This is a genomic window from Streptomyces sp. NPDC051563 (genome assembly GCF_044454225.1).
Taxonomy (GTDB): domain Bacteria; phylum Actinomycetota; class Actinomycetes; order Streptomycetales; family Streptomycetaceae; genus Streptomyces.
Map to the genome: position 1 here is coordinate 109,482 of NZ_JBITDL010000012.1, position 110,113 is coordinate 219,594.

General features: G+C 73.4%; 108 protein-coding genes (2 of these 108 only partly in view). 47 read left to right on the top strand and 61 right to left on the bottom strand.

Annotated elements, in window-relative coordinates; translation table 11 throughout:
• The 3 genes from ACIA8F_RS16320 to ACIA8F_RS16330 all read left to right on the top strand — a co-directional run.
• A protein-coding gene (locus ACIA8F_RS16320) for a glycoside hydrolase family 18 protein (RefSeq protein ID WP_399379306.1) crosses the window boundary here: on the top strand, positions 1-1,125 show its 3' portion. 207 nt of this gene lie to the left of the window's left edge; 1,125 of the gene's 1,332 nt are visible here — the last part of the coding sequence; the start codon falls outside the window, past its left edge; its stop codon occupies positions 1,123-1,125.
• 78 nt (positions 1,126-1,203) lie between these two features.
• The gene (locus tag ACIA8F_RS16325) at positions 1,204-2,382 is read left to right on the top strand and encodes a serpin family protein (protein WP_399379308.1); all 1,179 of its coding nucleotides are present in this window, start codon (positions 1,204-1,206) and stop codon (positions 2,380-2,382) included.
• A complete protein-coding gene (locus ACIA8F_RS16330; protein ID WP_399379310.1) occupies positions 2,382-3,266 on the top strand; it encodes an aldo/keto reductase in 885 nt (294 codons plus the stop codon). Before ACIA8F_RS16325 ends, ACIA8F_RS16330 begins: the two co-directional genes overlap by 1 nt.
• Positions 3,267-3,874: 608 nt before the next feature.
• Here ACIA8F_RS16330 and ACIA8F_RS16335 read toward each other — a convergent pair.
• Together ACIA8F_RS16335 and ACIA8F_RS16340 are read right to left on the bottom strand one after the other, a co-directional pair.
• On the bottom strand, positions 3,875-5,995 hold the full coding sequence (locus ACIA8F_RS16335) for a tetratricopeptide repeat protein (RefSeq protein ID WP_399379311.1): 2,121 nt from the start codon (positions 5,993-5,995) through the stop codon (positions 3,875-3,877).
• A gap of 89 nt (positions 5,996-6,084) precedes the next feature.
• Positions 6,085-7,128 carry a S66 peptidase family protein gene (locus ACIA8F_RS16340; RefSeq protein ID WP_399379313.1) on the bottom strand — a complete coding sequence of 348 codons (1,044 nt, stop codon included), beginning with the start codon at positions 7,126-7,128 and terminating at the stop codon, positions 6,085-6,087.
• A 101-nt stretch (positions 7,129-7,229) separates the two neighbouring features.
• Between ACIA8F_RS16340 and ACIA8F_RS16345 the strand changes: the two genes are divergently transcribed.
• From ACIA8F_RS16345 to ACIA8F_RS16360, 4 genes are all read left to right on the top strand, one after another.
• Positions 7,230-7,745 (top strand): helix-turn-helix domain-containing protein, encoded by a 516-nt coding sequence (locus ACIA8F_RS16345; protein WP_399379314.1) that lies wholly within the window; start codon positions 7,230-7,232, stop codon positions 7,743-7,745.
• Positions 7,738-8,160 carry a DUF4180 domain-containing protein gene (locus ACIA8F_RS16350; RefSeq protein WP_399379315.1) on the top strand — a complete coding sequence of 141 codons (423 nt, stop codon included), beginning with the start codon at positions 7,738-7,740 and terminating at the stop codon, positions 8,158-8,160. Before ACIA8F_RS16345 ends, ACIA8F_RS16350 begins: the two co-directional genes overlap by 8 nt.
• 76 nt (positions 8,161-8,236) lie before the next feature.
• Positions 8,237-9,925, top strand: a complete 1,689-nt coding sequence (locus ACIA8F_RS16355) for a sigma-70 family RNA polymerase sigma factor (protein WP_399379317.1) — start codon at positions 8,237-8,239, stop codon at positions 9,923-9,925.
• 175 nt (positions 9,926-10,100) lie between these two features.
• Entirely contained in the window at positions 10,101-12,698 is a 2,598-nt protein-coding gene (locus ACIA8F_RS16360) for a Helicase associated domain protein (RefSeq protein WP_399379319.1), read from the top strand.
• A 75-nt stretch (positions 12,699-12,773) separates the two neighbouring features.
• Here ACIA8F_RS16360 and ACIA8F_RS16365 read toward each other — a convergent pair whose 3' ends face one another.
• The gene (locus tag ACIA8F_RS16365; protein ID WP_399379321.1) at positions 12,774-14,165 is read right to left on the bottom strand and encodes a glutamate decarboxylase; all 1,392 of its coding nucleotides are present in this window, start codon (positions 14,163-14,165) and stop codon (positions 12,774-12,776) included.
• A 133-nt stretch (positions 14,166-14,298) separates the two neighbouring features.
• Here ACIA8F_RS16365 and ACIA8F_RS16370 point away from each other — a divergent pair, with 133 nt between their 5' ends.
• The 5 genes from ACIA8F_RS16370 to ACIA8F_RS16390 all read left to right on the top strand — a co-directional run bounded on the left by ACIA8F_RS16370 (position 14,299) and on the right by ACIA8F_RS16390 (position 18,985).
• On the top strand, positions 14,299-15,276 hold the full coding sequence (locus tag ACIA8F_RS16370) for a PepSY domain-containing protein (protein ID WP_399379323.1): 978 nt from the start codon (positions 14,299-14,301) through the stop codon (positions 15,274-15,276).
• A gap of 32 nt (positions 15,277-15,308) precedes the next feature.
• Positions 15,309-16,007 (top strand): response regulator transcription factor, encoded by a 699-nt coding sequence (locus ACIA8F_RS16375; RefSeq protein ID WP_399379325.1) that lies wholly within the window; start codon positions 15,309-15,311, stop codon positions 16,005-16,007.
• Positions 16,004-17,527 (top strand): sensor histidine kinase, encoded by a 1,524-nt coding sequence (locus tag ACIA8F_RS16380; protein ID WP_399379327.1) that lies wholly within the window; start codon positions 16,004-16,006, stop codon positions 17,525-17,527. The genes ACIA8F_RS16375 and ACIA8F_RS16380 overlap by 4 nt, the downstream gene beginning before the upstream one ends.
• A 190-nt stretch (positions 17,528-17,717) precedes the next feature.
• Positions 17,718-18,122 (top strand): tyrosinase cofactor, encoded by a 405-nt coding sequence (locus ACIA8F_RS16385; RefSeq protein ID WP_399379328.1) that lies wholly within the window; start codon positions 17,718-17,720, stop codon positions 18,120-18,122.
• Complete coding sequence (locus tag ACIA8F_RS16390) at positions 18,122-18,985, top strand: tyrosinase family protein (protein ID WP_399379330.1); 864 nt, start codon at positions 18,122-18,124, stop codon at positions 18,983-18,985. The genes ACIA8F_RS16385 and ACIA8F_RS16390 overlap by 1 nt, the downstream gene beginning before the upstream one ends.
• Here the strand turns inward: ACIA8F_RS16390 and ACIA8F_RS16395 are convergent.
• Both ACIA8F_RS16395 and ACIA8F_RS16400 read right to left on the bottom strand, forming a co-directional pair.
• Complete coding sequence (locus ACIA8F_RS16395; protein WP_399379332.1) at positions 18,925-19,647, bottom strand: response regulator; 723 nt, start codon at positions 19,645-19,647, stop codon at positions 18,925-18,927. The genes ACIA8F_RS16390 and ACIA8F_RS16395 overlap by 61 nt on opposite strands.
• A complete protein-coding gene (locus tag ACIA8F_RS16400) occupies positions 19,644-21,245 on the bottom strand; it encodes an ATP-binding protein (RefSeq protein WP_399379334.1) in 1,602 nt (533 codons plus the stop codon). The genes ACIA8F_RS16395 and ACIA8F_RS16400 overlap by 4 nt, the downstream gene beginning before the upstream one ends.
• Before the next feature lie 126 nt (positions 21,246-21,371).
• Between ACIA8F_RS16400 and ACIA8F_RS16405 the strand changes: the two genes are divergently transcribed.
• Both ACIA8F_RS16405 and ACIA8F_RS16410 read left to right on the top strand, forming a co-directional pair.
• Complete coding sequence (locus ACIA8F_RS16405; RefSeq protein ID WP_399379336.1) at positions 21,372-22,724, top strand: cation:dicarboxylate symporter family transporter; 1,353 nt, start codon at positions 21,372-21,374, stop codon at positions 22,722-22,724.
• A gap of 266 nt (positions 22,725-22,990) precedes the next feature.
• Complete coding sequence (locus ACIA8F_RS16410) at positions 22,991-24,763, top strand: S8 family serine peptidase (protein ID WP_399379337.1); 1,773 nt, start codon at positions 22,991-22,993, stop codon at positions 24,761-24,763.
• A gap of 31 nt (positions 24,764-24,794) precedes the next feature.
• Here the strand turns inward: ACIA8F_RS16410 and ACIA8F_RS16415 are convergent, their stop codons facing one another.
• From ACIA8F_RS16415 to ACIA8F_RS16435, 5 genes are all read right to left on the bottom strand, one after another.
• A complete protein-coding gene (locus ACIA8F_RS16415) occupies positions 24,795-26,255 on the bottom strand; it encodes an alpha/beta hydrolase family protein (RefSeq protein ID WP_399379339.1) in 1,461 nt (486 codons plus the stop codon).
• A 76-nt stretch (positions 26,256-26,331) separates the two neighbouring features.
• On the bottom strand, positions 26,332-27,012 hold the full coding sequence (locus ACIA8F_RS16420; protein WP_399379340.1) for a (2Fe-2S)-binding protein: 681 nt from the start codon (positions 27,010-27,012) through the stop codon (positions 26,332-26,334).
• 1 nt (position 27,013) lies between these two features.
• On the bottom strand, positions 27,014-27,175 hold the full coding sequence (locus ACIA8F_RS16425) for a hypothetical protein (protein ID WP_399379342.1): 162 nt from the start codon (positions 27,173-27,175) through the stop codon (positions 27,014-27,016).
• A 135-nt stretch (positions 27,176-27,310) separates the two neighbouring features.
• Positions 27,311-28,363 (bottom strand): SIS domain-containing protein, encoded by a 1,053-nt coding sequence (locus tag ACIA8F_RS16430; protein ID WP_399379344.1) that lies wholly within the window; start codon positions 28,361-28,363, stop codon positions 27,311-27,313.
• 173 nt (positions 28,364-28,536) lie between these two features.
• Positions 28,537-29,790, bottom strand: coding sequence for a PTS transporter subunit EIIC (locus tag ACIA8F_RS16435; RefSeq protein ID WP_399379346.1), 1,254 nt, complete (start codon positions 29,788-29,790; stop codon positions 28,537-28,539).
• A 175-nt stretch (positions 29,791-29,965) separates the two neighbouring features.
• On the opposite strand from ACIA8F_RS16435, the gene ACIA8F_RS16440 reads away from it, so the two are divergent.
• Positions 29,966-30,733, top strand: coding sequence for a GntR family transcriptional regulator (locus tag ACIA8F_RS16440; RefSeq protein WP_399379347.1), 768 nt, complete (start codon positions 29,966-29,968; stop codon positions 30,731-30,733).
• Positions 30,734-30,809: 76 nt separating this feature from the next.
• Here the strand turns inward: ACIA8F_RS16440 and ACIA8F_RS16445 are convergent, their stop codons facing one another.
• Positions 30,810-32,012: an MFS transporter gene (locus ACIA8F_RS16445; protein WP_399379349.1), complete on the bottom strand. Its 1,203-nt coding sequence runs from the start codon at positions 32,010-32,012 to the stop codon at positions 30,810-30,812.
• A gap of 67 nt (positions 32,013-32,079) precedes the next feature.
• On the bottom strand, positions 32,080-32,526 hold the full coding sequence (locus tag ACIA8F_RS16450) for an alpha/beta fold hydrolase (protein WP_399379351.1): 447 nt from the start codon (positions 32,524-32,526) through the stop codon (positions 32,080-32,082).
• A gap of 140 nt (positions 32,527-32,666) precedes the next feature.
• On the opposite strand from ACIA8F_RS16450, the gene ACIA8F_RS16455 reads away from it, so the two are divergent.
• On the top strand, positions 32,667-33,353 hold the full coding sequence (locus ACIA8F_RS16455; protein WP_254380534.1) for a GNAT family N-acetyltransferase: 687 nt from the start codon (positions 32,667-32,669) through the stop codon (positions 33,351-33,353).
• Positions 33,354-33,415: 62 nt separating this feature from the next.
• Here ACIA8F_RS16455 and ACIA8F_RS16460 read toward each other — a convergent pair whose 3' ends face one another.
• From ACIA8F_RS16460 to ACIA8F_RS16470, 3 genes are read right to left on the bottom strand one after another with little or no spacing between them, the layout of a single operon-like run.
• On the bottom strand, positions 33,416-34,444 hold the full coding sequence (locus ACIA8F_RS16460; protein WP_399379353.1) for a TolB family protein: 1,029 nt from the start codon (positions 34,442-34,444) through the stop codon (positions 33,416-33,418).
• 36 nt (positions 34,445-34,480) lie between these two features.
• The gene (locus tag ACIA8F_RS16465) at positions 34,481-35,821 is read right to left on the bottom strand and encodes an MFS transporter (RefSeq protein WP_399379355.1); all 1,341 of its coding nucleotides are present in this window, start codon (positions 35,819-35,821) and stop codon (positions 34,481-34,483) included.
• Between the two features lie 2 nt (positions 35,822-35,823).
• A complete protein-coding gene (locus tag ACIA8F_RS16470) occupies positions 35,824-36,705 on the bottom strand; it encodes an alkaline phosphatase family protein (protein WP_399379357.1) in 882 nt (293 codons plus the stop codon).
• Positions 36,706-36,969: 264 nt separating this feature from the next.
• On the opposite strand from ACIA8F_RS16470, the gene ACIA8F_RS16475 reads away from it, so the two are divergent.
• Positions 36,970-38,349 (top strand): alpha/beta hydrolase-fold protein, encoded by a 1,380-nt coding sequence (locus ACIA8F_RS16475; protein WP_399379358.1) that lies wholly within the window; start codon positions 36,970-36,972, stop codon positions 38,347-38,349.
• On the opposite strand, the gene ACIA8F_RS16480 is transcribed toward ACIA8F_RS16475, so the two are convergent.
• Positions 38,327-39,907: a carboxylesterase/lipase family protein gene (locus ACIA8F_RS16480; RefSeq protein ID WP_399379359.1), complete on the bottom strand. Its 1,581-nt coding sequence runs from the start codon at positions 39,905-39,907 to the stop codon at positions 38,327-38,329. The two genes, ACIA8F_RS16475 and ACIA8F_RS16480, sit on opposite strands and share 23 nt — an antisense overlap.
• Before the next feature lie 119 nt (positions 39,908-40,026).
• On the opposite strand from ACIA8F_RS16480, the gene ACIA8F_RS16485 reads away from it, so the two are divergent.
• Both ACIA8F_RS16485 and ACIA8F_RS16490 read left to right on the top strand, forming a co-directional pair.
• Positions 40,027-40,425 (top strand): hypothetical protein, encoded by a 399-nt coding sequence (locus ACIA8F_RS16485; RefSeq protein WP_399379360.1) that lies wholly within the window; start codon positions 40,027-40,029, stop codon positions 40,423-40,425.
• A gap of 144 nt (positions 40,426-40,569) precedes the next feature.
• On the top strand, positions 40,570-40,848 hold the full coding sequence (locus ACIA8F_RS16490; RefSeq protein WP_383939467.1) for a chaplin: 279 nt from the start codon (positions 40,570-40,572) through the stop codon (positions 40,846-40,848).
• Between the two features lie 98 nt (positions 40,849-40,946).
• Here the strand turns inward: ACIA8F_RS16490 and ACIA8F_RS16495 are convergent, their stop codons facing one another.
• Both ACIA8F_RS16495 and ACIA8F_RS16500 read right to left on the bottom strand, forming a co-directional pair.
• The gene (locus ACIA8F_RS16495; RefSeq protein ID WP_399379362.1) at positions 40,947-41,810 is read right to left on the bottom strand and encodes a tyrosinase family protein; all 864 of its coding nucleotides are present in this window, start codon (positions 41,808-41,810) and stop codon (positions 40,947-40,949) included.
• A gap of 6 nt (positions 41,811-41,816) precedes the next feature.
• A complete protein-coding gene (locus ACIA8F_RS16500; RefSeq protein WP_399379364.1) occupies positions 41,817-42,203 on the bottom strand; it encodes a tyrosinase family oxidase copper chaperone in 387 nt (128 codons plus the stop codon).
• A gap of 221 nt (positions 42,204-42,424) precedes the next feature.
• Here ACIA8F_RS16500 and ACIA8F_RS16505 point away from each other — a divergent pair, with 221 nt between their 5' ends.
• Positions 42,425-43,735 carry a hypothetical protein gene (locus tag ACIA8F_RS16505; protein WP_399379366.1) on the top strand — a complete coding sequence of 437 codons (1,311 nt, stop codon included), beginning with the start codon at positions 42,425-42,427 and terminating at the stop codon, positions 43,733-43,735.
• An 11-nt stretch (positions 43,736-43,746) separates the two neighbouring features.
• Here ACIA8F_RS16505 and ACIA8F_RS16510 read toward each other — a convergent pair whose 3' ends face one another.
• The 3 genes from ACIA8F_RS16510 to ACIA8F_RS16520 all read right to left on the bottom strand — a co-directional run bounded on the left by ACIA8F_RS16510 (position 43,747) and on the right by ACIA8F_RS16520 (position 46,184).
• The gene (locus tag ACIA8F_RS16510) at positions 43,747-44,598 is read right to left on the bottom strand and encodes a YhjD/YihY/BrkB family envelope integrity protein (RefSeq protein ID WP_399379368.1); all 852 of its coding nucleotides are present in this window, start codon (positions 44,596-44,598) and stop codon (positions 43,747-43,749) included.
• A gap of 152 nt (positions 44,599-44,750) precedes the next feature.
• Entirely contained in the window at positions 44,751-45,362 is a 612-nt protein-coding gene (locus ACIA8F_RS16515) for a trimeric intracellular cation channel family protein (RefSeq protein ID WP_399379370.1), read from the bottom strand.
• A 240-nt stretch (positions 45,363-45,602) separates the two neighbouring features.
• The gene (locus tag ACIA8F_RS16520) at positions 45,603-46,184 is read right to left on the bottom strand and encodes a sigma-70 family RNA polymerase sigma factor (protein ID WP_399379371.1); all 582 of its coding nucleotides are present in this window, start codon (positions 46,182-46,184) and stop codon (positions 45,603-45,605) included.
• A gap of 87 nt (positions 46,185-46,271) precedes the next feature.
• Between ACIA8F_RS16520 and ACIA8F_RS16525 the strand changes: the two genes are divergently transcribed.
• Complete coding sequence (locus tag ACIA8F_RS16525) at positions 46,272-47,102, top strand: alpha/beta fold hydrolase (protein WP_399379373.1); 831 nt, start codon at positions 46,272-46,274, stop codon at positions 47,100-47,102.
• Positions 47,103-47,133: 31 nt separating this feature from the next.
• Here the strand turns inward: ACIA8F_RS16525 and ACIA8F_RS16530 are convergent, their stop codons facing one another.
• The 3 genes from ACIA8F_RS16530 to ACIA8F_RS16540 are packed head-to-tail and all read right to left on the bottom strand — an operon-like array spanning position 47,134 to position 50,443.
• The gene (locus tag ACIA8F_RS16530; RefSeq protein ID WP_399379375.1) at positions 47,134-48,258 is read right to left on the bottom strand and encodes an acyl-CoA dehydrogenase family protein; all 1,125 of its coding nucleotides are present in this window, start codon (positions 48,256-48,258) and stop codon (positions 47,134-47,136) included.
• The gene (locus tag ACIA8F_RS16535) at positions 48,255-49,448 is read right to left on the bottom strand and encodes an acyl-CoA dehydrogenase family protein (RefSeq protein ID WP_399379376.1); all 1,194 of its coding nucleotides are present in this window, start codon (positions 49,446-49,448) and stop codon (positions 48,255-48,257) included. The genes ACIA8F_RS16530 and ACIA8F_RS16535 overlap by 4 nt, the downstream gene beginning before the upstream one ends.
• Positions 49,445-50,443 (bottom strand): NADPH:quinone oxidoreductase family protein, encoded by a 999-nt coding sequence (locus ACIA8F_RS16540; RefSeq protein ID WP_399379377.1) that lies wholly within the window; start codon positions 50,441-50,443, stop codon positions 49,445-49,447. The genes ACIA8F_RS16535 and ACIA8F_RS16540 overlap by 4 nt, the downstream gene beginning before the upstream one ends.
• Before the next feature lie 245 nt (positions 50,444-50,688).
• Here ACIA8F_RS16540 and ACIA8F_RS16545 point away from each other — a divergent pair, with 245 nt between their 5' ends.
• The 3 genes from ACIA8F_RS16545 (at position 50,689) to ACIA8F_RS16555 (ending at position 53,589) form a co-directional block, all read left to right on the top strand.
• On the top strand, positions 50,689-51,894 hold the full coding sequence (locus tag ACIA8F_RS16545; protein WP_399379379.1) for a hypothetical protein: 1,206 nt from the start codon (positions 50,689-50,691) through the stop codon (positions 51,892-51,894).
• A 64-nt stretch (positions 51,895-51,958) separates the two neighbouring features.
• Complete coding sequence (locus ACIA8F_RS16550) at positions 51,959-52,858, top strand: SDR family oxidoreductase (protein ID WP_399379380.1); 900 nt, start codon at positions 51,959-51,961, stop codon at positions 52,856-52,858.
• Between the two features lie 137 nt (positions 52,859-52,995).
• Positions 52,996-53,589, top strand: a complete 594-nt coding sequence (locus ACIA8F_RS16555) for a TetR family transcriptional regulator (protein WP_399379381.1) — start codon at positions 52,996-52,998, stop codon at positions 53,587-53,589.
• 71 nt (positions 53,590-53,660) lie between these two features.
• Here ACIA8F_RS16555 and ACIA8F_RS16560 read toward each other — a convergent pair whose 3' ends face one another.
• The 6 genes from ACIA8F_RS16560 to ACIA8F_RS16585 all read right to left on the bottom strand — a co-directional run bounded on the left by ACIA8F_RS16560 (position 53,661) and on the right by ACIA8F_RS16585 (position 60,332).
• A complete protein-coding gene (locus tag ACIA8F_RS16560; protein ID WP_399379383.1) occupies positions 53,661-54,494 on the bottom strand; it encodes an enoyl-CoA hydratase/isomerase family protein in 834 nt (277 codons plus the stop codon).
• A 23-nt stretch (positions 54,495-54,517) separates the two neighbouring features.
• Positions 54,518-55,282, bottom strand: coding sequence for a PIG-L deacetylase family protein (locus tag ACIA8F_RS16565; protein ID WP_399379384.1), 765 nt, complete (start codon positions 55,280-55,282; stop codon positions 54,518-54,520).
• Positions 55,283-55,378: 96 nt separating this feature from the next.
• The gene (locus ACIA8F_RS16570; RefSeq protein ID WP_399379385.1) at positions 55,379-56,713 is read right to left on the bottom strand and encodes an alpha/beta fold hydrolase; all 1,335 of its coding nucleotides are present in this window, start codon (positions 56,711-56,713) and stop codon (positions 55,379-55,381) included.
• A gap of 105 nt (positions 56,714-56,818) precedes the next feature.
• On the bottom strand, positions 56,819-57,916 hold the full coding sequence (locus tag ACIA8F_RS16575; RefSeq protein ID WP_399379387.1) for a phosphotransferase: 1,098 nt from the start codon (positions 57,914-57,916) through the stop codon (positions 56,819-56,821).
• 20 nt (positions 57,917-57,936) lie between these two features.
• Positions 57,937-59,022, bottom strand: a complete 1,086-nt coding sequence (locus ACIA8F_RS16580; protein ID WP_389688038.1) for an S-(hydroxymethyl)mycothiol dehydrogenase — start codon at positions 59,020-59,022, stop codon at positions 57,937-57,939.
• 311 nt (positions 59,023-59,333) lie between these two features.
• The gene (locus ACIA8F_RS16585; RefSeq protein WP_399379389.1) at positions 59,334-60,332 is read right to left on the bottom strand and encodes a LysR substrate-binding domain-containing protein; all 999 of its coding nucleotides are present in this window, start codon (positions 60,330-60,332) and stop codon (positions 59,334-59,336) included.
• Positions 60,333-60,402: 70 nt separating this feature from the next.
• Between ACIA8F_RS16585 and ACIA8F_RS16590 the strand changes: the two genes are divergently transcribed.
• Positions 60,403-61,362, top strand: a complete 960-nt coding sequence (locus ACIA8F_RS16590) for a dihydrodipicolinate synthase family protein (protein ID WP_399379391.1) — start codon at positions 60,403-60,405, stop codon at positions 61,360-61,362.
• A 64-nt stretch (positions 61,363-61,426) separates the two neighbouring features.
• Here ACIA8F_RS16590 and ACIA8F_RS16595 read toward each other — a convergent pair whose 3' ends face one another.
• The gene (locus tag ACIA8F_RS16595) at positions 61,427-61,864 is read right to left on the bottom strand and encodes a glutaredoxin domain-containing protein (RefSeq protein ID WP_399379393.1); all 438 of its coding nucleotides are present in this window, start codon (positions 61,862-61,864) and stop codon (positions 61,427-61,429) included.
• A gap of 108 nt (positions 61,865-61,972) precedes the next feature.
• Here ACIA8F_RS16595 and ACIA8F_RS16600 point away from each other — a divergent pair, with 108 nt between their 5' ends.
• Entirely contained in the window at positions 61,973-62,428 is a 456-nt protein-coding gene (locus ACIA8F_RS16600; RefSeq protein ID WP_399379394.1) for a GNAT family N-acetyltransferase, read from the top strand.
• Positions 62,429-62,825: 397 nt separating this feature from the next.
• The gene (locus ACIA8F_RS16605) at positions 62,826-63,509 is read left to right on the top strand and encodes a transglycosylase SLT domain-containing protein (RefSeq protein ID WP_399379396.1); all 684 of its coding nucleotides are present in this window, start codon (positions 62,826-62,828) and stop codon (positions 63,507-63,509) included.
• A 47-nt stretch (positions 63,510-63,556) separates the two neighbouring features.
• Here ACIA8F_RS16605 and ACIA8F_RS16610 read toward each other — a convergent pair whose 3' ends face one another.
• Positions 63,557-64,201, bottom strand: coding sequence for a MerR family transcriptional regulator (locus ACIA8F_RS16610; RefSeq protein ID WP_399379398.1), 645 nt, complete (start codon positions 64,199-64,201; stop codon positions 63,557-63,559).
• Between the two features lie 99 nt (positions 64,202-64,300).
• Between ACIA8F_RS16610 and ACIA8F_RS16615 the strand changes: the two genes are divergently transcribed.
• On the top strand, positions 64,301-64,810 hold the full coding sequence (locus ACIA8F_RS16615; RefSeq protein ID WP_399379400.1) for a DUF4188 domain-containing protein: 510 nt from the start codon (positions 64,301-64,303) through the stop codon (positions 64,808-64,810).
• A gap of 76 nt (positions 64,811-64,886) precedes the next feature.
• Here the strand turns inward: ACIA8F_RS16615 and ACIA8F_RS16620 are convergent, their stop codons facing one another.
• Both ACIA8F_RS16620 and ACIA8F_RS16625 read right to left on the bottom strand, forming a co-directional pair.
• On the bottom strand, positions 64,887-65,801 hold the full coding sequence (locus ACIA8F_RS16620) for a squalene/phytoene synthase family protein (RefSeq protein ID WP_399379401.1): 915 nt from the start codon (positions 65,799-65,801) through the stop codon (positions 64,887-64,889).
• Positions 65,802-65,827: 26 nt separating this feature from the next.
• Complete coding sequence (locus tag ACIA8F_RS16625) at positions 65,828-67,594, bottom strand: serine/threonine-protein kinase (protein ID WP_399379403.1); 1,767 nt, start codon at positions 67,592-67,594, stop codon at positions 65,828-65,830.
• Between the two features lie 179 nt (positions 67,595-67,773).
• On the opposite strand from ACIA8F_RS16625, the gene ACIA8F_RS16630 reads away from it, so the two are divergent.
• Positions 67,774-68,307 (top strand): NUDIX domain-containing protein, encoded by a 534-nt coding sequence (locus tag ACIA8F_RS16630; RefSeq protein WP_399379405.1) that lies wholly within the window; start codon positions 67,774-67,776, stop codon positions 68,305-68,307.
• Here the strand turns inward: ACIA8F_RS16630 and ACIA8F_RS16635 are convergent.
• The 4 genes from ACIA8F_RS16635 to ACIA8F_RS16650 form a co-directional block, all read right to left on the bottom strand.
• Positions 68,274-68,540, bottom strand: a complete 267-nt coding sequence (locus ACIA8F_RS16635; RefSeq protein ID WP_266884034.1) for a GlsB/YeaQ/YmgE family stress response membrane protein — start codon at positions 68,538-68,540, stop codon at positions 68,274-68,276. The two genes, ACIA8F_RS16630 and ACIA8F_RS16635, sit on opposite strands and share 34 nt — an antisense overlap.
• 94 nt (positions 68,541-68,634) lie before the next feature.
• Positions 68,635-68,967 (bottom strand): hypothetical protein, encoded by a 333-nt coding sequence (locus ACIA8F_RS16640; RefSeq protein WP_399379407.1) that lies wholly within the window; start codon positions 68,965-68,967, stop codon positions 68,635-68,637.
• A gap of 5 nt (positions 68,968-68,972) precedes the next feature.
• Positions 68,973-69,890 (bottom strand): hypothetical protein, encoded by a 918-nt coding sequence (locus ACIA8F_RS16645; RefSeq protein ID WP_399379409.1) that lies wholly within the window; start codon positions 69,888-69,890, stop codon positions 68,973-68,975.
• Positions 69,887-70,747 (bottom strand): phosphatase PAP2 family protein, encoded by an 861-nt coding sequence (locus ACIA8F_RS16650; RefSeq protein ID WP_399379410.1) that lies wholly within the window; start codon positions 70,745-70,747, stop codon positions 69,887-69,889. The genes ACIA8F_RS16645 and ACIA8F_RS16650 overlap by 4 nt, the downstream gene beginning before the upstream one ends.
• Positions 70,748-70,954: 207 nt before the next feature.
• Between ACIA8F_RS16650 and ACIA8F_RS16655 the strand changes: the two genes are divergently transcribed.
• Positions 70,955-71,587, top strand: coding sequence for a TetR/AcrR family transcriptional regulator (locus ACIA8F_RS16655; RefSeq protein WP_399379413.1), 633 nt, complete (start codon positions 70,955-70,957; stop codon positions 71,585-71,587).
• A 154-nt stretch (positions 71,588-71,741) separates the two neighbouring features.
• On the opposite strand, the gene ACIA8F_RS16660 is transcribed toward ACIA8F_RS16655, so the two are convergent.
• The gene (locus ACIA8F_RS16660; RefSeq protein WP_399379414.1) at positions 71,742-72,278 is read right to left on the bottom strand and encodes a TerD family protein; all 537 of its coding nucleotides are present in this window, start codon (positions 72,276-72,278) and stop codon (positions 71,742-71,744) included.
• Positions 72,279-72,423: 145 nt separating this feature from the next.
• Positions 72,424-73,599: a hypothetical protein gene (locus tag ACIA8F_RS16665; RefSeq protein WP_399379416.1), complete on the bottom strand. Its 1,176-nt coding sequence runs from the start codon at positions 73,597-73,599 to the stop codon at positions 72,424-72,426.
• 249 nt (positions 73,600-73,848) lie between these two features.
• On the opposite strand from ACIA8F_RS16665, the gene ACIA8F_RS16670 reads away from it, so the two are divergent.
• Entirely contained in the window at positions 73,849-74,664 is an 816-nt protein-coding gene (locus ACIA8F_RS16670) for a glutamate ABC transporter substrate-binding protein (RefSeq protein WP_399379417.1), read from the top strand.
• Here the strand turns inward: ACIA8F_RS16670 and ACIA8F_RS16675 are convergent.
• Both ACIA8F_RS16675 and ACIA8F_RS16680 read right to left on the bottom strand, forming a co-directional pair.
• Positions 74,648-75,613 (bottom strand): SMP-30/gluconolactonase/LRE family protein, encoded by a 966-nt coding sequence (locus tag ACIA8F_RS16675; protein ID WP_399379419.1) that lies wholly within the window; start codon positions 75,611-75,613, stop codon positions 74,648-74,650. The two genes, ACIA8F_RS16670 and ACIA8F_RS16675, sit on opposite strands and share 17 nt — an antisense overlap.
• A 113-nt stretch (positions 75,614-75,726) precedes the next feature.
• The gene (locus tag ACIA8F_RS16680; protein WP_399379421.1) at positions 75,727-76,299 is read right to left on the bottom strand and encodes a DJ-1/PfpI family protein; all 573 of its coding nucleotides are present in this window, start codon (positions 76,297-76,299) and stop codon (positions 75,727-75,729) included.
• Positions 76,300-76,534: 235 nt separating this feature from the next.
• On the opposite strand from ACIA8F_RS16680, the gene ACIA8F_RS16685 reads away from it, so the two are divergent.
• Positions 76,535-77,356 (top strand): endonuclease I family protein, encoded by an 822-nt coding sequence (locus ACIA8F_RS16685; RefSeq protein ID WP_399379423.1) that lies wholly within the window; start codon positions 76,535-76,537, stop codon positions 77,354-77,356.
• A gap of 25 nt (positions 77,357-77,381) precedes the next feature.
• Here ACIA8F_RS16685 and ACIA8F_RS16690 read toward each other — a convergent pair whose 3' ends face one another.
• The 4 genes from ACIA8F_RS16690 to ACIA8F_RS16705 all read right to left on the bottom strand — a co-directional run bounded on the left by ACIA8F_RS16690 (position 77,382) and on the right by ACIA8F_RS16705 (position 81,440).
• On the bottom strand, positions 77,382-77,894 hold the full coding sequence (locus tag ACIA8F_RS16690; protein WP_399379424.1) for a GNAT family N-acetyltransferase: 513 nt from the start codon (positions 77,892-77,894) through the stop codon (positions 77,382-77,384).
• A gap of 74 nt (positions 77,895-77,968) precedes the next feature.
• Entirely contained in the window at positions 77,969-79,633 is a 1,665-nt protein-coding gene (locus ACIA8F_RS16695; protein ID WP_399379426.1) for a family 20 glycosylhydrolase, read from the bottom strand.
• 90 nt (positions 79,634-79,723) lie between these two features.
• Positions 79,724-80,158, bottom strand: a complete 435-nt coding sequence (locus ACIA8F_RS16700) for a heme-binding protein (protein ID WP_399379428.1) — start codon at positions 80,156-80,158, stop codon at positions 79,724-79,726.
• Positions 80,159-80,213: 55 nt separating this feature from the next.
• Complete coding sequence (locus ACIA8F_RS16705) at positions 80,214-81,440, bottom strand: MFS transporter (RefSeq protein WP_399379430.1); 1,227 nt, start codon at positions 81,438-81,440, stop codon at positions 80,214-80,216.
• 205 nt (positions 81,441-81,645) lie between these two features.
• Here ACIA8F_RS16705 and ACIA8F_RS16710 point away from each other — a divergent pair, with 205 nt between their 5' ends.
• The gene (locus ACIA8F_RS16710) at positions 81,646-82,110 is read left to right on the top strand and encodes a MarR family winged helix-turn-helix transcriptional regulator (protein ID WP_399379431.1); all 465 of its coding nucleotides are present in this window, start codon (positions 81,646-81,648) and stop codon (positions 82,108-82,110) included.
• 15 nt (positions 82,111-82,125) lie between these two features.
• Here the strand turns inward: ACIA8F_RS16710 and ACIA8F_RS16715 are convergent, their stop codons facing one another.
• Both ACIA8F_RS16715 and ACIA8F_RS16720 read right to left on the bottom strand, forming a co-directional pair.
• Complete coding sequence (locus ACIA8F_RS16715; RefSeq protein WP_399379433.1) at positions 82,126-82,662, bottom strand: GNAT family N-acetyltransferase; 537 nt, start codon at positions 82,660-82,662, stop codon at positions 82,126-82,128.
• Positions 82,663-82,671: 9 nt separating this feature from the next.
• Entirely contained in the window at positions 82,672-83,658 is a 987-nt protein-coding gene (locus tag ACIA8F_RS16720) for a helix-turn-helix domain-containing protein (protein ID WP_399379434.1), read from the bottom strand.
• A 160-nt stretch (positions 83,659-83,818) separates the two neighbouring features.
• Here ACIA8F_RS16720 and ACIA8F_RS16725 point away from each other — a divergent pair, with 160 nt between their 5' ends.
• Positions 83,819-84,139, top strand: coding sequence for a hypothetical protein (locus ACIA8F_RS16725; protein ID WP_399379436.1), 321 nt, complete (start codon positions 83,819-83,821; stop codon positions 84,137-84,139).
• A 283-nt stretch (positions 84,140-84,422) separates the two neighbouring features.
• Here ACIA8F_RS16725 and ACIA8F_RS16730 read toward each other — a convergent pair whose 3' ends face one another.
• The 3 genes from ACIA8F_RS16730 to ACIA8F_RS16740 all read right to left on the bottom strand — a co-directional run bounded on the left by ACIA8F_RS16730 (position 84,423) and on the right by ACIA8F_RS16740 (position 87,283).
• On the bottom strand, positions 84,423-85,088 hold the full coding sequence (locus tag ACIA8F_RS16730) for a SigE family RNA polymerase sigma factor (RefSeq protein ID WP_399379437.1): 666 nt from the start codon (positions 85,086-85,088) through the stop codon (positions 84,423-84,425).
• Positions 85,089-85,096: 8 nt separating this feature from the next.
• Positions 85,097-85,534, bottom strand: a complete 438-nt coding sequence (locus ACIA8F_RS16735) for an LPXTG cell wall anchor domain-containing protein (protein ID WP_399379438.1) — start codon at positions 85,532-85,534, stop codon at positions 85,097-85,099.
• 135 nt (positions 85,535-85,669) lie between these two features.
• Positions 85,670-87,283 carry a PLP-dependent aminotransferase family protein gene (locus tag ACIA8F_RS16740; protein ID WP_399379439.1) on the bottom strand — a complete coding sequence of 538 codons (1,614 nt, stop codon included), beginning with the start codon at positions 87,281-87,283 and terminating at the stop codon, positions 85,670-85,672.
• A gap of 29 nt (positions 87,284-87,312) precedes the next feature.
• Between ACIA8F_RS16740 and ACIA8F_RS16745 the strand changes: the two genes are divergently transcribed.
• Entirely contained in the window at positions 87,313-88,317 is a 1,005-nt protein-coding gene (locus ACIA8F_RS16745; protein WP_399379440.1) for a DMT family transporter, read from the top strand.
• Between the two features lie 32 nt (positions 88,318-88,349).
• Positions 88,350-89,261 (top strand): helix-turn-helix domain-containing protein, encoded by a 912-nt coding sequence (locus ACIA8F_RS16750; protein WP_399379441.1) that lies wholly within the window; start codon positions 88,350-88,352, stop codon positions 89,259-89,261.
• On the opposite strand, the gene ACIA8F_RS16755 is transcribed toward ACIA8F_RS16750, so the two are convergent.
• Both ACIA8F_RS16755 and ACIA8F_RS16760 read right to left on the bottom strand, forming a co-directional pair.
• A complete protein-coding gene (locus tag ACIA8F_RS16755; RefSeq protein WP_399379442.1) occupies positions 89,239-92,676 on the bottom strand; it encodes an endo-alpha-N-acetylgalactosaminidase family protein in 3,438 nt (1,145 codons plus the stop codon). The two genes, ACIA8F_RS16750 and ACIA8F_RS16755, sit on opposite strands and share 23 nt — an antisense overlap.
• A 239-nt stretch (positions 92,677-92,915) precedes the next feature.
• Positions 92,916-93,440: a CGNR zinc finger domain-containing protein gene (locus tag ACIA8F_RS16760; RefSeq protein ID WP_399379443.1), complete on the bottom strand. Its 525-nt coding sequence runs from the start codon at positions 93,438-93,440 to the stop codon at positions 92,916-92,918.
• A 26-nt stretch (positions 93,441-93,466) separates the two neighbouring features.
• Between ACIA8F_RS16760 and ACIA8F_RS16765 the strand changes: the two genes are divergently transcribed.
• The gene (locus ACIA8F_RS16765) at positions 93,467-94,135 is read left to right on the top strand and encodes a LysE family translocator (protein WP_399379444.1); all 669 of its coding nucleotides are present in this window, start codon (positions 93,467-93,469) and stop codon (positions 94,133-94,135) included.
• Between the two features lie 44 nt (positions 94,136-94,179).
• Here the strand turns inward: ACIA8F_RS16765 and ACIA8F_RS16770 are convergent, their stop codons facing one another.
• A complete protein-coding gene (locus ACIA8F_RS16770) occupies positions 94,180-95,505 on the bottom strand; it encodes an MFS transporter (protein ID WP_399379445.1) in 1,326 nt (441 codons plus the stop codon).
• A 176-nt stretch (positions 95,506-95,681) separates the two neighbouring features.
• A complete protein-coding gene (locus tag ACIA8F_RS16775; RefSeq protein ID WP_399379447.1) occupies positions 95,682-96,056 on the bottom strand; it encodes a YbjQ family protein in 375 nt (124 codons plus the stop codon).
• Between the two features lie 272 nt (positions 96,057-96,328).
• Here ACIA8F_RS16775 and ACIA8F_RS16780 point away from each other — a divergent pair, with 272 nt between their 5' ends.
• Positions 96,329-96,835 carry a hypothetical protein gene (locus ACIA8F_RS16780; protein WP_399379448.1) on the top strand — a complete coding sequence of 169 codons (507 nt, stop codon included), beginning with the start codon at positions 96,329-96,331 and terminating at the stop codon, positions 96,833-96,835.
• 19 nt (positions 96,836-96,854) lie between these two features.
• Here the strand turns inward: ACIA8F_RS16780 and ACIA8F_RS16785 are convergent, their stop codons facing one another.
• The 5 genes from ACIA8F_RS16785 to ACIA8F_RS16805 form a co-directional block, all read right to left on the bottom strand.
• On the bottom strand, positions 96,855-97,220 hold the full coding sequence (locus tag ACIA8F_RS16785; RefSeq protein ID WP_399379450.1) for an NTP pyrophosphohydrolase: 366 nt from the start codon (positions 97,218-97,220) through the stop codon (positions 96,855-96,857).
• Positions 97,221-97,289: 69 nt separating this feature from the next.
• Positions 97,290-98,267, bottom strand: a complete 978-nt coding sequence (locus tag ACIA8F_RS16790) for an AAA family ATPase (RefSeq protein ID WP_399379452.1) — start codon at positions 98,265-98,267, stop codon at positions 97,290-97,292.
• A gap of 4 nt (positions 98,268-98,271) precedes the next feature.
• Positions 98,272-99,483: an RNA ligase gene (locus tag ACIA8F_RS16795; protein ID WP_399379453.1), complete on the bottom strand. Its 1,212-nt coding sequence runs from the start codon at positions 99,481-99,483 to the stop codon at positions 98,272-98,274.
• Between the two features lie 72 nt (positions 99,484-99,555).
• Positions 99,556-100,260 carry an epimerase gene (locus ACIA8F_RS16800; protein ID WP_399379454.1) on the bottom strand — a complete coding sequence of 235 codons (705 nt, stop codon included), beginning with the start codon at positions 100,258-100,260 and terminating at the stop codon, positions 99,556-99,558.
• Between the two features lie 42 nt (positions 100,261-100,302).
• Positions 100,303-100,737, bottom strand: a complete 435-nt coding sequence (locus ACIA8F_RS16805) for a VOC family protein (RefSeq protein ID WP_399379456.1) — start codon at positions 100,735-100,737, stop codon at positions 100,303-100,305.
• 302 nt (positions 100,738-101,039) lie between these two features.
• On the opposite strand from ACIA8F_RS16805, the gene ACIA8F_RS16810 reads away from it, so the two are divergent.
• Positions 101,040-101,753: a YoaK family protein gene (locus ACIA8F_RS16810; protein ID WP_399379457.1), complete on the top strand. Its 714-nt coding sequence runs from the start codon at positions 101,040-101,042 to the stop codon at positions 101,751-101,753.
• Positions 101,754-102,074: 321 nt separating this feature from the next.
• On the opposite strand, the gene ACIA8F_RS16815 is transcribed toward ACIA8F_RS16810, so the two are convergent.
• Complete coding sequence (locus tag ACIA8F_RS16815) at positions 102,075-103,022, bottom strand: tellurite resistance/C4-dicarboxylate transporter family protein (protein WP_399379458.1); 948 nt, start codon at positions 103,020-103,022, stop codon at positions 102,075-102,077.
• Positions 103,023-103,331: 309 nt separating this feature from the next.
• Here ACIA8F_RS16815 and ACIA8F_RS16820 point away from each other — a divergent pair, with 309 nt between their 5' ends.
• The 8 genes from ACIA8F_RS16820 to ACIA8F_RS16855 all read left to right on the top strand — a co-directional run.
• The gene (locus tag ACIA8F_RS16820; protein WP_399379459.1) at positions 103,332-104,300 is read left to right on the top strand and encodes an urea transporter; all 969 of its coding nucleotides are present in this window, start codon (positions 103,332-103,334) and stop codon (positions 104,298-104,300) included.
• A gap of 105 nt (positions 104,301-104,405) precedes the next feature.
• Entirely contained in the window at positions 104,406-104,711 is a 306-nt protein-coding gene (locus ACIA8F_RS16825) for an urease subunit gamma (RefSeq protein ID WP_243332378.1), read from the top strand.
• A 3-nt stretch (positions 104,712-104,714) separates the two neighbouring features.
• The gene (locus tag ACIA8F_RS16830; protein WP_399379461.1) at positions 104,715-105,593 is read left to right on the top strand and encodes a sirohydrochlorin chelatase; all 879 of its coding nucleotides are present in this window, start codon (positions 104,715-104,717) and stop codon (positions 105,591-105,593) included.
• Positions 105,594-105,616: 23 nt separating this feature from the next.
• Entirely contained in the window at positions 105,617-106,186 is a 570-nt protein-coding gene (locus ACIA8F_RS16835; protein ID WP_399379463.1) for an urease subunit beta, read from the top strand.
• 2 nt (positions 106,187-106,188) lie between these two features.
• Positions 106,189-107,913, top strand: coding sequence for an urease subunit alpha (gene ureC / locus ACIA8F_RS16840; RefSeq protein WP_399379465.1), 1,725 nt, complete (start codon positions 106,189-106,191; stop codon positions 107,911-107,913).
• Positions 107,910-108,641, top strand: a complete 732-nt coding sequence (locus tag ACIA8F_RS16845; protein WP_399379467.1) for an urease accessory protein UreF — start codon at positions 107,910-107,912, stop codon at positions 108,639-108,641. Before ureC ends, ACIA8F_RS16845 begins: the two co-directional genes overlap by 4 nt.
• 74 nt (positions 108,642-108,715) lie before the next feature.
• Positions 108,716-109,339: an urease accessory protein UreG gene (gene ureG, locus ACIA8F_RS16850; RefSeq protein ID WP_399379469.1), complete on the top strand. Its 624-nt coding sequence runs from the start codon at positions 108,716-108,718 to the stop codon at positions 109,337-109,339.
• Positions 109,336-110,113, top strand: partial view of an urease accessory protein UreD gene (locus ACIA8F_RS16855; RefSeq protein ID WP_399379471.1) — the 5' portion only. Its footprint extends 218 nt past the window's final position; only the first 778 of its 996 coding nucleotides appear in the window; the start codon lies at positions 109,336-109,338; its stop codon lies beyond the right edge, outside the window. The genes ureG and ACIA8F_RS16855 overlap by 4 nt, the downstream gene beginning before the upstream one ends.

The window sequence follows — 110,113 nt, forward strand, 5'->3', positions numbered from 1 at the left end:
CTCACGCACATCAACTACGCCTTCGGCAACATCAGTGCGGAGGGCAAGTGCTTCACCGGCAACGTCCCCGGTGAGGCCGACGCCTGGGCCGACTACGTGCGCCCGCTGGACGCCGAGAACTCGGTGGACGGCGTCGCCGACGACTGGGTGCAGCCGCTCGCCGGCAACTTCAACCAGCTCCGCGAGCTCAAGGCCAAGCACCCCGGTCTCAAGGTCCTTCTCTCCCTGGGTGGTTGGAGCTGGTCCACGCACTTCTCGGACGCCGCGCTCACCCCGGCCTCGCGCAAGGCCCTGGTCTCCTCCTGCATCGACCTGTACATCAAGGGCAACCTCCCGCAGGACGGCACCCGCGGCGGCGCGGGTTCGGCCGCCGGTCTCTTCGACGGGTTCGACATCGACTGGGAGTGGCCGGGTTCCTCGGGCGACACCGACACCACCTACCGCCCCGAGGACAAGAAGAACTTCACCGCCCTGGTGAGCGAGTTCCGCACGCAGCTCGACGACTACGCCCGCAGCCAGAAGCGGAAGGCGAAGTACGAGCTGTCCGCCTTCGTCCCGACCGCCCCCGCCAAGATCGACGCGGGCTTCGACGTCCGCCGGATCATGCGCGACCTGGACTTCGTGACCCTCCAGGGCTACGACTTCCACGTCTCCGGCGAGGCGACCACCGCCCAGCAGTCGGCGCTCTACGCGAGGAACGACTTCAGCGTCGACGGCACCGTGGACGCCTGGGAGCGGCGCGGGGCGCCCGCGAACAAGCTCGTGATGGGCATGCCGTTCTACGGGCAGGGCTGGACCGGCGTCAGCGGCGGCGGGGACGGCATGGGGCAGCCCGCGACCGGCCCGGCGCCGGCCGCCTGGGCGAACGGGTACGCGGACTACAAGGAGCTGAAGCAGCTCGCGGCGTCCGGTACGTACACACTCCACCGGGACCGCCGCAACGGCAGTGCCTGGCTGTTCGACGGCACCACCCTGTGGACGTACGACGACCCGCAGGTGCTGCGCACCAAGACCCGGTACATCCGTGAAGAGGGCCTCGGCGGTGCGATGTTCTGGTCGCTCGACGCGGACACCGCCGACGGCGAGCTGATGACCGCGGTCGACGAGGGCCTGCGCGGCCACTGACGGCCCGCCCCTGAACAGCGCCGCCGGGCCGAGGAAAACGACCCGTCCCGGCGGCGCCCCAACCCTTACGCTCCCCGCATGAAGACGCAGACGGTACGAGCGGTCAACGCGCTCACCTCCCGCTGGGCCGGACACGCGGAGGCCGGCACGGGCACGGTGTTCACCGCCGCCGGGGTCTGGCCGCTGCTGGCCCTGCTCGCCGACGGCGCCGACGGCCCGGCCCGCACCGAACTGGCCGAGGCCCTCGGCATACCCGCCGACACCGCGTCCGCGGCGGCCCGTGATCTGCTGGCCTCGCTGGACGGCGTACGGGACCTGCGCGCCGCCGCCGGTCTGTGGACGCGGCGGGACCTCCCGCTGGAAGCGGCCTGGTCGGACCGGCTCCCCGCCGGGACCCGGGGCACCCTCACCGGCGACGAGGACACCGACCGCAAGGCCCTGGACGCCTGGGCCGCCGACCGCACCGGCGGGCTCGTCGAGCGGATGCCGGTCCCCGTCGGGGAGGAGACGCACTTCGTGCTCGCCTCGGCGCTCACGCTGCACACACGGTGGATCCAGCCCTTCCACGCCTGGCCGACGGAGATCGGCGAAGGCCCCTGGGCCGGCCAGGAGGTGCAGGGCCTGAGCCGCAGTACGGCCCTCCTCGACCGGGTCCGCGTGGCCCGGACGCCGGGCGGTCCGGTAACCCTGCTGGAGGTCGTGGGCGACGGCGGGGTGGACGTCCACCTCGTCCTGGGCGAACCGCAGGCCTTGCCGGGCCGAACCCTCCAGGCCGGGATCGCGGCCGTCACCCGGGAGGTCGCGTCGACGGGCGCGAGCCTGCTGCCCGAGGGAAACCCCGGGCCCGGACTGCACATCCGGAGCGTCCGCTCGGAGCGTCGCGAACACCGGCTGGACATTCACACGGTGGCCTTCGAGGTGCAGGCCGACCACGATCTCCTCAGCCGGGCCGGGCTGTTCGGCCTGGAGAGCGCCTCCGACACCCGGACCGGCCACTTTCCCGGCATCAGCGGCGAGCCGCTGGCCGTCGGCGCCGCCCGGCAGTCGGCCGTGGCCCGCTTCCACGCGGAGGGGTTCGAAGCCGCCGCCGTGACGGCGATCGGGATGGTCGGCGGATGCGCCATGCCCCGGCCGAGGTACCGCGTCCGGCAGGCCGAAGTGGCCTTCCACCGGCCCTTCGGCTTCCTCACCGTCCACCGGACCTCGCGCCTCGTGCTCGCCGCGGGCTGGGTCACCGACCCCCTTACCCTCACCTGATGACTTCCGACAAGATCGACGCAGCCGACTCCGGCACCTGGCTCCTCGGCGACCTCCCGGTCCGCCGCATCGGGTTCGGCGCGATGCGCCTCACCCACCTCGCCGACGGCTCCCCCAGCGACCGCGACCGGGTGACCGGAGTGCTGCGGCGGGCCGTCGAACTGGGCGTCAACCACATCGACACGGCCGCCTTCTACTTCTCCGCGACCCGCTCCGCCAACGAGCTCATCAACCGGGCCCTCGCCCCGTACGGCGACAACCTGGTCATCACCACCAAGGTCGGGCCGGGCCGCGATTCCGCCGGCGCGTGGTGGTGGGCCGAGCCCGGGCAGCTGCGCGGACAGGTCGAGGAGAACCTGCGCCAGCTCGGCCGCGACCACCTGGACGTGGTCAACCTGCGCGTCCCGCGCCAGGCGACGACCGGTTCGATCGCCGAGCACTTCGGGGCACTCGCCGAGCTGCGCACGGCCGGGCTGATCCGGCACCTGGGCGTGTCCAACGCCCGGCCGGACCACCTCGCCGAGGCGCGGGCCATCGCGCCCGTGGTCTGCGTGCAGAACGCATACGGGATCGGTTCGCCGGCCGAGGAGCACGCCTTCCTCGACGCGTGCGGCGAGCAGGGCATCGCCTTCGTCCCCTTCTTCGCGATCGCGGGCGCCGGAAAGGAGGCCGGAGGGGTCACCGAGGAGGGCCCGGCGGTACGCGATCTCGCGCGGGCCCGCGGGGTGTCCCCGGCCCAGCTCCGGCTGGCGTGGACCCTGAGCCGGGGCGCGCACGTCCTCGCCATTCCGGGCACCGGGAACCCGGAGCACCTGGCCGAGAACGTGGCCGCCGGGGCGCTGCGGCTGACCGCCGAGGAGACGGCCCTGCTCGCAGCCCCGTAGTCCCGCAGTCTCGTAGCACCGTAACCCCGGCACGGCGGTGCCGGCTCCGCGCCTCAGGGCTCATGCCCTCGGCTGTCCTGTGCCCAGGAGGTGGTCGCGGTGGGCGGCCGTCAGGGCGGCTGTTTCGGTGACATCGGGGATGCGTCCGGTGCCGCCGCGGCCGGACACGGAGAGGGAGGCGGCCGCCATCGCGTACGCGACGGAGTCCGCGAGGCTGTCGCCCGGCGGCCGGACACCGGCTCACCGATGGCGTGGCGGCGGTCCACCTCGCCCTGCACAGCGGGGAGACCATCACCTACATCCGGAAGCTGGAGAGCGAGCAGCCCTTCCGGACCGCCTCGCGGGTCGGCATGCGGATGCCGCTGCACACGACCGCGATCGGCAAGAGCATCCTGACCCACCTGCCCGGGGCCGAGGCCCGCGAGCTGATCGCCTCGGCCGGGCTGCCGCGCCGCGATCCTCGACCCCCGGGGCCGCCCGATCGGCGGAGTCAGCATCACCACGGTCACGTTCCTGGTCTCCCGCACCGAGATCGAGGCCTACGCACCCGCCCTGCTCGCCGCCACCCAAGCACTGGCGCCGCTGCTGTAGGCCCGGGGGGCTGCCGATCAGGCCGTCCCGGACCCGACGGCCCGGGTGAGCAGGTCCCGGGCCGCCCGCAGGTGCCGGTGGCCCGGTTCCAGGACGGGCTCGGCGCGCGCCAGGGCGTCGGCCAGCACCGCGGCCGCCTCGGGGGCCCGGTCCCGGGCCAGCAGGGCGCGGGCCCATTCCAGGCGGGAGTAGAACACGTGCGGGTGGTCCGCGCCGAGCACCCGGGTCCGGTCGGCGGTGAGCTCCGCCCAGGCTCCGGCCGCCTCGGCGGTGCGGCCCGCGCGGGCCGCGAGCGCCGCCAGACTGCCCCGTACGGCGAGGGTGTGCGGATCGTCGGGCCCGATCCCCCCGGCGGCTTCGGCCTCGGCGAGCAGGTGCCTCAACTCGGCCTCCGCGACTGCTGGTTCGCCCGGCCGGAACCAGATCAGGCTGCGCCGTGTCGCCAGCACCTGCGGATGGCCCGCGCCCTGGACCCGTAGGCGGTCGGCCAGCAGCCCTTCCAACTGGGCCGCGGCGGCGCGGCGATCGCCGCCCTCCCCGGTGGAGTAGGCCAATTGGTGGCGGGCCGCCAGGGTGTCGGGGTGATCGGGCCCGAGTACCTCGCGGACGTCCGCGAGCAGCTCCGCGAACCGGGCCGCGGCGGCCCGGTGGTTCCCGTACTCCCCTACGAAGAAGGCCAGTTGGTGCCGCGCGGCCAGGGTGTCGGGATGCCTGGGCCCGAGCCGGCCGGCCCGCCTGCGGGCGATCCCGGCGAGGTCGGCGGCGGCCCGGCGCGGCTTGCCGGAGTCCCCGACGGCGATGGCCAGCGGGAGTTCGGCGCCGGGAACCCCGCCGCGGGAGGCGAGGGCGAGGGCCTCGACGGCCCGTGCGAGGCGGCCTTCCTGATGGGCGACGAGCCCCATGTCGTAGGCGTCGGCGGGCTCCACGAGGGGCAGCAGCCCGCGCCACAGGTGGTCGGGCACGGGGGTGTGGCCCGGCGCGTTCACCAGGTAGTCGAAGGCGGTGAATCCGGCCCCGGGGTTCGCGAGGAGCAGCCCGCTCGTGGCGTACGCGGCCGCGCAGGCCCAGTCCATCGCCTCCGCGAACGGCTCCGGCTGGAGGACCCCGCCGCCCCGGGCCGCCAGGTAGGGGGCGTGCAGCTCGCGCAGCCAGGCGCGGCTCAGCGGGCGGCGCAGTCCGGCCCTGCGGCAGTCCACCGCCGCAGCGACCACGGCGGCGCCGCGCGGATTGGCGCCCGGGGCCCAGGCGTTCTCCCAGGCCGCCAGGAGTTGCGGACCGGCCGCCAGCACCTCGGCGACCCCGAAGCGTCCGCCCGCTCCCAGCGCGGCCCCGATGCGCGGATCGTCCCGGTGGGCGGCGGCCCGGCCGCGCCCCGACGCGGACCAGTGGCGGGGCAGTCTGATGACGGCCGCCTGGTGGAGCAGGTCGCGCTGGGCCCGCCAGGCGTCCCGGTCGGAGCCGGTGAGCCTGCTCTCCTCACGGGCGTCGTAGCGCCGGTACTCCTGGTCCCGCATCGTCGCGATGACCACCACCTTGTGCAGGGCGGCCAGTTGGGCTGCGTCGAGGCCGCCCGCGCCGAGGTGGTCCTCCAGGTCGTCCAGCCACAGCACGGCGCGGCGCCGCCGCCCGGCGATCCGTACCGCCTCGGGCAGTCCGGCGCGGGTGAGCGGGCGGACGAAGGCGTGCCGGGGACAGCGGCTGCGGGCCACCTCGTAGGCGAGCCGGGTCTTGCCCGCCGCGGACTCTCCCACCACGAGGACGAACCGGCTCTGCTCCAGGGCGGCGCGCAGCTCCGGTTCGGCGTCGCGCCGGATGTACGCGGGCGGGGACGCGGGGCCCTCCGCCGGGTGGGCTCCGGCCAGTTCGGGGCGGTCCACGTGGCGCAGCAGCGGGATCCGGCCCGCCGTCGTCCGGAGCACCTCCCCGGCCCCGGCGCTCCGGGGGCCCTGCGCGGGAGGCCTCGTCCGCTCGGCGGCGAGTCCGGACAGCGTGGTGACGGCCGCGCCGATCCCGGCGGCCCAGGGCCCCGAGGTCCACACCGCCGCCAGCGCCACCGCGCCTGCTCCGAGCCCTGCCGATCCGAGGTATCCGGCCCAGCCCCGCGCCCGGCCGGATCCCCTCAAGAGCAACGCCGACATGCCGCCCCCAACACGTCCCGTGGGATCCCCATTGTCACCCCGGACCCGGGCGGGGGAACCCCAACGGTGTTGCTTCGGGCGGATGTCCGTCAGTACGTGACGAAGATGCGGCGGGCCCGGCCGTCCACCCGGACCCGGCCCCCGACGGGGATCACGAGCTGCGGGTCGGTGTGCCCGAGGTCCACGTCGAAGACGGCCATGGTGTCGGGGGCGTACTCGCCGAGGGCGCGCAGGACCGCCTCGCGCTGCTCCCTGCGGTAGCGCTCCCGCTCCTCGGCGTCGAAGCGCTTCTCGAAGGACCAGCTCTTCGCGCGGCCCATCAGCAGGGCGGGGAACTGCCGCAGCAGTCCGCGCTCCCCCATGCCGCGCAGGATCCAGTAGACCTCCTGAGCCCGGGGCATGTCCTCCGAGGTCTCCAGGAAGAGCACCCCGCCCGCGTACTCCTCGGCGGGCCGCACCGCGCGGTCGGCCATCAGCAGCCAGGAGAGGATCTCCAGGTTGCCGCCCCAGCTGAGGCCCTCGACCACCCGGTCGGCCTGGTGCCAGGTCCAGCCGCCGGCCGGCTCCAGTTCCGGTTCGGCGTCGAAGGTGCGCGGGTCGTCCCAGGGGCCGTTGACGTCCCCGCTGGCGCCGGCGGCGGTCAGCTCGTACGCGCCCGAGGTGAACAGGGCCGCCCGCAGGGACTCGGCCGTGAGCGGGTTCATGGCGCCGGGCCGTCCGAGCTCGACCATCACCGAGCCGCCGTGGTAGGCGACCAGCCCGAGGTCCCGCAGGTGCAGGAGCAGGTTGGTGTTGTCGCTGTATCCGAAGAACGGCTTGGGGTGGGCGCGCAGGAGATCGGCGTCGAGGTGCGGGAGCACCGTGATCTGGTCGTCGCCGCCGATGCTGGCGATCACCGCCTTGATCCCCGGGTCGGCGAAGGCGGCGTGCAGATCGGCGGCCCGCTCCTGCGGCGTCGCGCCCATTTTTCGAGTGCTCGGATACTCCACCGGCTCCAGTCCGAACTTCTCCCGGAGCCGGCGCAGCCCCAGCTCGTAGGGGTGCGGAAAGAGTGCGGGCAGCCCGGCCGACGGGGAGAGCACCGCGACGCGGTCTCCGGGGCGGGGCTTGGCGGGGTAGCGGGGATCCGTCATCCGGTGATCCTAGGAGCGCGCCCGGCCCCGGCCGAAGCGAATTTCCTTAACCTTCCCTATCAGCACGCATTCGACCCCATCGAAGGGTAGGATCCGGAAGCATGAGTGACGAAGGGCGCGATCTCTACTCGGTCGGCGAGGTCGCCGAGATGCTCGGGCTGCACGTGCGCACCGTCCGGAACTATGTGCGCGACGGCCGGCTCAAGGCCGTCCGGATCGGCAAGCAGTACCGGATCAGCAGGGCGGACTTCGAGGCCCTGACGAGCCTCCCCGCCCCCGCCGACGAGGAGGCTCCCGCCCACGGGGCGGCCCCGCGGCGGCACGTGGAGGTGTCGAGCATCGTGCAGATCGACGCGATCGGCCCCGATGCGGCGAGCCGGCTCGCGAACCTCGTCACGGCGAGCGCGCAGTCCCCGCGGGACACCCCGGCCACGCTGCGCGTCCAGACGGTCTACGACAAGGAGAGGGCCCGCATGAAGATCGTGATCCTCGGCGACGCCGCCACCACCGCCGATCTGCTTCAGTTGGTCGACGGGGTGCTCGGGCCGGGCAACGGCATGGGCAACGACCTGGACCAGGACACCGGCCGCGCCACGGGTGAGGCACGCCGTGGCTGACCTCCTGGTGGAACACCACGGCGTACCGGTCCTGGTCTGCGCCGCCGACGGCCCGCCCGTCGCCACCGAGCAGGACGCGCTCGACCAGCTGATCGGCGGCGCCTTCTACCGCACCGACATCGTCGCCGTCCCGGTGGAACGCCTGGACGCCGGCTTCTTCGACCTGCGCAGCGGGCTCGCCGGGGCGATCATGCAGAAGTTCGTGAACTACCGGGTCCGCCTGGTGGTCGTGGGCGACCTCGCACACCACCTGGAGGCCAGCGGGGCCCTGCGCGATCTCGTACGGGAGTCGAACGAGGGGCGCCACATCTGGTTCCTGCCCGATCTCGACGCCCTGGCCGCCCGCCTCGCCCCGGCCCGGGAAGCGGGGTCGGGCGGTCCGGATTCCGCATCCGCGGAACCGTTCGGCGGATAAGCGTTATCGAAGTCCCCCTCGACGGTCTCCCAGGTATTGGGCATCATCGAGCGCCGGTACGGACAGGGACTTTTCTATGAGCACTCAGCACACGGCAGCACTCGTCGCCGCGGCCCGCGCGGGCGATCCCCGCGCACAGGACGACCTGGTCAGCGCCTATCTGCCACTGGTCTACAACATCGTCGGGCGGGCCCTGAACGGGTCCGTCGACGTGGACGACGTGGTCCAGGACACGATGCTGCGGGCGCTCGACGGGCTGGGCGGCCTGCGCGACGACCACAGCTTCCGTTCCTGGCTGGTCGCGATCGCCATGAACCGGGTGCGCGCCCACTGGCAGGCCCGCCGGAGCGCCCCCGGCGAAAGCGGCCTCGAAGCCGCCTGGGAGCTCGCCGATCCGGGCGCCGACTTCGTCGACCTGACCGTCGTACGGCTCCAGCTGGAAGGGCAGCGGCGCGAGACGGCCCGCGCCACGCGCTGGCTGGAGCCCGACGACCGGGCGCTGCTGTCGCTGTGGTGGCTGGAGTGCGCCGGGGAGCTGACCCGCGCGGAGATGGCGGATGCCCTGGAACTGTCCCCGCAGCACACCGCGGTACGGGTCCAGCGGATGAAGGCGCAGCTGGAGGCGGCCCGGGTGGTGGAGCGGGCGCTGGGCGCCCAGCCGCCCTGCGAGGACCTGCGGGCGATGGCGGCGAGCTGGGACGGTCTGCCCTCGGCGCTGTGGCGCAAGCGAATAGCCCGGCACGCCCGGGAGTGCCTGCGGTGCGCCGGCCTGTGGAACGGCCTGGTCCCGGCCGAAGGACTGCTCGCCGGGCTGGCCCTGCTGCCGGTGACGGCTGCGCTGCTCGCGGGCGTACGGGCCGCCATGGACTCCGGTTTCACCTCCGCGGGTCTGGCCACCACCGCCGGGGCGTACGGCCCGGGCGGCTCCCCGGCAGACGCCGGCCACGCGGGCGGCAGCCACGCGGGCGCCGACAACAGCCCCGAAGCGCAGTTCGCCGTGGCGGGCGGCCCCGGAGACGGCCGCGCCTCGCTGCGCAAGCAGCGGCGCACCCGCGGCCGGCGCCGGGTGGTCGGTGGCGCGGTGCTCGCCGCCTGCGTCGTGGGAGGCGGGCTGACCTACCTCGCCACCCGCCCCGGCACCGGCTCCCCCGAGGTGCCGCCGGCCGCGCTCGTGGCGCCGGAATCGGGGACCGCGCTGCCGCCCGAGGCGGCCTCCCCCACCCCGAGCCCCTCGGTGTCCGCCTCCCCGAGCTCCTCGCCGAGCCCGAGCCCCAGTCCCAGCCCCAGCGCGACTCCGAGCCCGAGCCCGACCCCCACGCCCAGCCCGAAGCCGACCCCGAAGTCCACCCCGCCGAAGACCCCGGCTCCCGCCCCGCCGGGCGGCAGCATGGCCGCCCAGGTGATATCCCTGGTCAACTCCGAGCGCGCGAAGGCCGGCTGCGGGCCGCTCAAGGAGGACGCGCAGCTGCGTACGGCCGCCCAGGGGCACTCCGACGACATGGCGCGGCGGGACTTCTTCTCGCACACCAACCCGGACGGCGCGGACCCGGGCAAGCGGACCACCGCCGCCGGGTACCGCTGGTCCACCTACGGAGAGAACATCGCGCGGGGCCAGCAGACCGCGGCCCAGGTGATGGATTCCTGGATGAAGAGCCAGGGCCACCGCGAGAACATCCTCAACTGCTCCTTCAAGGACATCGGAGTCGGCATCCACACGGGCGCGGGCGGCCCGTGGTGGACGCAGAACTTCGGCGCCCGGATGTAGGACCTCGCGCCACTGCGCACGCGGGGCCCCCGCCACCACGGGTGCAGGGGCTCCCGCCACTCCGCGTCGCGCTCCGCCACGCTCCGCCGCACCCCCGTCTCCACGATCTCCCCGCAATGATTCAAAATGGGGGCAAGATAGGAGCTGGAAGCAAACCGGCAGATCACGGGGGGAGGTGGGGCGCATCAGCAGGCAGAAACTCCGTCCGCATCAGCGCGAGGCCGTCGACGCCGCCGTGCGGGCGCTGGAACTGCCCGCCGGGCGCAGGGTCCCACGGACCGGGCTCCGTACGCAGGTCATCATGGCAACGGGTTCCGGCAAGTCGCTGGTCGCCGTGCACACGGCCGAGGAACTGCGGGCCGGCCGGGTCCTGGTGCTGGTGCCCTCCCTGGACCTCCTCGTCCAGACGGCGGCGGCCTGGCGCGAAGGCGGCCGGACCGGCCGCGCCCTCGCCGTGTGTTCGCTGCGCGGCGAGGACGCGGGGGTGCCGACCACCACCGACGCGGCCGAACTGGCCGGCTGGGCGGGCCCGCCCGTCGACCGGGTCACGGTGTACGCCACGTACGCCTCGCTCGGCCTGGGCACCATCGAGCGCGCGCACCGCGAGGGGCTGCCCGGCTGGGACCTCGTCGTGGTCGACGAGGCGCACCGGACCTCGGGGCGGATCGGCAAGCCCTGGGCGGTGGTGCACGACAACGTCCGGATCCCTTCGGTCCGCCGGCTGTACATGACGGCCACGCCGAGGGTCTGGCAGGACGGCGAGGGTTCCGCCTCCGCCGAGGGCGACGAGGCCGCCGCTGGTTCCGGCCGGCCGGACGGGCCGCGCGGCCGGGGCGACCTCGTGGCCTCCATGGAGGACGATCCGGACGGGCCGTTCGGCGCGCGCTGCTACACCCTGACCCTTTCGGAGGCCGTCGACCGGGGCATTTGCGCGCCCTACCGGGTGGTCTGCGTGGACGTCAGCGATCCGGAGTTCCAGGCGGCCGTACTGCTCGGCGCGGACGGGCGCTCCGACGCCGTGCGCGGGGTACGGCTCGCGGCGCTCCAGACGGCGCTGGTGACGGCGGCCGTGAAACAGGGCTTCCGGCGCACCCTCGTCTTCCACCACCTGACCAAGGAGGCCGAGGCCTTCGCGGCGGGGCTGCCCGCGGTGGCCGCCCGGCTGCGCGCCAAGAGCTGGGCACCGCGGCCGGTGTACCCGCGCACCGTCTGGGCGGACTGGCTGTGCGGACAGCACACGGCGGCGCACCGGCGCCGCGTGCTGGGCGCCTTCGCGGACGACCGGGTCGCGGACAAGGCCTTCCTGGGCAGCGTCCGGGTGCTGGGCGAGGGCGTGGACACCAAGGAGTGCGACTCGGTCTTCTGGGCCGACGTCCGGGGTTCCATGCCCGACCTGGTCCAGGCCGTCGGCCGGGCGCTGCGCATCCGGCCCGGGGAGGGCAAGGTCGCCTCCCTCGTGGTGCCGGTGCTGCTGGGGCCCGGCGAGTCCCCCGAGACGATGCTGACCTCACGGGCGTACGGGGACCTCGCACGGCTGCTGGAGGCGCTACGGGCCCACGACACCCGGCTCGTCGAATCCCTGGCGCAGCCCCAGGCCCCGAGCCGGCGTACGGCTCCGGGCACCGCGGAGTCCGTGGCCGGCCCCGGGCTGCGCGGCGGCGCGCAGTCCCTGCTGAGCTTCTCCACCCCCCGCGACCCGGCGCTGCTGGCGGCCTTCGTCCGGCTGCGCGTCCTGCACCCGGAGCACGAGCACTGGCGGCGCGGGGTGGAGGCCGCCCGGATCTACGCCGGGCTCGCCGGGGACCTGAAGGTGCCCTTCTCGTTCAAGGTGCCCGCCGGGACGGACGTACGGGCGGACGCGCGGGCCGACGTACAGGCCGACGCGCGGGCGGACGTACGGGCCGACGTACGCACCGACGTACCGGCCGACGCGCGGGCCGACTCCGCCGCCGTGGAGGGGCCGGGGGCCGGGGCTCCGTGGCCGCCGGCGCTGGCCCGGTTCCCGCTCGGCCAGTGGATCGCCGATGCGCGGCGCACGTACCGGCGCGGGGCGCTCGGTCACCGTCGGGTGGCGCAGCTCGACGAACTGGGCATGGTGTGGAGCCACTTCGACGTGGCGTTCGAGGAGGGGCTCGCGGCGGCGAGCGGCTGGGCCGCCGAGCACGGCCACCTGCTGCCTCCCGTGGAAGCCACCTGGCGCGGCGCCCCGGTCGGGGTCTGGGTCAAGAACCAGCGGGCGGCGGCCCGACGGGAGGGCCCCGGCGCCCTGTCCGAGGAACGGCGGGAGGCCCTGGAGGCCATCGACGCCTCCTGGTGCCCGTCCTGGGACATCTCCTGGCAGCGGGCCTTCCACCTGACCCGGGTCCACCTGGACGCGGGCGGCGGGCTCCCGGCGCGACCCGGGGAGGCCGTGGTGCAGGGCGAGGACCTCGGCGTGTGGCTGCGCGGCCAGCGCGCGTCCTGGGAGCGCCTCGCCTGGGCCCAGCGCTGGCTGCTGGAGCACACCCTCGGGGTGACTCCGGCGGAGGGCGAGGACCGGCCGAGGCCCCGGGTCGCCCATGCGGACGCGTGGGCGGCCCACCTGGAGGCGGCCCGCCGGTTCCACGACCGCGAGGGGCACCTGCGGGTGCCGCGCGCGCACGTGGAGCGGGTCGGCGACCGGGACCTGCGCCTCGGTTCCTGGATCGCCAACCAGCGCTCCCGCGCCGCCTCCCTCACCCCGGAGCGGACGGCCGCGCTGACGGAGCTGGGGATGCGCTGGTCGGCGTCCTGAGCGCCGGAGCCGTGCATGGGACGCGCGCCGGACGCGCGCCGCCGGAGGGAAGCCGGGCCCGTGAGGCGGGCCGGGTCAGTGGTGGAAGCCGGACCGGGGCGGGGCCGCAGGGACGGGCTGCGGGTGCGCGATCAGGTGTTCCACGGCGTTGCGCAGGTCGGAGACGAGCAGCGCGATCTGGTCGCGGGTCACCCCGTGCCGGATCAGGACCCGCTGGATGACCGTGTCGTCCCGCTCGGCCGGCAGCGGGTACGAGGGCACCTGCCAGCCGCGCATCCGGAGCCGGTCGGAGAGGTCGTAGAGGGTGAAGCCCGCGCCCTGCGGGTCGGTGAGCCGGTAGGAGACGGCGGGCAGCGCGCCCTGGCCGTCGTAGAGCAGGGTGAAGGGGCCGATGGTCTCGATCTCGCGGGCCAGATACTGGGCGGTGTCGGCGCAGGCCTGCTGGACCCGGCGGTAGCCGCCCCGGCCCAGCCGCAGGAACAGGTAGTACTGGGCGATGATCTCTCCTCCCGGCCGGGAGAAGTTGAGGGCGAAGGTGGGCATGTCCCCGCCGAGGTAGTCCACGGAGAAGACGAGGTCCGCCGGGAGCAGGTCGGCGGTGCGCCAGACGATCCAGCCCACGCCCAGCGGAGCGAGGCCGTACTTGTGCCCGGAGGTGTTGACCGAGGCCACGCGCGGCAGCCGGAAGTCCCAGACCACGTCGGGGTGGAGGAAGGGGGCCACGAAGCCGCCGCTGGCCGCGTCCACGTGGATCGGCACGTCCCAGCCCTGCTCGGCCTGGATCCGGTCGAGTTCGGCGGAAATCTCCGCGACGGGCTCGTAGACGCAGGTGTAGGTGACGCCGAGGATGGCGACCACGCCGATGGTGTTCTCGTCGACGTTGGCGGCGAGCTGCTCGGGGCTGAGTCCCGTGGCTCCGGGCAGCAGGGGGAGCTGGCGGAGCTCCACGTCGAAGTACCGGGCGAACTTCTCCCAGCAGACCTGCACCGGACCGCACACCAGGTTCGGCCGGTCGGTGGGCAGTCCGGCGGCGCGGCGGCGCTCGCGCCAGCGCCACTTGAGGGCGAGTCCGCCGAGCATGGCGGCCTCGCTGGAGCCGGTGGTGGAGCAGCCGGTCCCGGTGGTGCCGGCGGGGGCGTTCCACAGATCGGCCAGGATGTTGACGCAGCGGGCCTCGATCTCGGCCGTCTGCGGGTACTCGTCCTTGTCGATCATGTTCTTGTCGAGGCACTCGTTCATCAGCCGGTGGACCCCGTCGTCCGACCACGTCGTGCAGAAGGTGGCCAGGTTCTGGGCGGCGTTGCCGTCGAGGAGCAGCTCGTTGTGGAGGAGCTCGTAGACCACCTCGGAGGGCGAGTGGTCCTCGGGCATCCGGTACTTGGGGAGGATCTCGCCGCTGAGGGTGGACGCGAACACGTCCGTCTCGGCGTCGCGGGCACGCAGGTCCTTCGTCTCATGGAGAGCCATAGCGGGACTATATCGGGATGAACCCGGACAGATCATCCTGAAGTCGCCTTCAGGATGCTTCAGGGAGGGTTCAGGAGGGCCCCCGAGAGTGGAGTCATCACCAGCCGGTGAGACAGCCGCTCGGGAGGGCCCCATGCACATCCGCACGACCGCCACTGACACCGCCACCGCCACCGCCACCGCCACGCCGACGGTCACGGCCACGGCCACGGCCACGGCCACCGGGAAGGCCACCGCCGCCGCGCGCCGAGGTCGACTGCTGGCCGCCACCCTCGCGGCCGGGGCCCTCACCCTCTCGCTCACCGCCTGCGGCGGCTCGGGCTCCGACGCCGGCGTGGACAAGGCCCGCGCCGCCGGCAGCGCGGCCCCGGCGGCGGCCGGGACCGAGGCCGGGACCGGGACCGGGACCGGGGCCACCGAGCCCGCCGGCACCCCCGGATCCCCCGCGGCGGCTCCGGAGCAGGGCCCGGCCGAACAGGGCGGCCCGAAGACCTCCCGCGTCCAGGCCATGGCGACCGCCGAGAAGTCCGTCTCCGGCGGCAGGATCACGAACGTGGATCTGGCGACCCAGGACGGCACCCGGGTCTGGGAGATCGACCTCGTGACCGCCGAGCCGCGCGTGCACAACCTCTCCGTGGACGCGACCACCGGGGCCCTGCTCGGCAACCGGGCCGACCGGATGCCGGAACGCGCCCGCCAGTACCTGGAGATTCCGCTCGCCAAGCTGGCCGCCGCGAGCGTGGACCGCGAGGACGCCGTCCGCACCGCCGTGGCGAAGGCGGGCGCGGGCTTCGTCTCCGAGCTGTCCATCCAGGGCACCGAGGGCACCCCGCTGTGGCAGATCGAGGTCAGCGACGGCCCGGTCCGGCACGCGATCGACGTCGACGCGAAGACGGGCGGGGTGGCCCGCCACCAGAAGGAGGAGAACCGCCGCGACGACACCGCCGAGGACAGCAGCAAGGGCACCGCGAAGGACAGCGGCAACAACGGCGGCGAAGGCGGCAGCGGGGACGACAGGAGCACCGGCCGCCCCTCCGAGCAGGAGATCCGCGACCGGTCCGGCAACTTCGGACGGGACTACTACGACTGGTCGCAGCACACCCGCCACTGAGGAGACCCGCACCAATAGGTAGGATCCGGACAATGAGCAGCATTTTGATCGTCGAGGACGAGGTCTCCCTGACCTCGGTCCTACGCCGCGGATTCGAGGCCGAGGGGCTCCGGGTGGACGTGGCCCACGACGGGCAGGAGGGCTTGCGGCTCGCACTCACCGACGTCTACGACGCGATCATCCTCGACGTGATGCTGCCGGGTCTCGACGGACACCGCGTGTGCCGGACCGTACGGGCCGCCGGCCTCTGGACGCCGATCCTGATGCTCACCGCCAGGGACAGCGAGTACGACGAGGCGGAGGGCCTCGACACCGGCGCCGACGACTACCTCACGAAGCCCTTTTCCTATCTGGTGCTCCAGGCCCGCCTGCGCGCCCTGCTGCGGCGCGGGGTCGCCACCCGGCCGGCCGTGGTCGAGGCGGGCGACCTCGTGCTGGAGCCCGGGACCAAGAGGTGCACCCGGGCCGGTGCCGAGATCCCGCTCACCGCCAAGGAGTTCGACCTCCTCGCGGTGCTGGCGCGGCGGCCGGGGGTCGCGGTGTCCAAGGGTGCCCTGCTGGAGGAGGTCTGGGACCTGCCCGCCGACAGCGATCCGAACGTGGTGGAGGTGCACGTGAGCGCGCTGCGCCGCAAGCTCCAGGGCCCCTTCGGGGACTCCGCGCAGCCGCTGCTGCACACCGCTCGCGGGATCGGCTACCGGCTCGTCCCGCAGCCCGCCGCCACCCCGTGAAGCGCCTCCGGCCGCCGTCGCGGCCCCTGTCCCGGCCCCTCTCGGCCCTCCGCGGCTCCTCCGGCTTCCACCGGTTCCGGCTGCCGCTCGGTTCGGTCCGGGTGCGGACCACCCTCGGCGCCGTCGCCATCGTCACCGTCGCGCTGCTCGCCGCCTGCGCGGGCCTGCTCGGCGTGATCCGCCACGGGCTGGTCGGTTCCGCCGAGCGCACCGCGCTGGCCCGCGCCGAGGCCGTCGCCGGGGTGGCCGGCTCGGGGCGGCTCGTCGACCGTCTCGCCGTCCCCGACGGCGAGGACAGCCTGCTCCAAGTGGTCACCGACGACGGCCGGATCCTCGCCGCGAGCCACAACCTGGCCGGCCGCGGCCCCGTGGCATCCTTCGAGCCCGCCGACGGCCACGACGCGGCCGCGCGCAGCCTGGACCTGGCGCTGCGGCCCGATCCCCGCCCCCACCCCTTCCGGCTCGTCGCCGTCCGGGCGACGACGGCCGGCGGTGCGGGGGTCACCGTGTACGCCGGGACCAGCCTGGAGACCGCCCGGTACACCCAGGGCCTGATCCTGCGCTCCATGGTTCCGGGCATCCCGCTGCTGGTCCTGCTCGTGGCCGCCGTCACCTGGCGCTCCACCGGCCGGGCCCTGCGTCCGGTGGAGGCGATCCGTACCGAGGTCGCGGAGATCACCGAGCGGGACCTGGGCCGCCGGGTGCCGGTGCCGGCCTCGCGCGACGAGGTCGCGCGGCTCTCCCGGACGGTCAACTCCACCCTGGACCGGCTGGAGGAGTCCATGGACCGCCAGCGCCGGTTCGTCGCCGACGCCTCGCACGAGCTGCGCAACCCCATCGCCGCGCTGCGCGCCCACGTGGAGGTCGGGATCGCCCATCCGCAGCTCCTGCACGGCGGAGAGCTGCTGGACGACGTGATCCGGGTCCAGCAGCTCGCGGACGATCTGCTGCTCCTGGCCCGCATCGACGCCGGCCAGGCCCCCGAGCGGACCGCCCTCGACCTCCACGACCTCGTACGGGACACCCTGGCCCGGCGCCCCGAAGGCCGGGTCCCGGTGGCGGCGCCGGTCGTGACGGGCACCACCGGGGCACCGGCCCTGGTCCGCGGCAACCGCGGGCAGTTGGCCCGGGTGCTGGACAACCTCCTCGACAACGCGCAGCGGCACGCCCGCGAGAACGTCACGGTGACCGTCACCACCGTCACGGGCGGAGCCGCCGGACCCGCCGGACCCGCCGGACCCGCCCGTCCCTCCCGTCCGGGACCCGACCGTCCCGCCGGTCCCGGCGAGGTCGTCCTGGAGGTCCGGGACGACGGCGCCGGAGTCCCCGAGGCGGACCGGGAGCGGATCTTCACCCGCTTCACCCGGCTCGACGCCTCGCGCAGCCGGGACGCGGGCGGGACCGGTCTCGGGCTGGCCATCGCGCGGGACATCGCCTCGGCGCACGGGGGGACGCTGAGCGCCGGACCGGGCCCCGGAGGGCGGTTCTCACTGCGGCTTCCGGCCGACTCCTCGGTGTGATCCCTTCCATAGCCACCCCGTGCGACCGCAGGATTTCCCGTCCATTAAGCTTTTCCACACAGGTCTTCCCGTCCGGGCCACTGGAGCCGGTCCGGACGGGAAGATCATCCAAGTAGTTCGACGGGCAACTTATCCACGCATGTCCGGATAACAGCCCTGGGCTCCCCGCGCCCTGATACCTCTTCGGGCCATGAACAAGATCACCCGCCGACAGGCCTTGAGCGCCACTGCCGGCGCACTCAGCGTCCTCGGCCTCGCAGGCGCCACCGCGCACGCCGCCGTCACCGGATCCCGTACCGCCGCACCCGCCGACCCCGCGGGCACCGTCGACGAGGTCTACCAGGGCCGCCGCATACGGATAGTCCCCGCCTCGGGCGGCGGGCACGAGCACGGCGGCCACCACGGGGGCCACCAGTCCCCCGGTCTGCCGACCGTCCTCATAGACGGCCGCGAATTGCACGTGATGCAGAACGCCGACGGCAGCTGGATCAGCGTGGTCAACCACTACGAGACCTTCTCCGGCCCGCTCCCGCTCGCCCGCGCCGCCGTGCGCGAGCTCCAGGGCGCCGTCCTCGTCCCGATGGGCGGCATGTGATGACCATCCGCAAGAACCAGGCCGCGCTCACCGCCGAGGAGAAGCGGGCGTTCACCGCCGCGCTCCTGGAACTGAAGCGCACCGGCCGCTACGACCGCTTCGTCACCACGCACAACGGCTTCATCATGAGCGACACCGACTCGGGTGACAGAGTCGGCCACCGCTCCCCCTCCTTCCTTCCCTGGCACCGCCGGTTTCTGCTGGAGTTCGAGGCGGCGCTGCAGGCGGTGGATCCGTCGGTGGCCCTGCCCTACTGGGACTGGACGGCCGACCGGACCGCCCGCTCCTCCCTCTGGGCCGCCGACTTCCTCGGCGGTACCGGACGGGCCCGGGACGGGCAGGTGCTCGACGGGCCGTTCGCGTACGCGGCCGGCAAGTGGGAGATAGCCGTACGGGTCGACGGGCGCTCCTACCTGCGGCGCGCGCTCGGCACCGGCGTGGCCCAGCTGCCGACCCGGGCCGAGGTGGACGCCGTCCTCGCCATGCCGGTGTACGACGCGGCGCCCTGGAACAGTTCCTCCGGCGGTTTCCGCAACGCCCTGGAGGGATGGCGCGGGGCCAACCTCCACAACCGGGTGCACGTCTGGGTGGGCGGCCAGATGGCCACCGGGGTCTCCCCGAACGACCCGGTGTTCTGGATGCACCACGCCTTCATCGACAAGCTGTGGGCCGACTGGCAGGCGCTTCACCCGCAGTCGGCCTACCTGCCGGCCGCCGGCACCCCGAATGTCGTGGACCTGCACGACACCATGCGGCCGTGGAACGACGTGACCCCGGCCGACATGCTGGACCACCGGAAGTTCTACACCTTCGATACGGAGCCGGCGCCCGCCCCGGCCGGGGCCGCCGCCAGCCAGCGGTAGTGCAGTTCGGGGCGGCCGACCTGGCCGTACCGGGGGGTGCGGTCCGCGCGGCCGGTGTCCACCAGGTGCTCCAGGTACCGGCGGGCGGTGATCCGGGAGATCCCGGCCGCCTCGGCCGTCCCGCCCGCGGTCAGCCCCTCGGGGGCCGCCCGCAGCAGCGCGGCGACCCGGTCCAGGGTCGGCCCGCCGATGCCCTTGGGGAGTTCGGCCGGCCGGGGTGAGCGCAGGGCCGCCATCGCGCGGTCCACGTCGTCCTGGCCGGCCGCCTCGCCCGCCGCCGTCGCGCGGAACTCGGCGTAGCGCAGGAGCCGTTCGCGCAGGGTGGGGAAGGCGAAGGGTTTCAGTACGTACTGCACCACCCCGAGGGAGACGCTCTCGCGGACGACCCCCAGGTCCCGCGCCGAGGTCACCACGATCACGTCGGCGGGGTGGCCCGCGGCCCGCAGGCCGCGCGCGAAGCGCAGGCCGTGGCCGTCGGGCAGGGTCAGGTCCAGCAGCAGCAGGTCGATCCGGGTCCGTTCCAGGACCCGGGTCGCCTCCGCGAGGGAGTGGACCACCCCGACGGCGGTGAAGCCGGGCACCCGCCCGACGTACAGTGCGTGCGCGTCGGCGGCCACCGGATCGTCCTCGACGACGAGGACCCGCACCTCGGGCGTGCTCATGCGTCCCCCTCCCCGCGCGCCGGCAGTCGTACGGTGAACCGCGCCCCTCCGTCGGGCAGTTGATCGGCTTCGGCGCTGCCGCCGTGCCGGTGGGCCACCTGCCGCACCAGGGCGAGGCCGAGGCCCCGCCCCTCCCCCTTGCCCGACCAGCCGCGCCGGAACACGTCCGCGCCCTCGGGGAGTCCGGGGCCGTTGTCGGCCACGCCGATCAGCACCCCGCGCCCGTGCGGCCCGTCCGGGCCGTCGGGGCGGACGGTGACGGAGATCCGGCCGCCGGGAACACCGGTGAGGGCGTCGACGGCGTTGTCGACGAGGTTCCCGAGGACGGTGACGAGGTCCCGCGCGGGCGGGCCGCCGGGCCCGGCGCCGATGGCTCCGCTGTCCGGGGTGACGACCAGCTCGACGCCCCGCTCATGGGCCTGCGCGGCCTTGCCGAGCAGCAGGGCGACGAGCACGGGCTCGCCGACGGCGGCGATCACCTCGTCGGTCAGGGCCTGGGCGAGGGACAGTTCGGCGGTGGCGAAGTCCACCGCCTCCCGGCTGCGGCCGAGTTCGATGAGGGAGACCACGGTGTGCAGCCGGTTGGCCGCCTCGTGGGCCTGTGCACGCAGCGCCCGGGTGAATCCGCGCTCCTGGTCCAACTCACCGGTGAGCGAGAGTAGTTCGGTGTGGTCGCGCAGGGTGATCACCGTGCCCCGGCGGCCGCCGCCGGCGACGGGCGCGCTGTTGAGCACGAGCACGCGGTCCACGGTCAGGTGGACCTCGTCGACCCGGGGCCGGTCGGAGAGCAGGGCCCCCGTGAGGGGGGCGGGCAGGCCGAGGTCGGCGGCCGCGGTCCCCTTGACCTCCCCGCGCAGGCCGAGGAGTTCGCGGCCCGCGTCGTTGACGAGGGTGATCCGGCGGCGGCCGTCGAGCATCAGCAGTCCTTCGCGGACCCCGTGCAGGGCGGCCTGGTGGTAGTCGTACATCCGGCTCAGCTCGGCGGCGTTCATCCCGTGGGTGTGACGGCGCAGCCGGGCGTTGACCACGTAGGTGCCCGCCCCGCCGAGGGCGAGGGCCCCGCCGGCCACCCAGGCGAGGGCCGAGAGCCGCGCGGCGAGGCGGGCACTGACCGCGCTCACGGTGATGCCGGCGGCGACCATGCCGATGACCCGGCCGTCGTCGGTGATCGGGGTGACCACGCGGAGGGAGGGACCGAGCGTTCCGGTGTAGGTCTCGCTGAAGGTCTCGCCCCTCAGGGCGGGGGCGGTGTTGCCGAGGAAGGGTTCGCCGATGCGCATCGGGTCGGGGTGGGTCCAGCGCCGTCCGTCCGGCGCCATGATCGTCACGAAGTTCACGCCCGCGTCGACGCGGACCCGCTCCGCATAGGGCTGCAGGGCCTCGCGGCCGGTTCCCCGCGCCGCCTCCCGTACCGACGGGGAGTCGGCGACCGCGCGGGCCACCGCTCCGGCCTGGCTCCGGGCGGCCTCCTCGGCCTGGTCGCGGGCGGTCGCGTACGCGAAGACGGCGCAGCCGGCGACGACCGCGGCGACCAGCACCACCTGCATGGCGAAGAGCTGGCCGGCGAGGCTGCGCGGCGGCCGGAGGAAGCGGAACATGGCGCTCAGTGTGCACCCGGGCGTGAACTCAATGAACGCAAGGGTGACCGGGGTCACAGCGGCGGGCCATGGTCCTCCCGGGACGCCTTCGTCATCGGGGAGGCGAAGGCTCTACCAGGAGGCATCGTGGCCGCCAGGCGCGACAAGACGCATTATCTGTACATCGCCGTGATCGGTGCGGTGCTGCTCGGCATCGCCGTCGGGTTCGCCGCGCCCGGCACCGCCGTGGAGCTCAAGCCGCTGGGCACCGGGTTCGTCAACCTCATCAAGATGATGATCTCTCCGGTCATCTTCTGCACGATCGTGCTGGGCATCGGATCGGTGCGCAAGGCCGCCAAGGTCGGCGCGGTGGGCGGGCTGGCGCTCGGCTACTTCATGGTGATGTCCACGGTGGCGCTGGCCATCGGGCTGGTGGTGGGCAACCTGCTGGAGCCGGGCAGCGGGCTGCACCTGACCGAGGCGGCCCGGCACGCCGGGGAGGCGCAGGCCAAGGCCGGTGGCGCGGAGAGTACGCCCGAGTTCCTGCTGGGGATCATCCCGACCACGCTGGTGTCGGCCTTCACCGGGGGCGAGGTACTGCAGACGCTGCTGGTGGCGCTGCTCTGCGGGTTCGCGCTGCAGGCCATGGGCGCGGCGGGCGAGCCGGTGCTGCGCGGCATCGGGTACATCCAGAAGCTGGTGTTCCGGGTGCTCGCGATGATCATGTGGGCTGCGCCGGTGGGCGCGTTCGGCGCGATCGCCGCGGTGGTCGGGGCGACCGGGACGGACGCGCTGAAGTCCCTCGCCGTCATCATGATCGGCTTCTACACGACCTGCCTGCTCTTCGTCTTCGTGGTCCTGGGCACGCTGCTGCGGCTGTGTACGGGGATCAGCGTCTTCGCCCTGCTGCGCTACCTGGGCCGGGAGTTCCTGCTGATCCTGTCCACCTCCTCCTCGGAGTCGGCGCTGCCGCGGCTGATCGCGAAGATGGAACACGTGGGCGTCTCGCGGCCGGTGGTCGGCATCACGGTCCCGACGGGCTACTCCTTCAATCTGGACGGCACCGCGATCTATCTGACGATGTCCTCGCTCTTCGTCGCTGAGGCGATGGGCAAGCCCCTCGCCCTGGGCGAGCAGATCTCCCTGCTGCTGTTCATGATCGTGGCCTCGAAGGGCGCCGCCGGGGTGACGGGCGCCGGCCTGGCCACGCTCGCCGGAGGACTCCAGTCCCACCGGCCTGAACTCGTCGACGGCGTCGGCCTGATCGTGGGCATCGACCGGTTCATGAGCGAGGCACGGGCGCTGACCAACTTCGCGGGCAACGCGATCGCCACCGTGCTGATCGGCACCTGGACCAAGGAGTTCGACCGGGCCCGGGCCACCGAAGTCCTGGCGGGACGGCTGCCGTTCGACGAGACCACGCTCACCGACGACGCTCACGAGCAGGCACCGGCCGTACCCTCCCAGCCGGGCGGCACCAAGGACGACGTCTCCGTCTGACGCGGCCGCCCGCGGTCCGGCCGGGCAGGGCTCGCCCCCACGGTGCCCAGCCCGGCCGGACCCGACACCTCACTCGGGAGTCATTTTTCAGCCAAGATCGGATGAACGGTCTAGCTGTAAAAGGTACTTCCATACCGGGGCGGGCTTCTGACATCTTGCGTCCACCACTCGTTTCGTACGGCCCGGTAGGTGCCACCCGCACCGCAGGACCGTCTTCGGAGGACGCATTGATACCCCACATATCCAGCCGACCCCGACGTACCCTCGTGCTGGCGGCCGCCCTGGGCGCCCTGGCCTTCGGAGCACCGGCCGCGCTCGCCGGCACGGCGCCCGTGTCCCCGGCCGGCATCCCCGGCACCTCCGCCCCCGCCAAGGGCACCGCCCAGGCCCCGGCGCCGACTTCCCAGAGTGCGACCTGGGCTGCCGGCACCCGCGCCTACGTGGTGATCACCGCTGCCGGTGACAGCTCGGTGGTCCGTTCCGCCGTCACGGCGAACGGCGGCACGGTCTTCTCGTACTACGACCAGATCGGCGTGATCGTCGCCCACTCGACCTCCTCGACCTTCGCCGCGACCATGCGCGGGGTCAGCGGGGTCCAGAAGGTCGGCGCGACGCGTACCTCGGACGTCCCGGCCGACGCCTACAACCCGGCGCTGCCCGCCAACCCGGCCCAGTCGACGACCCCCGCGGGCGAGCCCGTGCGCGCCGACATGAGCCAGATCAAGGCCGACCAGGCCTGGGCCGTGACCACCGGATCCGCCTCCGTCAAGGTCGGCATCCTGGACACCGGCGTCGACGACCAGCACCAGGACCTGGCACCGAACTTCAACGCCGCGGACTCCGCCTCCTGCGCCTACGGCAAGGCGGACACCCGGGCCGGCGCCTGGCGCGACGTGGACACCCACGGCACGCACGTGGCCGGCACCGTGGCCGCCGCCAAGAACGGCAAGGGCGTCGTCGGCGTGGCCCCGGGCGTGAAGATCTCCTCGGTCCGCGTGGCCGAGCCGGGCACCTCGCTGTTCTTCGCCGAGAACACCATCTGCGCCTTCGTCTGGTCGGGCGACCACGGGTTCAAGGTCACCAACAACAGCTATTACACGGACCCGTGGCAGTTCAACTGCCCGGACAACATCGACCAGGCCGCGATCATCGAGGGCGTCAAGCGCGCCCAGGAGTACGCGGAGAGCAAGGGCTCGCTCCAGGTCGCCGCGGCGGGCAACGAGGACTACGACCTCGCCAACAAGACCACGGACTCGGCGAGCCCCAACGACTCGACGCCGACCACCCGGACCATCACCAACGCCTGCCTCGACATCCCGACCGAGCTCCCGGGCGTGGTCACCGTCGCCGCCAACGGCACCGGGACCACCAAGGCCTCGTTCTCCAACTTCGGCCAGGGCGTCATCGACGTCGCGGCGCCGGGCAGCAGCGTCTACTCCACGGCCCCCGGCGGCGGTTACAGCACCAAGAGCGGTACGTCGATGGCCACCCCGCACGTCGTGGGCGTCGCGGCGCTGATCGCCAGTGCCAACCCGACCTTCACCCCGGCGCAGATCCGCACCGCGCTGGCCACCCAGGCCAACGACACCGCCTGCCCGTCGGACACCCGCTGCAAGGGGACCACGGCCAACAACGGGTTCTTCGGCGAGGGCCAGGTCGACGCACTGAAGGCGGTCGGCGGCTCGACCCCGCCCCCCGGGAAGTACTTCGAGAACCTCACCGACGTCGCGATCACCGACAACGCGACGGTGAACAGCGCCATCACCGTCAGCGGGGTGACCGGCAACGCGCCGGCCACCCTCAAGGTGGGCGTGGACATCAAGCACACCTACATCGGTGACCTCAAGGTCGACCTCGTGGCTCCGGACGGCTCCGTCTACGTCCTGAGCAACCGGGCCGGCGGCAGCACGGACAACATCATCCAGTCCTTCACCGTCAATGCCTCCAGCGAGGTGGCCAACGGTGTCTGGACGCTCCGCGTGAACGACAACGCCAGCGCGGACACCGGCAAGATCGACGCCTGGAACCTGACCTTCTAGCCGGCCTGCCGGCTCCCGCCCGCCCGCATCATCAGCGGTGCAGGACGTCGGCCAGCCAGTCGAAGACGAGGTCGCAGTGCTGTTGCGGGGCCATCGGGGAGCAGTGCAACTGCGCCCCGGTGGCCTCGGTCAGTTTCACGTACTCGCGCCGCGAGCGGAGCAGGTCGTACATCCGCCGGGGCTGGCCGGGGTAGAACTGCTCGAAGTCGTAGTCCAGGACGAGCGTCGGGGCCTTGATCCGCGGGACCACGGCGGTGACGTCCAGGCTGATGGCCCGCTGGGCCGGGGTCCACAGGTCCGTGAAGATCCGCCCGGCGCGGGCCGCCCGCAGCGCCTCCTCGGAGAAGATCTCGAACCTCTTCTTCACCGTGTAGGCGAGCTGCGGGGTGAGCTCGGGGACCACCTCCTCGTTCCACACCCGGTTGGTCTGCGCCTTGTCGGCCGTGACCACGTCGCGGAGCTCCTTGTCGAAGCCGAGCCAGGGGCTGACGCAGCCGGGCTGGCAGACGAGGGCCGCGATACGGGGTTCGAAGGCGGCGGCGCGGGCGACGAGGTTGCCGCCCATGCTGAGGCCGGTGAGCGCGATGCGGGAACGGTCCACGTCCTCGCGCCGCTCCAGCCAGTCGATCAGCGGGCCGACCACCTGCTCCCAGCGCGGGGTGAAGGGCAGCTCCTGGACGAAGAGGAGTTCGCCCTGGCCCGGACCGTCGTAGACGAGGGCGTTCCAGCCCCGGTCCAGGGCCGCGGACACCCCGTAGGTCCACATGTCGACGTTCTGGCCGTCGCTGCCGTTGGTGAGGATGACGGTGGGCCGCGGTTCGGACGGGCGGTGCCCCTCGGGGCGGAAGAACCAGACCGGCAGCCGGGTGTTGCCGTACGGGACCTTCGACCGGACGGCGGCCGGGGAGCAGAGCTGCGTGAAGGTGTCCCAGGCTCGGCGCCCCTGGAGGTAGACCTCCTGCTCGTCGCCGGGGCGGTCGGTGCCCAGTACGTAGAACAGGGCCTGCGTGTAGTACTGGGCCGCCCGCAGCGAACGGAACCTGCGGGTCTGCGAGGGGGTTTCGCGGCCGTGCCGGCCGGCGGCCGGGGGCGCGGCGAGACGGTCGCCCCAGCCGCGGAAGGTGTCGGTGAAGGTCTGCTCGGACAGTCCGGCGGCGTTGATCGTGTTGACGGCGGTGAGGACCTCGCCGACCTCGGAGGCGCGCATGCCGGCGGCGCCCAGGGCGAAGAGGCCGGCGAAGTTGAAGCCCGGGTCGGCGAAGAGCTTCATGGCGCCGGGCGAGGGGTCGGGGGCAGCGGCGGATGCGGCTGCGGCCGCGGCCCGGGGTGCCGTCGCGGCGGGCGCCGGTGCCGGTGCGGTCCACGCGGGGGCCGCCCCCGCTCCGACGGCGAGGGCTCCGGCCCCGGCGGCGGCGAGGCCGGTCAGGGCGGTGCGGCGGGAGACCCCGCGGGCGGGCGCGTGGGCCTCGGGCGCGGTGTGTTCGTGCTTCATGGCAGGGAACGTAGAAGCGCCGGCGGGCGCGTCGCCGTGCGCCACACGCTCCGTTGCTCCGAACGGCCGGGCTCCGTTACCGGGTCCGCAGCACGCAGTCCCCGCAGAGCCCGCCGCCGGGCACCTTGTAGTACAGGCAGCAGCTGCGGCGCGTGAAGGCCACCCCGAGGCCGGGTTCGTGGATGAAGGCACCGGTCCCGCCGAGCGGGCCGCCGTCGGCGAGCAGCGCGGCGGCGAGCTCCGCCGCCGCTTCTCCCGGCACCCGGTCCGTGAGCACCCGGACGGCTCCGACCAGCCCGGAGGCGGCGTTGCCGCGGAGCACCAGCGGGGAGACTCCGAACTGCTCGCGCAGTGCCGTGTCGAGCACCGCGAGGTTGCCGAGAACGGTCTCCGCGAGGGCCCGCGCCGGGGTCTCCCCGGGGGACGCGGCCGGCTCGGGCAGCCACAGCTCCAGCGACCCCGCGCCGGGCAGCCGCCACCACAGGCTGCCGGGGCCGAGGTCCGGGACCCGCCCGGCGAGCACGGCGCAGCCGAGCCCGAGCGACCAGAGCCGCGAGACGATCCCGAACTGCGCGGTCGAAGCCGCCACCCGCCCCGGCCCGCTCCCGATGCGCCGCCCGACCTCGGCGACGTAGGGCCCGAGCCGCTCCCCGTAGAGCTCGCCGAGCGGCCTGAAACCGGGGCCGGGCGGCTCCTTCCCGTACGCCACGGTGAAGAAGGGGCCGACGGAGCGCAGTTCCTCCAGTACCTCGTCCACCTCAGGCTCCGTACCCGTCGTCGTGGAGGTCCGGGTCCGGCTCCGGCTCCGGCTCCGGCTCCGGGCAGGCGACGATGCCGGGAGCCGGCTCGGGCAGCCGGGCGCAGTCCCCGAGACTGCCGGCGGCGGCGAATCGGGCGGGGTCCGTCACGAAGCGATCCATCCGCAGATGATCTCAGGCCGCCGTCGCGCCGCACTGCGCCGGGGAGGGGAACGGCGACGGCGAGGCCCGGCACGCCGAAGCGCCACGGCCCGCGGGATCCGAGGATCGCAGGACCGTGGCGCCGGCGGCCGGGGCTCAGGCCTGGGTGAAGGCCGCGACCTCGAAGTCGGACATGTCGAGGCCGCCCTGCTTGGTGTCGTCGTTGGCGAAGACGAAGGACTCGATCGGGACGTCGCGCTCGGCGCTGAGCTGGGCCACCAGCTCCTGCAGGACCACCGTCTCCAGGACGACCCGGACCGCGTCCGCGACCTCGGGCAGGCGGACGACCGACAGGCTGTCGGCCGGCTCCACCTCGGCCGTGGTCATCAGCAGCGTGAGGTGGCCCGCGCCCGCCAGCGAGCGGGCCAGCTCGATCTCGCGGCCGTCGCCGTAGACGAGGTGGAGGGTGTTGCCGGCCGATTCCATCTCGCCGTGCAGGTAGTTGCGGGTCGCCGAGTGGGCCGCGGTCATCCGCACCACCTCGCGCAGCAGCAGTGCGCCTTCCTCGGCGGAGGCCCGGGAGGCCCCGGCCGCCACGCCGTCGGAGGCGATGCAGCGGGCGCCGCGCTCGCGCAGGCCGGCCACGATCTCGGTGGCCTGCGCGTGGATCGCAGTGGTCTGCTCGGCGATCTCGCCCCACGGGTCGCCCGCGCGGCCCGCGACGGCCCCGGCGATCAGGTCGAGGGCGACGATGGTGCCGGTGTAGCCGATGGTCGAGGCGTACGAGTCGGGCTCGTTGCCGAGGTCCACGGTGAGGTCGGCGAGGTCGCCGAGCGGGGACGGGACGACGTTGAGCAGGGCCGTCTTGGTGATGCCCGGGGCGGCGCACTCGAAGGCCGCGATGGTCTCGGAGCTGCGCCCGCCCTGCGAGACGGCGATCAGGCAGTCGGTGTCGAAGCCGGCGGTGCCGGTCTCGATCTCGCTGGACAGCACGCGCTGGGTGACGATCCCGGCCTCGCGGAGCTGCTGCACGGGGACGGCGAGGGCGGCGTACGAGGCTCCGATGCCGGTGAACAGGGGACGCTCGGCGGTGCGCAGTCCGGCGAGCTCCGGGGAGGCGAGCTGGGTGCGGACGCGGTCGGCGATGCGGGCGAGGGCCGCGCCCTGGTCGGCCTGGCCTTCGAGGAACGTGATGCGGGATGCGGACATGGTGGGGGGGTCCTTAGCGAAGTCTGGGGGCCGCGGGCCCCCGCCGGTTCGGGCGGGCGGGGGCGGGCGGCGTACCGGGTGGCGTACGAGGCTGTCGTACCGGTGTCGTACGGGGCGGTCGGGCGAGGGGCCGGGCGGAGCGGGGCCGGGCGGGCGGGCCGCCGGCCCCCGGCTCAGGAGGCGTCGGCCTTGGTGAGCGGCTTGCCTTCCTCGTCGCGTTCGCGGCCCGGTGTCGGGAGGTCGAACTTCACGATCGCCCAGCGGAAGAGCACGTAGTAGATGGCGGCGAAGGCCAGGCCGATCGGGATGAGCATCCAGGGCTTGGTGGCGATGCCGTAGTTGACGATGTAGTCGATGGCGCCGGAGGAGAAGCCGAAGCCGTCGCGGATGCCGAGGGCGTAGCAGACGGCCATCGAGACGCCGAAGAGGAAGGCGTGGATCGCGTAGAGCAGCGGGGCCACGAACATGAAGGCGAACTCGATGGGCTCGGTCACGCCGGTGACGAAGGAGGTCAGCGCGACGGAGATCATCATGCCCCTGACCATGGTCCGGTTCTCGGGCCGGGCCGTGTGCGCGATGGCCATGGCGGCGGCCGGCAGCGCGAACATGTAGATCGGGAAGCCGCCGGTCATGAACTGGCCCGCGGTGGGGTCGCCGGCGAGGAAGCGGGCGATGTCCCCGTGCACCTCGGTGCCGGTGGTCGGGTTGACGAAGGAGCCGGCCTCGAACCAGGGGAAGACCGAGAAGAAGTGGTGCATCCCGATCGGGATGAGGGCCCGGACGACGAGGCCGAAGAGGCCCGCGCCCCAGGCGCCGGTGCCGACCAGCCACTCGCCGAAGTGGAAGAACCAGCCGCCGACGGTGGGCCAGACCACTCCGAATACCACTCCCATGCCGACGCCCGCGAAGGCGCTCAGGATGGGGACGAGGCGGCGGCCGCCGAAGAAGCCGAGCCATTCCGGCAGCTTGGTGCGGCTGAACCGCTGGTAGAGGAGGGCCGCGACCAGCCCCATCACGATGCCGCCGAGCACCTTGGCGTCGAGGGGCTCGCCGTCCACGCCCTTGGGGAAGGCGGGGCTGGCGAGGACGGCCTTGAAGACCAGGTAGCCGACCACGGCCGCGAGTGCGGTGGAGCCGTCCGACTTCTTGGCGAAGCCGATGGCCACGCCGACCGCGAAGAGCAGCGGAAGGTTGGCGAAGACGGTGTCACCGGCGGCCGCCAGGACCATCGCGAGCTTCTGGATGATCACCGGGAAGTTGTCCCGGCCCAGCAGGTCGGCGCCGCCGAGGCGGGTCAGCAGGGCCGCGGCCGGCAGCGTGGCCACGGGCAGCATCAGGCTGCGGCCGATGCGCTGCAGGACCGGCATGATCCGGCCCGGCTTCTTTCCGGCAGCCGGCGCCGTGGCCGGGACTGTGGCCGTACTCATCTGGTGCTCCTCGTCGAGCGGGGTGGTGGGGACGACTCGAAGGTAGCCAGTGGTTTTGGATTGGTCAACAGTGGTCTCTTGTGGTCTTACAGAAAATATCAAGACGAGGGCTTAGGTCCCGACTGCCCAGGGACCGAAGCCAGCCGAAGTGGTAGCAAGAGGTATGCTTTGCCCCATGACCGACGACTCCGCCCTCGCCGACGCCCCTTCCGGCGCCCGCGCCGCGGACCCCCTGTGGGCCCAGGCCGCGGACCGCATCCGCGAGGAGATCGCCCGCCGCGGCCTGTCCGAGGGCAGCAAGCTGCCGCCCGAGCGCGAACTGTGCACCCGGCTGGACGTCTCCCGCGTCACCCTGCGCCGGGCGCTCGCCCGGCTCGTCGAACAGGGCCTGGTCACCGCCTCCCACGGGCGCGGCTGGTTCGTCGCGGCCCCGGTGGCGCCCGCGCCCGCCCGCGAGTGGCCCAAGGACCTGGAGTCCTTCACCGCCACCGCACGGCGCAAGCACATGCGCGCCAGCTCCGTGGTGCTGCGCCACGACACCGTCACGGCCTCCCTGGACGACGCCGACCGCCTCGACGTGCCCGCGGGCACCCCGCTCCTGCGCCTGGAGCGGGTCCGGCTGCTCAACGACGTACGGATCGCCGTCGACCGGACCCTGGTCGTCGCCGAACTCGCGCCCGACCTCGCCCGCACCGACTTCCGCGAGACCTCCCTCTTCGAGGAACTGCGCCGCTGGGGCGTGGAACCCGACCGCGCCGAGGCGACCATCGAGGCGCGCAACGCCGACGGGGAGCTCGCCGGCCACCTGGGCATCGCCGAGGGCGCGCCCGTACTCGTACTCGACCAGACGGTGTACACCAAGCAGCAGCGGCCGCTCCTGCTGTCCACGGTGGAGTACAGCGGGGACCGCTACCGGCTGCGCACCACCCTGCAGACAGACTGACACCGGCCGGCCGGGGCCCGGTAGCCCCGTTCGTCACCGGTCCGCACGCCGAAGGGCCCCGCCGAAAGCCCCCCGGTCAGGCGGTCTTCCGGGCCAGGCGCACCGCCGGGCCCATGCCGTACGAAGCGGCCAGCAGCAGTGCGCCGAGGAGCAGCCAGCCGGGGATGCCCCAGAGCAGGAGCAGCGAGGTCAGCACCAGCGGGCCCAGCGTCCTGGCCACGGGCACCCCCGTGCCGAAGAACCCCTGGTACTGGCCGATCCGCTCGGCGGGGGCCAGCTCGAAGCCGATCTGCCAGGACCCCGCGGACTGCCGCATCTCGGCGTCCACCTGGAGCACGGCCCCCGCCACGAGCAGCGCCGCGGCCGCCCATCCCGCCCGGGGCAGCGCGGAGAGGGCGAACACCGCGCAGGAGGCGGCCATCACCAGCCCCGAGATCCGCAGCGCCCGCCCGGCGGTGTCCAGATCGGTCACGGGACGCGCCGTGCGCACCTGGAACAGCATCACGGCCACCGTGTTGAGCACGAACAGCGCCGACACCAGCCAGCCGGGGGCCTGCGTGCGCTCCACGATCCACAGCGGGATGGCCAGGCTCAGCAGCGGCATCCGCAGCAGCAGTACCGCGTTGATCAGCGTGACCAGCGCGTACGGGCGGTCCCGGAGCACGGCCAGGCGCGGCTCCCCCGCCGCCCGGTCGGCCGTGGGCGCCACCGCCGGCAGCCGCAGCAGCACGGCGGCGCACAGCAGGAAGGCCGCGGCGTCGAGCGCGAAGACGGCGAGGTAGGCGCGCTCGGTGCCGACGCCGAGCGCGAGGCCGCCGAGGGCCGCGCCGACCGCGAGGCCGCCGTTGAGGACGGCCTGGAGGTGGGCCAGTACGCCGGTCCGCTCTTCGGGGGCGACCACGCCGGCCAGGAGGGCCTGGCGGGCCGCGGCGAGGCCGCACTGGGCGGTGGCGTAGACGACCACGGCGGCCAGGAAGGCCCAGAAGGAGCGGATGACCAGGAACGAGCAGACGGACCCGGCCGTCGCCACGGCCAGCGCCACGGACGTGCCGCGCGGACCGCGCCGGTCGGCGAGCGCCCCGAGCGGGACCCCGGCGACCGAGCCGATCGCCCAGGCGACCGTGAGCCCCAGGCCGATCTGGGCGGGCGAGAGACCCACCACGTGGGTGAAGTAGAGCGCCGAGCACACGTAATAGGCTCCGTCGCCGACGGAATTGCTCAGTTGTGCGGCGGCCAGTCGGCGCGGCGCTCCGGGCGGAGGCAGGATCCGTATCGTCACCGGGCCATTGGATCAGTCGAATGGCCCATTCCGGTGGTCCATTCACGGAGTATCCGCCCGGGCCACTTCACCGGCCGTCCGTACCACGATCAGGCAGGGCACCTCGGCCGGCAGCTCCACGAGCACCGGGGCGCAGTCGGGCCGCTCGGCCCGCCCGCGCAGGGCGGCGGCAGCGCTCTCGGGGCCGGTGGCGCCACCGCAACTCGATGGCGGTCCGGCCGCCCGTGGACACACCACCGACGACCGCTTGTTCGACGTCCAGACGGTCGAGCAGAGCGGCGGGATCATCGGCGAAGCCGGCGAGCGGCGTTTTGCCCGGCAGCACCGGACTTTTCCCGTATCCCCGCAGGTCAGGGGTGATCACCCGGTAACCGGCCGTGGTCAGTGCGGCCGTCTGGGGGGACCACATCGAGTGGTTGAACGGATGTCCGTGGATCAGGATTACGGGGGCTCTGTCGCGGGGACCCAAGTCCTCGAAAAAGAGTGTCGCGCCATTGCCAATTTGGGGGTTCATGGAAGGACTCCAAGGGGCTACATTGAGCCACTCGCGTTCACCTGACAGCCCGTTGCCTTTCACCCGTGTTTTGCACGGGGGGCGACGTCAGGGACGCAGACTGTGCAACCACCCCACCGCCCAGAAGGACCGAAGGCTCCGTGCCCGTACCCGTACTCCTCGCCGGCCGCTCCGTGCGGCTTGAGCCCCTCGCCCCCCACCACACCGAGGCCTTGGCCCTGGCCGGGGCCGAGGATCGTACGACTTACGCCTTCACTCCCGTGCCCCACGGGTTGCAGGCGTCACACGAGTACATCGACCGTGCCCTCGCCGATCAGGCGGCGGGTCGATCGCTCCCGTTCGCGGTGGTCAGAGCCACCGACGGTCGGGTGGTCGGTTCGACCCGGTTCCTGGAACTCGACTACTGGCAGGGGCCGCTGGTGTGGCCCGCCGTGCCGGGGGTCCCGTTCGGCGATCCGGCAACGGCGATCCCCGATGCCGCCGAAATCGGCAATACCTGGCTGTCTCCGGCGGCCCAGGGCACCGGCATCAACACCGAGGCGAAGCTGCTCATGCTCCGCCATGCCTTCGAGACGTGGGGGGTCCGGCGTATCTCGCTCCGCGCGGACGCCCGCAACGGACGCTCGCGCGCCGCGATGGAACGGCTCGGGTTCACCAGCGAAGGGGTCCGCAGGGCCCATTCCCGTGGCCTGGACGGCGCCGTGCGCAGTACGGCCTTCTACTCGATCCTCGACGAGGAGTGGCCGGCCGTGCGGTCGGTCATCGAGCTGCGGCTGTCGGCCGCGGCGCAGCGCAAGCGGCGCCGCAAGACGCTCATCCCGGCGTAACGGTCCTCCTCCGAGGGTCCGGACGCCCGCCCCTGCCTCCGCCCCGCCCCCTCTTCCCGGTGTCAGCCGAGGAAGGCGGGGGCGAGGGCCGAGGTCATCAGCCGGGCCGGGGCCCCGCTGCCGTCGGCGGGCAGGGAGTAGAGGTCCGCGCCGAAGTCCCCGGGCAGCGAGTAGACGACGGTTCTGTCGTCGGTCCACACCACCTGGTCGTCGACGCTGCGTTCCTCGGCGAGCGGGGCCTCGGCCATGGTGGCCAGGTCCAGGACGTACAGCCGCCACGGCGCGTCCGGTGACAGGCCCGGCACCCGCTTCTTGAACACGAGGCGGGTCCCGTCGGGCGACAGGGACGGGCATTCGAGGTTCTCGCGCAGCGTGGTCACCGTGCGTGCCACGAGGTCGCCGCGGACCAGGTACGTCTGACCGCCGGTGGCGAGCGTGGCGTAGAAGGTGCGCTCGTCCGCGGCGAAGGTCACCCCCCAGAAGTTCACGTCGGCGTTGCGGTAGGTCTTGCCGTCCTTGTGGATGGTGAAGTCCTCCAGCGAGGCGTCGTACGTCCCGCTGCGCAGGTCCAGCAGGGAGGTCCGGGTGGAGAAGTTCGTACCGGCGTACGAATCCCCGCCCACGAACACCGTCCAGGCGACCAGGTGGCCGCCGGGCGAGACCCGGGCCCGGGTCGGGATGCCCGCCAGCGGGCGGGTGGCGACCTCCTTCAGCCCGGCGTCGAGGACCACCGCCTTGTAGGCGTCCTGCACTCCGCCCTTGTCCGCCTGGAGGCAGATCCCGGCGCCGGCGGCGGCGTGGAAGCGCAGGCAGCTGACCCCGGAGGCGGTGCGCGGGCCTTCGGGGGCGCCGGCCGCCGCGGTGGCGAGCTCGTCGCGGTGCGGCCCCCAGGCCATGTTCCGGAAGACGATGCGCCGGCCGCCGGCGCCCGCGGCGAGGGACACCTCGCCGCGGGTGATCGGCGGCCCGCCGGCCTGGACCCTGTTCTTCTCCTCGGCGCGCGAGGAGGCCCGTACGACGGCGAGCGCACCGATGGCGGCGAGCAGCACGACGGCGGAGACGAGGATCAGGATCCGGCGCTGGAGGGGCATGGGTGGGGGCCTTTCGTGGGCTGCGGAGGGGGATTCTCAGGCGACCGCAGTACCGGACGCCGGGGTGCCGGACGCCGGGGTCTCGCGCTCCGGGGTGTCGCGCTCCGGGGCGTCCGGATCGCCGCCCGGTCGCAGCCGGACGCAGACGGCGATGGCCCCGGCCAGCAGGACGGCGGCGACGCACAGGGCGGGCCGGGGACCCCAGAGGGTCCAGGCGGCGCCGAAGCCGACCGAGGCGGCGAGCCGGGCGAGGGCCTGGCCGGTCTGGACGAGGGCGAGGCCGCCGCCCCGGTGCTCCTCGGGGACGGCTCCGGCGGCCGCGGCCATGAGCACCCCGTCGGTGGCGGCGTAGAAGCCGCCGTGCAGCAGGAGGACGGCGTAGGGCAGCGCGGGATGGGAGCCGCCCGTGAGCAGGATCCCGTACGCGGCGAGCAGGGCGAGGTGGCCGCCGAGGAAGACGGCCCGGCGGCCGATCCGGTCGGCGAGCCGGCCGAGCGGCAGCGCGAGCAGGAAGAAGGCGGCGGCGGTGCCCAGCGGCAGCAGGGCGAACCAGCGGTCGGCGATGCCGGCGGAGTCCTGCAGCAGCAGGAAGACGAAGCCGTCGCTGACCGTGCACAGGCCGAGCAGCAGCGCGCAGAGGCCGATCCGGCGCAGGTCGGGGCGGCCCAGCAGGCCGAAGGCGGCACGCAGCGAGACGGGGGCCGCGCCGGCCGCGGGGACGGTGCGCCGGCCCGGTACGAAGAGCACCAGCACGAGGACGCCCAGCGCGGCCACACAGGCGCTGACGGTGAAGACGGCGTCGTAGCCGTCGGCGGCGCCGCGCAGGATCAGGAAGGCCAGAATGGGTCCGATCAGGGCGCCGGCGGTGTCCATCGCCCGGTGGACGCCGAAGGCCCGGCCCCGCTCCTCGGGAGCCGCGGCCAGGGAGATCAGGGCGTCGCGCGGGGCGGTGCGCAGCCCCTTGCCGGTGCGGTCGAGGGCGAGGACGGCCCCGATGGCGGGCAGGGTGTGGGCGAGCAGCAGCAGGGGCTTGCACAGGGCGGAGAGCCCGTAGCCCAGGCCGGCGAGGGCCTTGTGCCGGCCGAAGCGGTCGCCGAGGTGGCCTCCGGTGAGCCGGACCAGGGCGCTGACCCCGTTGTAGAGGCCGTCGAGCAGCCCGAAGCCGAGCGGGGTGAGTCCGAGCCCGGCGACGAGGTAGAGCGGGAGCACGGCCGTGACCATCTCCGAGGAGACGTCGGTGATGAGGCTGACCGTGCCGAGGGCGAGCACCGTGGGGGCGAGCGCGGCGCGCCGCCCGGGGCGGATGCCCTGGGCGGCGGCCTGCGGCTCGGGGGTCACGGCGGACGCGGGGGTGGCGCGACTGTCCGCAACGTACATGGTCAGGAAGTCCAGATCCCCGTGATGTCCTTGGCGGTGGCCGCGTTCCCGGCGTGGGCGGTCAGACCGGCCAGGCCTTCCAGGGTGCGCAGCACGTCGTAGTGGTTGTAGGTGGTGGAGGCGCTGGAGCCGGGGGTCACGGACTGGCCGTAGAACACCGTCGGGATCTTGTTCCCGGCGAGGCGGTTGTCCTCGTCGAAGGTGACGACGAGCAGGCTGTTGTGGGTCTTGGCCCAGTCCGCGTACGCCTTGACCTTGTTCTTGAGCCAGGTGTCACCCGTGCCGACGGAGCAGTCGTGCATGTCGTTGCAGAGGTCCGGGACGACGAAGGAGACCTTGGGCAGGGTGGTGAAGTCCGTGGGGAACTGGGTCATGGTCTTCGCGGTGCTGGTGGGCACGTTGGAGAAGCCGAACCAGGGGTTGTGCTTGCGCGCGTAGTTGCCGCTGGAGCAGGTGGTGGAACCGGCGCTGGGCAGACCCTCGTTGTAACTGCCCCAGGTCTTTCCGGCGGCGATCAGCTCGGAGGCCAGGTTGGGCGCGGAGCTGAAGCCCGGCGTGTAGCAGCTGTCGCCGGTCACGCCCTGGTTGGAGCCCGAGAAGAGCTGCATGTAGTTGGGCTGGCTCGGGTGGGTGATGCCGTAGGAGGCGGTGAGGTTGGCTCCCCCGGTCTTGAGGGAGTTGATGTAGGGGGCGCTGGAGCTGCCGATGACCTGGTTGTAGGCGTGGTTCTCGAAGACCACCACGACTATGTGGTCGGGTGCGGGCAGGCCGGCCGCGTGCGCGGGCTGGGCGGAGCCGATGCCCGCCCACAGCGCGGCGCCGGCGGCGGTGACGCCGAAGGCGGTGGCGAGGGCGGTCTTGCGGCGGGACCGTGAAAAGGGCATGCCGAACACGGGAATTACCTCCGGGCAGGGTGGTCTGGGGGCGGCGCGGAGGTACCGTACCCACCGGCATGTGCAGAGGCCAGGGATTCTTGGCGAACAGAATGGGAACTCCACAGGCCCTTTTCGCGCCGGGCAACGCGCTCCCCTTCGGAACACCAAGAGACGTAAAAATCGGGAACCCGCGAGCACGTACGCTCATCTTTCGATCGAAAGCAGTCCCAACCCCGCCCCCACGGGGCAGCACCAGCCGGAGAGCCACCTCACATGTCGCACGCACCCTACGGACAGCAGCCGCCGTACCGGCCCGAAGAGCCGTACCGGCCGGAGGACCCGTACCGGGCGGAGGGACCGTACCGGGCGGAGCAGCCGTACCGGCCGGAGGAGCCGTACCGGCCTGAGCAGACTTACCGGCCGGAGCAGCCTTACCGGGCGGAGGGACCGTACGGGCAGGAGCAGCATTACCGACCGGAGCAGCCTTACCGGCAGGAGCAGCCTTACCAGCCGGATGAGCAGTACCGGCCTGAGCAGCCGTACCGGCAGGAGCAGCCGCGCCGTCCCGAGGGGCCGCGCCGGCCGTCCCGGGTGCGGCGGTGGGTGATCGCGGGTGCCTCCGTCCTCGCGCTCGCGGCCGTCGCCTCCCTCGTGATGAGCCACTACGAGATACCGCCCTTCACCGACAAGGGCGACTCCGTCTCCTTCGGGCAGCTGCCGCCGTCCGGGTCCGCCGGGGGCGACACCGGTGGCGGGACGGCCGTCACCCCGCCGCCGAACTCGAAGATGTCGATGCCCACCGGCCCGGCGGCCGATTTCAAGAACTCGATGACCCTGCCCGACGGCACGCACGTCGCCGTCACCACGATCACGGGCAAGAAGTCCGGGTTCAAGGGCAAGGTCTGGGTGTGGGCGCCCAAGGAGTACAACGACCCGAAGTTCGCGAAGAGCGGCTTCCCGGTCATGATCGCGCTGCCCGGCGGCGCCGGTTTCCCGAACAACTACTGGATGGGCACCGACCTGGGGCTGCAGACCAGCATCAGCAAGTGGTACGCCGAGGGCAAGAGCAAGCCCTTCATCCTGGCCATGCCGGTGCTGAACCCGGCCCCGGACGACAAGGGCATCTACTGGGACGCCTCCGACATCCCGGGCCAGCCCAAGATGGGCACCTGGCTGACCGACGACGTCCCGGACCTGATGCGCGAGAACTTCCGCACGGTCAAGTCCCGTGACGGCTGGGCCTACATGGGCTCCTCCACCGGTGGCTTCGCGAGCCTGAAGGCCGTGCTGAAGTACCCGGAGAAGTTCAAGGCGGCCATCTGCTCCGGCCCCGACATCGTCCCCGACTCCTCCCTGTGGGCCGGCCACGACAAGGAGAAGGCGGAGAACAACCCCGAGCTGCTCGCCAAGGCGCTGATCGACAAGAAGGGCAGCCCGGACGTCTACCTGGCCTTCCAGGTCGGCACCAACGAGAGCAACAAGAACACCCTGCCGAACGTGCAGAAGTTCATCGCCACCTACGGCAAGGGGCCGATCCACACCGAGCTGAAGGTCATCCCGGGCGGCCAGCACAACGCCAAGACCTACGTGCCCAACATGGGCGAGGGGCCCATCCAGTTCATCAGCAAGGTCATGGAAGGACCCGTCGAGTAACCGGCGCGCCGGTCCGGACCGGCTCCCCGGGTCCCGCCGCCGCGGACGCGGCTTCCCCGTGCCCGGGCTCAGCGCTCACCGGCTGCTCGCGCCCCGGCCCGCCGAACACCTTCGGCGGGCCGTCGCCGTTCCAGGGCGCCCAGCCCGGGTCCCCGTCGACGGCGAAGCGCACCCAGGCCGCGTGCATCTGCGCGGCCAGCTCCTGCGGGGCGTCCGGCCCGGCGAGCCAGGAGGCTTCGGGAACACCGAGGGTGTCGAAGACGAAGCCCAGCTCCAGGGCGTGGCAGGACCCGAGGCCCGGGACCCCGGAAGGCCACGCGAACTCGTACACGAAGCTCGGCGCGCTCCGCCCGGCCGCGCCGGCCAGCGCGCGCAGCGGATCGCGCAGCAGCCGGTCGGTGAGCAGGTGGCCGAGGAGGTCGGCCGGTCCCGCGCCGGGCCGCTCGGCGCGCAGGGCCCGTACGGCGGCCCGGTCCTTGCCCGAGCGGAGGCGGCCCAGGGCCACGGACAGCGGCCCCAGCCGGTCCAGCAGCCGCATCGCACCGGTCGGGGCCAGCCAAAGCCGGTACTCCTCGGCGGTCCAGCCCAGCAGCAGCGGTACGTCGCCCCGCGCGGCCGCCGCTTCGAGCGGCTCGGGCGGCAGCGTCCCCGGGTCCGCGACCAGGCCGAAGGCGGGCCCGCCGAGCAGCGGTGACGAGCGGCGCAGCACGGCCGCCTGGGCCGCGAGCAGATCGGGCAGGGCGACTTCGGTGAAGGCTTCGGCGGTGGCGGGGACCTTGAGCAGGGCGGCCATCCGCCGCACCATGGCGCGGACCCGGTCCCGCGGCAGCACTTCGGGGGCTCCGCTCTGCAGGACGGCCTGGTGGAAGAGGCCCTCGGCGCGGGGTGCGGCGAGCAGGGCGCCGATGCTGATGGCTCCCGCGGACTCGCCGAAGACGGTGACCCGGTCCGGGTCGCCGCCGAAGGCCGCGATGTTGTCCCGCACCCAGGCCAGGGCGGCGATCTGGTCGAGCAGCCCGCGGTTGGCGGGGGCGTCGGGGAAGAGGCCGTAGCCGAGGACGCCCAGGCGGTAGTTGACGGAGACGAGCACCACGCCGTCGCGGGCGAAGGCGGAGCCCTCGTAGACGGGCACAGCCGAGGAGCCGCGGGTGAGGGCGCCGCCGTGGATCCAGACCATGACGGGCAGCGGGGCCGACGGCGCGTCCTTGCCGGCGGGGGCCGGGGTCCACACGTTGAGGTTCAGGCAGTCGTCACCGGGGACCTCGGGGTCGGGAAGCAGCGCGGCGAAGGCCTGGGGGTAGGGCACCTTGGGCGCGGTGGGGCCGTACTCCCCCGCGTCGCGCACCCCGTCCCAGGGCTCGGGCGGCCCGGGCGCGGCGAACCGGCGGGCTCCGACGGGCGGGGCGGCGTAGGGGATGCCCCGGAAGACGGCGGTGCCGCCCGGGCCGGTCCGGCCCTCGACCACGCCGGAGGCGGTCCGGACCCGGGGACGGTCCGGGGTGCGGTCCCGGTCGGGGGTGCGGTCCCGGTCCGGGTCCCCGCTCGCCGTCGCGGCCATCTCGTCCTCCTGGGGTCGCCGAATCCGGTGTTCCGCATCGTGCCGGTCGCACGGTCGCACAGGCATGCGCGGGGTGACAAGGCGTGACCCCGCCCCGGGCGCGCCGGGTTGGGCGGGGCATGCGATCCCAGTCTCTCCCCCACACCCTGCGCAAGCTCGTCCGGGCCGGATCGGTCCCCGTCCTGCTGCTCGCGGCCACGGCCGCGGCCGGAGCGGCGGCCGGCGGCAGCGCGTACGCGGCCGACGGACCGACCGCCGCCCTCGGCACCCCGACGACCGTCGGGCCCGCCTTCCAGTACCTGGGCACGGACGACCGGCCGCACGGCATCGACTCCCCCAAGGGCTGTGTGGAGGCCCTGGGCGGCGGCGGACGGGCCGTGACCAACAAGACCGGCAGCTCGGTGGCCCTGTACCGGGAGCCGGGCTGCGTGGGCACACCGGTCGAGGTGCTGGCGCCGGGCGCGGTCAAGCCCGTGCCCCGGTACTTCTCCTCCGCCCGCTTCTCGCCGGCCCGGTAGTCCAGGGCCCGGATCCGGGTCCGGTCCGAGATCACCGGCGGCCCAGCGACCGTGACCCTTGGGCGCTCTCCGCGTTGTACGCCATGTCAAACGCCGCAGCTTCCCTTTTTCTGCGGCACCCCCGTTCCTCTCTAGGAGATCTTGATGTCGCGTATCGCGAAGGCATTCGTCATCACCGCTGCCGCCGGTAGCGCCCTGGCCGCCGGTGCGGGTCTGGCGGCTGCCGATGCCGGAGCGCACGGTGCGGCGGTCGGCTCCCCCGGTGTCCTGTCGGGCAACCTGCTCCAGGTTCCGGTGCACGTCCCGGTCAACGTCTGCGGCAACACCGTCAACGTGATCGGCCTGCTGAACCCGGCGTTCGGCAACACCTGCGTCAACGCCTCCGGTGGCGGCGACCACCACACCGAGGGCTACGGCGGCTGATCGCCGAGTAACCCGAAGGGCCCCCGCCGGTCGGCGGGGGCCCTTCCTCGTGTGCCGGTTCTTCCTCGAGTCCACGTGCCGGCTGTTCCTCCAGGGGCTCACTCGTAGCGGTAGAGCCCCTGGTGGCCGAGCATCTCGCGCGGGGTGACGTCCCACGGCGGCATCGGCTCGTCGAGGGCGATCACCCGGCCGCGCTGCAGGTCGCCGACGGCGAGCGGGGCGGCGGGCAGGTAGCCGGATTCCGGGTGCCGCTCCTGCCAGCGGTCCCAGACCAGGTCCACGAAGGCGTGGTGCAGCCAGAAGGCCGGGTCGTTGGGGGACGTGCCGCCGGTCATGTGACCGCCGATCCACTGGTGCACCTTGTTGTGGTTGCGCCACTTCTCGCTCTTCGGGGCGGCCCAGCCCTCCAGCTTGTTGCGGAAGCCGCCGCGCCCGGCCGTCGAGTCCCAGGGGGAGCTGTCGTACAGCGGGTCGTCGATCGCCCACTGGAGTTCGGCGGGGGTCGGCAGGCTGATCGGGTTCTGCGGCCGGCCGAGGTTGCGGGTGAGGAACGCGGCCTCCGTGATGCCGACCGTGACCGTCCAGTTGCCCCGGCCGTACGCGAACGGGCCGGTCATCACCTGCCGGTCGCTCTCCCGGCCGGTCCCGCCGAGGAAGTCCTCCGCCCACAGGGAGGAGGCCGGGCTGTTGTCGGTGGTCCAGTCCCAGTACGGGATGGTGACGCCCGGGTCGACGCTCTGAAGCTGGCGTTCGAACTCCAGCAGGTAGCGCCGGTGCCAGGGGAAGAAGGACGGCGACATGTGCCCGACGCGCAGCTTGCGGTCCCGGTCCGGGACGAAGTACTTGTCGTGGGTGCGGACGAACGCGTCGTAGGTGCCGTTGCGCTTGAGCTCGATCACGGCCGCGGTGAAGCGCTTCTTCTGCGCGCTGGTCAGGTTCTTCTGGTTCTGCCGGGTGTACACGCCGTGCTACTCCTGTCGGCCGTGGTGCGCTGCGGCGAACGCCAGCTGGGTGGTGCCCAGTTCGTCGACGGCCGCGCGGGCCAGCTCCAGCGGGGTCGCGTAGGACTGGAAGTGGTTGATCCCGCTCAGGTACGTGCCGTCGGCGCGGCGCATGACGTGCAGGGCACGGCCGTCGATCCGCACGGAGGTCCCCGCCGGGTCGACGGAGATGTGCCGGCCGCGGTACGTCTCCTCGCCCGCCGGGACCAGCGGGGCCGGTGTGAGCGTCTGCCGGGGACGGCGGGCGCGCAGTACGGGGGCCAGTGCCGCGGCCGTGCCGGCGAACACGGCCGCGGTGAAGGCGGTACGGAGGACCGCGCGGCGGGTGAGTGGTGCGGCGGGTGCTGCGTACATACGGTCTCCCTCGCTCGGTGGCCGGTGGCTACGGGTCTAACGCGGCGCGGCGGGCGAGGTCACCGGGGAGACCCCTGCCGGTTCATGTGCTTGTAGGACGAGACGGCCGCTGCCTGCGGGGCCGTTCACACGATGAGCCGAACAGAACGCGCGGATCCGGGAGCCCCGTGTGTCCCATGGGACACACGCACGTCTTCTCGTGCCTCGTCCCCGGGAGTGCCATGAACGTGCCGTCCGATCTCCCCGACGAGGCGTCCGCGCCGGGCCGGACGGGGGCGTCAGGTGCCGGGCGGATCGCCCTGAGCTCGGTCTCGGCGGTACTGATCACGCTCACGTGCATCCTCGTACCGGTCTCCCTGCTCACCGTCTGGGTGCACGACATCGTGCTGGACACCGGCCGTTACGTGTCCACGGTCTCCCCGCTCGCCTCGGATCCGGCGATCGAGGCGGCGGCCGTCCACCGCATCACCGAAGCCGCCGACGTCCGGGTCGACGGCGCTCAGGTCACGTCGGACCTCGCGAAGTGGCTGGAGGCCCAGGGGCTGCCGCCCCGCGTGGGCACGGCGGTCAAGGCGCTGGGGCCGCAGCTGGACTCGGCCGCGGACGCGGCCGTCTCCAAGGTGGCGGCCGAGTTCGTCGGGAGCGAGCGGTTCGAGACCGTGTGGACCACCGCCAACCGCGCCGCCCACGGCGCGGTGGTGCACGCGCTGACCGGTGAGGGACGCGGTCCGGTCGGCGTGGACGGGGGCACCGTCACCCTCGATGTCGGCGCCGCCGTGGAGAGCGTCAAACAGGACCTCGTGGAGGCCGGTCTGTCCCCGGCCCAGAAGATCCCCGACGTCGACAAGCAGATGGTGCTCTTCCAGTCCGAGAAGCTCGGGAAGATCCGGGGTGCGGTCCACCTGCTCGATGTCCTCGGCAACTGGCTGCCCGTGCTCACGGTGGTCCTCGGCGCCGCCGGAGTGCTGCTCGCCCGGCGCCGCCGGCGCGCCCTGGTGACCGCCACGCTCGGCGCGGCCTTCGCCTGTCTCGTCTTCGCCGTCGGGCTGACCGTCGTGCGCCACTACTACCTCGGCCACCTTCCGGCGCAGGTCCAGTCACCGGCGGCGGCAGCGGCGGTCTTCGACACCCTGGTGCGCTTCCTGCGGGTCAGCATCCGCACCGCACTGGTCCTCGGCGTGGTCGTGGCCCTCGGGGCCTACCTCTCCGGCGCCGGACGCCTGCCGCGCGGCCTGCGCGGCGGGGCCGAGCGCGCGGCCGACTCCGCCGCCGTGTGGGGCGCCGCCCACGGCGTGCGCACCGGGGGCGTCGGCACCTGGGTACAGGCGCAGCGGAGCCGGCTCACCCTCGGCGTCCTGCTCGTGTGCGCGCTCGTGTTCGCGCTGTGGAACCACCCGACGGTGCTCACCGTCCTGCTGCTGGTCCTGGTCCTGCTGGCCGTGCTCGCCGTCCTCTCGCTGCTCGCGGCCGGGGGCCGCTGCACCGACCGCACGGAACACGCCGGGCACACCGGGCACACCGGACCGCTGTAGGCCGCGCGGCGTCACGCCGTCCCGGGGTCCACGGGTGTGCGGAGCCAGGCCGCCGGGCGCGGTTCGTGGGCCACCACGTACCCGACGGCGATGGCGAGGGTGATCACGATGAAGAACCCGATGAGCCAGGACAGCAGGACGAAGACCGAGCCGAGGCTGCCGAACTGCTGCAGGCTGCGATCCACGGCACCGGGCATGTAGACCCTCGACCCCACGGTCAGGAGCTGCTCCCCGAACCCGGCCAGCAGCGCACCGGGCAGCAGCGGCAGCCACGGGATCCGGGAGCCGAGCAGCAGGTACTGCGTCCACCACCACAGCAGGGTTCCGGTGATCGCGGCGAGGGTGAAACCGGTGATCCGGCCGGTGCCGAAGGCCGTCTGGACCAGCCCCTGGAACAGCAGGGCGACGAGCCAGACGACGAGCCAGGCCAGCCACCGCCAGGCGGCCACCCTCGCCTTGGACTTGGGCAGGTGCCAGGAGCGCTCGCACGTCTTCTGCAGGGCCCGGCTGCACGCGGTCGCCGACAGCAGCGTCACCAGGATCCCCACGCCGCCGGTGCTCGCGACGGCCTTGACATCGGTGGCGCCGTACACCGACTGGACCTGGTCCAGGGTGGCGTCCTGAAGCCCCAGGGTGACGCGGATGGAGGAGACCAGCTGCTGCTGGAGCCACTCGGGTGCGAGCGCCGCGATGACGAAGACGGCCGGCACCGCGCCGAGGAAGGCCTGGGCCGCCAGCCTGGTGGCACAGTCCAGCACCCTGACCGCTGCGAGCTGGGCCAGGAGCCGGCTCAGCAGGGGGGTGTGCTTGCGCATCCACCCGGGGACGAGGCGCAGGTGAGGGATCGTCTCCGGTCCGGACACGGTGAGACTCCTCGGGGCACGGTTCACGGCGGCCGTGAACCGCCCTTCCCGAGAACAATGGCCCAAGAGCAGGTTTCCGGCATCGCGCCACTCCTTGGACCGGTGCGCCTTCCGGTGCGGGAGCCGGTTGCGCGACGCGCCGGCCGGCGGCCTCAGGCCGTGGTGCGCTGGAGCCGGGGCAGGTGCAGATCGCGGAAGACGGCGGTCATGCGCAGGGCGAAGACCAGGGCGGCAGACACCACGATGTTGACGGTGTCGGCAGCGCCCGCCCAGTGCAGGCCGAGGTAGGCCAGGGCCCCGGCGAGCGCGGCCGTCGCGTACACCTCTTCGCGCAGCAGCAACGGCGGGAACTCCCCGCAGAGCACGTCGCGGACGACCTCGCCGGTGACGCCGGTCAGGACGGCCAGGATGAGCACGGCGACGGGGGTGACGTGCGCGTCGATGGCGGCGCGGGCGCCGATCACGGTGACGACGGCGAGACCGACGGCGTCGACGACCATGAGCGCGCGGTGCGGGAGCTCGCGGCGGCGCAGGTAGAGCATGGTGGCGACGGCGACGGTCCCGATGAGGACGAGCAGCAGCCAGTCGTGGGTCCAGTAGAGCGGGTGCCGGCCGAGGATGAGGTCGCGCAGGGTCCCGCCGGAGATGCTGGCCGCGAAGGCGAGGACGAGCCCGCCGAAGGGGTCCATGTTGGCGCGGTGGGCTGCCAGGACGCCGGAGGCGGCGAAGGCGGCGATGCCGAGGAGGTAGAGGGCGTGCAGCATGGCGCCTCCTTCGAGGGGCGGGCGGGACGGGAGCGGGCCGCGCGTGAGCGGGAGCGGCACGAGGGGTCCCGTAGAGGGTGCGGGATCCGGCCGGGCGGCCGCATCGGCCGTTCGGCCAGAACGGCTTTGCGGATGTGCGGACGCCCCGGCGGACGTCGCGATGTACGTCTCCGAGGACGCCCCCACGGATGTCCCGATGTACGGATCCACGTCGGCCCCGCCCCGGAGCCGCCCGTCCCGTCAGGCTCCGTCGCCCAGCCGGTCGCGCTGGATCCGGTGGGCCAGGGTGCGGCGCACGGAGGCCGGGGTGTCCGCGGTGGCCCCCGAGGGGACGTCGAGGCCGCGGGCGATCGCGTCGTAGGCCTCCCGGTGGCTGCCGGGCAGGTCCTCCCGGTGCAGCCTCAGGTCCTCCTCGACGAGGCGGCGCAGCTCGTCCACCTCGCGGGGCGTGAAGCGCTTCTTCCCCCGGGCAAGGGCATCGACGTGGCGGGCGCAGCGCGCGGTGTCCGGGTACGCCTCGGCGATCTCCTCGGCCAGGCCCCAGAGGCGGCCTTCGAGCCAGGGGGCGTCGCCCTGGTCGAGGGAGAGCCCGAGCGGCGGGATCGGGTCTTCCGCCTTGTACTTCGCCACCTGCTTCGACACGGCGGGCTGGCTCATCTCCGTGAGCCGGGCGATCTTGTCCTGGGTCCAGCCGAGGCCGGTGAACACTTTGATCATCTCGGTGCGCAGCTTGCGCATCTCCTCGCCCGCGCGGATGACCTCGTTCATCTCCGCGAGCATCCGCCCGGCCTGCTCCTCCGTCAGCGACTCCGCATCTGTCATAGCTCGGTTATACACCTCGGTCGCGGCTTGTCGGCACGCCACGATAACCGGGTTGTATAACCTGGTTATCACGGGCAGGCTGGGCCCATGCCCACCTTCTGCGCCCCCGACGGAACCCGCCTCGCCTACCGCACTGCCGGAGACGGCGACCCGCTCCTCTGCATCCCCGGCGGTCCTACGGACTCCCGCTACCTCGGGGACCTCGGCGGCCTGTCCCGCCACCGCCGGCTGATCCTGCTCGACCCGCGCGGCACCGGCGGGTCGGCGGTGCCCGAGGACCCCTCCTCCTACCGCTGCGACCGGCTCGTCGACGACGTGGAGGCGCTGCGCGAACACCTCGGGCTCGCCCGGACCGACCTGCTCGGACACTCCGCCGGGGCGAACGTCGCGATGGGGTACGCCGCCCGGTACCCCGGTGCCGTCGACAGGCTGGTCCTGGTCGGCCCGAGCACCCGGGCCGTCGGGATCGAGGTGACCGGCGAGACGCGGCTCGAACTGGCGCGGCTCCGCAAGGACGAGCCGTGGTTCCCGGCGGCATTCGCCGCCCTGGAGGCCGTCTCCGCGGGCACGGGCGGCGACTGGGAGGCCCTCACCCCCTTCTTCTGCGGCCGGTGGGACCGGGCGGCACGGGAGCACCACGCAGCCGGCCTGCCGGTCAACCGCGCGGCCGTCGCCGGCTTCGGCGCCGACGGCGCCTTCACCCCGCAGGCCACCCGGACGGCGCTGGCCGCCTTCGGGGCGCCCGTCCTGCTGCTCACCGGGGAGTTCGACCTGAACAGTCCGCCCCGGTCGACGGCGGAGCTCGCGGCGCTGTTCCCCGGCGCCACGCTCTCGGTGCAGCCCGGAGCCGGCCATTACCCCTGGGTCGACGACGCCGGCCGGTTCGAGGCGGCCGTCTCGGCGTTCCTGGGGCAATGACCGGCAAGAACCGGCAACGACCGGCTGCGCCTTACGGCGCCGGGAGTTCCGCGAAGTCCGCCACCAGGCCCCGGTGGTGGCCGGCCGTGCCCAGGGCCAGGGAGTCGGCCTTGGCGCGCTTGAGGTACAGGTGCGCCGGGTGTTCCCAGGTCATGCCGATGCCTCCGTGGAGCTGTACGCACTCCTCGGCGGCCCGGACCGCCACGCCCGAGCAGTAGGCCTGGGCCACCGCCACCGTGAGCGGCGCGTCGGCGGCTCCGCTCGCGAGGGCGTCGGCCGCGGCGCGGGCCGCCGCGCGGGCGGAGGCCACGTCGAGCCACAGCCGGGCGAGGCGGTGCTTGAGGGCCTGGAAGGAGCCGACGGGGCGGTTGAACTGGTGGCGGGTGCGCAGGTACGCCACCGTCTCCGTCAGGCACCACTCGGCGATCCCGAGCTGCTCCGAGGCCAGCAGACCGGCCCCCGAGAGCAGTGCTCCGGCGATGGCCGCCCGGGCGGTGGCCGGGTCGGCGAGCCGGGTTCCGGTGGCCCCGTCGAGGTGGACGGCCGCCAGGGGCCGGGTCTGGTCCAGCGCCACGAGGGGGGTCAGCGCGACCCCGACGGCGTCGGCCGGGACGGCGTACAGCCCGGTGTCGGCGAGGACGAGCAGCACGTCCGCGCAGACGGCGTCGGCGACGGAGCCGACGCTCCCGCCGAGCGAGCCCGCGCCGGAATCCCGTACCGGCGCCGGCAGGGGCGCGCCCGGGGCCAGGGTCAGGGGCAGGGCGGGCACGCAGACGCGGTGGCCCGCCGCGAGCTCCCGCAGGAGGTCGGCGGACTCCGCGCTCTCGCAGCCGAGCAGGATCTCCGTGGCCAGGACCGCGCTCGTGAGGTACGGGACCGGCGCGGCGGCCCGGCCGAGCTCCTCCAGGACCACGGCCGCCTCCCGGTGGCCGGCCCCCTGCCCGCCCAGCTTCTCCGGTACGAGGAGCCCCGCCGTGCCGATGTCGGCGGCGAGCACCCGCCACAGTCCGGGGTCGTGGGGCCCGGCTCCCTCGATCCGGGCGAGGACGGCCGCGGGGGCGCAGCGGGCGGCGAGCAGGGACCGTACCGCCGTACGGAGTTCCTCCTCGGTCTCGGAGTACAGCAGGTCCAGCGGGGCCGCGGCGGGAGAGCTCATCGGGCCAGGTCCTTCCAGGCGAGGTCCTTGTCGTCGCGCGGCTCGGCGGGCAGGCCGAGGACGCGTTCGGCGACGATGTTGAGGAGGATTTCGCTGGTGCCGCCCTCGATGCTGTTGCCCTTGGCGCGCAGGTAGCGGTAGCCGGCGTCGCGGCCGGTGAAATCGACGATCTCGGGGCGGCGCAGGGTCCAGTCCTCGTACAGCAGGCCCTCTTCGCCGAGGAGTTCCACCTCCAGGCCGCTGATCTCCTGGTTCAGCCGGGCGAAGGTCAGCTTCATGCCCGAGCCCTCGGGTCCGGGCTGGCCCTGGGCGAGCTGCTGGCGCAGCCGCTCGCCGGTCAGCCGGGCGACCTCGGCCTCGACCCACAGTTCCAGCAGCCGCCGGTGCAGGTCGTGCGTGCGCAGCTCCGGCCGTTCGCGCCAGGCGGCGGCGACCGGGGCGATCATGCCGCCCTCGCGCGGGATCCGCATGCCGCCGATGGAGACGCGTTCGTTCATCAGGGTGGTGCGGGCCACCGCCCAGCCCTGGCCCACCTCGCCGAGGCGGTGGGCGTCGGGGATCCGCACTCCGGTCAGGAAGACCTCGTTGAACTCGGCCTCGCCGGTGATCTGCCGCAGCGGGCGCACCTCGACGCCGGGCGCGGTCATGTCGCACAGGAAGTAGGTGATGCCCTGGTGCTTGGGCAGCGCCGGGTCGGTGCGGGCGATCAGGATGGCCCAGCGGGCGGTGTGGGCGCTGGAGGTCCACACCTTCTGGCCGTCCACCACCCACTCCTCCCCTTCGCGCACCGCGCGGGTGCTGAGGGCGGCCAGGTCGGAGCCGGCGCCCGGCTCGCTGAAGAGCTGGCACCACACCTCCTCGCCGAGCCACAGCGGGCGCAGGAAGCGCCGCTTCTGCTCCTCGGTGCCGTACGCGAGGATCGTGGGCGCGGCCATGCCGAGGCCGATGCCGATCCGGCGCGGGTCGTTGTCGGGGGCTCCGGCCGCTTCCAGCTCGGCGTCCACGACGGCCTGCAGGGAGCGGGGCGCGCCGAGGCCGCCGAGGCCTTCGGGGTAGTGGACCCAGGCGAGTCCGGCGTCGAAGCGGGCCCCCAGGAACTCCTCGCGCGCGGTGCCGGCGGGCGGGTGCGCGGCCAGCAGTTCCCGTACGCGGGCGCGCAGTTGCTCGGCGGTGTGCGCGGCGGCCGTCATCGGGAGCCCCCTGCCGGGGCGGCGGGCAGCGCGGCGTCCAGGGCCGGTACGACGACCAGCCGGCCGGTGGTGGTCCCGTCGGCGAGGCGCTGCACGGCGTCCGCGGCTCCGGCGAGCGGAACCCGTTCGCTGACCAGCGGTCTGATGGAGCCGTCGGCGGCGAGCCGGGTGAGCTCGGTGTGGCAGGCGGCGATCGCGGCCGGGTCCTTGGCGGCGTACAGGCCCCAGTGGAGGCCGAGGATCGCGTAGTTCTTGACGAGGGCATGGTTCAGCGCGGGGGTGGGAATGGTGCCGCTCGCGAAGCCGACGACGACGATCCGTCCCTCGAAGGCCACGCACTTGGCCGAGGCGGCGTAGGCCTCGCCGCCGACCGGGTCGTAGACCACGTCGGCCCCGCGGCCCCCGGTGAACTCCTTGACCCGGGCGACCAGGTCCTCGCCGGTGCGGTCGATGACGAGGTCGCAGCCGAGCTCCTCGGCGGTGCGCACCTTGGCCTTGCCGCCGACGACCCCGATGACGGTGGCTCCGGCGGCCTTGCCGAGCTGGACGGCGGCGCTGCCCACCCCGCCGGCGGCGGCGTGCACGAGGAGGGTCTCCCCGGCCCGGATCCGGGCCCGGCGGTGCAGGCCGAACCAGCCGGTCTGGTAGCCGATGTGCAGGGCGGCCGCCTCGGCGTCGTCGAGGGTGTCCGGGGCGGGGAGCAGGGCGCGCGCGGGGGCGGTGACGTACTGCGCGAAACCGCCGTGCGGCAGGCTCGGGTTGGCGATGACGCGGCGGCCGTCGTCGGTCTCGCCGCAGATCTCCACCCCGGGGGTGAAGGGGAGCGGTGGGCGGATCTGGTACTGGCCGCGCACGAGCAGTGCGTCGGGGAAGTTGACGTTGGCGGCGAGCACCTTGAGCCTCACCTCGCCCTCGCCGGGCACCGGTTCGGGCACCTCTTCGAGGCGCATGGCCTCGCGGGGCTCGCCGGGGGTGTGTACTCGCCATGCCTGCATCCGGGGCCTCCAGCCGCCGACGGGAACCACGCCTCGCGGGCATACTAAGCGGTCGCTTGCAGCTGTGGGAACCAGTGGGCGTCACGGGAACGGGTCGGTCCGCAACGACACGCGCCGATCCGGTCGCATCCCGCCCCCTTTCGGGCAACATATGACACGGGCACGTCATGATCGGAGACGGCTGACGGGCACGGGGATCCCGCCGCCGGGGCGGGGCGCTGCACACATCCTGGGGGAAGCACCACATGAGCAGAAGCATGTCCGCGCTCGCGGCCGGCGCCGTCCTGGCGGGTCTCGTCACGGCCACCGCTCCGGCCTCCGCCGCGCCGGCCTCGTACGCGGTAGCCGCCCCGACGGGCACCCCTACGGTCGCCTCCGCCGCCGCCACCGCCACCGCGTGCGTGCCGGACGCCGTCCGGCTGCCGGCCCTGCCGTCCGGCCCCTGGACCTCCGGGGCCGTGAACGGACTCGGAGCGGACGGTCTCGCCGTCGGGGAGAGCCGCGGCCTCCCGGCGTACTGGACCGCGGACCGCACGGTCCACCCCGTCCCGCTGCCGGCCGGCTTCCAGAACGGCAGCGTCACGGCCGTCAACGCCAAGGGCCTGATGGTCGGCACCCTGGAGCGCTCATCGGACCGCGCGCACGCCGCCTTCACCTACCGCGCGGGGGACGCGGCGGTACGGCTGCTGACCGGCGCCTCCGCCGGCACGGGCGCCGGTGACGTCAACGACGCGGGCCGGGTCGTCGGCATGGACGCCGGCACCCCGAAGGAGTGGGCGAACGGCACCGTGGTCCGCGAACTGCCCGTACCCGAGGACGCGCACCCCGGGACCCGGATCGTGACGGTGGACGGCATCAACAAGCGCGGGGACGTGCTCGGAACCGCCCACACGGAGTACGAGGACCCCGAGAACGACCGGATCGTCAGCAAGACCTTCCCGGTGGTCTGGCCGGCCGGCGGCGGCTACCCGCCCTACAGCCTGCCGGTCTGGAACGAGACGGACTGGACGACGGGCACCGAGGCGAGCGGCATCGACGACAAGGGCCGCGTCGTCGGCTACGAGGCGGAGAACTACCGGGAGCTGCGGCGCCGCACCCCGGCCGTCTGGAAGAAGCCGTACGACGCACCGCCCGCCGCCCCCGGACCGGTCACCGGCTACGAGACCCTGACCTTCGAGGCCATCAGCCCGACCACGAACGTGACGGTCGGCGCCGCCGCCACCTTCGTCGAGGGCTACGCCCGCTACGTACGGGCGGCCTACTGGCCGGGCACGGGGTCCCCGCTCGTCCTCCCAAACCCGGCGGGCGCGAGCGCCGACGTCAATACCGAGGCCCGCGCCGTCTCGGACGACGACCGGGTCGGCGGCTCCTTCCGCGATCTGCTCACCCTGACGGACAGCGCGATGATCTGGACCTGCGCGAGCAAGCAGGCCTACGCGCCCGAGAAGTAGCGGGAAGCAACTGGCCCCGGCACGCCCATGGCGGTCTCGGCGCCCGCACGCTATCGATGGGCGCATGGAGACCCCCACGCGCGGCCTGCCCGCGCCCCCGCCGCTCGGTTCCGCGGCCCTGCCCCCCGGCACGTTCACCGGCCGGGCGGTGCTCGTGACCGGCGGCGGGACCGGGCTGGGCAAGGCCATCGCCGCCGAGTTCGCGCGGCTCGGCGCGGACCTGGTGATCGCCGGCCGCCGGATCGAGCAGCTCAAGTCCGCCCAGGAGGAGCTGGCGGCCGTCCCGGGAGCGGGCCGGGTGACGGCCGCCGTCTGCGACATCCGCGACCCCGAGCGGGTCGCCGAGGTCTTCGACGCCGCCGCGGCCGCCTTCGGCGGGGTCCCGGACGTGCTCATCAACAACGCTGCCGCCAACTTCCCCTGCCCGGCCGAGGACTTGTCCCCCAACGCCTGGCGCGCGGTGGTCGACATCACCCTGACCGGCACCTGGTTCGTGACCCGGGAGTTCGGCCGCCGCCACCTCGCCGCGGGCAGCGCCGGATCCATCGTGAACATCGGCGCCTCGTACGCCTGGACCGGCGGCCCCGGCTACGCGCACAGCGCCGCCGCCAAGGCGGGGGTGAAGAACCTCGTCGAAACCCTCGCCGTCGAGTGGGGACCGTACGGCATCCAGATCAACGGACTGGTGCCGGGCCTGTTCCCGCACGCCGACATGACCGAGGACATCCGGGGCGGCCTGGAACGGTCCGCCCCGGACGACAAGGACGCCAGGCAGCCCGCCCTGCGGGTCGGGGCACCGCGCGAACTGGGCTGGGCCGCCACCTTCCTGGCCTCGCCCTACGCCCGCTTCATCACCGGCCACACCCTGGTGGTGGACGGGGCGAACTGGCAGCGGCGCTCCCTGGTCAACCCCGAAGTGGTGCCGATCCGGGACCAGTTGGGGCGCGGCCCGTTCATCCCCTGACGCGGCGGGGCGCAGGCGCGCCCGCCCCGTCCGGCCCGTTACGTCATTCCGGCACGACACGCCAGGGTGCGATCGTGTGGCACATTGACCCCGTCCACAGCCGCCATCCACGCCTTGGAGGTCCTGCGGTGAGCACGGTGAGCAGAAACCGCCCGTCCCTGACGGCACGGCGCAGGGAGGCCACCTGGTACGAGATCGCGGAGGCCGCCGCCGACCTGTTCTCGGAGCGGGGGTTCGAAGCCACCACCGTCGACGACATCGCGCGGGCGGCCGGCATCTCGCTGCGCACCTTCTACCGGTACTGCCCGACGAAGGAGGACGCCCTGACCCCGGTGCTGACCGCGGGCGTCTCCACCCTGGTCGAGGAACTCGCCCTGCGGCCCGCGGCGGAGCCCCTCACCGAAGCGGTCCAGGCCGCCTTCACCACCGCCACCGCGGGCACGCGCTACGAGGGCCCGGGGCAGACGGCCCGCCTGATCCAGGTGATGGGCGGCGTCCCCGAGATACGGATGCGCTGGCTCGCGGCCGCGCGCGCGATGCAGGACCGCCTGGTGCCCGTCCTCGCGGTCCGCACGGGGCGCCCCGAATCCGCCCTGGAGACACGGATCCTCGCGGCCGTCCTCATCGACGCGGTCACCGTCGCCCTCGAACACTGGGCGGCCGAAGGCGGCCGGGAACCCCTCCCCGCGGTCTCGGCGCGCGCCCTGGCCCTCCTGCGCCTGGAGACGTAGAGGAGGAGCGGGGCCCCGCGTACGCGTCGAACGGGACGGGCAGGAGTTCGCGTTCTCGGCCCGGCCCTTGCTCAGCCTCCGGTGAAGTGCGGGGGACGGCGCTGCGCCTTCGCGGTGTAGCCCTCGCGGGAGTCCTCCGAGGTGAGGGTGAGGGCCGCCGTCATCGCCACCCGGTCCAGGGCCGCGGGCAGGGCTGCGTCCGCGTAGGAGTCGATCGCGCGCTTGATGCCCTGAACGGCGAGCGGGGCGTTGGCCGCGATCTCCGCCGCGAGGGCACGGGCGACTGCTTCCAACTCCCCTGCGGGGACGACCTGCTGGAGGAGGTTGAGGCGCTCCGCCGTCCGGGCGTCGATCCGGCGGCCGGTCAGGGCCAGGAACTTGGCCCATCCGGCGCCCGCCTCCCGGGCGATGCGCAGGTCGCCGCCCGCGTCCACCGCGACGCCCAACTGGGCCTCCGGCAGGGCGAAGACGGCATCTTCCGATGCCACCCGGACGTCCGCCATCAGGGCCAGTTCGAAGCCGAAGCCCAGGCAGTACCCCTGCACCGCGGCCACCACCGGCTGCGGGAGCCGGGCCAGGACCGCGAAGCGTTCGTGGACCCAGCGGATGCCCTCGTAGTAGTTGCGGTTGCGTTCGGCCGCCGAGCCGCCGGTGATCGCGCCGCCCGGGGCCGTCACGTCGATGCCCGCGCAGAACGCGCGGCCCTCGGCCCGCAGCAGGACCACCCGGACGGCGGGGTCGAAGCGGATCCGGTCCGCCAGCAGGCCGAGCTGGCGCGTGGACTCCCAGCTCCAGCCGTTGAGCTTCTCCGGCCGGCAGAGGGTGAGTTCCGCGATCCCGTCCGCGACGTCCAGACGGATCCGTTCCTCACCCTCCGCGATCTCCGTGCTGATGGTGTCGATCACGCGCACACCTTAGGGCGGACCGGCTAACGCGGGAAGACCTCGAACGGCACCGCGGGACGGCCCCCGAACCGGGCGGCCGCCTGCTGGGCGTTGCCCGTCAGGAAGGTGCGTACGTACGTCTCCGGGTCCTCGTCGGTCAGCGCGGCAATGTACGCCTTGTGTTCCATCAGGGACTTCACCGAACGCTCCAGGCCGGGGCCGGCGTCGGCCGCGTGCGTGGGCGTCGTGGTGCCGGACACCGCGACCCAGCGCACCCCGTTCCACGGCTCCAGGCCCTGTTCCGTGAGGAGTTCGGGAAAGATCCAGCGGTTGCCGGCGTCGCCCGCGGCGTCCAGGGTGGCCCGGCCGACCGCCTTGTGGTCCGGGGTGTTCCAGTAGCCGCCGCCCTCGGCCCCGCCCCAGGTGTCCCGGTGGTTCATCGTGATCACCAGCTCGGGGCGGTGGCGCCGGATGGCCGCCGCGATGTCCCGGCGCAGCTCCGGGCCGTACTCCAGGACCCCGTCGCGGTGGTCGAGGAACTCCACCGTGGGCACGCCGACGACGGCCGCGCTCGCGCGCTGCTCCGCCTCGCGCAGCGGGGCGCACGTCTCGGGGTCGATGGTGTCGATGCCGGCCTCGCCGCGCGTGGCGAGCAGGTAGACGACCTCGCGGCCGCCGTCCGTCCAGTCCGCGATGGCCGCCGCGCAGCCGTACTCCAGGTCGTCCGGGTGCGCCACGACGGCCAGCGCGCGCTGCCAGTCGGTGGGCATGGGCTCCAACGGGGCGGGCCCGTACTGTCGTTCGTTCATGGGTCGCACCATAGGCGAAGGGACGCACAGGGGCTGGTGACGGCCCTCCTCGACGCCGGCGGGTCGTTCTTCGAGCCCGCGGTCGCGGCCCGCGGTTCAGGCCTCGTCGCGTACGAGCGCCAGCAGCCGGTCGAGGACGCGCGGGCCTCCGGCGCGTACCCCGTCGTGCTCGAACTCGTCCGTCACCCAGGTCTTCAGCCCGCGGATCGCCCCGGCGGTGGCCAGGGAGTGGGCGGTGTCCACGTACATGTCGTCGTGGTAGACGGCCGCGGCCACCGGCACCTCGTTGACCGCGAGCCGCGCCCGGTCGTACAGCGGGGTCCAGCCGGTGCGCGCCATCAGCAGCGCGGCGGTCTCGCGCAGCGGGGCGAGCGCCGGGTCGCAGTCGAAGTGCCAGGGGTGGATGGTCTCACCGGTGAAGTACAGCGGCTCCGTGCCCGCGAGGGTCATCGCGGCGTCGAACCGCGGGTGCCCGGAGCGGACCTGCTCGGCGGCCCAGCCGATGGGCGCGCCCCCGTCCTGAGCGTAGATCGCCTCGTGCAGCAGGGCATAGAGCGGGTGCCCGGCGAAGGACAGCTGGGCGTGCACGGCCTCCAGGAAGGCGTCGGAGAGGGCGGGCCCGTCCGGGGTGGGGACGAAGGCGTCCTCCAGCAGGTAGTGCAGCTGGTGGCTGCCGTCGGAGACGCCGAGGAGCAGACCGAGGGACTGGAAGGCCTCGGCCGTCAGCAGGTAGCCGCCGGGGAGCCGGGCCGGGCGCTCGAGGAGGTGTGCGGCGATGCGGCGGGCCCGCTCCGCGTCCATGGGGTAGCGGGCGTAGTGCGCCCGGTTCTTGCGGGCGACGCGGGGGTACGCGGCTTCGTACACCTCGGTGGCGGTGGCGTCGAGGGAGGGCAGCCCGCCGGTGATGAGGGCGGCGCTCAGCCCCTCGGGGGCGGCGCCCAGGTAGTGGGTGACGCAGAAGCCGCCGAAGCTCTGGCCGAGGACCGTCCAGGGCGCACCGCCGGTGAGGAGCGGACGGATGGTCTCGGCGTCGCGCACGATGGAGTCGGCGCGGAAGTGGGCGAGGTACTCGGCCTGCTGTGCGGGGCCGCCGCGCAGCGGCAGGGTCTGCCGGTTGGCCGGGGTGGAGCGGCCGGTTCCGCGCTGGTCGAGGAGCAGCACCCGGTACTCGGTGAGGGCCCGCTCCAGCCATGCCTGCCGCCCGGCGAACCTGCGGGCGCCGAAGCCGGGTCCGCCCTCCAGGTAGAGCAGCCAGGGCAGGGACTCCGGGTCCTTGCCGGTGGCGACCAGTTCGCGGGCGTACAGCTCGATCCGCTCGCCCTCGGGGCGGGCGTGGTCGAGCGGGACGGTGAAGTGGTGGTCGGTGAGGACGACACCGGGCTGGCGGTAGCTGCCGGCGGCGGTCGCGGGGGTCACAGTCACGGGGTTCACGGGGGTCACGGGAGGTCCCTGGGGTCGGCGCGGTGCGGTGGTGTGCGCGGCAGCCGTTCCGGGGCCGGGGGTGATGACGCACCGGGACGGCGGGCCCGCCCGAGCTTACGCGAGGCACCCGGGGGCGCCGCTTGCCGCACCCGGGGTCACTGGCGGGTCCGGGCGCCACCAGAAGCGCCCGCCGATGAGCTCCTCCAGCGAGCGGAGCCGGTCCGCGGCCATCCGTGCGTGGACGTCGGGGCGTTCCAGTGCGACGCGGAGGTCGGCTGCGAGGTGGGTCGCTTCGCGGACCTCGCAGCCTGCCCGAAGGGTGTCGGGAGGGGTACCCGTCGCACGGGCGACGACGTCGAGGACGTTCTCCCTGTGCGGGCCGCTGAACCGGATCAGGAAGAACCAGTCGTCGACGGGGTCACCGAAGCGGGCCCATTCGAAGTCCAGCAGGGCCGTCACGCTCCGGCCGTGGGCGAGCCAGTTGTCCCAGTGGCAGTCCGCGTGGACCGGGACGACCGCACGGGCATGCGGGGGTGCGTCGTGCGCGATCGCAAGCAGCCCGTCGAGCAGGTGGGAGGGCACGGTTCCGTGCCGATCGCGCTCGATGAGGGCCTCGATCCCGGCGAGGAACTCGGCCCTGCCGGTGAACCCTCCGTGGTCGAGGGTTTCCCTCAGCGTCCGTTCGGCCCCGCCCCCGGGCACCCAGGCGTGGAGCCGGCCGAGCCGCTCGACCGCCTCCTCGGCCAACGCGCGCGCCGTCGCCGCGTCCACGCCGGGCATGCCCATGCCGGGAGCCGTCCCCGGCACGCGGGCGTAGCAGGCGTAGCGGACTTCGTCGCCCGTCTCCAGCCGGTGGATCCCGCTGCCGAGCAGCGGGGCCGCGAGTCCGGCGGGCAGGTGGGGCACGAGCGCGATCTCCCGGTTGAGCCGCGCGTGGGAGGACGCACCGATGAGCTTCACGACCGCGTCCGCGCCGACGTACACGTGGTGGGAACCGCTCGCGGCGGTGGCCAGGGGGCCGGGGTCCCGCCCCAGGGCCGCCGCCGCGATCGCGCGAGCGGCGGCGCGGGCCTGCCCCGGGTCGGTCATCGGCTCGCGGGCGGTGAGAGGCCCGTCGGCGGTCTGAGGTCCGCCGACGGTCGGAGACCCGCCGCCGACGGTCGGACGTCCGCCGACGGCCGGAGGTCCGCCGACGGCCAACGATCCCTCCACGCCCCAGGATCCGTCCGTGCTCAGAACTCGACCACCGAACGGAGCACCTCGCCGCGCTCCATCCGCGCGAAGGCCGCCTCGACCCCGTCCAGGGCGATCCGCTCGGAGACGAACGCGTCCAGGTCGAGCCTGCCTTGCAGGTACAGGTCGATGAGCAGCGGGAAGTCCCGCTCGGGCAGGCAGTCCCCGTACCAGGAGGACTTCAGGGCGCCGCCGCGTCCGAAGACGTCCAGCAACGGGAGTTCGAGCTGCATCTCCGGCGTCGGGACGCCGACCAGCACCACGGTGCCGGCCAGGTCGCGGGCGTAGAACGCCTGCTTGTACGTCTCCGGGCGGCCGACGGCCTCGATGACCACGTCGGCCCCGTTGCCGCCGGTCAGCTCCTGGATGGCCTTGACCACGTCCTGCGTACCGCCGTTGACGGTGTGCGTGGCTCCGAGTCCGCGCGCCCACTCGAGCTTCCGGTCGTCCAGGTCGACGGCGATGATGCGGGAGGCGCCGGCCAGCCTGGCCCCGGCGACGGCGGCGTTGCCCACTCCCCCGCAGCCGATCACGGCCACGGAGTCGCCGCGGCCGACGTTGCCGGTGTTCAGGGCGGCGCCCAGACCGGCCATCACCCCGCAGCCCAGCAGTCCGGCGGCGGCCGGCGAGGCGGCCGGGTCCACCTTGGTGCACTGGCCGGCGGCGACCAGGGTCTTCTCGGCGAAGGCGCCGATGCCCAGGGCCGGGGAGAGCGGGGTGCCGTCCTCCAGGGTCATGGGCTGGGTCGCGTTGTGCGTGGCGAAGCAGTACCAGGGACGGCCGCGCTTGCAGGCGCGGCAGCTTCCGCACACCGCGCGCCAGTTGAGGACGACGAAGTCGCCGGGGGCGACGGAGGTGACGTCCGGCCCGACCGATTCGACGACCCCGGCCGCCTCGTGACCGAGCAGGAAGGGGAACTCGTCGTTGATCCCGCCCTCCCGGTAGTGCAGGTCGGTGTGACAGACCCCGCAGGCCTGAACCCGTACCAGCGCCTCGCCGGGGCCCGGGTCGGGCACGAGGATCGTCGTGGTCTCCACCGGCGCGCCCTTGCTCCGTGCGATGACCCCTCGTACGCGATGCGTCACGTGCTACCCCGCTCTCGATCACTGTCCGGTCGACTGCACCGGAGGTCCCCCTCGGGCTTCCCCCGGTCCGGCCAACGTACACGCGCCGTCCCGGGAACGGACACTCCGGCAGCCCGGCAGCCCGGCACGCCGGCAAGGCGCTCTCTAGTGCTGTGGCCGGAAAGGTTTGCCGGGTCGCGTCGTCCGGTGCGGTGCATCGCAAGGCGGAGGACCACGCCTCGTACTGGACGTACTGGCGTGGTCCGACAACGCGGCGAGGTGCCGTGCCGGGCGGCGTGACCCGGTGAACCTTTCCGGTCACAGCACTAGCCCTACTGCCCGGGCAGGTCCGGCGGTAGGGCCGCTCGCAGGGCCGTGCTGAAGGCGGCTACGGCGGGGTGGGCCGCGGAGCCGCTGCGGAAGGCCACGTTGGTGCGGCGCTCCATGACGAGGCGGGTGAGTACGACGGCCGGATCCGGCTGTCCCGTGATCCCCAGCTGAGGCACCACCGCCGCGCCCTGGCCCGCCGCGACCAGTGCCAGTACGGTCGCGAACTCGTCCACCTGGTGGCGGATCCTCGGCACGAACCCGGCGTCCTCGCAGGCGCGCACGGTCATGGCGTGGCAGAGCGTGCCGGGCGTGGCAGTGATCCAGGGCGCGTCGGCATGCGTACGGAGCAACGCGCGCTGGCCGACGCCGCCCGCCCCGGCCGGAGCTGCGGCCCCGCCCGGTGCGCCGGGTTCGGCAGGTGGGGCTGTAGCCGCATGCGGCGGGGAGGCTGCGGCCTCGGGCGCCCAGGCCGCCGGGGTCGCCAGGTACATCGCCTCGCGGTAGAGCGGTTCCGTGGCGAGCCCGGGTTCGTCCGGCGCGGGGACGAAGTCGTACGCGTGGATCAGGGCCACGTCCAGATCCCCGGCCCGCAGCGCGTGCCCGACCGCCGCCGGGTCCGTCTCCGACACCATCGGCTCCAGCGCCGGGTGCCGGCGGCCCAGCTCGGCCAGGGCCGCCGGGACGATGGCCCGGGCCGCGGTGGGGAAGGAGCCGATCCGCAGCGCTCCGGCCAGCCCGCCCCGCGCCTCCGCGAGCTCCGCGTCGGCCCGCTCCAGGAGCTCCAGGACGGCGTCGGCGTGCCGGACCAGGTTCTGGCCGGCGGGCGTGAGCCGGACCCGGCGTCCGGTGCGCTCCAGCAGGGGCAGACCGGCCTCGCGTTCGAGGACCGAGAGCTGCTGGGACACGGCCGAAGGGCTGAAGGAGAGCGCCTCGGCGACCGCGGCGATGGTCCCCCGCTGGGCGAGTTCGCGCAGGAGGCGCAGGCGTCGTACATCGAGCATCGGATCAGCTTACGGTTCACCCGGGAAACGCGAACTGGATTCGACGCTCGGAGCGAGTCAGGCTCGACCCATGACCCAGACGCCCAGGACCTCGCCCACGCCCCCGGCCGACGCCGACCGCGGCCCGAACGCCCCGCATGCCCCCTACGCCCCGCACGGCATCCACGTGCCGCTGATCACCCCCTTCACCGCCGCCGGCGAAGTCGCCGCCGATGCCCTGGAGGCCCTCGCCCACGAGGTGCTCGGCGCGGGAGCCACCGGCATCGTGGCGCTGGGCACCACGGGCGAGCCGGCCTCCCTCGACGAGGCCGAGCGCGACCTGGTCACCGAGGTCTGCGCCCGGGTCTGCCGCGAGCGCGGGGCGGCGCTGACCGTGGGGGCCGGGGCGAGCGGGACCCGGGCCGCCGAGGAGTCGCTCGGCCGGCTGGAGCGGTGGCCCGAGGTGCGGGCGGCGCTGGTGACCGTGCCCGCGTTCGTACGGCCCTCGGCCGCCGGGGTGCTGGCGCACTTCGAGCGGCTGGCCCGGGTGAGCCCCGTACCTCTGGTCGTCTACCACGTCCCGTACCGCACCGGGCTGCCGCTGGACGCGGCCCTGCTGCGGGAGGTCGGCGCGCTGCCCGGGGTGGCGGCGGTGAAGTACGCCGTCGGCTCGCTCGACGGGGAGGCGGTGGCGCTGCTCGGTGATCTGCCGGACGGTTTCGCGGTGCTGGCGGGCGACGACGCCTTCCTCTCCCCCCTGCTCGCCCTGGGCGCGGCGGGTGGGGTCCTGGCGTCGGCCCATCTCGCGACGGCCCGGTTCACCGAGCTCGCGGCCGCCTGGCAGGCGGGCGAAGCGGACCGTGCCCGCGCCCTGGGCCACGGGCTGGCCCGACTCTCCGCGACCCTGTTCGCCGAGCCCAACCCCGCGGTGATCAAGGGCGTGTTGTACGCACAGGGCCGCATCCCGACCCCCGACGTACGCCTCCCCCTGCTGCCCGCGAGCGCGGGATCGGTCACGGCCTCCCTGCGGGAGCTCGCGCGGCTGTCCTAGCCCGTCTCCCCGCCACAGCCGTTTTGCGTCTACGGGCACCTCACCGCAGGGCGCTCTCTTCAGCTCACGCGGAAGCGGAGAGCTGTTCGCGCACCCACTCGGGAGCGGGGTTGGTGTGCGGCCGGCCCGCCACGACGACGGTCGGCACGGTCTCGTTGCCGTCGTTGGCCTCTCGGACCACCGCGGCTCCCGCCGGGTCGCGCCAGATGTCGACCCACTGCAACTGGCCTGCCCTGAGGCCCAGTCGGATCCGCAGCCGTATGCAGTACGGGCAGCCCGGCCGCCAGAAGACGACCGGCCGGCCGTCGACCGCACTACGGCGCTGCGCCTCCTGCGCGCCGATCGACCTCGGGAAGATCAAGGGAGAGTTCACGCCTGCGATCATCAGGAACGGCAGCAGGAGGGCTACAGCCGTGCCGGGGCTCCCCTGCAAGACCAGCCCCATCCCGACGACCGAGCCGCAGAAAACGACCAGCACCGGCAGAATCCAAGCACGCATCATGGTGCCGCAGGCTAGTCGACGCCTCGCCTGCGCCCCCTCCTCCCGAGGCGGCCCGGCGACACGGCACGGCACCTGCGGCACCGAGAGCCGCACAGGAGGGCGGACGGAATGAACATCACGGTGGACGACCTGTCCGGCCCGGAGATCGCCGGTTTCCTCGACGAGCACGTCCGGCAGATGCGGTCCCTCACGCCCGTGGAGAGCAAGCACGCCCTCGATCTCGAAGGGCTTCGCCGGCCCGAGGTGACCTTCTGGTCGGTCATGGACGGTGACACCGTGGTGGGGTGCGGTGCGATCAAGAGGCTGGACGCGGAGCATGCGGAACTGAAGTCGATGCGCACCGCCCCGACGCTCACGCGCAGCGGGGTCGCCTCCCGGCTGCTGGAACACATCATCACCGAGGCCACGGCCATGGGATTCACCCGGCTGAGCCTGGAGACCGGATCGGCCGAGTTCTTCCTGCCCGCCAGGAGGCTGTACGGGAAGTTCGGGTTCGCCCCGTGCGAGCCGTTCGCGGACTACCGGCCGGACCCGAACAGCACGTTCATGACGCGGAGCCTCTGACGCCGTCGATCACCGGGCGAGGCGGCCGGTGAGGGGTTAATGGCCCGCGATGGGCGATTCGCGACCAACGGGCGGGTCGTCCGAATCGGCCCCGGCGACAGGCGACTTGCCCGAATTGGGATTCCAGCCGCGGGGCCGTGATGTGAGTCACGCCGGAGGCGTCAACATCATTTCCCCGTGCAGGGCGATTCCCTTTTCCCTGTTGGATATTCGGGAATTCACCGACCCGTTTTCAAGGTCATCCGCCGGGCCGAATGGGAGAAGTTGATCTCCCGGTCGAATTCGCGTCTTGTTCCGGCCCGCCGGGCTCGCCTACGGTCACCTCATTCCCGGTGGTCAGCTGCCGAAACCGGCCTCCGCCAGGGCTCTTCCGTACCCCCACGTGAGGAATTCCGCCATGCCCGCACAGGGAAAGCACCGCCGGCCGAAGCAGCACAACGCACTCACCCGCAAGCTGGCACTCGCCGGTTCCGGCAGTGCGGCGCTGGCCCTCCCGCTGATCAGCGCGACCACGGCCGGGGCGGCCGAGGTGGCCGTCGCCCCCACGACGTATTCCGTGGTCAGCGGGGACACCCTGAGCAAGATCGCGGCCGAGCACTCCATCGGCGGCGGCTGGGAGAAGCTCTACGAGGCCAACAAGAGCATCGTCGGCGCCGACCCCTCGGCCATCCGCCCCGGGCTGAAGCTGAACCTCACCGCCGCCGCCCCGGCTGCCGCCGCCGCTGCCGCTCCGGCCGCGGTCAAGGCCGCCACCGGCTACGCGGACAACCTCGACGGCTGGATCCGGGAGTCGCTCGACGTGATGGCGCAGCACGGAATTCCCGGTAGCTACGAAGGAATTCACCGCAACGTCATGCGCGAATCCTCGGGGAATCCGTTGGCCATCAACAACTGGGACTCCAACGCGGCGGCCGGCATCCCCTCCAAGGGGCTCCTCCAGGTCATCGACCCGACCTTCCAGGCCTATCACGTACCCGGCACACCGATGGACTCCTACGACCCGGTCGCCAACATCACGGCCGCGTGCAATTACGCGGCGGCCCGCTACGGTTCGATCGACAACGTCAACGGCGCCTACTGAACGAGCTTGCGGCAGGCCGAAGGTGTCGGACGGGTTCGCCGACCGCCTCACTCCAGCCCGTACCGCCGCGCCGACTCCTCCTCCTGCGCCAGCCGGTGCATGGCCTTCAGTACCGGCTGCACGAGGATGGCAGCGGCCACCGCCGTCTCCACCTTCTCCTCCTCGGACGGGTACGCCTCCATGAGGTCGAAGTCGCGCACGGCCGCCCGGTGCATCAACTCTGCGTACGGAGCCATCAGTTCGGCGTCCCACGGATAGCCGAGCCGGATGAGGGTGGACACCGCCGACACGAGCGAGCGGTGCACCGGGGACACGTCCCCCACCTCCCGGGCCGTCGACCAGCCGAGCATCCCCAGCAGCCGGTCCACCTCACGCCGAGCGGTGATCACCGCCTGCTCCTCCTCGTCCGGCTCGGGCCCCTGCGGCAGTGCCCACAGCGCCGCGCCGATCCGCAGCGTCCGCCCCAGGGACTCGTCGTCGACGTGCGCGAGCACTTCCCGGGCCGTGGCCACCGTGATCCCGCCGACCTGGATGAGTGCGCGGACCAGCCTCAGTCGCCGCAGATGCCCCTCGTCGTACTCGGCGGTCGTCGCACTGACCCGCCGCCCCGGCGCCAACAGTCCTTCGCGCAGGTAGTACTTGATGGTCGCCGTGGAGACGCCGCTGCGCTCGCTCAACTCCGCCAGTCGCATCTCTTGAGCCTTCCCTTGGAGAGTGCCACTATCCAATAATTCACACGGGCGGCACCGCCCGTCAGTGCCGCGATCCCACCGGGACCCCCTGGAGGCAGAGTGTCCGCCAAGCCGATACCGGGCCGCACCACCGCGGCCGCCGAGGGCGACGTCGTCGTCCTCCTGCTCGGATTACGCATCAACCACTTCTGGGCCCTCCACCAATGGGTCCCGGTCGTGCTCGCCATGCCCCGCATGCTCCGCGAACTGGCCCGGGACGAGGGCCGGGGCCTGCTCGGTCACGTCCTGCTCACCGCCTCGCCGCGCACGTACTACGTGGTCCAGTACTGGGAGTCCAAGGAGAAGCTCTACGCCTACGCCTCGGCCCCCGACATGCTCCACCACCGGGTCTGGGCGATCATCAACGGCAAGGAGCGCGCGGGCAAGGTCCGCGGGCACGTGGGCCTGTGGCACGAGTCGTACATCGTGCCGGAGGGCTCGTACGAGTCGATCTACGCCGACATGCCGCCCTTCGGCCTCGCCGCGGCCACCGGAGTCCTCCCCCTGGAGGCCCGCGGCCGCCGTGCGGCCGACCGCCTGCGCCACCGCTCCGGCCACGAAGCGGCCTGAGCCCGGGCCCCGAAGAGGGCCCGGCGGCGGCCCAGGTGTGTCAGGCACCTCAGGAGCGTCAGGTGCGTCAGGTGCGTCAGACGGCGGTACGCGGCCTGCACGCCCTGGCGCGGACCAAGGTGCGCAGCGGAGCCGTGAAGCCGTAGCCGACGTCCTTGCGCAGGGCCCCGGCGCCGGCCCGCTCCACTGCCGTGAGCTGGTGTTCCATGAGCTCGGTCATCGTCAGCGCGACCGCCCTCAGCCCGGGTGCGGTGAGGTCGAGGATGCCTTCGGCGGCGGCCAGTGCGGTACGGGCCCGTCCGCACTCGGCGGCCAGCAGTTCCCGTACGGCCGGGGTGTCCCTGGCCTGTTCGAGGTCGGCGCGGGTCACGGAGTGTTCGGCGAGGCGGGCCCGCGGGATGCAGAGCCGGCCGGCCGCGAGGTCACCGGCGAGGTCGGCGAGGAAGTCGACGCGCTGGGCGGCGTCCACGAACCGCCGCCAGGCAGCGGCCTGTTCGGCGTCGGGGCCGCCCTGGTACTGCAGGCCGGTGAAGACCAGGACTCCCGGCCAGGCGTAGGCGTCGAGGTAGGCCTGGAACTCCTCCTCGGCGGCGAACCCGTCGAAGACCGCCTCCTCGGTTGCCGCGCCGTCGAGGAAGCGGAACACCCAATCGACGGGCAGGCCGCGGGAGTCGACGGCATGGGCGTAGGCGCGCAGCAGCGGGTCGGGGCTGTCCCCGGTCTCCAGGGCGCGGCGCACCTCGGTGCCCAGTTCCTCGAGTCCGGAGGCCCGTTGATCGGCGGGGCCGGTCTCGGCCACGTCGTCGACCCGGTTCATGAAGGCGAGCCCGGCCGCCAGCCAGGGCACGAGCGCGGGTGCGGCCAGCAGCCGCAGGGCGAGGTAGGGCGCGGGTTCCCGGCGCTGGACCCGGCGGGCCGCGTAGGTGTAGTCGGCCCGGAGCCCGGCGCCGGATATCCCGGCGGTCGTGAGCGTGCTGCGCCAGCTCGGCATGTGGTGGTTCTCCGCTTCCCCGGCGGTCAGCTCCGGTAGACCTTCTTGATCTTAAAGTCGGTGCCGGCGAGGACGTAGCCGCCCTGTCCGTACTCGTCGCTGAGGTAGGGGCGGACCGCGGGGGTGTCGAGCCAGGGCGAGACGTTGAGGTAGCGGGAGCTGGGGTTGTCGACGCCGAGTTCCTTCGTCGACTCGGCCAGCAGGGCGGGCAGCGCGTCCCAGTCGAGCGCCGCCATGTCCATGAGCGGCTCGCCGGGCTTCACCGTGCCGGAGGGGCCGGTGCGCTTGGCGACGCCGCCGCGGAACTGCCAGGAGTCGACGGTCTTGGCTCCGGGGGCGGTGGGGATGTCGGCGAGCACGTACTCGTCGTAGACCTTCATGTCGACGAAGGTGGTGGTGCCCGTCTGCTGCTTGAACGCCTCGACGGCGGTGCGGATGTTGGCCGGGTCGATCAGGCTGCCCTTGGGCTGGGTGACCGGCTTCGGCGTGCTCGCCTTCGGGGTCGGTGCCGGGGTCGCGGCCACGGCGGTGCCGGTGGCCGGGGAGGCAGCTCCCGACCCGGCCGGGGTCTGCGAGGTCTTCGGGTCGCCGCTCTTGCCCGTGGCGCCGCCGGCGTCCCCGTCGGGGAGCCACTTGACGAGGCCGACGACGCCCGCGGCCAGGACCACCGCGAGGAGTCCGGCGAGCAGGGCGGGGCGAGGGCGACGGCGCGGGGGTGCCGGCGCGGGGAGGCTCACGGGGACGGTGAACGCGTACGGGTTGCCCGCGCCCGGAACGAACGGCGGCGGCGTGTGCGGTGTATGCGGCGCGTGCGGTATCCGGGAGGGGCTGGGCGTGGCTCCTCCCGGGCCCGGTATGGAGCCCATCGCGGGACCGGGGCCCGGGGTCGCCGGCCCGAAGCTCCCCAAGGCGGCGGGCGGTGCCACCGAGGATGCGGCGCCGCCGAGAGCACTGCTCGCGCCGTGGAGCAGCGCTTCCAGTTCCTCGGCGTCGGGCCGCACGGACAGGTCCCGTACCAGCAGCCGTTCCAGTACGGGTCCCAGCGGGCCGGACCGGACGGGCGCGGGGATCGGCTCGTCGAGCACCGCGACCACGGTGGCCAGGCTGGTGGCACGGCGCAGCGGGTGCACCCCCTCCGCGGCCACGTACAGCAGCATCCCGAGCGACCACAGGTCGGAGGCGGCCAGTCCCTCCTCGCCGCGCGCCCGCTCGGGTGCGATGTACTCCGGCGAGCCGATCAGGGCTCCGGTCGAGGTCAGTCCGGTGGCGCCGTGCAGGGCGGCGATCCCGAAGTCGGTGAGCACCGCGGAGCCGCTGGGGCGCAGGAGCACGTTGGCCGGTTTCACGTCGCGGTGCAGCACCCCCTCCGCGTGCGCGGCCCGCAGCGCGGAGAGCAGGTCGAGCCCGAGGCGCAGCACGTCCGCCACCGGCATCGGACCGGCCTCCAGCCGGTCGGCCAGGGAGCCGCCCCGGACGAGCTCCATCACGATCCACGGATGGCCGTCGGAACCGGGCTCGGGCTCCACGATGTGGTGGATCGTGACCACGTTCGGGTGGGCGAGCCGGGCGAGGGCGCGGGCCTCGCGGACGGCCCGTTCGCGCAGCTGGACGACCAGCCCGGGCTGTGCGGCGGCGGTCGCCGGGTCCGGCGGCCGCACCTCCTTGAGGGCGACCTCCCGGTCCAGTGCGATGTCGCGGGCGCGCCACACCGTCCCCATCCCACCGCTGCCCAGGGGCCGCGCGAGTTCGAAGCGCCCGTCGATCAACCGTCTGCCGGCCTCACTGCTGTCCATGGCCGGTCATCGTAGGCGCCGCCACCGACGCCGGTGCATCCGGACCGGGACGTGGACAACAGCAGCCGGGCACGCACCGGACGGCAGGCGGCCCGGGCGCGCGCGTGGGCGGCGCGCGGCGTGGGTAGGGTGCCTGCCCGAGATCCCCGAGGGGCCGAGGCCCGGACGGAGGTGGAGCGGTGTCCGTCTGGCTCCCGCCCGCCGAGTACGTCGAAACCATCGCCCGGGCGACCGGTTACGCCTGTCTCTACTTCACCGACACCCGCGGCCGCCCGGTGCAGCTGCGGGCCACGTACTCCACGGAGACCTGGCAGTGGCCGGGCGGGAACATGGACCACGGCGAGACGCCCTGGGAGTGCGCGCTCCGGGAGTGCCTGGAGGAGACGGGCATCGTCTTCGAGGGGGAGCGCAGGCTGCTGGGCACGCAGTTCATCGCGCACCGCGGCGAGGCCTGGCCCGCGAACCACGTCGGCTTCCTCTTCGACGGCGGCACCCTCACCGACGAGCAGATCGCCGCCATCGTCCTCGACCCCGAGGAGCACAGCGAGGTACGGGTCCACTCGGTCCGTGAGTGGGAGGGGCTCATGAGCCCCGCGAACTTCGCCCGCCTAAGGGAGATCGACCTCGCCCGCCGTACGGGCACGGTGGCCTACATGGAGCTCCGGCCCGGGCCCGGCGGTCAGTTGCGGGAGTTGCCGAAGAGCAGGCGGTAGGCGATGAGGAGGACCAGCGAGCCCGCGATGGCGGAGCCCCAGGTCGCGAGGTCGAAGAAGTCGTTCTGGATCGACCGGTTCAGGAACTTCGCCGAGAGCCAGCCTCCGGTGAAGGCGCCGGCGATCCCGATGAGGGTGGTGCCGATCAGGCCGCCCGGGTCACGACCGGGCAGCAGGACCTTGGCGATCCCGCCCGCCAGCAGTCCGAGGATGATCCAGCCGATGATGCCCATGCCCGTTCACTCCGCTCCGCCGTGCGCGCCTCGTCGTGCGCGCGCGTCCGTTCAGGTCTCACAGGGGGAGACGCGTGAACAGGCGAAACGGTTCTCAGGCGGGCCGCCGCCCGGACCCGGGGGCGGGCCTGAGGGCGGCCATCGCCACCAGGCCCAGTACCGCGACTCCCGCGGCGCCCGTCGCGCCCCGGGCCAGGAATCCGCCGCGGGAGCGCCAGGACAGCACCGACAGCGTCGACTGGGCGGAGGCGAACGAGCCCGCGCTCAGCACGGATCCCACCGAGGCGGCCGACAGGGTCGAGCCGACGGAGCCGATCGACAGCACGCTCCCGACGGAGCCGATGGAGAGGATGGAGCCCACCGAACCGATGGAGAGGATCGAGCCCTTGGAGCGGAACGAGAGGAACGAACCGTAGTCGGCAGCCATGCGGCTCATGCTGCCACACCGGCCATCGGCACGGTCTGAGGCGCGGACTGGGGCACGGACTGGGGCACGGACTGGGAGGCGGACTGGGCCGGAACGGCCGTCGTCTGCTGCGGGGTCCGGGTGAGCAGCAGTACGCCCCGGGCCGCCGCCAGGGCCCCGGCCACGGCCAGCAGGACTCCGAGCGCGCCGCCTTGGATGCGTTCGCCGAGCAGGATCATGCCGATCGCGGCCGCGGCCAGCGGATTGGTCAGGTTGACCACCGCGAGCGGGGCCCCGAGTCCGCCCCGGTAGGCGCGCTGGGACAGGAGCATCCCGCCGACCGCGAAGACCACCACGAGCAGCGCCACCGAGACGACCCGGACGCTGAGCAGGGCCCCGCCCCGGCCGCCCGCCACCGCGACGGTCTGGGTCAGGGCCGAGGCGGCCGCGGAGGCCAGCCCGGACGCCGTCGCGTGGCGCAGCCCCGAGCGGGTGTCCGTCCGTGCGGTCAGCATGACGATCACCGCGGCCGTGGCTCCGGAGACGGCGAGCGCCTCGGCCAGGGTCAGGGTCTCGTCGGGGGACGGGCCGGAGGCGGGCAGCAGGAGCAGCCCGAGGCCGACGACGGTGGCCAGCGTGCCGCGCCACTCGCTGGCCACGACCCGGCGCCCGGCCCCGCGGGCGCCCAGGGGCACGGCGGCGACGAGGGTGAGCGCGCCGAGCGGCTGGACCAGGGTGAGCGGCCCGTACCGCAGGGCGGCGGCGTGCAGGAGCGCGGCGGCGGCGTTCAGGCCCGCCGACCACCACCAGGCGCCGTTGCCGAGCAGCGCGGCGGTGCTGCGGGCGACGGCGCGGCGGGCGAGGCGTTCCTGGGCGACGGCGGCGGCCGCGTAGGTGACGGCCGCGGCGAGGCAGAGCAGGACGGCGAGCAGCGTGGCGTTCACCGGACCGCTCCTGCGGTCTCCACCGACGCCGAGCCCGCGGACACCGCCGCCGAGCCCGCGGGCACCGCCGCCGTGCCCGCGGGCACCGCCGCCGGGCGCGGGCCCGGCACGCTGCGCCGGGCGACGATCGACCGGCCGGCCGGGCGCGGGACCAGCAGCAGCGCGGCCCCGAGCAGGAGCGTGGCGACGATGGCGTCGACCCAGTAGTGGTTGGCCGTGCCGACGACCACGAGCAGGGTGACCAGCGGGTGCAGCAGCCACAGGCCGCGCCACCGCGAGGAGGTGGCGGCGATCATGCCGAGGGCCAGCATCAGCGCCCAGCCGAAGTGCAGCGAGGGCATCGCCGCGAACTGGTTGGCCACGGTGTCGGTGGTGGGGGTGGCCCCGTAGACCGTCGGGCCGTAGACCTGCCCGGTGTCGATCAGGTGGGCGGCGCCCAGCATCCGCGGGGGTGCGAGGGGGAAGGCCAGGTGGAGGACGAGGGCGGCACCGGTCAGGACGGCCAGCACCCGGCGGGTCCAGAGGTAGTGCGCGGGGCGGCGCAGGTAGAGCCAGACGAGGAAGAGCACCGTGGCGGGAAAGTGCACGGCCGCGTAGTAGGTGTTCGCGGTGTGCACGAGGGCGTCGCTGTGCAGGAGCAGGCGCTGGACCAGGCCTTCGCCGGGCAGGTGCAGGGTGCGCTCGGCGTCCCAGACCCGGGTGGCGTTGCGGAAGGCCTCCTCGGTGCGGCCGGTGGCGAGCGAACGGCCGCACTTGTAGACGGCGAAGAGGCCCACGACGAGCAGGAGCTCGCGTATGAGGCGGCGGCGGGCGTCCGGCCCCGCGGCGGCCCCGGCGGGTGTGGTGTGGGAGGTCATCCCCCGGTCTCGCTTCCTGTACACAGCTACACGACTCACAATCGACACACCAGTGTATCGATACATTCTCGTATCGATACGAGTGTGTACCGATACGCTCGCGTTCCCGTAGACTTTCACTAGAGGCCGCTGCGGCGCGACCGAAATATCGCCGCGCAATATCGCCGCGCAGCAGCACGAGGCACGCAGCACGAGGAGAGCCGCCCCATGACGTCGCCGACGCCGGAAGCCGCCCCGGCCCCCGCGCGCCGCTCCAAGATCACCCCGGAGCGCGAGCAGCAGCTCTACGACGCCGTCCTGGAGCAACTGCGCGAGGACGGCTACGAGGCGCTGACCATGGAGAAGATCGCCGCCCGGGCCACCTGCGGGAAGTCCACGCTCTACCGGCAGTGGAAGACCAAACCGCAGCTCGTCGCCGCCGCCCTGCGCGCGGACCGGCGCGGGACCCTCGCCGCGGTGGACACCGGAACCCTGGCGGGCGATCTGCGCGAGGCGGCCCGGCTCGCCGCCTGCACCTCGGGGCGCGACACCCGGCTGATGCAGGCACTGGGACACGCGGTGCTGAGCGACGAGGAGCTGAAGGCGGCCCTGCGCGAGGCCCTGGTGGAGCCGGAGCTGGCGGCCTTCGACGCGATCGTGGAGCGGGCCGTGGCCCGCGGCGAGCTCGCCCCCGGGCATCCCGCCGTGGAGTTCCTGCCGGCGCAGCTGATGGGCGTGCTGCGCATCAGGCCCGTGCTGGAGGGCCGCTTCGCCGACGCCGAGTACCTCGTGCGGTTCGTCGACGCCTGCCTGCTGCCCGTGCTGAGTGCGGCCCCGCCGGAAGCCGGCGGCGCCCCCTGAACCGGGCCCCTTGAACCAGCGGGCCGCCGTTCCCGATGACCGGACGGCGACCCGCTCGCGCTGCCTCGTGGGGACGGTGGCAGCGCAGCCCCCGGACCGGTCGGCGGGCACTCCCTCGCGGAGTGACCGCCGACCGGTCCGAGCGGTGGCCGGCTCAGGTCCGGGCCGCGCCCATCACCCGGGCGAACTCCTCCGGGTCGGACTCGAAGCCGCGCAGGGCCGGGTCCAGGGACCAGACCCCGTCGGTGTCGCGGGTGAACTCGGCGACCGTGACCGCGCTCGCCGCGCCGAAGCCGGCGAGGTCGTCCACGGCGAGGTCGGTGTAGCCCTCCCGGATGCGCAGTCCCTTTCCGGCGACCTCGGCGAAGGTCAGGGCCGGGCCGCCGCCCGGCCGCTGGATCACCACTCCCACCACGACCCGGCCCAGTTCGGCCGCGATCCGGTTCAGTTCGAGGGTCATGACCTCGTCGAAGCCCAGCCCCTGCCCGGTCCGGCTGTCCCGGTTGAGCGTGATGGTGCCGTCGGGCGACCGGCTGCCGAAGTGCACCAGGTGGGCGGGCTCCCCGTAGGGGTCCGCGGCACGGTAGACCGCGGCGAGCAGGTCCAGGTCGTGGACGGGCGCTCCCGCCGGGCTGGGATCCCACCGCAGCGCGATCTCCACCTTGGCCAGGCCCTTGCGTACTCCGCTCACCGAACTCCCCCTCCGACCACCGTGCGTTGCCCTCCCATGCTGTCACGGGTCCCACCCCGGAGCTCGAACGACCGTACGTTCCCGGCCAGTCCGGGCCGGGGACGCGCATCGGCGGGTCCGGCCCGGGCGGCGGGGACCGCTACGGCTACCAGTCCCCGTCCTGTACGGGCTTCCCCGGCCGGGGAGCGTTCCCGAGGGGCGCGATCTGGCCGGGCGCCGGCTCCGTCCACGGTGCCTCGTCGGCGCCGAGCCATTCGCCCACCGGCTGGACCCCGCCGAGGGTGCCGGAGGGGGCGAGGTCGGCGGCGGCCTCGTCGTAGTAGTCGAACCACGGCAGTCCGGCCTTGGTGTAGGCGGCCCGGTCCACCGGCGAGGGCGGCGGCTCCTCCCCGGTGATCCGCCGCCACGCGGGCGGGGTCACCAGGTGGACAAAGACCCGCGCGGCCGGTTCGGCCGCCCAGTCCTTCGCCTTGCGGTCGTCCCGGTACACCTCCTGCCGCATGGAGCCGCCGACGCCGAGCCCCATCGCCGGGACCACCTGCGGGGCCGGGCCGCCGCCCGCGCGCCGCCGCAGCGGGCCCGCTGCCGCCGCCGGGCCCGCGGGGGCTCCGGGAGGCCCGCCCGGCGCCGGCGCCGCCATCGGCGCGGGCATCGCCATGCCCGGGGCCGCTCCGTAGCCACCGCCGTAACCGCCGCCCGCGTACCCGCCGGGCTGGCCGCCCGGCGGCACGATTCCGTAGGGCACGCCCCGGGTGCGGGCGGCTTCGGCCGCCCGGGCCCGCTCCTCCTCGCGCCACCGCTCCAGCGCCTTCGCACCGAGCGGGAAGGCCTGGAGCTGTACGCCGCCCGCGGTCTCCTCGCCGGTGACCTGGCCCTCCACGGTGGCGCCGAGCCCCAGCGGGACGGCGACGAACTGGCGGACCGTGCCCGTGCCCGCATTGATCCCGTCCAGCCACGGCTGGCGCGGCAGCACGAGGTAGTTCTGCGGCTTGCGCCCGAGCGCGCCCGTCCACCGCTCGCCGGAGACGGCGCAGACCTTGCCGACGCCGACCTGGAGCGCGGTGGGCTCCCGGGTCCCGCCGAAGCTGAGCCACATCGCCTCGCGCAGGTAGACGGGGAGCATCACCCCGCCCTTGGCGAGCCAGTCCGCCGAAACCGTGTCCGGATGGTCCTCCACCCGCCGCAGCGGGAACTCCCCCAGCCCGGGGGGCAGATTGTGCGTACCGGTCTCCGGCAGCCGCAGCGTCCGCATGAACCGGACCTGCGCCCCCTCCCCCAGCAGCAGTGCGTTCCCCTCGACCCGTACCCCGCCCTTGGCCACCCGACCGGCTCCTCTCCTGTCCGGAACCGGATCGGCCGCAGGATCTGCCGCCGTTCCGGATCGTTACCCTCAAGATTTGCTCAGATGCCGTGACACTGCGCCCGGCACCTTCCTAGCTTCCTCATATACGCGTCCACCGGCCCGCGCGGTTCCCCGCGCCCCGGCCCGGTCCCGGTGCGCTCCGCGCCCCCGCGCGGTTCCGCCCGCCCGCGACCCCGCGTATCCGTGTACCCCAGGAAAGAGTGCAGCATGAAGGTTCCCAAGGCCGGCGCCATCGCCGCAGTGATCGGTCTCGCCCTGACCGCATCGGCGTGTGGCGGTGAAGACGACCAGGGGACCCTCGCCGTCGGCATCAAGTTCGACCAGCCGGGCGTCGGCATGCGCGAGCCCGACGGCACCTTCACCGGTTTCGACGTGGACGTGGCGACGTATGTGGCGAAGGAGCTCGGCTACGCGAAGGACCGGATCGTCTTCAAGGAGGTCCTCAGCAACGACCGCGAGCTCCTCATCGAGTACAACGAGGTCCAGATCGTGGCGGCCAGCTACTCGATCAACGACAAGCGCAAGGCGAAGGTCGACTTCGCCGGCCCGTACTTCCTCGCGCACCAGGACCTGATGGTCCGCGCCGACGACGCCACCATCACCAAGGCCGAGGACCTCAACAACCCCGCCAAGCGGCTGTGTTCGGTGACCGGCTCGACCTCGGCGGAGAACGTCAGGAAGAACCTGGCGCCGAAGGCGAGCCTCCTGGAGCTCGGCGGCTACTCCGAGTGCGTCGTCGCCCTCAAGGACGGTCTGGTGGACGCCATGACCACGGACAACTCCATCCTGGCCGGCTACACCGCCCGCAAGGGCAACGAGGGCAAGTTCCGGCTGATCGGGCTGCGCCTGAGCAGCGAGAACTACGGGATCGGCATGAAGAAGGGCAGCCCCGAGCTCCAGGTCAAGATCAACAATGCGCTCCGCAAGATGGTCGAGGACGGCACCTGGGAAGCGGCCGTGAAGAAGAACTTCGGTCCGGACTACAAGTACGAGGCGGCGCCCGCCATCACAGCGGGCAGCTGACGACCGTCGAGGCGGTGGCCGGGTCCGACCAGTCCGCGTCGAAGCGGGCGTTGACCACGTGGAGCCGGCCGCCGTACACCGCGGCCGCCGTCGGCTCGTCGAAGCGCGGGTCGGTGATGCGCTTGACGAAGCGGGCCCGGCGGCCGTCCCCGCTCAGGTCGAACACGTCCACGGCATACGCCCAGTTGCGTACGACGTACAGCGTCCGGCCGTGCAGCGCGAGTCCGTCGCCGTTGCCCACGGAGCCGCCGTCGAGCACGGTCCTGGTGGCGTTTCCGGTGCGCGGGTCCACCCGGAACAGCGCCTGCGCGGTGTCGTGCACCACCACCAGGGCGCGGCCGTCGGGGGTCCGCTCGATCCCGTTCGCGCCCCAGTGGGAGCCGCCGGGCGGGACCGGCTCCCACTCCCCGCCGAGCCGCAGGGCGCGGGGGGCCGCGGCGGGGCCGGTGAGGTGCCGCCCGAGGGGCAGGAAGTACAGGACGTCCGTGAAGGACTCGGTGAACCAGGCGCCGCCGCAGCCGACGACGGCGTCGTTGACGAAGACCGCGCCGGTCGCGGCCTGGTGCGTGGCCAGAACCCGCCCGTCCCCGGCGTCGATCACCCGGATCTGCCCGCTGTCGCCACCCGCGACCAGCAGCCGCCCGTACGGGTCGAGTTCGAGGCCCACCGAGATGGGCCCCTCGCCCCGGGTGATGATCCGGCCGGCGCCGGTGGCGAGGTCGAAGCGGTAGACCGAGCCGTCGAGCAGCGAGCCCGTGTAGGCCGTGCCGCGCGCGGAGACGGCGATCCCCTCGGGCTGGAAGCCCGGCGGGATCGCCACCGCGTCCGGCCGCGGCGGCCGGGCCGCCTCCTGCGCCTGGGCGAGCGGCGCCCCGGCACCGACGAGCGCGGCGCCTCCCAGCGCCGCGGCCGCACCGATGAATCCGCGTCGTCCTATGTTCCCCGTCATGACTGCCCCTCTCAACTGCCGTGCGCAATAGGTGGGTTGACGACCACACCCCACCACATGGATGGCGCTCCGGCAGCTGCCGGTCGGGATCTTTCACAAGGGGACGGACCAGCTCAGCCTCCCGAGACCGGGGCCTTGGCGCGCAGGACGGTCAGGAACTCCCGCATCCAGGCGGAGTGGTCGGGCCAGGCGCGGGCTGACACCAGCGTGCCGTCGACCACGGCCTCGGAGTCCTCGAAGGTGGCGCCGGCCGCCTTCATGTCCAGCTCCAGCGCCGGATAGGCCGTGACCCGGCGGCCGTCGAGCGCGCCGGCCGCGGCGCTGATCAGGGGGCCGTGGCAGATCTGCGCGATCGGCTTGTCGTCACCGGCGAAGGCGGCCAGGATCCGCCGCACCTCGGGGTCGTTGCGCAGGTACTCCGGAGCGCGTCCGCCGGGTACGACCAGCGCCGCGTACTCCCCCGGGTCCACGTCGGCGAAGGCGATGTCGGCGGGCCAGGTGTAACCGGGCTTCTCGGTGTAGGTGTCGAAGCCGTCCTCGAAGTCGTGTACGACGAACCGCAGCTTCTTCACCGCGGGCGCCGCGATGTGGACCTCGTACCCCTCCTCGGCCAAGCGCTGGTAGGGGTAGAGGACTTCGAGGGATTCCGCCGCGTCGCCGGTCACGATGAGGATCTTCGGTGCCATGGGCTGCTCCTGGTTGGGCTGTTCACGGTGTGACCCACGCCACGGTGCCGGTACCGCCCGTCCCTGCATAGGGATTCTTGCGCCAATCACCCGCATGACGCGCGTAGAAAATCCGGGCTCCGGACACGTGCTTTTTACCTGTAGGGCACATGACAATGTGAACCTCGCTCTGCCACCTGACGTCCCGCCAATTCCCCGGGCGGGAGCGGTGCGTGTGGAGAGGTACCCCCACGTGATGAGAATCTCGCGCCTTGCTCCCTGGGCAGCCGGCCTCGCGGCCGCGTCCCTGATAGCCGTCCCGGCCTCCGCCGCGGCCGGCCAGCGGACGGCCGCCGTCCCCGCGGCAGCCCCCGCGGTGGCCGCGTCCTCCGCCGTCGACACCTACTACGCCGCGGCCGAGGGCAAGACCGGCGCCGCGCTGAAGACGGCGCTGCACAACATCATCAAGACCCAGTCCAAGGTGACGTACGACGGCGTGTGGAACGCCTTGAAGGTCACCGACCAGGACCCGGCGAACCCCAACAACGTCATCCTGGTCTACTCGGGCCGCTCTCAGTCGAAGTCCACCAACGGCGGCGGCGTCAACGACTGGAACCGCGAGCACGTCTGGGCCAAGAGCCACGGGGACTTCGGCACGGCCACCGGCCCGGGCACCGACCTGCACCACCTGCGCCCCGAGGACGTGACCGTCAACAGCACGCGCGGGAACAAGGACTTCGACAAGGGCGGCAGCCCGGTCGCCGAGGCCCCCGGCAGCTTCACGGACTCCGACTCCTTCGAACCGCGGGACGCGGTCAAGGGCGACGTCGCGCGCATGCTGCTCTACATGGCCGTGCGCTACGACGGCGGTGACGGCTTCGCGAACCTCGAGGTGAACGACCAGGTCAACAACGGCAGCGCGCCCGCCATCGGCCGGATCAGCGTCCTGAAGCAGTGGAACCTGCAGGACCCGCCGGACGCCTTCGAGCAGCGCCGCAACCAGGTCATCTACGACACCTACCAGCACAACCGGAACCCGTTCATCGACCACCCGGAGTGGGTCAACTCCATCTGGTAGGCGCGCGCCGGAGCCCCCCGGCGCCCTACTGCACGCCGAGCGCCATCCACTTCTCCGGGCTCGCGAGCGGCTCGAAGCCGGCCTTGGCGTACACCTCGTGGGCGTCCGCGGTCGCCAGCAGGATCCTGCGCAGCCCGTACGGGGCGAGGTGGTCCCGTACCGCCCCCGCCAGGGCGGTGCCGAGCCCCTTGCCCCGTACGCCCCGGTCCACGTACACGTCGCAGAGCCAGGCGAAGGTGGCGCGGTCGGTGATGACGCGGGCGTAGGCCACCTGGAGGCCGGAGGCGGTGTCGTAGATCCCGAAGTTGAGCGACCCGTCGATGGCGGCGTCCTGCTTCTCCCGGGTCCGCCCGAGCGCCCAGTAGGCGTCCTCGGACAGCCACCGGTGGATCAGCTCCCGGTCGAGGCGGCCGGGGTCGGTGGAGAGCTCGTAACCGGGGGAAAGCCCGTAATCGGCGGAGATCTCGTGGCCGCGGGAGGTCTCGTGGCCGGGGGGAATCTCGTGGCCCTCGGTCGAGGGCAGTGCGCTGTCGTCCATGCGCGCATCCAAGCAAAGCGGCCGGGCCCCGGCCAGCGGGTTTCACCAGCCGGGACGCCGGAGACGCTACCGGGCTACAGCCGGTCGGCCAGGGCCTTGAAGGCCGGCCAGTCCAGGGCCGGGGTCCGGGAGTCCCAGACCTTCTGGGACAGGGCGGCGAGGGGCAGCCGGATGCCGGCCGCGACCTGGGCCTGGGTCTGGGCTCCGGCGAGGTCGCACCAGACGGCGAAGCGCGCGCCCAGGATCTGCCCGGCGTACCGCGCGGGTACGGCCGCGGTGCCGCGCAGGACGAGCGGGGTCCACTGCTCGTAGATGCGCCGGCCGTCGGGGTACGTGAACTGGTTCGGCTGCCCCAGCACGTAGTAGAGGTACTCGTCGTTGAGGTTGACGACCTTGCGGCCCTCGCGCAGGTACTCCAGCGGCGGCCGGACGCCGAGCTCCTTGCCCGTCCAGTACTCGACCTGGAGGTCGCGGGCCGGCTGGGCGATCCCGCCGGTGAAGAAGCCGTCGTTCCAGGCCGCCGGCGCCCGGCCGGCCGAACGGACCACGTCCGCCCGGTCGTTCAGCCAGCCCGTCGCCAGGTCCTGGACCCGTCCGGTGGGCCCGTACCGCTCGCGGGCGGCGGCCGTGAGCCGGGGGAAGGAGGTCTGCGGATCGCGGTAGACCAGGGCCTGGTACTCGTCGGCGCCCACGTTCCAGATCGCACCGGGGAACAACGGCAGGTACTCGCGCAGGAGTTCGTCGACGAGTTTCGCCGCCGCCGGATTCGCTATGTCTACCGCGCCCTTGACCGCCCGGCCCTGGACGTCGCGCAGCTGGAGCCCCGGGTAGGCGCGCAGGACCGCTCCGAGGTGTCCGGGCGAGTCGATCTCGGGGACGACCGCGATGTGCAGACGGGCGGCGAGCGCCGTGATCTCGCGGACCTGCGCCTTGGTGAGGTGGGGGTCGGAGACGATCTCGGGATGGGTGTCGGACTCGATCCTGAAGGCCTGGTCGTCGGAGAAGTGCAGGCCGAGCTGGTTCAGCTTCAGGTCGGCCATCTCGCGCAGCCGGTCCTCGATCCAGTCCGGGGTGAAGTGCTTGCGCGCTATGTCGAGGTTGAGCCCGCGCTGCGGTTTGGCCGGGGCGTCGCGCACGGTGCCCTCCGGCGCCGAACCGCCGCCGCTCACCTCCTGCTTGAGGGTGCGGGTGCCGTAGAACACCCCGGCCTGGTCGGGTCCGGTGATGCGGACCTGCCCGTCGCTCACGGTCATGCTGTACGACTCGGGCGTGCCGGAGCCCTTCGGCCCGAGGGTGAGCTCCACGTCGCCCTTGCGCGGGGCCGCCGACTCGGCGAATCCGAGGCGCAGCTCCCCGGCGAGCAGCTTGCCCTCGTCCGACAGGGCCGCGCTGTCGGCGGGCGGTACGACGACCCGCGCCCCGGGAGCGGGCCGCCAGCCGGGGCCGCGGGCCGGCACGTGCTCCCGTACGGCGGGGATGGTGCGCGGGGCCTTGGACAGCGGATACGTGGGCGCCGGTGTCGGCGAGGGCGCCGGGGCCTGCGGGTCGGAGGGGCCGGCCGGGGTCTCGGCGGGCGCGGTCGCGTTCGGCGGCGTGCTCGCCGCGGCCGGGGTCCGGGCCTCCTGCGGGCGGGGCGTCCCCGATGCGCAGCCCGGTACGGCGGCAAGGGTGATCAGCGCGGCGACCGTTGCCGTCGCGATGCCGTGGCTCCGCCCGTACTGCTTCGTCTTCTGTCGCATGATGCACCTGTTCCCCGTACCAACCTGGCACGGGGGACGGTGGTGCGCGACCCGGGCGGCCGGGTCGGGCGCTCGGGGCCGGCCGAGAGGTCAGGCCAGGACGCCGAGCGCGGACTCGGCGAACCCGTGGTCCTGGGCCGGGGCTCCCCCGCCGACGCCGATGGCTCCGACGAGCCGGCCGTCGCGGTGGACCGGCAGCCCGCCCGCGATGAAGAGCAGCGGCCGGTCCAGGGCGGTGGGCAGGGTGTGGAAGGGGCCGCCGGGCTGGACGGCGTCGACGAGGTCGGCGGTCGGGGCGTCGAGCTGCAGGGCCGTGAAGGCCTTGCGGGTGCTGGTCTCGCCCGAGATCAGGACGGCCCGGTCGTCGCGCCGGAAGGCGAGCGGGTGGCCTCCCGCGTCGAGCACGGTGACGCTGACGGCGACCCCGGCGGCTCCGGCCGCGGCCGTGGCGGCGGCGACGAGCGCCTCGGCGTCCGCGGTGGTCAGCGGGGCGACGGCGGTGCGGGTGGGGGTGGGGGTGGACATGCGGGTCTCCTGTTACTGGTGGGGGGGATGCGGGGGCGGTACGGGGGGTGGCGGATCAGTGGTGGGCGGGGACGGCGGCGGCCGTGGGGGCGCCGGCCGCGATGACCCGGCTGCCGCCTTCGCCGCCCGCGCGGGTCGCCGTACGCCGTTCCAGCGCTCCGGACACCAGGGCGAGGGCGAGTGCGGAGGCGGCCAGTGCCGCGCCGACCCAGTTCGGGGAGGTCCAGCCGAGTCCGGCGGCGATGACGAGCCCGCCGAGCCAGGCGGCGAGGGCGTTGCCGAGGTTGAAGGCGCCGATGTTGACGGCGGAGGCCAGGGTGGGGGCGCCTGCGGCCTGGTCGAGGACCCGCTTCTGGAGCGGCGGCACGGTGGCGAAACCGAGGGCGCCGATGAGGAAGATCGTGACGGCGGCGCCGGCCCGGTTGTGGGCCGTGAGGGTGAACAGGGCCAAGACGACGGAGAGCGCGCCCAGGGAGGTGTAGAGCATCGGCATCAGTGCGCGGTCGGCGAAGCGGCCGCCGATGAGGTTGCCCGCGACCATGCCGAGGCCGAGGAGGACGAGCAGCCAGGTGACGGAGGTGTCGGCGAAGCCCGCGACGTTGGTCATCATCGGGGTGATGTAGGTGATGGCGGCGAAGACCCCGCCGAAGCCGAGGACGGTCATCCCCATCGCCAGGAGCACCTGGACGTTGCGGAACGCGGCCAGCTCGTGGCGGATGCGTACGCCTTCGGGGCGGGGCAGGTCGGGGACGAGCCGGGCGATGCCGAGCAGCCCGAGCAGGCCGAGCGAGGCGACGATCAGGAAGGTGACGCGCCACCCGAGATGCTGGCCGACGAGGGTGCCGAGCGGGACGCCGACGACGTTCGCGACGGTGAGGCCGGTGAACATCATGGCGATGGCTCCGGCCTTCTTCTCGGGGGCGACGAGCTCGGCGGCGACGACCGCTCCGATGCCGAAGAAGGCGCCGTGGGCGAGGGAGGCCACCACCCGCCCGGCCAGCATGACGCCGAATGCGGGGGCCAGCGCGGACACCACGTTGCCGACGATGAACAGGCCCATGAGGAGCATCAGCATGCGCTTGCGCGGGATGCGGGTGCCGAGGACGGTCATCAGCGGGGCGCCGAGGACCACGCCGAGGGCGTAGCCCGTGACCAGGAAGCCCGCGGTGGGGATCGAGACGCCGTACGTGCCGGCGACCTCGGGGAGCAAGCCCATGATCACGAATTCGGTGGTGCCGATTCCGAAGGCGCCGATGGCGAGTGCGAGGAGTGCGAGAGGCATGAGGGGTGCCCTCCAGGAGCTTCCGGAGCCATGAGGGCTCCAGGGGAGAAAGCGGGTGGGAAGGTGAGGAAAGGGGCGGCGGGCCCGGCGATTGCCACAGCCGGTTGCCTGCGTCCACATTAATTGCAGACGCGGGATATTTGCAAGCGCGGGCAATTGCAGACGTGCCCTATCCTGGAGTCACACGCCTTCGAGGAGGAAGCCCATGACGGCCACGGACAGCGCACTCACCGCCCTCTCCCAGGGCTGGTGCGCCCTCTCCCTCCTGCACGGGCGGATCGAGACGCACATCGAGCGCGCGCTCCAGGCCGGACACGACCTGAGCGTGCGCGAGTACTCCCTGCTCGACGTCCTCAGCCGCCAGCACAGCGGTCCCGGCGGCCACCTGCGCATGCACCAGGTCGCGGAGTCGGTGGTGCTCAGCCAGAGCGCGACGACCCGGCTGGTCAGCCGGCTGGAGGACCGCGGGCTGCTGAGCCGCTACCTCTGCGACACCGACCGCCGGGGCATCTACACCGACGTCAGCCCGGCGGGCCTGGCTCTCCTGGCCGAGGCCCGCCCCACCAACGACGCCGCCCTGCGCGAGGCGCTGGACGAGGCGGCTCGCAATCCGGAGCTCGCCCTGCTGGTGGCCGCCGTGAAGAACACCCCGGCGGGGGCGACGGCTTAGGGGGTGCCTCGCCGATCAGGCCGGCACCCGCCGGGCCAGCACCTGGCCGGGCCAGGTGCCGGACAGGAACGGGTCGGTGCGGGTGAAGCCGTTGCGTTCGTAGTAGGCGACGAGTTCGCCGGTACCGCCCGCCCAGCAGTCGACCCGCAGCAGCTCCACGCCGGCCCGCCTGGTCTCCTCCACGGCCCGGGCCAGCAGTGCGGAGCCGATGCCCCGGCCCGAGTACCGCCGGTCGGTCACCAGGAGCCGGACGTACAGTTCGGGCTCCCCTGCCGGTGCGATCATCGGCATCTTCGGGCTCGGCCCGGTGTCCAGGACCAGGGCTCCCACCGGGACCCCGTCCACCTCCGCGAGGAACGGGGAGTTCTCGGTGGTGTACCCCTGGACCCGCTCGATCCCGCCGGGGATCTGCGAGTACGGGACCGTGCCCCACTGTTCGGTGTTGCCGCGGGCGTTCATCCAGGCCACGGCCCCGTCGAGCATGGCCAGAACGGCCGGTACGTCCGCCGGGCCGCCCGGCCGGATCCGTATGTCGTGTGCGGTGTCGTTCATGGGGCGAGCCTAAGCCGTGCCTCCGTGCGGCTCCCCGGCGGTGAGCGCGCGGTACTCCGTGGGCGTGAGCCCGTACGCCTCGCGGAAGGACCGGCTGAAGACCACGGGACCGCGGAAGCCCCAGCGGGCGGCGATGGACTGCACCCGGTGGGCGGCGAGTTCGGGCCGGGCCAGGTCGGTGCGGCACCGTTCCAGGCGGCGACGGCGGATCCGGGCCTGGACGCTCTCCCCCTGCCCCCGGAAGAGCTGGTGGAGGGCGCGCACCGAGATGTTGTGACGGGCCGCGATGACGGGCGGCCCCAGCTCCGGGTCGCCGAGGTGCTCCTCGATGAAGGCGTGGACCCGGCGCAGGAGGACCTCCGCCCGGGCCTCGGAGGGGATCCGGTCCTCGGCGTCGAGGTGCTGGGCGAGGCAGGCCGTGGCGAGGTCGACGGCGACCTCGCCGAGCCGGACCAGTTCCTCCGGCTCGCATTCGGCGGCGTGGTCCTCCAGGGCGCTCATGAAGGAGGCCAGGATCGCCGCGATCCCCCGGTCGCCCGGTATGCGGCGGGCCAGCAGCCGTTCCAGCCGCTCGGGACGCAGCGGCAGGACGTCCCGGGGAAGCAGCAGGATCGTCGCCCGCACCTGGCCGCCGTCCGCGTGCATCGTGTTGTCGGAGGGGAGCGAGGTGTCCCACAGCATCAGGTCCCCGGCTCCGACCGTGCACTCGTTGCGGTGCTGGGACATCGACGTGACGCCCTTGCGGAGCAGGGCCAGTTGGTACTGCTCCGGATCACCGCGCCGGATCAGCGCGGGGGTGCGCCGCGAACGCAGCGGCGACAGGCTGAACTTGGACGCGCGCAGGAGCCCCAGGTCCACCACGGCGGCCTCGCCCTGGAAGTCGGCCGGCCGTTCGCTGCTGAGGGCGGCCGGCATCACCTCGCGCGAGATGATGTCGGCGTACCAGTCGAACCGCTCCCCCGCCGGGACTCCGCCCGACGACACCACTGACCACATCCCACGCTCCCGTTCGCATGCTTCGCAGGACCCAAGGATGCGGCCAAGTGATCGCCATCGGCGCATGGTTGTCGCCCGCGCGCCGCACCGGACGGGCAACTCGCGCGGACGGAGAAGGCCTTACCGCCTCGGGCCCGCCCCTCAGCGGCCCTGCGAAGCCGTGGGCGGCCGGGGCGAGGACGAGGCCGAGGGCGGCGGCAGGGACGTCGACGGACCCGGCGAGACCGAGGAACCGGGCCGCGGCGTACCCGTACCGGGCAGCGGCGACCGCGACGGGCTCGCGGTGGGCCTGGACGAGGACGAGGACGAGGGCGCGGCCGGAGGCGGGATCCGCGACGGGGTCGCGGACGGGGCCACCGACGGGAACGGTGACGGGGTCGGGGTCGGCTCGGGGCCCGTCGGCGAGGCCGACGGCGGAGCCGCGGGCGGCACGGGCACCGGGCCCGGCCGGACCGGAGCGTCCGGCGCCAGGACGGCGTAGCCCACCAGCGCCGCGGCAGCCGCCGCCAGCCCCGCCAGGGGCAGCGCGAGACTGCGCGGCCAGGCCCACGGCAGACGGCGCACCCCCGGCCCCGGCGGCTGGGCCGGGCTCAGTTCGCGCACGGTGATCCCGGCCGCGCGGGCGTCCAGGGCCCGGCGCAGCAGGTGCTCCACCGGCCGCTCGGCCGGCGCCCCGGTGGGCACGTGCGCCCCGTACGGCCCGGAGGGCCCGTACCCGTCCGGCGGCTGCCGGCCCGGCCCGGGGGGCGGCTCCTGTCGACGCGTCATATCCGACCCTCCAGAATCCGTTCCAGCGCGTCCAGCCCACGGCTCGCGTTCGATTTGACCGCTCCCCGGCTGATGCCCAGCGTCTCGGCTATCTCCGCCTCGCTGAGGTCGGCCCAGTAGCGGAGCACGAGGACCTGCCGCCGCCTCGGCGTCAGCCGGCCCATCGCGGCGAGGACCTCGCGGTGTGCCTCGTCGAGGACCACGGACGCCTCGGCGGAGGGCACGTCGGCCGGTGCCTGCGGGGTCCAGGCGCGGGCGGTGCGGCGGCGGCGCAGCACGGAGCGGGCCGTGTTGACGACTGCGGTGCGCAGGTAGCCCAGGGCGTTGTCCACCTCCGTGATCCGTTCCCCGTGGCGCCGGTAGAGCGCGGTGAAGGCGTCCTGCACCACGTCCTCGGCGGTGCCGAGATCGTCCACCAGCAGCACGGCCAGCCGGACCATGGGCAGCCGGTGGGCGTGGTAGAGCTCGGTCACGGTGGGCGGCGGGCCGCCCGCCTGGGAGGGATGGCCGTACGTGTACCCGTGCCGGTACGGCTCCGCGGGCGCGGGCGGGGCCTGCGCGGCGGACGAGCGTTCGCGGCGCAGCAGGAACGACCACAAGCCCCGCCGCGGCCGGTCGAAACCGGACGCGACGGGGCCCGCGGAAGATGCGAGGTGGAGCACGGGGGTCCTCAGCCGTTGGCGCGGCGCCGCACGGTGTACAGGGTCGCGGCCCCGGCGGTGATCAGCACGGCGGCCCCGGCGCCGAGTGCGGCCGTGGTGGCGGAGGAGCCAGTATGCGCGAGCTCGGGCTCACCGGGCGAGGACGGGGCGGCGCTGGGAGCGGCGCTCGGGACCGCGGTCGCCGGACGGCTGGGGGCCGGAGACACGCTCGGCACCGCGCTGGGCCTTGCGCTCGGGGGCACGCTCACCGAGGGCGTGGGGACCACGCTGGGCGCCGTGCTCGGTGCGGTCGTCGCCGGTGCGGGCGCGGGTGGGGTCGGCGAGGCCGACGGCGCCACTGCTGCGGCGGAGGCCGGCCCGGCCAGCGCGAGGGCCGCGCCGGCGGTGGCGACGGCGAGGGCCGCCGCCCTGCGGACGGACAGCGGGGCGCGCTTCAGGTTCTTCACGGTGGATCTCCACGGTCGGCTTCGGGGCGCGGGATCACGCCCTTCACCCCCGCACGACGCGCGAGTCCCCGGGAGGTTGCCGCCGTTCCCGAAAAACTTTTCGCACTTTCCCGGCACCGCCCGCGCGGATTCCTCTCAACCCCTGTGCGGTACCGCCTCGCCCAGCCGCCGCAGGGCCGTGCCGATGACGGCCACGCCCTCCTCGATCTCCCCCGCCGTGCCCGCCGCGTAGCCGAGGACCAGGCCCGGGGCCCCCGGGGTCATCCGGTGCCAGGACAGCGGGTGCGCCTTGACCCCGAGGTCCAGGGCCGCGGCCGCCAGGGCGGTGTCGTCGAAGCCCGCCGGGGCGCCGGGTCCGGCCGCTTCCTCGAAGGTGACCATCAGGTGCAGCCCGGCCGCCGCCCCGTGCACCCGGGCGCCGGGCAGTTGGGCGGCGATCGCGCGGAGCATCGCGTCGCGGCGGGCCCGGTGGCGACGGCGTACGAAGCGCAGGTGGCGCTCCAGCTCCCCCGAGGCCATCAGCCGGGCCAGCACCAGCTGGGCCAGGACGGGATTGCCGAGGTCGGCGTAGCGCTTGGCCTCGATCACGGCGTCCAGCCGGCGCGGCGGGACCAGCAGCCAGCCCAGTCGCAGGGCGGGGGCGAGGAGTTTGGAGACGCTTCCGGTGTAGCAGACGGCCTCCGGGAGCAGGGCCCGCAGGGCGGGGACGGGGGCCCGGTCGTAGCGGTGTTCGGCGTCGTAGTCGTCCTCGATGACGACTCCCCCGGCCGCCGCCCAGCCGAGGAGCTCGCGGCGGCGTTCTCCGTCGAGGACGACCCCGGTCGGGAACTGGTGCGCCGGTGTCAGCACCACCGCCTGGGCGGGGCCGGCCGCCAGGGCGGCGGTGTCGATGCCGCCCGCGTCGACCGGTACGGACAGGATCTCCATGCCCCCGTGCTCCAGTTGCTGCCGGGCGCCCAGCGAGCCGGGGTCCTCCACGGCGACGCGCCGTACGCCCTCCGCGCGCAGCACCTGGGCCAGCAGCCCGAGCGCCTGGGCGACGCCCGCCACCACGACCACCTCGTCGGGGGTGGCGCGGATCCCGCGGTTCAGTGCCAGCCAGCCCACGATCGCCTCGCGGAGCGCGGGCGTGCCCTGCGGGTTCCCGTACCCGAAGTCGGCCGGGGTGAGCTCGGCCAGGACCCGGCGCTCCGCCTGGAGCCAGGCCGTCCGCGGGAACGCGGTCAGGTCGGGCGCCCCGGGCGAGAGGTCGATCCGGCAGGGGGCGCCGCGCAGCGCGTCCACGAGGCCGCCGCGCGGCCCCGGCGCGAAGGGGCCCGACGGATCGGGGGCTCCGGACCGGGCGGGCCGGGCCGTGGGCGGCCGCTCGGTCACCGGGGCGGCGACCACCACCGTCCCGGCCCGGCCGCGGCCGGCCACCTGGCCGGTCTCCGCCAGCCGTTGGTACGCCTCGGTGACCAGTCCCCGGGACACCCGGAGCTCGGCGGCGAGGACGCGGCTGGCCGGGAGCCGGCTGCCGACGGCGAGCGTGCCGTCGGCGATGGCGGCACGCAGCCGGTCGGCGAGCCAGTCGGTACGGCCGCCGGCCGGGGCCCGGCCGATGTCGAGCTGGAGGAAGTCCGACCCGGCTGCTGCGGGTGCGGGTTCGGATTCGGGTGCGGGTGCGGATTCGGGTGCGGGTTCGGGTTCGGGTGCTTCGGACGGTATCGTTACGGACCCCTGGATGGTGCTCTCTTTGGACCTGTCCACGGGTCCATTGTGGCGCCAGGCTCGACGGTATGAGCACCTCGCCTCCTCCTCCCCCTCCCGCGCCCCGGACCGTGCGCGACCTCGCCCCCGGCACCGTCGGCATGGTCCTCGTCGGCAGCAGCGTCACCCTCTCCGGCTCCCTCGTGGACGCCCCGCTCTTCGGCGTGCAGGCCGTCCGCTACGCGGTGGCCGCGCTGCTCCTGTTCGGCTTGGCCCGCATCGCCCGGGTGCCGGTCAGGGCGCCGCGCGGCCGGGAGTGGCTGTGGCTGGCCGGGGTCGCCTCGACCGGGCTGGTGCTGTTCAACGTGGCCGTCGTACGGGGCGTCGCGCACGCGGAGCCGGCCGTCATCGCGGTCGCCGTGGCCTGCGCACCGGTCCTGCTCGGGGTGATCGGGCCGCTCCTGGAGGGGCGCGGGCCCAGCCGCCGGGTGCTGCTGGCCGCGCCGGTGGTCGTCGCCGGGGCGGTGCTGGTGGAGGGAACGGGCCGGACGGACGCGGCCGGAGTCGGCTGGGCCGCGCTCGCGCTGGGCTGCGAGGCGGGTTTCACCCTGCTCGCGGTGCCGGTGCTGAGGCGTCACGGAGCCTGGGGGGTGTCCCTGCACGCGGTGTGGATGGGCGCGGTGATGCTGGCGGTGCTCACCGTGTGCGTCGAGGGACCCGCGGAGCTCGGAACCGTGAGCCCGCGCCAGTGGGCGGCGGCCGGCTACCTCGCCGTGCTGGTGACGGCGGTGGCCTTCCTCCTCTGGTACCGCACGGTGGCCGCGGTGGGCTCCGGCCGGGCCGGGCTGCTGACCGGGGTGGCCCCGCTCGCGGCGGCGGGCGCGGGAGCCGCCACCGGCGGCGGGATCCCGGGGCCGGCGGTGTGGCTGGGCCTGGCCGTGGTGGTCGCCGGACTGGCGGCGGGGCTCCGGCCGGAGCGGGCCCCGGGCGGGCCGGCGGGCGCGCTGCCGAGTCCCGCTCCCCTCCCGGCCGCCGGGCCGGCGGCCCCGGTCGCGCGAAAGCCGCGTAACGCCCAGGAGTCCGCGGCCCCTTGAGCGCCCCCCGCCTTGTGGATCACAATCCGCAGATGGCAACGCCTCCGTACAGCAGTTGGATGCGGTACTTCTCCCCGACCGCCAACCACCGCCGGCTCGGTCTGGTGTGCCTCGGTGTAGGGGTGCAGCAGGGCGAGCTGCCGGTGGTCGGCCCGCGCGTGCTCGACCACCACGTCGCGGTGGTGGTGTGCGCCGGCCGGGGCTGGTTCAGCCACGGCGGGCGGGCCCCGCAGCCGGTGACGGCCCCGGCGCTGCTGTGGCTCGTGCCGGGGGTGGAGCACCACTACGGCCCCGATCCGCGGACCGGCTGGGAGGAGTGCTTCGTGGACTTCGCCGGCCACAGCGTGGAGGCGTACACCGACCTCGGCTACGTCACCCCCGACCGGCCGCTGGTCCCGCTCAGCGGCACGGCCGGAGTGCGGCACCTGGTCGACGGGATCGTCCGCGCGGCCCGGCTCGGCGGCCCCCTGCTGGAAGTGGAGGCCGCCGCGGCCGTGCACGGGCTGCTCGTCGCCCTGCGCTACGCCCGGGCCGGGGTCTCGCGGCAGGGGGACACCGTGATGGACACCCTGGCCCGGGACGCGTTGCTGCCGATCTCGGTGGCCGAACACGCCGCCCGGCTCGGGATGAGCCTGCCCGAACTGCGCGGGGCGGTGCGCGGCAGTACCGGGGAGGGGGTCAAAGAGTACCTCCTCGGCATCCGCCTGAGCCGGGCGAAGGAGCTGCTGGCCCGCACCGACCTGCCGGTCGCCGGGGTCGCCCGGCGGGTCGGTTACGAGGATCCCGCCTACTTCAGCAGGCTATTCAGCCGCCGGGTGGGCGTGGCGCCCGTCCGGTTCCGCCAGCAGCAATCGGTGCCCCAGCAGGGAATGTCCCAGCAGGCAATGTCCCAGCAGTCGGCACGGTGGCTCCTCTCCCCCGTCACGGCAGGTAGCCGATGTTGAGTTCCGCGACCGCCGTCCACGGGTTGCCCGACACCTCGCTCGTGGCCTTCAGCTTGACGTAGCGCGCGGTGCGCGCCGTGAAGGCGACGTCCTGCTGCGCGGTGGTGTTGGCGAAGGTTCCGGCGGCGGCCGCCGCCCCCCAGGTGACCCCGTCCGTGGACGTGAGGACCTGGTAGGCGGCGATGCGCCCGTTGCTCTGCGTCTGCCGGGGCAGGTAGTGCAGGGCGGAGACGTTGTACGGGGCGCCGAGGTCGAGGGTGATCTCGTGCGGCATCGGCGCGGTGGCCTGGTACCACTGGGTGTGCCAGATGGTGGCGCTGTCGCCGTCGAGCACGTTGGCCGCGGCCCCGTTCTCCCCGGCGGTCTCCTGGCTGTCGACGGCCTTGACGCTCATCTGCGACTGCGGCACGAGGAGTTCGCCGCCGCTGCCGGAGCCCAGGTCGTCGACGGCGAGGTCGTCGAGGATGAAGTCGGCCTCGTTGTGGGAGCCTTCGGCGGTGACCTTCCGTACGCCGATCCAGGCGTCGGTGCCCGCGGTGAAGGTCTTGGTGAAGGTGGTGGCCGTCCGGGCCTGGTTCAGCGCGGTGGCCGTCTCGGTGCTGCCGGAGCCGGTGATGAACTGGTAGTCGCCGCTGAATCCGTTCTCGTAGCTGAAGGTGACCTTGTACGAGCGGCCGGGGGTCAGCCGCAGGGTCTGCGGGAGGGTGCGGTAGACCAGGCCCTGCCGCTCCTCGTGCGACTTCAGCGAGTTCTGTCCGCCGATCACGTCGTCGACCAGCTTTCCGCTCCAGCCCGCCTGGGTGTACGGGGCGTTGCGCTGGGCGATGTGGGTGCGCGGGTCGGTGGCCGCGCCGCCGGCGCCGCCGAAGGCGAAGGGGCCCCAGCCCGCGTCCACGTTCTCGAAGTCCTCGGTGAACCAGTGGCCGTTCAGCGGGGTGCGGGCCGAGCGGACGACCCGTACGTCGTCCAGGTAGACGGTGCCGGATCCGGAGGCCGCGGACAGTTTGAGGGTGGCCGCCGACTGCCCCGCGGGGACGTCGAAGAGCACCTTCATGCGCTGCATCTTGGTGCCGTTCTTCTCGCTGCCGCCGAGGTTGTTGGTCAGCGTCGAGGAGTCGGCGTAGACGGAGGCGGCCGTGCCTCCGGCCGGGGTCACGGTGAGAGTGGCGGCGCGTCCGGCCGGGGTGGAGACCCAGACGGAGGCGGAGTAGGTGCCGGGGGCGAGTCCGGTGAGCTGCTGGGAGACGGCGGGCGCGGTGCTCGCGGCCATCGTGAGCTCGTTCTGTCCCTGTGCGTTGCGGGTGACGGCGGCGCCGGAGCCGGTGACGGTCCAGGCGTTGAGGTTGCCGGAGTAGAACGAGGGGTCCTTGACGGGGGCGCCCTCGCCCCAGTTCGGGTCGGCCTGGGCGGGGGCCGCGCCGTTGGTGACGACGTAGGCGGTCTTCGCGGCGGCGCTGATGGTGACCTGCCCGCCGCTGACGGCCAGGTCGCCGACCAGCTGGCGGCCGGTGTCGGTGAGCTTGTAGAGCTTGGGCGAGGACCAGCCGGCCGGCAGGGTCCAGGTGGTGGAGGCGGCCTTGTCGTTCCAGTGGTAGAGCTTGCCGTCGCGCGGGAGCAGGTAGGCGGAGCCGTCGAGGACGGTCCGGCCGGCCGTGGTGATCTTGCGGGTGTTCCCGGAGGTGGTGACGGTGGTGCCGTTGGCGAGGGTGACCGCATTGGCGGTCCACTTCACGATCGGGGATTCCTGGAGGTACTTGGTCGGCAGGTTGGTCCCGAAGGTGGTGGTGAGGAAGGCGGTGTAGTCCCGCTTGCCCTGCCAGCCCTCGTAGGCGTTGATCTCCGCGCCGCCGAGCAGCGGGTTGGCGGCGATCCAGTCGTCCTTGGTGTGGTTGGCGATGAAGCGGGCGATGTTCGAGTTGATGCCCTTGAGGTCGCTGCCGCCGTAGTTGACGTCGGTGGCCCAGTGGTGCCAGAGGGACTGTCCGGTCATGGAGTTGGGGAACTCCGTGGCGAGCTGGTAGCCGAGGCCGCCGATCTCGCGTTCGAGCTTGCGGGAGAGGTAGCCGTCGCCGTACCAGACGTCCACGTAGAGGAAGTCCAGGCCGGGGGCGGCCGCCTTGAGGTCCTGGAGCCGCTTGAGGCGCCCGCCGGACTGGCCGTCCTTGCGCGTGTCCACGTAGTACGACTGGTCGAGCCAGTCCCAGCCGAGGCCGCCGGTCTGGTGCGCCGGGTCGAAGGTGGCCGAGACCGGGTACTCCTCGGTGGCGTTGATGTGGACGCCGAAGTCGGCGTTGTAGGTGTGGCCGACGGTGGTGAGGGTGTTCAGGTCGGTGGCGCCGCCGAGCTTGGAACCGATGTTCTTGTAGTCCATGTGGGCCGAGTCGTGGCCCTCGGAGGCGTACCCCTTGAGCAGGACGAACTGGCCGAGGCCGTCGGTGGCCAGGTTGACTCGCTTGGTCTCGTCGAGGGTTTCGGCGAAGGGGTGGGTGGCCGCGGAGGCGAAGTTGAAGGGGATGCGCTGCACGACCCGGTCGGCGGTCTGCTGCCAGCCGGTGGGAGCGGTCCAGATGTCGCGGTAGGCGATCGCCGCGTCCTGCCAGTCCACGGTGGAATCGGCGTTGCGGTCGGCCGTGATCGCGACCCGGACGTAGGGCAGGGGCTCGGTGTCGGTGTCGGCCGCGCCCGTGGCGCGGTAGAGCCAGGATCCGCTCCACAGGCCGGCCCGGCGGTAGGTGCCCTTGTCGGTGACCTGCTTGCTGATCCGGCCGTTCTCGTTCGCGGTGCCGCCCGAGGGGGCGTCGTAGTACGAGTTGGAGTCGATGGCCGCGGCCAGTTTGCCGGTGTTGGCCAGCCCGTACATCACGGTCGTGGCGGAGGCGTCGACCGGGGTGCTCGCGGTGATCGGAGTGAAGGTGTCCCCGGTGCCGGTGGTGGCGGTGTACATCTTCGCGGTGGAGAGCGCGGCGCCCACCTGGCTGCTGCGGACGCTGACGAGGTTGTGGTCGGGGACGGCGAAGCTGCGTACACGCAGGGCGGCCGTGTCCTCGATCGCCGTGACCTTGAACTCCACCACCGAACCGGTCACCGACAGGCGGGACTTGATGGTCACTCCGGAGAAGGTCAGCGCGTAGTCCACGCCGGAGGCGGAGGGGGTGGAGGTGACGGTGGGGGTGTAGGTGGTTCCGTTGACGACGATCGCGCCGATCGTGTCCTCGTTGCCGTTCAGCACGTCCCCGGTGGCGGTGCGGGTGTAGCTGATGACGCGGGGGAAGGCACTGTCCACGCTGACGGACAGCTCGGGCGAGGCGATCGTCACGGGGCCGGCGGCCGCGGCGGGGGCGGCGGGCACGGCCACGACCAAGGTGGCCACGAGGCCGGCCACCGCGGCTGCGGCCGGCCAGAGGGGGGTTCGCATCGGACCTCCGGGAGTCGGCGCTTCCTGGGCGCAGGACCGCACACCGTGGAGGCCTGCGGTCCGCTCACTGACCTGACAGCCTGCGGACCGCGGCCCGGCAGGCCCATGGACAAAGCCGCGCCCCGTCCTGGACTTATGTGCCGGGTGGGTCGGATGGGCGCACGCAGGGGGGACGGGGGCGTCAGTGCACGGGGGTACGGGGAACGGGGAACGGGGAACGGGGAACGGGGAACGGGCCGTCAGCGCGTGCGCTCACGCGCGCGGTGCCGGCGGACGGCGTCCCGGCTGCCGCAGCGCGGTGAGCAGTACCGCTGGGTGCCGTTCCGCGAGGTGTCGACGACGACGTTCGTACAGGGGTGCGCCGCGCACCGGCCGAGGCGGTGCATGCCGCGGGTCGTCAGGTGCAGGGCCGTGCCGACGCTGAACACGGCGTGCAGGACGTGCGCCAGGTCGTCGTCGACATCGCGGTAGTGCAGGTGCCAGCCCTCGCCGTTGTGGGCGGTCAGGCGGGGGTACGCGGTCGCGGAGGCCATCTGCTCGTTGAGGATCGCCGCCCGCTCGTCCGGGTCGCGGACGTCGACGACCCGCAGCCAGTCGTCGAGGACGGCCCGGCAGCGGGCATGGTCGTCGGGCCGCTCGGGGAAGGGCATCGTCATGCCGAACTCCCGGGTCCGCCCGACGATCCCGGCCCGGGCGGCGGGCCAGTCGTCGGCCAGGGAGCGGGCGAGGAGCACGGCGTACTCGCCGTAAGGGTTGAGATGCACAAGGGCATTACATCAGGGTGGGGGGCATGTCCCTCACCTCGTTGTCCTCGCCCGTCTCCGCCGTGGCCGTCCTCGGGATGGCGCTCACCGCGCTGGTCATGGTGCTGACCCCCGGGCCGAACATGATCTACCTCGTGTCGCGCAGCATCGGCCAGGGGCGCGCGGCGGGGCTCGTCTCCCTGGCCGGCACGGGCGTCGGCTTCGTCGTCTACATGCTGATGGGCAACCTCGGCCTCGCGGTCGTGTTCGTCGCCGTGCCCTGGCTGTTCATCGGTTTCAAGGCCGTCGGCGTCCTCTACCTGGCCCACCTCGCCTGGCAGGCCCTGCGCCCCGGCGGGCGGGGCGTGTTCGAGGTCCGCGACGTGCCCCGCGACGGCCCGGCCCGGCTCTTCCGGATGGGGCTGGTGACGAACCTGCTCAACCCCAAGGCCGCGATCATGTACCTCACCCTGATCCCGCAGTTCATCGACCCGCATCGCGGGCATCCGGCCGTGCAGGGCCTGACCCTCGGGTCGGTGCAGATCGCGGTGAGCCTCACCGTCAACGCCCTGATCGTGATCGCCGCCGGCACCGTCGCCGCCTTCCTGGGCCGACGCCCGGGCTGGGCCACCGCGCAACGCCGCGTCACCGGCACCCTGCTGGGCGCCGTGGCCCTGCTGCTCGTACGCGAGGTCCCTGCCCGAGCCCGGGTCTGACGGGGGCCCCGGCGGGAGGCGCGGCGAGACCTCAAGGAGACGGCCTAGACCGGCTCGACTCCCTCCGTCTCGCGGCGAGTCGGGTACGAGGCTGCGGGCGCGGCGCGCCGGATCCACAGCAGGGCGCCCGCCAGCAGCATCGCTCCCCCCGCCAGCCAGGGCAGCGGGCCCCGCGGCAGCACGCCGACGAGCAGGCCGCCGAGCGCGCCGGTCAGTTGCAGGGCGAGGGACTGCACGGACAGTGCCGTGGCCCGTCCCGCGCTCGGCACCCGGCGGTGCAGGAGCTCGTTCTGGCTCGGTCCCGCCGCGCCGAGGCCGAGGTAGACCAGGCCGTAGCCGAGGATCGCGAACGCCGGCGCCACCGGGCCCGCCGCCACGGCGGTGGCGCCGAGCAGGAGCAGCCCGCCCGCGCCGGCGCCCAGGCCCAGCAGGACCGCGCGCTCGCCGCTGCCCGCGAGCCGGGCGGTGAGGGGCGCGAGGTGGTTCCCGAGTCCGGAGCAGAGGAAACCGGCGCAGGCGAGGACGGCGAAGAGCATGGCCCCCGATTCCGGCGCCCCGGTGAACGACGCGGCCCGACCCGGTGTCAGCAGTTCGAGGGCGGCGAGCGCGCCGCCCGCGGCGGCCGCGCTGAGGAGCACCCGGCGGATCAGCGGGTCGCGGCCGCCCAGCCGCACTCCCCCGGCGATGGTGGCCGGGATGCCGTGGAGCACGGAACGCAGGGTGCTGGGCGGGCGGGGCGGCTCCGGGAGCGCGGTGAGGACGTACAGCACGAAGGCCGTCTCCACGAGCGCACCCAGCAGGGGCGGCAGGGAGAGCGGGAGCACCAGTCCGGAGGTCGTCCGGCCCAGCCAGGCGGCGACCGCGTCGCCCCGGGCCGTGAGCCAGGGCAGCGCGCCCCCGAGCAGGGTGCCCGCGGCCAGCGCGGCGGAGACCGCGGATCCGCCGCGGGCCAGTCCGGTGCGCAGTTCGGCGTCGGGGCCGGAGTGGGCCTGGACCGTGTCGACGTACCAGGCCTCGGCGGGTCCGCTGGACAGGGCCCTCCCCGCGCCCATGAGGGCCATGCCGAGGGCGAGCACCCAGGGTGCGGTGCCCAGGCCCTGGAGGGTGAAGGCCGTCAGGTTCAGCAGGCCCGCCGCGGCGAGCACGGCGCGGCGGCCCAGCACGTCGGAGAGTCCGCCGGTGGGCAGTTCCAGTGCGGCGGCCGTGACGGAGTGCGCGACGAAGAACCCGGCGACGGCGGTGAGGGACATGCCGCGCTCGGTGAACAGCAGGATCAGCGGGCTCACGGCGAGGCCCACGGGGAACCAGTAGAGGACGCAGGCGGTCACGTAACGGCGTCCCGCGGTGCGCGGGTCCAGCGGCCCGGTCACGTCGCGGCCCGAGCGGCTCCGCGGACCCCGGCGACTCCGTGGGCTCCGGCGGGATCGAGCACGCGTATGAATTCTCGGCAGATCATCACGGGAGCGTAGAGCCCCGCCCTGGTGATCACCTAGAGCGGGCCCGCGGAACTCTCCCGGACGCCCTGAAGGGCCTGGAGGGCCCGGGCCTAGGTGCTCGCCGGCACCAGGACGACCGCCGTCCCGTACGCGCACACCTCGGTGCCGATGTCGGCCGCTTCGGTCACGTCGAAGCGCATCATCAGCACGGCGTTCCCCCCGCGCACCTTCGCCTGCTCGATGAGGCGTTCCATGGCCTGGTTGCGGGTCTCCACCAGGGTCTTGGTGAGGCCCTTCAGTTCGCCGCCGATCATGGATTTGAGCCCGGCGCCGATCTGACTGCCCAGGTGTCGGGAGCGGACGGTGAGGCCGAAGACCTCGCCGATGACCCGCTCGACCCGGTAGCCGGGGACGTCGTTCGTCGTCACCACCATGACACCGGTCTGCTGTGCGCCCGGACCGCCGCCGTAATCATCGATACCCATGCCCTCCACTCTGGCGGCGCCGCGCAGCGCCCGCATCCGGAGGGGCGGGACCGGGGCTCGGGCGTGGCCGGGGCTCGGGCGTGGCCGGGGCTCGGGCGTGGCCGGGCCCCACCCCCGGGCCGCCCGCATATGGGGCATATCGGGCTACGTCACGGTGCGTCAGCGGGACCTCCCGGCCCTCCGTCGCCATAGTCGTCCCTGGCAACCGCGTGGTTGCCGTCCCGTCCCGCGTTCCGCGGCACGGGCGGACGTCTTCTCTGAGGAGCCGGCTCATGCTGAAGCCCACCAGGACCATCCTCGCTCTCACCGCCGGAAGCCTGGTGCTCGGCCTGGTCGGGGCGGGTACGGCCGTCGCGGCCGACCACCCGGCGCCCCGCGGCCAGGTCCTGACGACCCCGGTCGACGGGGACGACGAGAACGAGACCGGCTTCGGCCGGGACGACGAGTACGGCAAGGGCAGGCACGCCCGCGGCGTCGTCACCTCCCGGGGCCCGCTGACCGTCCGCAGCCGCCCGACCACCCACTCCCAGAAGGTGGGCCGGGTGCACCCGCACGAGAAGCTCTCCATCGAATGCAAGACCCGCGGCGAGCGGGTCGACGGCAACAACATCTGGTACCTGCTGGAGGAGCGCGACGCGCGCGAGTCCCTGGACGAGGACCGCATGGGCGCCATGACCCCCAAGTCGGCGAAGCCCGCGGCCGCCATGGACCGGGACGACCGCTGGGTCTCCGCCCGCTACGTCAAGAACTTCGGCGAGGTCCGCTACTGCCGCGCCTAGGCACCGCCCGCGGCCCGTCCTAGGACCGCATCTCCGGGCGTACGGCGCGCGGTCCCACGCACCGCGCACCGTGCGCCCGTACCCGTTCGCGCAGTTCCCGGTCCGCCGTGACCACGACGCATCCGCCGCGCTCCGCGCAGGCCGCCGCGAGTTCCACGATCCGGTCGTCGCCGCTGCCCGGCGCCTCGTCCACCCGTACCCCGGGCACCGATGCGACGCCGCGCGCGGCGCCTTCGACGACGAGGACGATCTCCTCGCCCCCGTCGCGCAGCGCCAGCCGGTCGCGCAGCCGCTCGGCGGCCCCGCGCCGGTCCCGCCACCAGCCGTCCGGCACGGACCCGACGACGTTGGCACCGTCCACGATCAGTACGTTCGGCTCGTCCACCTCCCCAGTATGGCGGGGCGGCCGGACGCCGCAGCGCCCGTACCGGCCCTACCGCCTCAGCCGGCCGTTCTAGAAGTCGCCGTAGTTGACCTGCCAGGTCGCCAGGCCCATCCGCCGCCAGATGGCCACCACGCGGTCGCGGTCGTCCAGGGAGACCCGGACCGCGTACCGGTCGCGCACGTGGGCGTTGAACAGCTCCGCCTTGACGATGTCGTCGCGGCGGGTGTCGCCGGCCGCCCGCATCCACAGCTCGTCGTACGGGACTTCGTGCGCGGCCAGCCAGGCCTCGGTCGGCTCCCGGTGCTCCTCCCCCCGCCCCGACAGCAGCACGATCGTGTCGCCGTCGGCCCGCCGGAAGGAGTCCAGCGCGTCGCGCACCGGCGCGTTCAGCGTGTCGAGGCCGCAGCGCGAGAAGTCGTACGGATTGCGGTCTCCGGTCATTGCGAGCGTGCCGTCGATATCGCACATGACCGCCGACGGCAGCGCCGGGTCGGGGACGTACGGGGACACGTCCGGCTGGTCGTTGAGCCAGTCCGCCGTGAGCCGCCAGCCGCCCCGCTTCGCCTTCGCGTGCTTGTCCGCGAGTATCCGGATGATCTCCTCGCCGACCTGGCGTTCGCGCGCGGCGTCGCGGCGCAGGCACTCCTCCACGGGCACGTCGGTGAAATCGTGCACCACGAAGGTGGCCCGTCCCGCGACGGCCGCCTTCAGCCGCTTGGGGATGTAGGAGGTCAGGTGGGTGTTGTCGACGACCACGTCGAAACCGCCCTCGACGGCTGCGGCGACGGCGGCGTCCTGGATGTCCAGCACGGTCTGCTCGTGCTTGTACGAGCGTGCCCGGTCCGGGTCCGGCACGTCGAGCATGGCCCGCAGGTCGTCGAGGTTGACGCGGCGCATCCGGCCGCCGGACTCCGCCTGGAGGGCGCGGGCGGCGGTGGTCTTCCCGGAGGCCGGCAGACCCGTCATGACGTGGACCACCGGCAGCGCGGGCGGTGCAGGCGGCGCGGCCGGGGACACGGGGGTCTCGGTTTCGGGTGATTCGGACACGGGCTCAGTTCTCCTCGTCGTTCGTGAAGGGGTCGGACGCCTCGGGCCGCACCTGCCGCCAGGTGACGAGCTCGGTCGTCCTGCCGTCGAGGCGCTGGAACAGCGCGCCGCGGACCCCGCTGTCGCGGACCGTCGCCTTGGCGGCGCGCGCGAACGCGCCCCGGTCCGCGGCCAGATGGGCCAGTGAGGCGTACGCCTCGTCGATGGCCCGCTCGCGGAGCGCGGCCTCGGCCTCCAGACGTTCGATCACCGAACGCACCCAGTGGTCGAACTCGTCCGGCACCTGCTCCAGCAGGGCGTCGAGCGGCTTTCCGTCCGAGGCCTCGATCTCGGCGACGGTGCAATTCAGGCCCTGGGCCAGCTGCTTGAGGGGCAGGCCGGCGAACCGCTGGATGCCGTGGCCGCGCCAGATGTCGCGCTCGGTCACCCCGGTGAGCACCTTGTGGAGGCGTACGTACTCGGCGATCTTGGCCTTGGCGCGGACGCCCGAGGCGAAGCGCAGGACGAAGCCCTCCGCGTCCGTGCCGGTGGAGGCGGCGCCGCCCGGCAGGGTGCTGGAGCCGGTCAGCGCGAGCAGTTCGTCCAGCGGCATGGCGGGCCACACGGTGACCACGGAGCCGATGCCCCGCCAGTGACCGGCGGCCTCGGCGAGCGGCACCTCGGTGCCGTCCGCTCCGTACGCGGCGAGCAGGACCAGGTCGCGGCGGTCCCCGTAGTCCACGACGATGCGGTTCTGCGGGTACAGGATCTCCGCGAGGTAGGTGGTGCCGGGGACCAGCGCGGAGGTGTCCCGTCCGTCGAGGCGGCGCTGCGCCCAGACGGCCTGGGTGCTGGTGAAGGAACCCTTGGACGCGGCGCGCCACTTGCCCGCGTAGTGGAAGAGCACCCCGAGGCTGCCGTCGACCTTGTCGTACACCTCGAACGGCTCGTCCGGCAGGGCCGGCGCGTACGGACGGCCCGACTCGTGCTCGCCGACGTTGAAGAACTTGGGCAGCGGCAGCGCGACGACCTCGCCGGTGACGTCGTCGGCGACGAGTCCGCGACAGCGCGTGGTGACCTGGTTCCAGACCTGCTCGTACTGGGCGGTCCGGCTGTAGGTGTAGAGGGACAGCGGCAGCTCGGGGTGTGCCTTGCGGAGCACGTATCCGGCGTCGATGGCCTCGGTCAGCGCCTGTGCGGGCATCAGGTCGTGCAGAGTCAGGTGGTCCTGGCTCATGGGGTTCCTCCCGGTTCGAGATGCCCCATTCTCGGGTGCGGGAGGCCCCGGCCGAAACCGATTATCGTCCCGTTATCCCAGGTCCTTCGCCCTGTGCGGGCCTTCTCCGCCCAGCCGGTTGATGTCGGCGGGCCGCAGGATCCGCTGGGTGCCGGCGCCGCCGGGCCCGGCCGCGGCGACGGCGATCATCGAGCGGCCGAGGGCGCGCGTGGTGGTCACCAGGTCGGGCGCGAACCGCTTCAGGACCGGGAAGAGCGGCGCGGTGACGGCGTAAGCGGCGCGGTAGAGCGGGGTCTTGGAGGGGATGCCGCGGTCGGGCTGCACGATCCCCGGCCGGAACATGTACGCCTCGAAGGGGAGCTCGAGCAGGTCGTTCTCGGTCTTCCCCTTGACCCGGGCCCACATGGAGCGGCCGTTCTCGGTGCTGTCGGTGCCCTCGCCGGAGACGTAGGCGAAGGTCAGCCGCGGGTTGGCGGCGGCGAGGGGGCGGGCGGCGGCGAGCGTCAGGTCGTAGGTGATCCGCCGGTACTCCTCCTCCTTCATGCGGAAGGAGGAGATCCCGAGACAGAAGAAGCACGCGTCGTACGAGGCCAGGTCCGGCCCGGGCACCGACAGGTCGGTCGGGTCGGGCCGGACGAGCTCCTGCAGCTTGGGGTGGGTGACGGCGAGGGGGCTGCGGCCGATGGCGAGCACGCTGTCGACGGAGTCGTCGCGCAGGCACTCGCGCAGCACGCCCCGGCCGATCATGCCGGTCGCACCGAAGAGGATGACGTTCACGGGACCACCCTAGGCGGGGCGGACGATGTCAGGCGGGCGCCGTCAGTGGGAGATGCACAGCTCGTTGCCCTCGGGGTCGGCGAGGGTGGCCCAGACGGAGGGGCCCTGGTTGCCTTCGTGGAGGTGCTCGGCCCCCTTGGCGAGGAGCCGCTCGACGAGCGCCCGCGGGTCGTCCTCTCCGGTGCGGACGTCGAGGTGGACGCGGTTCTTGACGGTCTTGGGCTCCGCGACGTACTGGAAGAGGATGCGGGGCGCCCTTTCGAGGCCCTCGGGGTGGCGGATCCCCTGGCCCGCCTTCCAGACGAGGACACCCCGGTGGGTGGTGGTGTCCTCCTCGGTCGCCCGCCCGGCGGCGATCATCGAGCGGATGAACTCCTCGTCGCTGGGCTCGACTTCCCATCCGAGAGCCTCGGCCCACCAGTCGGCGAGGGCGTGCGGTGCGGCGGAGTCCACGGTGACCTGGAACGTGTAAGCCATGCCGCGACCCTACCCGCAGCCCTCCGGCGATGCACGGCAGGACCCACCGCCGGGGCGGGGTGCGAGGGGGGAACTTCCCTCCCGGTGCTGCGGGTTCGAGAGCCGGACGCAGGCCACGGCCCGGACCCCGCCGGGGCCGGTCTTCGCACCCCGGGGCCCGCCGAGGCCCGGCCGGAACGGCCGGAACCCCTGCGGGTCGCTCCTCCCCGCGCGGACCCGCCCTCGCTAGCATTCCCGGGACGAAGCCCCCCTCCGCTTCCGCGCGTCGCGGACCGGGCCACGCGAGGACCAGAGGCACCCCCATGACCTCCACCCCACCCCGGCGGCACGGGATCCTGCGCCCGCTGGCCGCGCGGCTGTTCCCGCCGCAGACGCCCGGCGCCGAGCCTCCCCACGGGGTGCTGCCCCCGCTGCTGATCGTCCTCACCTTCGTCAGCGGCGTGGTCGACGCGGTGAGCTATCTGGGGCTCGGCCACGTCTTCGTGGCCAACATGACGGGCAACGTGGTCTTCCTCGGCTTCGCGATCGCCGGGGACCGGTCCCTGTCCGCTCCGGACTCCCTGCTCGCCGTGGGCGCCTTCCTGGCCGGGGCGGCGGCCACCGGCCGGCTGCGGCGGACCACCGGGGCGGCCAGGATGTTCGTGCCGCTGGTGGCGGTGCAGACGGTGCTGGTGGGCGGGGCGCTCGCACTGACCGGGCTCGGCGCCGGACCGCCGGGGGTCATCGCGCTGCTCGCCCTCGGCATGGGCCTGCAGAACGCCGTCGTGCACCGGCTCGCCGTCCCCGACCTCACCACCACCGTGGTCACCAGGGCCCTGACCGGGCTGGCGGCCGATCCGTGGGGGCCGGGTCCGCTCCGCCGCCTGGTGACGGTCGTGGCCCTGCTCCTCGGAGCCCTCGCCGGCGGGGTGCTGACGCTGCGCCATGGTGCGGTGTGGGCGCTGGTCCTGGCCGTGGGTCTGCTGGGCTGCGTAGCCCTCTCCCCCCGGTGGGACGGCACCGCGCGCCGGCCGTGAAGCGCGGACCCGCCTCCGGTACGGCCGGCCGTGCCCGTATCCCTTTCCGTCCGCCCGCTCCGCGGAATTCCGGGCGACGGCCGTACGAAGAGACGACGGCCTTCCGACGGCGGAAGTTCCCGCCACCGGATTCCCGGCACCGTACCCTTCGGCGTTTCGGCTCCGGCGTTTCCACTCAGCCGTTTCCGCTCAGCCGTTTCCGCTCAGCCGTTTCGGCGACACCGTAGAGGCAGCGTCCTTTCGACAGCGCCCTTTCGGCGGCGCTTTCCCGGCTGCGACGCCGCCGCACCTTTGATCCGGTCCCGCATTCCGATCCGCCGCTCACTTTCCCGGACGGTCCCCTCCCCGTTCCGCGAGGAGTGCGACCGAGGTCAGCACCCACGCCCCGACCGCCACCCAGAGCAGCACCGTGCCGAGGGGCCTCAGCCACCCCACGCCGGTCGGGGCGGCCGCCGCGAGGCAGGCGGTCGCCGTCATGCCGAGCGGAAAGACGCTCGACCAGCGGCGGATGTCGTAGCGGGTGCGCGGCCGGAGCGCCTCCGCGGCGAGGAGCACGGCGTACCAGGCCAGGGAGAGGCCGAGGGACGCCAGGGTGACGGTGCGCAGCCCCGCGTGCACCCAGCCCGTCCACAGCGGTGAGGCGGTGAGCCCGGCTCCGGCGAGGGCGGTGATGGAGAGCGCCCCGCCGGCCACCCAGTGGTCGCCCGCGCCCGAGACCACCTGGCGGAAGTCGAAGCGTACGAGCGCCTCGGCGTAGAGCAGGACTCCCAGGCAGAAGGCGGCCAGCGCGGCCCGGCCGAGCCAGTCGTGGCCGGTGCGGGCGGCCAGGGTGGCCGCCAGGACGGCGAGCCCCTGGGTGGCCACGCAGACGAGGAACGCCGCACCGGGCATCCGGTAGCCCCAGTGCCGCAGTACGGCGACCAGCAGTCCCGGCCAGAGCGCGGCGGCCAGCACCAGCAGGCCGAGGGCGACGGCCTGCCAGCCGAGGAGGGAGAGCCGGGTGCCGAGCACCGCCGTGGCGGCCACGGCGGTGAGGGCCGCCGGGGTGTCGGCCTCGGCGCGGAACCGGCGCCGGTCGCCGAGGAGCCGGGCCGTGAAGTCGGCGGCGAGTACGAGCCACAGCGCGGCGGAGAAGGCCAGCGCGGCGATCGACAGCCCGTCCCTGCCGATCAGGTGCAGGCCGGCCGAGATGATCCCGGCCGCCATGACGGCGGCGCCGGCGGCCGGAGACAGCTCCGCCCACCATCGGGCACCCGCGAGGAATCGCACTCCGCCACGGGACACCACCGCACCGGTCCGGGCCGCCGCGGCGCGCCCTCGCGGCGGCGTCGATGACCCTTCCGGGCGCGGCGAACGGCCCCTCCCCCGGCCCTGGGACATGCGATATTCCGATCCTATTTCCGCTCGCGGGAACGGGAATGACGAAAACATTTACGGCATCCCGGCCGCATTGTCCCGCTACCCCGACACGCCCGCGCTCAGGCGGAATTGATCCGGCGCACCGGTACTGTCTTCGTCAACGCACCGCCGATTCACGGGCCCTTCAGGGCCCTCTCTTTTTGCACATTGGAGAATGAAATGCAGGCCGTGGCAACGGAGCCCGCCGCACGCCAGGCTCCCGCTCAACCCGCGAGCTTCATCCAGGAAGTCCTGCGTGGCGTCGCCCAGGTCGATTTCATGCCGAGTGCGTTCACGGGCATCTTCTTCCTCGCCGCGCTCGCCGCGGCCGGCTGGCAGTACGCCCTCTACGGGCTCCTCGGCGCGGTGGTCGGCACCGCCACCGCCTACGCGTTCCGCATCGACCGGGAGATCGTCTCGGCCGGTCTGCGCGGTTTCAACGGCACCCTCGTTTCGCTCGGGTTCGCCGTCTTCCTCGGCTGGGACCACCTGTCCACCCTGCTGCTCGCGATCGGCGGCAGCGTCACCGTGGTGGTCGTCACCTCGGCGCTGGCCACGATCCTGGGCACCTGGAACATCCCCACGTTCACCGCGCCGTTCTGCATCATCGCGAGCGTCATGACCATCGCGGCGCCCAGCTTCTCCCGGGTGTGGCACACCGGCCCCGATCTGGCGGCGCTGCCCGCTTCGGCCGCCGGGACCACCCAGCTGGACTGGGGCCAGCTCTGGCGCGCCTTCTTCGCCAACGTCGGCCAGATCTTCTTCATGCCGCAGTGGTACGTCGGCCTGATCTTCCTCGCCGGCATCTTCGTGGCCAGCCGGGTGGCCGGGGTCATGGCCTGCGTCGGCAGCGTCACGGCCATCTTCGTCGCCTGGGCGATGGGTTCGCCGTCGGAAGGCGTGTCCCAGGGGCTGATGGGCTACAGCAGCGTGCTCGTCGCGATGGCCCTGTGCGGCGTCTTCCTCGTCCGGTCGAACTGGAGCTTCGCGTTCGCCGTCCTGGGGGCCGCGGCGGCGACCGGGCTCACGGCCGCGATGACCGCCTTCTTCACCCCGTTCGGCGGCCACACCTTCACCTGGCCGTTCGTCCTGACCACGGTCGTCTTCGTCGCCGCCGTCCCCCAGATCCCCCGGCTGCAGCGGACCTGACAGCACCCCGGCCGAAGCCGCCCCGACGGCAGCGGCAGCAGAGGCAGCACCGGCAGCACCGGCAGCAGCACCTGAACCACCTTGAGAGCCGAAAGTGAGTGACCGATGAATCTCGCTCCCCGTGAGATGGACAAGCTCTGGATCTACGTCGTCGCGGACCTGGCGCGCAAGCGGCGGGACCGGGGCGTCAAGCTCAACTACAGCGAGGCCTGCGCCCTGATCAGCGAGGGCATCCTCGAAGGCGCCCGCGACGGCAGGACCGTCGCCGAGTGCATGGAGCTCGGCAAGCAGATCGTCTCCGCCGCCGACGTCATGAAGGGCGTACGGGAGATGCTTCCGCTGCTCCAGGTCGAGGCGGCCTTCGTGGACGGAACCAAGCTCGTCTCCTGCCACGACCCCGTCGGCGCCTGAGCGGTGGCGGCGATCGCAACCGAACGGCCGGGCCGGGCAACGGAGCCGGCCGTCTCCGTCGTGCTGGCCGGCGGTCACGAGGGCGGCGCCGCGGTGGGCGCCGTGCCTCCCGGACGGCCGCTGGCCGAAGCCGTGCGCGCGGCGCTCGCCGCCTCGCCCGAGCCGGTGTGCGTGGTCCCGATGACGCTGGGGCGCGACCCCGGGCTGATCGCCGACTGTGCCCGCGCCCTGCGCTGGCTGAGCCGGGAGGAGGAGCCCGGGCGGCTCGTGCTGGCGCCTCCCTTCGCCACCGTGGACCACCTGACCGCGTGGCTCCGTACCGCTGCCCTCAAGGCGGTCCGCGAGGCGCCCGACACCTCGGCCGTTCTGGTCACCGCTCCCGCCGCGGGTCCCTTCGAGGACGCCGACCTGTTCCGGGTGGCCCGGCTGGTGCGCCAGTACGGGCACCACCGCTGGGTCGAGGTGGCCTTCGACGGCGGTGACCCGGACCTGGCGGAGGGCGCGGAGCGCTGCCGCCGTCTCGGCGCCGGGCACATCGCCGCGGTACGGGCCGCGTTCGCCCCGATCGCCGTGCTCCCGGCCGGGGTCCTGGACACCGGTCCGCTGTTGTCCGACGCGGCGGTCTCCCAGGTCGTACGGGCCCGCACGCAGGAGGCGCTGCACCGGCTGGCCCACGGGCAGGACGGGGTGACCGAGGGCCTCGACGCCGAACACGGGCACGGGTACGCGCACTCCCACGGTCCGGGCGGCGACCACCACCACGCGGGTCCGGACGCACCCGACACGGAGCCGCACCACACGCATGCGCACGCCCACGGCGAGGGCCACCGGCACGCGCACGGCCAGGGTCACGGCCACCCGCACGGCCATTCCCCCCACTGATCCGAAGGAAGGGAAGTACCACCATGTCAGGTGGCGCCACATACCTTTACGGCGAAGGCACCGTAGAGATCAACGCAGGCCGCCGCAAGGCCAAGGTCACCGTCTCCAACACCGGTGACCGTGCCGTCCAGGTCGGCTCGCACTACCACTTCTTCGAGGTGAACCGGGCCCTCGACTTCGACCGCAACGCCGCCTACGGCATGCACCTCGACCTCCCCGCCGGCACCGGCGTCCGCTTCGAGCCGGGCGACACCCGCGAGGTGGAACTCACCGCGTACAGCGGCCACGGCCGGCTGATCGGTTTCAGCTCCCTCGTCAACGGCGGCCTGGGCTCCACCGACACCCGCGTCCGCGCGATGAACCGGGCGGTCGAGCTCGGTTTCCTGGGGGCCCGGGCGGAGTCGGCCCAGCAGGCCGCGGCCGCGCAGGCGGCTTCGCCGGCGGTGGAGGCGGCGCCGAAGCCCGCCGCCGAGCGCGCCGCGAAGCCGGCCGCGAAGCCGGCTGCGAAGCCCGCGGCGAAGCCCGCAGCCAAGTCACCCGCCAAGACCGCGACCGCCAAGAAGTCCAAGACCTCCAAGAAGGGCGACAAGTAGCGATGGCTGTCCTGAGCCGCAAGCAGTACACCGACCTGTTCGGGCCGACCGTCGGCGACCGCTTCCACCTGGCGGACACGAACCTGGTCATCGAGGTCGAGAAGGACCACAACGAGGGCCACTACGGCGACGAGGCCGTCTACGGCGGCGGCAAGGGCATCCGCGACGGCATGGCTCAGGACCCGCAGGCCACCAACCTGCAGGGGGCCCTGGACCTGGTCATCACGAACGTGGTGGTCATGGACGCGATCCTGGGTGTGGTCAAGGGCGACCTCGGCATCAAGGACGGGTTCATCGCGGGTCTGGGCAAGGCCGGCAACCCGCACACCCAGTCCGGGGTGCACCCCAAGCTGGTGATCGGGCCCGGCACCGAGGTGATCTCCGGTGAGCACATGATCGCCACGGCCGGCGGCATCGACACGCACATCCACTTCATCGCCCCGCAGCAGGCCGAGCACGGCCTGTCCAACGGCATCACCACCCTCATCGGCGGCGGCACCGGCCCCTCCGACGGCACCAACGGCACCACCTGCACCCCGGGGCCGTGGAACATCGGCCGCATGTACCAGGCGTCCGAGGACCTGCCGGTCAACGTCGGCCTGCTGGGCAAGGGCAACGGCTCGCTGCCGGAAGCGCTGATCGAGCAGGTCGAGGCGGGGGTCTGCGGCCTGAAGGTGCACGAGGACTGGGGCACCACACCGGCCGCGCTGAGCAAGGCCCTCGACGTGGCCGACGCCTACGACGTCCAGGTCGCGGTGCACACGGACACCCTGAACGAGTCCGGCTTCTTCGAGGACACCCGTTCCGCCATCGACGGGCGCACCATCCACACCTTCCACACCGAGGGCGCGGGCGGCGGCCACGCCCCCGACATCATGCGGGTGGCCGGCGAGCCCAACGTCCTGCCGTCCTCGACCAACCCGACGCTGCCGTACACGGTGAACTCGGTCGACGAGCTCCTCGACATGGTGATGGTCTGTCACCACCTGTCGCACGACATCCCCGAGGACGTCTCCTTCGCGGACTCGCGCGTGCGCGCCGAGACCATCGCCGCCGAGACCGTGCTGCACGACGAGGGGGTCATCTCGATCTTCTCCTCCGACTCCCAGGCCATGGGCCGCATCGGCGAGTCCTGGACCCGCGCCTTCCAGACCGCGCACCACTGCAAGGACCAGCGCGGCAAGCTCGACGGCGACACCGAGCGCAACGACAACTTCCGCGCGCTGCGCTACCTCGCCAAGATCACCATCAACCCGGCGATCGCCTCGGGCACCGCCGAGCACATCGGCTCCCTGGAGACGGGCAAGCTCGCCGACGTCGTGCTGTGGCCGATCGGCTCCTTCGCCGCCAAGCCGAAGATGGTCATCAAGGGCGGACTGATCAACTGGGCGCTCATGGGCGACCCGAACGCCTCCCTGCCGACCCCGCAACCGGTGTACTACCGGCCGATGTTCGGTGCCTACGGCAAGGCCAAGCAGGCCACCCGGGTCTCCTTCATGTCGCAGGCCGCGATCGACCTCGGCGTGCCGCAGAAGCTGGGCCTGGACAGCAGGGTCCTGCCGGTCAGGCACTGCCGCACCGTCGGCAAGCAGCACATGGTCCGCAACGACGCCCTGCCGGTCATCACGGTCGACCCGGAGACCTACAAGGTCACCCTCGACGGGGTGCCCGCCACCATCGAGCCGGCCCGCGAACTGCCCCTGAACCACCTGTTCTACCTGGCATGAGCAGGGCCGCCGACCCCGCCGCGGCCGGCCCCGCGGCCGTGACGCCCGTACAGGCCCTGCTGGTCAGCCTCCAGCTCACCGACTCGGCCTTCCCCAGCGGCTTCTACACCCTCTCGCACGGCCTGGAGGGCTACGCCCAGGCCAAGGCCGTGACCCCCGAGGGCGTACCCGGGCTGCTGGCCGACCTGCTGCGGCATGCGGTGGGGCCTTCCGACGCCACCGCGCTGGCGCTGGCCCACCGGGCAGCGCTGGCCGGTGACTGGGAGGCGCTGGCCGAGACCGACCGGCGGCTGAACGCGGCCAAGCTGAACGAGGGGCTGCGCCGCGCCGCCACCCGTACCGGCCGCCAGCTGCTGGACCTCGCCCGCGAGTGCATCGGCGGCGAGGCGCTGGAGCGGTACGCGGAGCTCGTGGCGGCCAGGCGGGCCCCCGGTTCGCAGGCCGTGGCCGCCGGGGTCGCGTACGCGGCCGCCGGCGTACCGGCCGAACAGGCCGTCGTGAGCGATCTGTTCGCCTACTCGGCCAGCTTCACCGGGGCCGCGCTGCGGCTGCGGCTCACGGACCACCGCAAGGCCCAGGTGGTGCTGCGCGGGATCGCGCCCGTCATCGAGGAGGTGGCGGGGGCGGCCCTGCGTCGTGAACTCGCCGATCTGGGCGGGTGCGTTCCGATGGCGGACGTGATGTCGGGCCGTCACGAACGGGCCGAGGCACGGCTGTTCGCGACCTGATCCGCCGCATTCGCCTTCCTTCGTTCTCCGACCCCTTTCACCAGACCGTCCTATCCCTAAGGTGTGTGACTTTGATGACCGAGGACAACGTCCTGCGCGTCGGCGTCGGCGGCCCCGTCGGCTCCGGGAAGACGGCGCTGATCGAGGCCCTGGTTCCCGTGCTCATCGCACGCGGCCACCGGCCCGCCGTGATCACGAACGACATCTACACCCAGGAGGACGCCCGCCAGGTCCGCCGCACCCTGGCCGGGGTGCTCGACCCCGAGCGCGTCGTGGGCGTGGAGACCGGTGCGTGCCCGCACACCGCCGTGCGCGACGACCCGACGATGAACCTGGCCGCGGGCGCCGAGATGCTGGAACGGTTCCCCGATGTCGACACCCTGCTCTACGAGTCGGGCGGCGACAACCTCACCCTCACGTTCAGCCCGGTCCTGGTGGACCTCTTCCTCTTCGTCCTGGACACCGCCGAGGGCGAGAAGATGCCCCGCAAGCGCGGGCCGGGCATCACCGAGTCCGACCTGCTCGTGATCAACAAGATCGACATCGCCCAGTACGTCCGCTGCGACATCGGGGTGATGGAGGCCGACGCGCACCGCGTGCGCGAGGGGCGCCCGGTCGTCCTGACCAACTGCCTGACCGGGCAGGGCCTGGAGGACGTGGCCACCTTCATCGAGTCCTTCCGCCGGGTCCCGGCGTGAGCGTCGTGGCGGACCCGCCCCACACTCCACCCCGCGCCCTCCTCCCGCCCGCCCGCCTGGAGGCCGCGCACTACGAACCGCCGCGCGTCCCCCTGGAGGTCCTGCGGCACTCCTCGGTGCCCGACACCCTCGGTGTCGGGCGCCCCGGCAAGGTGGGGCTGCTGGAGCTGGGCTTCGAGCGGGTCGGCGGCCGCACGGAGCTGGTGCGGCACTACCAGAAGTCCCCGCTCCAGATCATGCGGCCGCTCTACTTCGACCCGTACCGCCCCGACCTGCCCGTCACCTTCCTGATGTCCACGGGCGGCGGGGTCATCCAGGCCGACCGGCTGCGCACCGACCTGTCCTTCGGGCCCGGCACCGCAGGGCACGTCACCACGCAGGCGGCCACCAAGGTCTACCGGATGGAGCACGACTACGCCGTCGCCCAGACCTTCCTGACCGCCGGGGCGGACGCGTACGTCGAGTACCTGCCGGATCCGGTCATCCCCTACGTCGACTCCCGCTTCTACCAGCGCACGGTGATCACCGCCGACCCCACGGCCACCGTGCTGGTGAGCGAGACCGTGCTGACCGGCCGGCTGGCGCACGGGGAACGCAACGCCTACCAGGTCTTCGCCTCCGACTTCGAACTACGCAGGCCGGGCGGCGAGTTGGTGGCACTGGACACCGTACGGCTGGAGCCGGGCCGAATCCCGGGGCGTGACGGCGGCTCCGTCGACGGACCCGCCGTACTGGCGGGCCGTTCCGTGATGGCCTGCTTCTTCGCAGTCAGCC

Coding starts and splice junctions, on each gene's coding strand:
- ACIA8F_RS16325 (WP_399379308.1), top strand. CDS start 1,204: ATGAAGACGCAGACGGTACGAGCGGTCAACGCGCTCACCTCCCGCTGG.
- ACIA8F_RS16330 (WP_399379310.1), top strand. CDS start 2,382: ATGACTTCCGACAAGATCGACGCAGCCGACTCCGGCACCTGGCTCCTC.
- ACIA8F_RS16335 (WP_399379311.1), bottom strand. CDS start 5,995: ATGTCGGCGTTGCTCTTGAGGGGATCCGGCCGGGCGCGGGGCTGGGCC.
- ACIA8F_RS16340 (WP_399379313.1), bottom strand. CDS start 7,128: ATGACGGATCCCCGCTACCCCGCCAAGCCCCGCCCCGGAGACCGCGTC.
- ACIA8F_RS16345 (WP_399379314.1), top strand. CDS start 7,230: ATGAGTGACGAAGGGCGCGATCTCTACTCGGTCGGCGAGGTCGCCGAG.
- ACIA8F_RS16355 (WP_399379317.1), top strand. CDS start 8,237: ATGAGCACTCAGCACACGGCAGCACTCGTCGCCGCGGCCCGCGCGGGC.
- ACIA8F_RS16365 (WP_399379321.1), bottom strand. CDS start 14,165: ATGGCTCTCCATGAGACGAAGGACCTGCGTGCCCGCGACGCCGAGACG.
- ACIA8F_RS16370 (WP_399379323.1), top strand. CDS start 14,299: ATGCACATCCGCACGACCGCCACTGACACCGCCACCGCCACCGCCACC.
- ACIA8F_RS16375 (WP_399379325.1), top strand. CDS start 15,309: ATGAGCAGCATTTTGATCGTCGAGGACGAGGTCTCCCTGACCTCGGTC.
- ACIA8F_RS16385 (WP_399379328.1), top strand. CDS start 17,718: ATGAACAAGATCACCCGCCGACAGGCCTTGAGCGCCACTGCCGGCGCA.
- ACIA8F_RS16390 (WP_399379330.1), top strand. CDS start 18,122: ATGACCATCCGCAAGAACCAGGCCGCGCTCACCGCCGAGGAGAAGCGG.
- ACIA8F_RS16395 (WP_399379332.1), bottom strand. CDS start 19,647: ATGAGCACGCCCGAGGTGCGGGTCCTCGTCGTCGAGGACGATCCGGTG.
- ACIA8F_RS16400 (WP_399379334.1), bottom strand. CDS start 21,245: ATGTTCCGCTTCCTCCGGCCGCCGCGCAGCCTCGCCGGCCAGCTCTTC.
- ACIA8F_RS16415 (WP_399379339.1), bottom strand. CDS start 26,255: ATGAAGCACGAACACACCGCGCCCGAGGCCCACGCGCCCGCCCGCGGG.
- ACIA8F_RS16425 (WP_399379342.1), bottom strand. CDS start 27,175: ATGGATCGCTTCGTGACGGACCCCGCCCGATTCGCCGCCGCCGGCAGT.
- ACIA8F_RS16430 (WP_399379344.1), bottom strand. CDS start 28,363: ATGTCCGCATCCCGCATCACGTTCCTCGAAGGCCAGGCCGACCAGGGC.
- ACIA8F_RS16435 (WP_399379346.1), bottom strand. CDS start 29,790: ATGAGTACGGCCACAGTCCCGGCCACGGCGCCGGCTGCCGGAAAGAAG.
- ACIA8F_RS16440 (WP_399379347.1), top strand. CDS start 29,966: ATGACCGACGACTCCGCCCTCGCCGACGCCCCTTCCGGCGCCCGCGCC.
- ACIA8F_RS16450 (WP_399379351.1), bottom strand. CDS start 32,526: ATGAACCCCCAAATTGGCAATGGCGCGACACTCTTTTTCGAGGACTTG.
- ACIA8F_RS16460 (WP_399379353.1), bottom strand. CDS start 34,444: ATGCCCCTCCAGCGCCGGATCCTGATCCTCGTCTCCGCCGTCGTGCTG.
- ACIA8F_RS16465 (WP_399379355.1), bottom strand. CDS start 35,821: ATGTACGTTGCGGACAGTCGCGCCACCCCCGCGTCCGCCGTGACCCCC.
- ACIA8F_RS16470 (WP_399379357.1), bottom strand. CDS start 36,705: ATGCCCTTTTCACGGTCCCGCCGCAAGACCGCCCTCGCCACCGCCTTC.
- ACIA8F_RS16475 (WP_399379358.1), top strand. CDS start 36,970: ATGTCGCACGCACCCTACGGACAGCAGCCGCCGTACCGGCCCGAAGAG.
- ACIA8F_RS16480 (WP_399379359.1), bottom strand. CDS start 39,907: ATGGCCGCGACGGCGAGCGGGGACCCGGACCGGGACCGCACCCCCGAC.
- ACIA8F_RS16485 (WP_399379360.1), top strand. CDS start 40,027: ATGCGATCCCAGTCTCTCCCCCACACCCTGCGCAAGCTCGTCCGGGCC.
- ACIA8F_RS16490 (WP_383939467.1), top strand. CDS start 40,570: ATGTCGCGTATCGCGAAGGCATTCGTCATCACCGCTGCCGCCGGTAGC.
- ACIA8F_RS16500 (WP_399379364.1), bottom strand. CDS start 42,203: ATGTACGCAGCACCCGCCGCACCACTCACCCGCCGCGCGGTCCTCCGT.
- ACIA8F_RS16505 (WP_399379366.1), top strand. CDS start 42,425: ATGAACGTGCCGTCCGATCTCCCCGACGAGGCGTCCGCGCCGGGCCGG.
- ACIA8F_RS16515 (WP_399379370.1), bottom strand. CDS start 45,362: ATGCTGCACGCCCTCTACCTCCTCGGCATCGCCGCCTTCGCCGCCTCC.
- ACIA8F_RS16520 (WP_399379371.1), bottom strand. CDS start 46,184: ATGACAGATGCGGAGTCGCTGACGGAGGAGCAGGCCGGGCGGATGCTC.
- ACIA8F_RS16525 (WP_399379373.1), top strand. CDS start 46,272: ATGCCCACCTTCTGCGCCCCCGACGGAACCCGCCTCGCCTACCGCACT.
- ACIA8F_RS16530 (WP_399379375.1), bottom strand. CDS start 48,258: ATGAGCTCTCCCGCCGCGGCCCCGCTGGACCTGCTGTACTCCGAGACC.
- ACIA8F_RS16535 (WP_399379376.1), bottom strand. CDS start 49,448: ATGACGGCCGCCGCGCACACCGCCGAGCAACTGCGCGCCCGCGTACGG.
- ACIA8F_RS16540 (WP_399379377.1), bottom strand. CDS start 50,443: ATGCAGGCATGGCGAGTACACACCCCCGGCGAGCCCCGCGAGGCCATG.
- ACIA8F_RS16545 (WP_399379379.1), top strand. CDS start 50,689: ATGAGCAGAAGCATGTCCGCGCTCGCGGCCGGCGCCGTCCTGGCGGGT.
- ACIA8F_RS16550 (WP_399379380.1), top strand. CDS start 51,959: ATGGAGACCCCCACGCGCGGCCTGCCCGCGCCCCCGCCGCTCGGTTCC.
- ACIA8F_RS16565 (WP_399379384.1), bottom strand. CDS start 55,282: ATGAACGAACGACAGTACGGGCCCGCCCCGTTGGAGCCCATGCCCACC.
- ACIA8F_RS16585 (WP_399379389.1), bottom strand. CDS start 60,332: ATGCTCGATGTACGACGCCTGCGCCTCCTGCGCGAACTCGCCCAGCGG.
- ACIA8F_RS16590 (WP_399379391.1), top strand. CDS start 60,403: ATGACCCAGACGCCCAGGACCTCGCCCACGCCCCCGGCCGACGCCGAC.
- ACIA8F_RS16595 (WP_399379393.1), bottom strand. CDS start 61,864: ATGATGCGTGCTTGGATTCTGCCGGTGCTGGTCGTTTTCTGCGGCTCG.
- ACIA8F_RS16600 (WP_399379394.1), top strand. CDS start 61,973: ATGAACATCACGGTGGACGACCTGTCCGGCCCGGAGATCGCCGGTTTC.
- ACIA8F_RS16605 (WP_399379396.1), top strand. CDS start 62,826: ATGCCCGCACAGGGAAAGCACCGCCGGCCGAAGCAGCACAACGCACTC.
- ACIA8F_RS16610 (WP_399379398.1), bottom strand. CDS start 64,201: ATGCGACTGGCGGAGTTGAGCGAGCGCAGCGGCGTCTCCACGGCGACC.
- ACIA8F_RS16620 (WP_399379401.1), bottom strand. CDS start 65,801: ATGCCGAGCTGGCGCAGCACGCTCACGACCGCCGGGATATCCGGCGCC.
- ACIA8F_RS16625 (WP_399379403.1), bottom strand. CDS start 67,594: ATGGACAGCAGTGAGGCCGGCAGACGGTTGATCGACGGGCGCTTCGAA.
- ACIA8F_RS16635 (WP_266884034.1), bottom strand. CDS start 68,540: ATGGGCATCATCGGCTGGATCATCCTCGGACTGCTGGCGGGCGGGATC.
- ACIA8F_RS16640 (WP_399379407.1), bottom strand. CDS start 68,967: ATGGCTGCCGACTACGGTTCGTTCCTCTCGTTCCGCTCCAAGGGCTCG.
- ACIA8F_RS16650 (WP_399379410.1), bottom strand. CDS start 70,747: ATGACCTCCCACACCACACCCGCCGGGGCCGCCGCGGGGCCGGACGCC.
- ACIA8F_RS16655 (WP_399379413.1), top strand. CDS start 70,955: ATGACGTCGCCGACGCCGGAAGCCGCCCCGGCCCCCGCGCGCCGCTCC.
- ACIA8F_RS16670 (WP_399379417.1), top strand. CDS start 73,849: ATGAAGGTTCCCAAGGCCGGCGCCATCGCCGCAGTGATCGGTCTCGCC.
- ACIA8F_RS16675 (WP_399379419.1), bottom strand. CDS start 75,613: ATGACGGGGAACATAGGACGACGCGGATTCATCGGTGCGGCCGCGGCG.
- ACIA8F_RS16680 (WP_399379421.1), bottom strand. CDS start 76,299: ATGGCACCGAAGATCCTCATCGTGACCGGCGACGCGGCGGAATCCCTC.
- ACIA8F_RS16685 (WP_399379423.1), top strand. CDS start 76,535: ATGAGAATCTCGCGCCTTGCTCCCTGGGCAGCCGGCCTCGCGGCCGCG.
- ACIA8F_RS16690 (WP_399379424.1), bottom strand. CDS start 77,894: ATGGACGACAGCGCACTGCCCTCGACCGAGGGCCACGAGATTCCCCCC.
- ACIA8F_RS16695 (WP_399379426.1), bottom strand. CDS start 79,633: ATGCGACAGAAGACGAAGCAGTACGGGCGGAGCCACGGCATCGCGACG.
- ACIA8F_RS16700 (WP_399379428.1), bottom strand. CDS start 80,158: ATGTCCACCCCCACCCCCACCCGCACCGCCGTCGCCCCGCTGACCACC.
- ACIA8F_RS16705 (WP_399379430.1), bottom strand. CDS start 81,440: ATGCCTCTCGCACTCCTCGCACTCGCCATCGGCGCCTTCGGAATCGGC.
- ACIA8F_RS16710 (WP_399379431.1), top strand. CDS start 81,646: ATGACGGCCACGGACAGCGCACTCACCGCCCTCTCCCAGGGCTGGTGC.
- ACIA8F_RS16715 (WP_399379433.1), bottom strand. CDS start 82,662: ATGAACGACACCGCACACGACATACGGATCCGGCCGGGCGGCCCGGCG.
- ACIA8F_RS16720 (WP_399379434.1), bottom strand. CDS start 83,658: ATGTGGTCAGTGGTGTCGTCGGGCGGAGTCCCGGCGGGGGAGCGGTTC.
- ACIA8F_RS16745 (WP_399379440.1), top strand. CDS start 87,313: ATGAGCACCTCGCCTCCTCCTCCCCCTCCCGCGCCCCGGACCGTGCGC.
- ACIA8F_RS16750 (WP_399379441.1), top strand. CDS start 88,350: ATGGCAACGCCTCCGTACAGCAGTTGGATGCGGTACTTCTCCCCGACC.
- ACIA8F_RS16755 (WP_399379442.1), bottom strand. CDS start 92,676: ATGCGAACCCCCCTCTGGCCGGCCGCAGCCGCGGTGGCCGGCCTCGTG.
- ACIA8F_RS16765 (WP_399379444.1), top strand. CDS start 93,467: ATGTCCCTCACCTCGTTGTCCTCGCCCGTCTCCGCCGTGGCCGTCCTC.
- ACIA8F_RS16775 (WP_399379447.1), bottom strand. CDS start 96,056: ATGGGTATCGATGATTACGGCGGCGGTCCGGGCGCACAGCAGACCGGT.
- ACIA8F_RS16780 (WP_399379448.1), top strand. CDS start 96,329: ATGCTGAAGCCCACCAGGACCATCCTCGCTCTCACCGCCGGAAGCCTG.
- ACIA8F_RS16795 (WP_399379453.1), bottom strand. CDS start 99,483: ATGAGCCAGGACCACCTGACTCTGCACGACCTGATGCCCGCACAGGCG.
- ACIA8F_RS16805 (WP_399379456.1), bottom strand. CDS start 100,737: ATGGCTTACACGTTCCAGGTCACCGTGGACTCCGCCGCACCGCACGCC.
- ACIA8F_RS16810 (WP_399379457.1), top strand. CDS start 101,040: ATGACCTCCACCCCACCCCGGCGGCACGGGATCCTGCGCCCGCTGGCC.
- ACIA8F_RS16820 (WP_399379459.1), top strand. CDS start 103,332: ATGCAGGCCGTGGCAACGGAGCCCGCCGCACGCCAGGCTCCCGCTCAA.
- ACIA8F_RS16825 (WP_243332378.1), top strand. CDS start 104,406: ATGAATCTCGCTCCCCGTGAGATGGACAAGCTCTGGATCTACGTCGTC.
- ACIA8F_RS16835 (WP_399379463.1), top strand. CDS start 105,617: ATGTCAGGTGGCGCCACATACCTTTACGGCGAAGGCACCGTAGAGATC.
- ureC (WP_399379465.1), top strand. CDS start 106,189: ATGGCTGTCCTGAGCCGCAAGCAGTACACCGACCTGTTCGGGCCGACC.
- ACIA8F_RS16845 (WP_399379467.1), top strand. CDS start 107,910: ATGAGCAGGGCCGCCGACCCCGCCGCGGCCGGCCCCGCGGCCGTGACG.
- ureG (WP_399379469.1), top strand. CDS start 108,716: ATGACCGAGGACAACGTCCTGCGCGTCGGCGTCGGCGGCCCCGTCGGC.